Below are 109,924 nucleotides of genomic sequence, written 5' to 3'. Positions count from 1 at the left end.
AACATGCGCTGATGCTGCCCGGCGCAGGCGCCTCAGGGCGAGCGTGCGGGGAGCGGAAGCGGGAGAGCTGCGCGAGCACCGGCGCAGTTCGCGCGGGCTATCGCATTGGGCTAGCCGCTCCTCGCGACGACGTCGTCATGCCGTTCGCCTATTCCGCCGCCCAGCAGGCGACGCGGCCGGCGCCCTTGCGCTCCAGCGGCGGCATCTCGACCCTGCAGCGGTCCATCACCAGCGGGCAGCGCGGGTTGAACGGGCAGCCCTTGGGCGGGTTGAACGGCGAGGGCAGTTCGCCCTGCAGCACAATGCGCTCGCGCCGCGCCTCCGGATCGACCTGCGGTGTCGCGGAGAGCAGGGCACGGGTATAGGGATGCTTTGGCGCGTCGAACATCGCGTCGCGCGGGCCGTGCTCCACGGCATGGCCGAGATACATCACCAGCACCTCGTCCGCCATGTGGCGTACCACGCCAAGGTCGTGCGAGATGAAAATATAGGCGACGCCGAGCGTTTCCTGCAGCTCCACCAGCAGGTTGAGCACCTGAGCGCGGACGGATACGTCGAGCGCGGAGACGGGCTCGTCGAGCACAAGGATCTTCGGCCGCATCACCAGCGCGCGGGCGATGGCGATGCGCTGGCGCTGGCCGCCGGAGAACATGTGCGGGTAGCGCCCGTGATGCTCGGGCCGCAGGCCTACCCGGCGCATCATGTCCTGCGCGCGCTCGCGCCGTTCTGCGGCGGAGAGCGGGGTGTTGACCAGCAGCGGCTCCTCGATGGCGGCGCCCACGGTCTGGCGCGGATTGAGCGAGCCATAGGGGTTCTGGAACACCATCTGCACCTCGCCGCGATAGCGCCGCAGGGTGCGGGCGTCGGCATCGGCGACATTGATGTCGTCGAACCGCAATTCGCCCAGCCCCGGCCGCTCGATCAGCGTGAGCATGCGGGCCAGCGTCGATTTGCCGGAACCGGATTCGCCGACGATGGCGAGGGTGGAGCGCGGCTGGAGCGCGAAGCTGATGCCCGCCACGGCCTTCACCGTCGCGGTCTTCGAGAACAGGCCGCGCGCGACCTCGTAGGATTGCGAAAGCCCGATGGCTTCCATCACGGCATTGGTGGCCTCACTCATGCCAGCGTCTCCAGAACCTGCGGGACCCCGGCGACCAGCGGGGTGTGGCACAGGGCAAAGCCCAGTTCCGCCCCGGCGCGCGGCGGGGGAACCGTGCGACAGCGCTCGGTGGCGAAGCGGCAGCGCGGCGAGAACAGGCAGCCCGCCGGGCGGTCGGCAAGACCCGGCACCACGCCGGGGATGGACGGCAGCAAGCGCCCGCTGGCACGCTCGGGCAGGGCGGCGAGCAGGGCGCTGGTATAGGGGTGATGCGGGTCGCGGAACAGGCTGACCGTCTCCTGCATCTCCACCTGCTGGCCGGCATACTGTACGCAGACGCGCTGCGACGTTTCCGCCACCACGCCCATGTCATGGGTGATCAGCACCAGCCCGAGGCCGCGCTCGCGCTGGAGCTTCAGTAGCAGGTCGAGAATCTGCGCCTGGATGGTGACGTCGAGTGCGGTGGTCGGCTCGTCGGCGATGATGAGCTTGGGGTTGCAGGCGAGCGCCATGGCGATCATCACGCGCTGGCTCATGCCGCCGGAAAGCTGGTGCGGAAAGGCCTTGAGCCGGCGCTCCGGCTCGGGGATGCCGACCAGTTCCAGCAATTCCACCGCGCGCGCCTGACGCTGCGCGCGGGAGAGATCGAGATGTGCGGCCATGGCTTCGCGCAGTTGGAAGCCGACGGTGAAGCACGGGTTGAGGCTCGACATCGGCTCCTGAAAGATCATGGCAAGGTCGCGCCCGATGATCGAGCGCCGCTCGCGGGCCGAGATGCCGATGAGGTCGCGCCCGTCGAACATCATGCGGTCGGCGGTGACGGTGGCGGTCCACGGCAGCAGGCCCATCACCGCCAGCATGGCGACCGACTTGCCGGAGCCGCTCTCGCCGACGATGGCGACAACTTCGCCGGGCGCGACATCCAGATCGACGCCTTCCACGGCGCGAAACGGGCCGCGCGAGGTGTTGAAGGACACCGAGAGATTGCGGATGGAGAGCAAAGGCGAGGTGTTCATCGTCGTCAGCTCCGCCGCAGCTTGGGGTCGAGCGCGTCGCGCAGCCCGTCGCCCATGAGATTGATGGCGACCACCGTCACGAGGATGGCGAGGCCCGGCAGGGTAACGATCCACGGCGCAGAGCGGATGAACTCGCGGCTATCCGCCAGCATCGCGCCCCATTCCGGGGTCGGGGGCTGCGCGCCCAGTCCGAGGAAGCCGAGCGCGGCGGCTTCCAGGATGGCGTCGGAAATGCCGAGAGCGGCCTGCACGATCAGCGGCGCCAGGCAGTTCGGCAGCACGGTGACGAACATCAGCCGAAGCTTGCCCACGCCCGCCACCCGCGCGGCGACGACATATTCCTTGGACAGTTCGGCGATGGCGGCGGCGCGCACGAGGCGGACATAGCGCGGCAGGTACACCACCGTGACCGCGATGATGGTGTTGACGAGGCTCGGGCCGAGCACCGCGACGATGAGGATGGCGAGCACAAGGCTCGGGATCGCCACCACGAGGTCCATCACGCGCATGACCACGCTCTCGACCACGCCGCGCAGGAAGGCGCTGGCGAGGCCGAGCACAATGCCGAGCGTGACCGACACCACCATCACCGACAGGCCGATGCCCAGCGAGATCCGCGCGCCGTATATCAGCCGCGAGAGCACGTCGCGGCCGACCGCATCGGTCCCGAACGGGAACGCCCAGCTGCCGCCAGCCCAGATCGGAGGCTGCTGCACATGCTGGCGGAACTGCTCGATCGGCGAATGCGGCGCCACGAACGGCGCGAACAGCGCGAGGAAGGCGATAAACGCCACGACAATCAGCCCGAGCAGGGCGCCACGATTCTCGCGGAAGGCCGACCAGAAGGCGCGCAGCGAGGACACCTCCGGCGGCACGCTCTCGATGACGATGCCCCCGGTCGGGGGAGCCAGGATCGGGTCATCCGCCATGACGAATCCTCGGGTTGATCGCGACATAGGTCAGGTCGACGATGAGGTTCACGAGGATCACAATGCCGGAGATCAGCATGATGCCGCCCTGCAGCGCGGGATAGTCGCGGCGCGAGATCGATTCGATCAGCCATTTGCCGACGCCCGGCCAGGCGAAGATGGTCTCTGTCAGCACCGCGCCGGCCAGCAGCGTGCCGGTCTGAAGGCCGATCACCGTCACCACCGGGATCAGCGCGTTGCGCAGCGCGTGCAGCCCGACCACCCGCAGCGGCGAGAGGCCCTTGGCGCGGGCGGTGCGCACATAGTCCTCGCCCAGCACTTCCAGCATGGAGGAGCGCGTCATGCGGGCGATCACCGCCAGCGGGATGGTGCCGAGCACGATGGAGGGCAGGATCAGGTGGGCGACCGCCGAGCCGAACGCGCCTTCCTGGCCGGACAGCAGGCTGTCGATCAGCATGAAGCCGGTGACCGGCTCGAAATAGTAATTGATCAGGTCCATGCGGCCGGACACCGGGGTCAGCCCGAGATATTCCGACATGAACATGATCAGCAGCAGGCCCCACCAGAAGATCGGCATGGAATAGCCGGTCAGCGCGACCGTCATCACCGTATGGTCGACGGCGCCGCCGCGCTTCACCGCGGCGAGGACGCCGGCCGGAATGCCGAACACCACGGCGAAGATCAGCGCACACAGCGACAGTTCCAGCGTCGCCGGGAACAGGATGGCAAATTCCTGGATCACGGGTGTCTTGGTGACGATGGAAACGCCGAAGTCGCCATGCAGCAGGCCGCCCGCATAGTCGAGGAACTGCTGCCAGACCGGCTGGTCGAGGCCGAGTTCGTGGCGAAGCTGCGCGAGGCGCTCGGGCGCGATGCCGCGCTCGCCGGTGCGGGCCTCGATGGGGTCGCCGGGCACGAGGCGCACGGCCACGAACGTGACGAACATCAGTGCCACGAAAGTCGGCACCGTCAGCGCGACGCGACGTATGAGGAAACGGAACATGAAGATCCCGGGCTGGGCCGTGCCGCGGCGTGGTCGCGCGCTTCCCTCGGGAAGCGGTCGCCGCTCGATGCAGGCAAGAAGGCAACGCGCCGTCCGCCGGGCGCGCCTTGAACATCGGCGGGCCATAGCGCGGGACGGGCGGTGCGGTATTGCAGAAAAGCACGGTGCCGGCGAAGCGCTCCCTCCGCCGGCACCGTCTTCACGTCACTTCAGGTCGACGCCGTAGAATTCGTGGCGGCCGAACGGGCTCACCTTGTAGTCCACGACTTCCTTGCGGGTCGGCTCGTACACCACCGAATGGGCGATGGTGAACCACGGCGCCTCTTCCTTCACGATCACCTGGGCCTGCTCATAGAGCTTGGTACGCTCGCCCACGTCCGAGATGGTCTTCGCCTTGTTGATCAGGGCGTCGAAGTCCTTGTTGCACCACTTGGCGAGGTTCTGGCCGCCCTGACGGGCCGCGGTGCAGCCGAGCAGGAAGAAGAAGTTGTCCGGGTCGCCATTGTCGCCGGTCCAGCCAAGCTGGCCGGTCATGTGCTCGCCCTGCTGCATGCGCTTGCGGTACTCGCCCCACTCATAGGACACCAGCTTCGCGTTGACGCCGATCTTGGCGAGATCGGACTGCATCATCTCGGCAATGCGCTTGGCGTTCGGGTTGTAGGGGCGCTGCACCGGCATCCACCACAGGTCGATGTCGAGCGGGGTCTTGACGCCGGCTTCCGCGAGCATGGCCTTCGCCTTCTCGGGGTCGAACGGGTAGTCCTTCACATCCTTGTTGTAGGACCAGATGGTCGGCGGGATCGGGTTGATCGCGGCCTGGCCGGCACCCTGGTAGACGTCCTTGATGATCGCGGCCTTGTCGACCGCCATGTTGAAGGCCTGGCGGACCTCCTTCTTGTCGAAGGGCGGCTTCTCGTTGTTGAACGCCCAATAGGCGATGTTGAGCCCCGGCTGGGAGATCAGGTTCACCACCGGATCCGTCTTCAGCGCGGCGATGTCGGCCGGGTTCGGCGCGATCATCACGTGGCACTCGCCCTTCTTCAGCTTGGCGTAGCGGGCGGTCGGGTCCGGGGTGATGGCGTAGACCAGATTGTCGAGCGGCGCCTTGCCGTCGAAATAGCCCGGGAACGCCTTGTAGCGGATAACCGCGTCCTTCTGGTAGTTCACGAAGGAGAACGGGCCGGTGCCGACCGGAATCTGGTCGAACTGCTCGGGCGTACCCTTCTTCAGCAGGTAGTCGGCATATTCGGCCGACATGATGGTGCCGAAGTCCATGGCGAGGTTCGCCAGCATCGGCGCGTTCGGCTCGGTGAGGGTGAACTTCACCGTGTAGTCGTCGACCTTGTCGATCGACTTGAGCAGGTCGGGCATGCTCATGTCGTTGAAGTAGTCATACGCGCCGCCCGTGACCTTGTGGTACGGGTTTTCCGGCTTCCACTGGCGCTCGAACGAGAACAGCACGTCATCCGCGTTGAAGTCGCGGGTCGGGGTGAAGCCGTTGACGCCGGAATGGAACTTGACGCCCTTGCGCAGCTTGAAGACCAGCTCCAGCCCGTCGGGGCTGACGGTCCAGCTTTCGGCCAGGGACGGGACGACCTCGGTCGTGCCGCGCTTGAATTCCACGAGCTGATTGTACACCGGACGGGCCGCATCGAAGCTGGTGCCCGTGGTGTTCAGCGCCGGCGTGAAGTTCTCGGGGCTGCCTTCCGAGCAGTAGACGAGCGTCTTGGCCGCGTAGGCCGGCGCGGAAAGCGCAGTCAGCACCGCGGCCGCGATGGCCACTTTGGCATTAAGTACCCGCATGATGAAATTTTCCCTCTAAGGACTGGTTCGGCACCTGCCCAGTTTGTGGGCCGGATTATTGTTTGGGCTCCGCCGTCCAATAATGGGATCCAATCACGCCTCTGGAAATTGTGCAATCTCACCCCACCCCCCGACCAAAGTCTTAGATCTTTGGATTGCCGCTTCCTACAGGACCCGCGAAGTCATCCCGGATGCGCGTCGGCGTGCGACGTTGTATGACCGGCGGGCCGGTCCGCATCGCCGGCACGGTCTGGAGAGTCCCCATGAGTGCCGCGTTCGCCAAAGCCGTTTTCGACTGGGCCGATCCGTTCAATCTCGACGGCCAGCTCACCGAGGAGGAGCGGCTCGTGCGCGATACGGCGCGCGACTACGCACAGGAAAAGCTCCTGCCGCGCGTCGCCTCCGCCTATATGGAGGAACGGTTCGATCGCGACATCATGGACGAGATGGGCGAACTCGGCCTGCTGGGGCCGACGATCCCTGAGGAATATGGCGGGGCGGGGCTTGGTTATGTGTCCTACGGGCTGGTCGCCCGCGAGGTGGAGCGGGTGGATTCGGGCTATCGCTCGGCCATGAGCGTGCAGTCCTCGCTGGTGATGCATCCGATCAACGCCTATGGCAGCGAAGCGCAGAAAAAGAAGTATCTGCCGAAACTTGCGCGCGGCGAGTGGGTCGGCTGCTTCGGCCTGACCGAGCCGGATGCCGGTTCCGATCCCTCCGGCATGCGCACCCGCGCCGAGAAGATCGACGGCGGTTACCGTATTACCGGCACGAAGATGTGGATAACCAACGCGCCCATCGCCGACCTCGCGGTGGTGTGGGCGAAATCGGCTGCCGATGACGGCGCGATCCGCGGCTTCGTGCTGGAGCGCGGCGCCAAGGGGCTGTCCTTCCCGAAGATCGAGGGCAAGCTCAGCCTGCGCGCCTCCATCACCGGCGAAATCGTGATGGACGGCGTCGAGGTGCCGGAGGAGGCGATACTGCCGGGCGCCGTCGGCCTCAAGGGACCGTTCGGCTGCCTGAACCGGGCGCGCTACGGCATCGGCTGGGGCACGATGGGCGCGGCGGAAGCCTGCTATGCCTCGGCGCGGCAATACACGCTCGACCGCCGGCAGTTCGACCGTCCGCTCGCCGCCAACCAGCTCATCCAGAAGAAGCTCGCCGACATGGCGACCGAGATCACGCTCGGCCTCCAGCTCGCCTTGCGCGCGGGCCGCATGTTCGATGCCGGCGAACTGCCGGTCGAGGCGATTTCCATGCTGAAGCGCAACAATTGCGGCAAGGCGCTGGAGATCGCCCGGCAGGCCCGCGACATGCATGGCGGCAACGGGATTTCATCCGAATTCCCGGTGATGCGCCACATGATCAATCTGGAGACCGTGAACACCTATGAAGGCACGCACGACATCCACGCGCTGATTCTCGGCCGCGCGATCACCGGGCTGCAGGCATTCTTCTGAACGGGCTTCGCTCAAACGCCGCGCGGGCTTGGCTCATCCGTGCTGCCGCAGGCTGGCGATCACCATATGCGCGGTGGATTCGTTGAGCGCGAGCGGGATGTCGTAGACCAGCGCCACCCGCATCAGCGCCTTGACGTCGACGTCGTGCGGCTGCGCGCTCAGCGGGTCGACGAAGAACACCAGCGCGCGGATGCGCCCCTCCGCGATCAACGCGCCGATCTGCTGGTCGCCCCCCAGCGGACCGCTCTTCAGTCGCGTGAGGCGCAGTTCCGGGCAGGCTTCGAGAATGCGCCCGCCGGTGGTGCCAGTCGCCACGATCTCGAAGCGCGCGAGCACCTCGCGATGGGCCAGCGCCCACGCGACCATTTCGTCTTTCTTGCTGTCATGGGCGACGAGGCCGATCAGGCCGGACGGTAAGCTCATATGTTGTACATCAGGTCGGCGTTGGGGGTTTTTCCGAACACGATCATGTCGTGCAGCGACATGCCGTCGAGAATGTCCGACATGGCGTCACGCACCTTGCTCATGGTGATGCGTACCGCGCAGCTTTCCAGGTCCTGGCAGTCCTGGCAGGGCACATAGGCGCTCTTGCTGGCGCAGGAGAGCGGGGCGAGGGGGCCGTCGAGCGTGCGGATGATATGGCCGATGCGGATGTCACGCGGGTGACGCGACAGTCCATAGCCGCCGCCGGGGCCCTTCTTGGAGCGCACCATGCCGGCATTGCGCAATTCCAGCAGAATGGCGTCGAGAAACTTCTTGGGGATGTTGTTGGCGCTGGCGATCTCCGCGCCCATCGCGCTGCTGCCCGGCTCCAGACGTGCCAGATGCAGCATGGCCTTGAGGCCGTATTTGCCCTTGTTGGTCAGCATGCGCGCCGCCTGATCCCGCTCACGGCCGACGAATCCCGCTCTGTGGCGCCAGCTCCCCATATAAATGGTAGATCAGGCCGACTTTTTCCAGCGCGTCGCGGTGAATTGCCGGTCGAAACGCCGGATATCAGGGTGCCGGGTTCTCAAGAGCAGCCATCGGAGGCGTTCCCGCCAGCAGGCCGGGCAGCGGATTTCCGAACAGAACGGCCGCCGCGATCGCGCCGTAAGCCAGCGCGAACAACAACTTGTCTCGGGTGCGGCGCAGGCCGGGCTGGCGGAGGAGCTTTCTCATGTCCATAATCTATCAACAATATGGACTATGTAAAGACCGTTCAGCCGTCGCTGTGGACACGAAGGCCAGCGGCCTCGAAAGCGGCGCTGAACGCGGCGACGCGGCGGTCGATTCGAATGTCGCTACTCCGCAGCGGGCGCACCAGCGACAGCCCTTCGAGCGATCGGGCGCGCGAGAGTGCGACATAGGCCTGCCCCGCCGCGAATGCGCCGGTGTCGAGGTCGATGCGCACGTCTTCCAGCGTCAGGCCCTGTGCCTTGTGCACCGTCACCGCCCAGGCCGGCACCAGCGGGATTTGGGTGTAGGTGCCGACCACCTTGGCGGCGATCTTTCCGGTCGCCTCGTCCCAGTCGTAGCGGATGCGCTCCCAGCTCGTGCGCTCGATCTCGGCGACGCCGCCGGCATCCAGCCGCACGAAGGCGCGGTCCGGGCTCAGGCCGAGCACGGTGCCGACCGACCCGTTCACCCATTGCTTCTCGGGATCGTTGCGCACCGCCATGACGCGGGCGCCGACCTTCAGCGTCAGTACTTCCGGCACCGGCAGGCGGTCATTGGCGAGGTCGAACTCGCCCTCGCTGCGCCCTTCATAGAGCCGCCCGCCATCGGCGAGCTGCTCCATGCCGCGCCGGTTATAGGCGTCGACCCGCGTATTTGTGGGCGCCAGCACCACGGGGATGCGCCCCTCGCGATGGGGACGCATCGAGGCAGCGTTGATCGCGTCGACGGCCTCCATCACCCCGCGCCCGGCGCGCAGGGCGGCGAGATGCGCCACGAAATCGGCGTCGCTCTGGCGGTAGACCGTGGTGAACGGCAGGCGGGCGACGTCGACCTCGGTCAGTACGCGCGCATCGAACGCGAAGGGCCCCTCATAGCCGAGATGTCCGAGCAGCTCGCGCTCTGTCGTCGGCACCACGGGCGGCAATTGCAGGAAGTCGCCGACGAGCACCACCTGCACGCCGCCGAACGGTTCGGGATTGCCGCGCGCGATCCGCAGGGAACGGTCGACGGCATCGAGTACATCGGCGCGCACCATGGAAATCTCGTCGATGACGAGGCGTTCCAGCTTCTTCATCAGCGTGCGCTTCTGCGAGCGCGGCTTCACCTGCTCGGGGTCCATCAGGCGCGGGGGCAGGCCGAAGAAGGAATGGATGGTCTGCCCGCCGAGCTGGAGCGCGGCCACGCCGGTAGGCGCCAGAAACGCTTGCCGCGAGCCGCCATGCCGGCGCAGCGCATGCAGGAAGGTGGTCTTGCCCGTGCCAGCACCGCCGAGCACCATGATCACCGGCGCGCCGTCCTGAACGACGGAAAGCGGCCCGGCGAAAGCATCGGCCGGCAGCATCTGGGGAGTGGAGCGAATCGTGGCGCGGGCATCGGTCATGGGGCCAATTGAGCACAGCCCGGCCGATGGCGCGAAATTCAGTGCAGCTTGATGAGCATCAGCCCGGCCACGATCAGCCCGGCGGCGAGGATGCGCTCGCGGCGCAGCGGCTCGCGAAGCACCACGACCGCGATGACCGCGCCGAACAGAACGCTGGATTCGCGCACCGCCGCGACGAGGCCGATGGGCGCCCGCGTCATGGCCCAGATCGAGATCCAGTAGGCCGATAGCGACATCGCCCCGCCGGCAAAGCCCGGCCCGATGAAGCCCAGCACGGGCTTGAGCGCGCGGGGGCCTTTCCAGGCGAGCGCGAAGGCCGTGATCATGATGCTGTCCATCACGAACAGCCAGGCGGAATAGAGGTGCGGGCTCGCGGCCGAGCGCGCGCCGAGCCCGTCGACCAGCGTATAGGCGGTGATCGAGACCCCGCACACCAGCGCTAGCCGCAGCGCGGTGCGATCGAATTTCGCCCCGGCACGTCCCCAGGCGATTGACAGGATGCCGAGCGTCAGCAGCAACACGCCGCCGAGGCCCTGAAGATCGATATCCTCGCCGAGCAGGAGCAGCGAGAGGATCGTGGTCATCAGCGGCGCGCTGCCGCGGGCGATGGGGTAGACAAGGCCCATATCCGCCAGCCGATAGGCGCCCGAAAGCGTGAGGTAATAAACGAGGTGGATCAGGATCGAGGCGATGATCCACGGCCAGACATGGAGTTCCGGCAGGCCGAAATAGAGTGCCGGCGGAAGGGCGATGATGCCGCAGGCGGCATTGACCAGCACCACGGCGAGGAACGGGTCCAGCCGGATCTTGAGGATCGCGTTCCAGCCGGCATGCATGGCGGCGGCGGCGAGCACCGCGAGAAAGACGCTGGGTTCCATGGGGCCGGTCGGTCACGCGGCCGGCGGGGGCCGGCGGGGAGGGAAAGCCGGCTCTATAACCCATCGCGCGCCGTCTGCCGAGCGCGGCCAGCACATGGCCCTCGCGTGCTCAATGCAGCTTGATCAGCGCGAGCCCGCCCACCACCAGGAAGGCGGCGACGATGCGCTCGGCATGGAGCTTCTCATGCAGCACGACCACCGCCATCAGGGCGCCGACGAGCACGCTGGATTCCCGCACCGCCGTCACCAGCCCGATCGGCGCCCGCGTCATCGCCCAGATCGAAAGCCAGTAGCTGACAAACAGCAGGGTTCCGCCCCATAAGGCGAGCGAGAACATGCCCGGCGCCATCACGGCAGCGCGCCGCCGTGGCGAGGCGAGGACGAGCGCCCCGACCAGCACCGCGTCGCAGACGAACAGCCAGGTAGTGTAGGCATTGGCGGAGCCGGCAAGGCGGGCGGCCGTGCCGTCGATCAGCGTATAGCCGGTGATCGCGACGCCGGAACCCATGGCGAGCAGCAGCGCCTGCCCCTCCAGAACCCGGCCGAGCGAGCGGCGGGCCAGCACAACGATGCTGGCCGCCAGCAGTGCGATTCCCACCACGCCCAGAACACCGATCGGCTCATGGAGAACAAGAATGGCGACCGCCGCCGTCATCAGCAGCGCGCTGCCGCGTGCCACCGGATAGGCGAGGCCGAGCTCGGCGCGGGCATAGGCGCCGGCAAGGCAGCCATAATAGGCCATGTGGCAGGCGACCGAGGCCGCGATCAACGGCAGCACCGCCGCATCGGGCGGCCCGAACCACAGCGCGAATGGCGCCGCCGCGATGCCCGCTCCGACGACCACCAGCACCAGCGCCTGAAGCGGATCGACGCGCAGCTTGAGCGCGACGTTCCACCCGGCCTGCATCACGGCCGAGGCGAGGACGACCAGGAAGACGGTGAGATCCATGATGGCATCGGACGGAAGGGAACCCTATCTTGGTACCTGAATATTCCGTGCCTGCCGAGTGGGCGCGCGTCGCTGCCGACGAATAAAAATCCCCGGAGCGCGCCGCTCCGGGGACGTTGCCGTCCATCTGTCCCGGGGCTCACAGCCCGAGCGTGGTGACGAACTTGGTGTTCACATAGGCGTCCATTGCCTCGATGCCGCCTTCCGAGCCGAAGCCGGAATCCTTGATGCCGCCGAACGGCACTTCCGGCAGAGCGAGGCCGTGGTGATTGACCGACACCATGCCGCTCTCTACCCGGCGGGCGAACTCGTCGGCGCGCTTGTGCGAGGTGGTGTAGGCATAGGCGGCGAGGCCGTAGGGCAGCCGGTTCGCCTCCGCGATCACCGCTTCCTCGCTGGTGAAGGGCATGATCGGCACGATCGGGCCGAACGGCTCCTCGTTGAGGATTCGGCTGTCGGCGGCGAGGTCGGTCAGCACGGTGGGCTGGAAGAAATAGCCCTTATTGCCGATGCGCGCGCCGCCGGTGCGCAGGGTCGCGCCCTTGGACACGGCGTCGGCGGTGAGGGCTTCCATCGCATCCACCCGGCGAGCATTGGCGAGCGGACCCATGCGGGTGCTCTCGTCGAGACCGTCGCCGACCTTCACGTTCTTCGCCGCTTCGGTGAAGCCGTCGACGAAGCGCTCATAGAGGTTCTCATGCACGAGCAGCCGGGTCGGCGAGACGCAGACCTGGCCGGCATTGCGGAACTTGGCGCCCGAGAGCAGCTTGATCGCGTGGTCGAGATCGGCGTCCTCGAACACCACGGCCGGGGCATGGCCGCCGAGCTCCATGGTCACGCGCTTCATATGAGCGCCCGCGAGCGCGGCGAGCTGCTTGCCGACCACGGTGGAGCCGGTGAAGGTCACCTTCTTCACGATCGGGTGCGGGATCAGATAGGACGAAATCTCCGCCGGCGAACCGAAGACCAGATTGACCACGCCCTTGGGAATGCCGGCATCCTCATAGGCCTTGATCAGCGCGGCGCAGGAGGCGGGGGTCTCCTCCGGGCCCTTGAGGATGATGGAGCAGCCGGCGGCGAGCGCAGCGGAAATCTTGCGCACCGCCTGGTTGATCGGGAAGTTCCACGGGGTGAAGGCGGCGACCACGCCGACCGGCTCGCGGATCACCTGCTGGTGCACGCCCTCGGCGCGCGGGGCGATGACGCGGCCATATTGCCGGCGGCCTTCTTCGGCGAACCAGTCGATGATGTCGGCGGCGGCAAGCGTCTCGACACGGGCTTCCGGCAGCGGCTTGCCCTGTTCCATGGTCAGGATCGGCGAGATGGCCTCGGCGCGCTCGCGCAGGATCTCGGCGGCCTTGCGCATCAGCTTGTAGCGCTCATGCGCCGGAACGCGCTTCCACACCGCAAAACCCTTTTCGGCGGCGGCGAGCGCATCGTCGAGATCCGCGCGGCTGGCGTGGTGCAGCGTGCCGATCTCTTCTTCCGTCGCGGGATTGAGGATCGGCTGGCTGGCCGGCTTGCCCTCGTGCCGCGAACCTTCGCGCCATACGCCGTCAATGAACAGCAGGACGTCGGGGAAGCTGTGGGCAGGGCTGGCGCTGGACATGAAAGGACCTTTCAACCGGGAGGCGGAGGCGCGCATGGGGCGCTGAAGGGAACGAAAACGTTTCACACCTAATGCCCCGCGCGCCGCTTAGAAAGGGGGGCATGGGCCGAAACGGCATATCTTTGGATGAGTTGGATACCCATGGGCCGCGACACCCGGAAGACGCTGGGGAAAGTGCCGCACGCGGGGAACGGCACGGCTCCGGCATCGTTCTCCTCAGGAGATACCTGCAACAAAGCGGAGTTTCGCATGAGCACGGCAGAACGATTGCGTGCCGACATCGACCGGGGGCGCACCGGCGACAAGGTGCCGTTCTCCGATCCGGCGGCGGCCCCTTTGGGCACGGACGACGAGGCCGCCGGCACGCCGCCCGGCGCGCGCGAGATCGCGCTGGCCCGCGCGCAGGAGACGGGGGGCGACCCGGATCGGGCACCGGGTGCCACCGGCGAGGACCGGCGGCCCTATAATGACGAAGCCGCGGACAGCATGCCCGGCGAGATGCCTACCACCAGGCCTCCCGTCCCGCGCAGCCGCACCCGACGGTCGATCGCCATCCTCATAGGAGCGGCCGTGGTGATGGGCGCGCTGCTGACGCTGTGGGCGACGCTGGTGGCGTGAGGGCGCACCCTCAACGCCCGCTGCGGGAATCCATCAGGATTTCGCGCTTGCCGGCATGGTTGGCGGGGCCGACCAGACCCTCGTTTTCCATGCGCTCCATGATCGAGGCCGCCCGGTTGTAGCCGATCTGAAGCCGGCGCTGGATGTAGGACGTGGACGCCTTGCGGTCGCGCATGACGACGGCTACGGCCTGATCATAGACGTCGCCGCCTTCCTCGCCCATCGCGCTCTTGTCGAACACCGCCTCGTCCTCGGCGGGGAGTTCCTCGTCCTCCTCGGCGGTGACGGCTTCGAGATAATCCGGCCGGCCCTGCGCCTTGAGATAGTCCACCACGCGCTCGACCTCCTGATCGGAGACGAACGGGCCGTGGACGCGGGAGATCCGCCCGCCGCCGGCCATGTAGAGCATGTCGCCCTGACCCAGCAGTTGCTCCGCGCCCATCTCGCCGAGAATGGTCCGCGAGTCGATCTTCGAGGTCACCTGGAACGAGATGCGTGTCGGGAAATTCGCCTTGATGGTGCCGGTGATGACGTCCACGGAGGGACGCTGCGTCGCCATGATCAGATGGATGCCGGCGGCGCGGGCCATTTGGGCGAGGCGCTGGATTGCGCCTTCGATGTCCTTGCCGGCGACCATCATCAGGTCGGCCATCTCGTCCACGACGATCACGATATAGGGGAGGGGAGACAGATCCATGATCTCCTCCTCCTCGGTGATCTGGCCGGTCTCCCGGTCGAAGCCGGTCTGCACGGTGCGGGTGATGATCTCGCCCTTGGCCGCCGCTTCTGCCACGCGCGCGTTGAAGCCATCAATGTTGCGCACGCCGAGGCGGCTCATCTTCTTGTAGCGGTCCTCCATCTCGCGCACCGCCCATTTCAGGGCGACGATGGCCTTCTTCGGGTCGGTGACGACCGGGGTGAGGAGGTGCGGGATGCCCTCATAGACCGAGAGCTCCAGCATTTTGGGGTCGATCATGATCAGCCGGCACTGGTCCGGGCGGTGCCGGTAGAGCAGGCTCAGGATCATGGTGTTGATGGCGACTGACTTGCCCGAACCCGTGGTGCCGGCGACCAGCAGGTGCGGCATGCGGGCGAGGTCGGCGATCACCGGCTCGCCGCCGATGGTCTTGCCGAGCGCGATGCCGAGCTTGGCCTTCGCGGAATCGAACTCGTGGCTCGCCAGCATTTCGCGCAGCCACACCGTCTCGCGGCGCTGGTTGGGCAGCTCGATGCCGATGACGTTGCGCCCTTCCACAACGGCGACGCGGGCGGAAATCGCGCTCATGGAGCGGGCGATGTCGGCCGAGAGGCCGATGACGCGGGAGGACTTGATGCCGGGCGCCGGCTCCAGTTCGTAGAGCGTCACCACCGGGCCGGGATTGGCGTCGATGATCTCGCCGCGCACGCCGAAATCATGCAGCACCTGCTGCAGCTTCACCGAATTGCGCTCGAGGAACTCCTCCGAAAGCTCATAGTCCGGCTCGCTGCCGGGCGGTTCGGCCAGCAGTTCCAGCGGCGGCAATTCGTATTCGCCCAGCCGCGCGATGGCGACGGGAGCGGGACGCGCCGGTTCAGGCGCCGGAAGGGGCGCAGCCACCGGTGCGGCGGCCTGCGCGGGACGCGGCGGGGCAGCAACATGCGCGGGTTCGCGGGCCGCCGGGGCGGGCTGGGCGCCGATCGTAAAGACCGGCCAGGAGAATGAGACTTCGGCAGCGGCCACGGCATAGCTGCCAAGGCTCGCGGCGGGCAGCTCCAGCATGTCCGGCGCCGGTGCGGCGGGCTCCTCGGGCTCCGCCGCATGCTGGCTGGCGGCCTCATGCAGCAGCGCCTCCGGAGTGAAGCTCTCGTCGAAGGTCAAATCATCCGCAAGGTCGTCGTCGACAAGGACGTCATCGGCCAGGAACTGCTGGGCGGACTCGGCCTCGTCGGCCGCGACCATGTCCATTTCCGGGGACCATGCCGGCTCCTGCGCGGGGGAGTGGTCCTGATGCGAGGCGGGCACGGGCGGGCTGTCCCAGCCAAGCTGGATCAGGCCGGCAATGCGCTGGATCGAGGAGGGGGGCTCCGCGGAATCGAAGGTGGGCGCGGCGAGGCCGATGGTTTCAGCCCTGACCGGCTCGGCGGCGATCGCCAGCGCGGCGGCGCTGGTCGCGGTATCGTCGCTCGGGCCGCTCTGTGCCGGCGAGGCGGGCGGCTCCATGGCGACGCTCACCGGTGCCGGCGACACGGCGGAGGCGACGCGCAGCGGCAGGGTGGCCGGGCCCAGCGGCGGCTTGCGCGGCGGCACCCGCAGCACCGGGGTCTGGCTCTGGCGAGACGGGGCGGCGGTTTCGTCCACGACCTCGGCAACCGGCGCGGGGGCGGCGGCCGGGGGCTGGCGGAGCAGATAGTCCGGCGTCCGCGTGAAGCGGGTATTGGACGGCATGGTGAATGGCTGGAGCCAGCTTGGGATCAGGACGCGGCTCTCCGGCGCGCTCGGCATCTTGGCGCGCGGCGGGGTCGGCGCCGGAGCGGCCGGCTTGCTGGCCACCTTGGGCGCAGGGGGAGCGGCAGGCTTTGGGTTCGCCCGCGACAGGAAGCCGGGAGCGCGCGGCGGCGCCCCCGTCGGCTCGGAAGACGTGCTGTCGCTCGAATCGGAAGGGCTCGCCGGAAACCGCATGGGACGTGAAAACCTGTGCCGAGAATGACCCTGGAACGGGAACGTGGTCCCGCTCGTCTGTTGGCCCCAAGGGTGAGGCAGACAGCGTTAATGAAGGGTATGGACGCACGGGTTTTCCCACGGCGATGCACGCGGGACACACTGCCTGACCGGCAGGTGGAGGGAGGCGGGCGCACCGGCGCCCACCTCGGTACGGCTCAGACCGGGAGGCCGAGCGTGGTGCGGATTTCCGGCGCCATCAGGTCGTGGGTTTCCGGGTGCTTCATCATGTAGCGCCCGAACACCGAGCAGCGCGGGATGACCGACAGCCCGCGCTGGCGCGCGCTGGCAAGGCCGGCTTCGACCAGCTTGGTGGCAAGGCCGCGCCCGCCGAGTTCGGGGGGCACCTCGGTGTGCGTGAAGATGATGTGATCGGGCGCCAGCACATACTGGGCGAAGGCGAGATGACCCTCGACCTCGATCTCGAATCGGTCGGCGGCGCGGTTGTCGCGCACCTGGACTTCGCCGTTGATAGCGTTCATGGCAGGCTCCTTGGGAAATCGTCCCGCTTATCGGTTGGTGGGCGTGCGGGATGGTGATGGGATATTGTCGACCAAAACGCCGACGAAGTCGCCCCCGGTAGGCGAGGAATTTTGCCGGGACCTTCCGGCAACGTCCGGAATCGGCCAAGGGTTCCGCAGGAGCGGCCCCCGCGCGTCCGTAGCGCCGGCCCGAGAGTGGAGTTGAACCCATGATCCAATCCCCCGATGCCGCCTCACGTTCCGAGGAAGCGCTGGCCCTGATGGAGCGCCGGCGCTCGGTCGCCGCCGCCGGCCTCATCGAGCCGGGCCCGACGCCCGAGGAGATGGACCGGCTGCTGGCCGTGGCCGCGCGGGTGCCGGACCATGCCATCCTCACCCCCTGGCGCTTCATCGTGATCGCGGACGTGGCGCGGGCGGAACTCGGGGCGCTGCTGGCGGGGGCCTATCGCGCCGGCAATCCGGAGATGGAGCCGGCCAAGCGTGAGAAATTCGCCGGCATCATGTCCCGCCTGTTCCCCGCGCCGGTCGCTGTGGTGGTGGTGAGCCGGCCGAACCGCGAAACGATGATCCCGCCCATGGAGCAGGAGCTTTCCGCCGGCGCCGTCTGCATGAACCTGCTGCACGGAGCTAACACCCTGGGATTCCACGGCATATGGGTGACCGGATGGGCGGCCAACAATCCCGAGGCGCTGCGGCTGCTCGGCCTTGGCGAGGGGGAGCGGGTGGCGGGCATCGTCCATCTGGGCACCGCGCGCGAGGTGCCGCCGGAGCGCCCGCGCCCCGACCTCGCGGCACTGGTCACGCGCTGGCGGGCGCCGGAACGGGTGTGAGCCTCATCGGGCGGCGCGGCCTCCTATGGCTCCTTCACGGTGGCGAGGATCCAGTCGATCAGCGCCCGCGCCGGCTCCGACAGGGTATGGCCGGGCTTGAGCCAGTAGCCGCTCTCCGCACGTGACAGCGCAGGGCCGATCGCGACCAGCGTGCCGTCGGCCAGCGCGCCGTCGACCAGGCCGGCCCAGCCCAGCGCGACGCCCTGATCCGCCATCGCCGCCTGCAGCACCAGCCCATAGGTGTTGAAGCGCAGGTCGCTGGCATTGGAGCCGCGCTCTACCCCCATGGCGTGGAACCAGTCGCCCCAGACGAACCAGCGCGGCTCCGGCGTGCTGTCGAGATGCAGCAGCGGCATGGCTCCGACCCGGCCCGGCTCGCCCGCCAGCCCGTGCCGCGCGGCGAAGCCCGGCCCGCACACCGGATAGACCGTTTCCGGGAAGAGCTGGATCGCCTCGGCGGGAAAGTCCCGGCGCCCGCCGAACAGCACCGCCACGTCCTCCGCCGCCTCCATTCCCGGATCGGCCGCCGCCGAGGCGATGATGTGGACATCCGCTTCCGGGCGCACCTGACGGAACGCGGCGACGCGCGGCATCATCCAGAACGAGGCGAAACCGTAATCGGTAAACAGCCGCACGATCGGCCGGGCGCTGGCGCGGCGGATGGCGCGCGCGGCGGCGTCAAGCTCGGCAACGGCGGCGCTGGCGGCGCGGTGCAGCGTTTCCCCACCCGGCGACAGGGTGCAGCCCCGATGCCCGCGCACCAGCAGAGGGCCGCCGACCTGCTCCTCGAGCTGGCGCATCGTGTAGCTCACGGCCGGCTGCGACAGGCCCAGCTCATGGGCCGCCGCCGTGAGGCTGCCGAGCCGTCCCACGGCGTCGAAAACCCGGACCCAGCCGAGGTCGAGCGGTCGCGTTGCCATAAAAAATCCTGATGTCGATTATCGAAAAAATCCCGCTTCACAGGCCTTGGCATATAACGATTTGATGACACATCGATCAAGGCGGAGTGACGGCCTCCTCCGGCGCTTCATCCTGCGATCTCCCGCCCCTTCATCGCGCAGAGGCAGACCATGAATCGCATCCAGCTTGCCGCTTCCGCCCTTTCGCTGCTCCTTCTCGGCGCTCCCGTCGCCGCTTCCGCCGCCGACGCGCCTGCCTGCAAGTCGGTACGGATGTCCGATCCCGGCTGGACCGACATCACCTCCACCAATGCCATTGCCGGCGTGCTGCTGCAGGGGCTTGGCTACAAGCAGGAGCTGAAGCTGCTCTCCGTTCCGATCGGCTACGAGTCGATGAAGAACAAGGAACTGGACGTGTTCCTCGGCAACTGGATGCCGGCTCAGCAGAAATTCATCGACGCGCTGAACGAGGCCAAGGCGATCGAGGTGCTCGGCACCAATCTCGCCGGGGCGAAGTTCACGCTTGCCGTGCCGACCTATGTGGCCGAGGCCGGGGTGAAGGATTTCAAGGATCTCGCCGCCCATGCCGACAAGTTCGACAGCCAGATCTACGGCATCGAGCCCGGCGCGCCGGCCAATGCTAACATGCAGAAGATGATCGATGCCAATGACTTCGGCCTCAAGGGCTGGAAGGTGGTGGAGTCGGGCGAGCAGGCCATGCTGGCGCAGGTGAAGCGCGCGGAACGCGGCAAGGATTGGGTGGTGTTCCTCGCCTGGGCGCCGCACCCGATGAACGAGACCTTCGCGCTGACCTATCTCTCCGGCGGCGACGCCTATTTCGGTGCGAATTACGGCGGGGCGGATGTGCGCACGCTGGCGCGTACCGGCTGGGCGGGGCAGTGCCCGAATGCCGCGACGCTGTTCAAGAACCTGAAGTTCGACCTGGCCACCGAGAACGCCATGATGGGCAAGATCCTCGACCAGGGTCTGGAGCCGGACGCGGCGGCCAAGGCGTGGATCAAGGCCAACCCGGCCGCGCTCGGCCCGTGGCTGGAAGGTGTGACTACCCTGGACGGCCAGCCCGGCCTGCCGGCGGTGAAGGCGTCGCTCGGCCTTTGAAGCGTGCCGGATCGGACAAACCGGCGCGCCGACCGGCGCCGCCGCCGTGCCCAAGCGTCGCGTGAACAGGTGGACCATGACGCGCCCGAACATTCTCGTCCTCATGGTCGACCAGCTCAACGGCACTCTGTTCCCGGATGGACCGGCCGACTTCCTCCACGCCCCCAACCTGAAGGCGCTCGCCGCCCGCTCGGCGCGCTTCGCCAACACCTACACGGCGAGCCCGCTCTGTGCGCCGGCGCGGGCCTCCTTCATGTCGGGCCAGTTGCCGAGCCGTACGCGGGTCTATGACAACGCCGCCGAGTTCACCTCGGACATTCCGACCTATGCCCACCACCTGCGCCGCGCCGGCTATCACACCGCGCTGTCGGGCAAGATGCATTTCGTCGGGCCGGACCAACTCCACGGCTTCGAGGAGCGGCTGACCACCGACATCTACCCGGCCGATTTCGGCTGGACGCCGGACTACACCAAGCCGGGGGAGCGGATCGACTGGTGGTATCACAATCTCGGCTCGGTCACCGGCGCCGGGGTGGCGGAGATCACCAACCAGCTCGAATATGATGACGAGGTAGCCTACCACGCCACCCGGAAGCTCTACGACCTCGCGCGCGGGCAGGACGGGCGGCCGTGGTGCCTGACGGTGAGCTTCACCCATCCCCATGACCCTTATGTCGCGCGCAAGCAGTTCTGGGACCTCTATGAGGACTGCCCGGCGCTGGAGCCGGAGGTGGCGCCGATCCCGTTCGACGCGCAGGACCCGCATTCGCAGCGCCTGATGCTGGCGAGCGACCACGGCAACAGCCATGTGACGCCGGAGGATGTGCGCCGCTCGCGCCGGGCCTATTTCGCCAACATCTCCTATATCGACGAGAAGATCGGCGAACTGCTCGACGTGCTGGAGCGCTGCCGGATGGCGCAGGACACGATCATCCTGTTCGTCTCCGACCATGGCGACATGCTTGGCGAGCGCGGGCTGTGGTTCAAGATGAACTTCTTCGAGGGCTCGGCGCGGGTGCCGCTGATGATCGCGGCGCCCGCGCTGCCGGCCGGGCGGATCGACCGCGCCGCCTCGACGCTCGACGTGTTGCCGACGCTGGCGGAACTGGTCGGGCTCGACCTTGCCGGGGTGATGCCGTGGACCGATGGCGAGAGCCTCGTCCGACCCGCGCGCGGTCTTGGCGGGCGCTCCCCGGTGCCGATGGAGTATGCGGCGGAAGGCTCCTACGCCCCGCTGGTCGCGCTGCGCGACGGGCCATGGAAGCTCGTCCTGTGTGAACTGGACCCGCCGCTGCTGACCAACCTCGTTGAGGACCCGCACGAACTCACCAACCGCGCACAGGACCCGGCCTGCGGCGGCGTGCTGGCCGGGATGACCGGTGCCATGATGGCGCGCTGGGACCTCGCCCGCTTCGACGGCGAGGTGCGTGCCAGCCAGGCGCGGCGGCACGTCGTCTATGAGGCGCTGCGCAACGGCGCCTATTACCCTTGGGATTTCCAGCCGCTGCAGAAGGCATCGGAGCGCTACATGCGCAACCACATGGACCTCAACGTGCTGGAAGAGGCCCAGCGATTCCCGCGTGGCGAGTAGGCCACGCGCGCCGCGTCCGGTTGAAATCCTGCCTCCGATCTTTCGCGCCCGACCTGACGCTTTTTGCGCGAGGATGTAACAATCCGCGACGTTGGAGCGTAACGCGGAAGACCCAGGTGAAACAGGACGGGCCGGAACTGGACTGGGCCGAACTCATGCGTGCGGCGCTGGATGGCGACATGACCGCCTATCGGCGTTTTCTGCGCGAGGTCACGCCCTATGTGCGGGCCGTGGCGCTGAACCGCTGCCGCGCGGCCGGCGCGCCCGAATCGGAAGGCGAGGATGTGGTGCAGGAAGTGCTGCTGGCCATCCACCTCAAGCGCGGCACCTGGGACCGCGTGCGGCCGATCCGCCCCTGGATCGCGACCATTACCCGCAACAAGCTGATCGATGCGCTGCGCCGGCGCGGCCGCCGGGTGACGGTGCCGATCGAGGACGTGATCGACATCCTGCCCGACGAGGCCGCTGCTCCCGACGCGCTTCCTTCCGGCGAACTCGACGAATTGATCGCCCGGCTGCGCGAGCCCCAGCGCAGCATCGTGCGCTGGATTTCGCTGGAGGAGCGCTCGGTGCGCGAAACCGCGCAGCGGCTCGCCATGAGCGAGGGCGCGGTGCGCGTGGCCCTGCACCGGGCGCTGAAGACGCTGGCGGCGCTGTACCGTGAACAGGCCGCCTGAGGCGCGGGCATCCTCGATGCGCGGCCCGAGCCGCCCGCCACCGCGCTTGGCGTGATCGACGGCATCGGCGTGTCGAGCAACGACCCGGGCGAGCCGCCTGCGCCGCGTTGGGCAGTCTGCGGGCCGGCGCGATTCAGGCGCGGGTGCGGATGGGCGCTGGCGCCGGCTGGGCCTTGCTCCGCGCCGTGTCGTCCATCAACTCGTACCACATGGCGTTCAGCACCGCGAAGGCGGCGGCGAGCGGCAGGCCGAGCAGCCAGGCGAAATACCACATGTCCGTTCTCCTTCTTCAGTAGGCGTGGCTGCCGTCGCGCTCGATCTCGCGCGGCTCCACCTTGCCCCACAGCACGCGGTACACCCACGTCGTGTAGGCGGCGATGATCGGCAGGAAGATCGCGGTCGCGACCAGCATGATGAACAAGGTGAGATGGCTCGACGAGGCGTCCCACACCGTGAGGCTGGAGCGCGGATCGACCGAGGACGGCAGGATGAACGGGAACATCGACAGGCCCACGGTCGCGATGATGCCGAACACCGACAGCGCGCTCATGAGCAGCGCGCCGAGTTCCACCCGCGCCCGAAGCAGGGCGAGGCTGCCCAGCGCGCCGACGAAGCCGAGCGCCGGGCCGGCGAGCATCCAGGGATGGGCGTCGTAGTTCGCGAGCCACGCGCCCGGCGCCAGCGCGACGGTCTTGGCGAGCGGGTTGGAGGGGCCGCCCTCAAGGATCGGGCTGGTGATGGCGTAGCCGTCGATGCCCGCCCCGAGCCACAGCCCGCCGAGCGCGAACAGCGCGATGGTGAGCATGGCGGCGACGCTGCCGGCGGTGCGGGAGCGTTCGGCGACCTCGCCGCTGGTCTTCAGCACCAGCCAGCCGGCGCCATGCATCACCAGCATCGCGACCGAAAGCAGGCCGCACAGCAGGCCGAACGGGTTGAGCAGCTCGATCAGCGTGGTGCCGTCGTAGAAGATGCGCAGGTCGTTGTTCAGGTGGAACGGCACGCCCTGCAGCACATTGCCGACCGCCACGCCCATCACCAGCGCCGGCACCAACCCGCCGATGAACAGCGCCCAGTCCCAGCTCGCGCGCCACAGCCGGCTGTCGCGCTTCGAGCGGTACTTGAAGCCGACCGGGCGCAGGATCAGCGCGAACAGGATCGCGAACATGGCGAGGTAGAAGCCGGAGAACGACACCGCGTAGAGCGGGGGCCAGGCGGCGAAGATCGCGCCGCCGCCGAGGATCAGCCACACCTGATTGCCTTCCCAGACCGGGCCGATCGAATTGATCACCACCCGGCGCTCAATGTCGCAGCGGGCGACGAAGGGCAGCAGCATGTCGGTGCCGAGGTCGAAGCCGTCCATGACCGCGAAGCCGATGAGCAGGACGCCGAGCAGCAGCCACCAGATGACGCGCAGCGTGTCATAGTCGATGAGGGTGTGAAGGATCATCGTCTCACTCCGCGGCGACAAGGTTTTCGGGGATCAGCGTGGCCTCCGGCGCGTCGTCCGGCTCCGGGCCCTTGCGGATCGCGCGCAGCATCAGCGCCATCTCGATCACGATCAGCACGGTGTAGAGCGCGGCGAAGCCGATGATGGTCATCAGCACCGTGCCGGCGCCGAGACTGGAGACCGCCGCGGCGGTGGGCAGCACGCCCTCGATGATCCACGGCTGGCGGCCGAATTCCGCGACGATCCAGCCCAGTTCCGCCGCGATCCATGGCAGCGGGATCGCCAGCACCGCCACCCAGAGCAGCGGGCGGTAGCGGTCTAGGGTGCGCCGGGCGGAGAGGTAGAAGAAGGTGGCGGTCAGCGCGATGAAGAACATGCCGAGCCCGACCATGATGCGGAACGACCAGAACAGCGTCGGCACATGGGGCACCGTGTCCCACGCCGCCGCCGCGATCTGTTCCGGCGTGGCGTTGCGGGGATCGTCGGCATGGCGCTTGAGCAGCAGGGCGTAGCCGAGGTCGGCGCCGTGATCCTCGAAGGCCTGCTTGACCTCGGCGGGAATGTTGGTGCTGGAGCCGGCCGCGCGGATCTTCTGCAGCGCGTCGAAGGCGATGAGCCCGCTCTCGATGCGCTTCTCCGCCTGCGCGACCAGCTCGGTGATGCCGGGCACCACGGTATCGAGCGAGCGGGTGGCGATGAGGCCGAGCGCCCAGGGAATCTGCACCGCGTAATGGGTCTCGCGGTCCTGCTGGCTCGGCAGGCCGAACACGGTGAACGCCGCCGGCGCCGGCTCGGTCTCCCACATCGCCTCGATGGCCGCGAGCTTCATCTTCTGGTGCTCGGTGGTGAGGTAGCCGCTCTCGTCGCCCAGCACGACCACGGAGAGCGACGCGGCGAGGCCGAAGGAGGCGGCGACCGTCATCGAGCGCTTGGCGATCTCGACATGCCGGCCCTTGAGCAGATACCAGGCCGAGACGCCCAGAACGAAGATCGCGGCGGTGACATAGCCGGCGGAGACGGTGTGCACGAACTTGGCCTGCGCCACCGGATTGGTGACCACGGCGAAGAAATCGGTGATCTCCATGCGCATGGTCTGAGGGTTGAACGCCGAACCGATCGGGTTCTGCATCCAGCCATTGGCGATGAGGATCCACAGCGCCGAGAAGTTCGAGCCCAGCGCCACCGCCCAGGTGGCGATGAGGTGGCCGACCTTGGAAAGCTTGTCCCAGCCGAAGAAGAACAGGCCGACGAAGGTCGCCTCCAGGAAGAACGCCATCAGCCCTTCAATGGCGAGCGGGGCGCCGAAGATGTCGCCGACATAATGGCTGTAATAGCTCCAGTTCATGCCGAACTGGAATTCCATGACGAGGCCGGTGGAGACGCCGAGCACGAAATTGATGCCGAACAGCGTGCCCCAGAACTTGGTCATCTGCCGCCAGATGCGGCGGCCGGTCATGACATAGACCGTCTCCATCACCGCCAGCAGCACGGAGAGGCCGAGGGTGAGCGGCACGAACAGGAAATGGTAGAGCGCCGTCATTGCAAATTGCAGGCGCGAGAGGTCGACGACGTCGAGTTCCATGATGCGTTCCGGTGTTTCCGGTGATCCGAAGGCGCGCGGGGAGGCGGGCGCGTCAGCCGCCGTCTTCCCCGCCCTCCGGCCGCGAGGCGGCGCGCGCGGGGGCCTTGCGGCGGCCGAGCGAGACGATGCGGTCCTTGGTTTCCAGCAGGCGGGTGATCTTGGAGCCGAGGCTCAGCAGATTGGCGAGGCGCTCGGTCTCCAGCTTCTTGACGTCCTCGTACCAGTTGGTGAGCTGCTCGATCAGGCCGTGCATCTCCGCCATCCGGGTCTGGGCGAAACGCTCGGTGTCGCTGCCGGGCTGCTGCATCAGGATTTCGCGCAGCACCGACAGCGTGGGGTCGACCTCGCGCTTCTTGCGCTCCTCCGCCAGCGTGCGCAGGATCTGCCATACATCGTCCGGCGTGGTGAAGAAGTCGCGCCGGTCGTTCGGCAGATGCTTGAGCACGACGAGGTTCCAGGTCTGCAATTCGCGCAGGCTCATGGAGACGTTGGAGCGGGAGATGCCGAGCGCCTCGACGATCTCGTCGGCGCAGAGCGGCTCGGGCGAGACATAGAGCAGGGCGTAGATCTGGCCGACGGTGCGGTTAATGCCCCAGCGGCTGCCCATTTCCCCGAAATGCAGGACGAAGGACTGGATGAGTGGCGGCAGGTTCATGGCCATGCCCTCCGAGGGCGCTGATTGGCGTTTCTGAAATTTCAGTAATTTCTGAAATAACTGTTCGTGCTGTAGCCTATTTCGGAAGCGGGGCCAATCCCGCCGTGGGGTTCATCCAGGATTTGTGATGGCGCGGCTCAGCCCTGCGCGTCGCCGAGCCGGCGCGCCGCCCACATGCCCGCCAGCATGGCCGGCACGAACACCAGTGTTCCCGCCGCGCCGAGGCCCAGCGCGGTGAAGGCCGGGCCGGGGCAGAAGCCGCCGAGCCCCCAGCCAATGCCGAACAGCGCCGGGCCGACGATGAGCCGAGCGTCGATGTCGCGGCGCGTGGGCAGGTGGAAACGCGGCGCCAGCACGGGCGCCTCGCGCCGCAGCACCAGCCGGAAGCCGATGAAGGCGACCAGCACGGCCCCGCCCATGACGAAGGCGAGCGAGGGGTCGAACGTGCCGAACAGGTCCAGGAAGTTCAGCACCTTGGCGGGATCGCTCATGCCGGACACCACGAGGCCGATGCCGAACAGCAGGCCGAGGCCGAGATTGACGAGGAGGGTCATGGCTCAGTTCCCCAGCACATGGCGCACGACGAACACCGTGGCGAAGCCCGTCGCCATGAACACGGCGGTGGCGACGGCGGAGCGTGGCGAGAGGCGCGCCAGCCCGCACACGCCATGGCCCGAGGTGCAGCCCGAGCCCCAGACCGAACCGAAACCGACCAGCAGGCCGGCGGCGGCCATCAGCACCGGATCCGCCGAGACGGTCTGCATCACCGGCTGTCCGGTAGCGGCCGCCACTATGAAGGGCGCGGCGATGAGGCCGGCGATGAAGGCGAGGCGCCCGGCAAGCCCGGCGTCGCGATAAGGCGGCAGCAGCCGGCTCGCTATGCCGCTGATGCCGGCGATGCGCCCTTCGAGCAGCATCATCAGCACGGCGGAAAGGCCGATCAGCATGCCGCCGATGAGGGAGGCGAGGGGGGTAAAACTGGTCATGGCGGGCTCCCGTCTGCGCCCGCCGTCGCGGTATCCGGCGCGCAGAACAGCGCATGCATGGTGGTGATGAAGGTTTCCACGCGCGGATCGGCGAGCCGGTAGAACACCTGCTTGCCCTCCTTGCGCCCGGTGATCAGCCCGGCCTCGCGCAGCCCGGCGAGCTGCTGCGACAGCCCCGGCTGGCGAATGCCGAGCGTGTCTTCCAGCTCGCGCACCGAGCGCTCTCCGGCCACCAGCGCGCAGGCGACCAGCAGCCGGTCGGGGTTGGCCAGCGTCTTCAGGAAGGCCGAGGCCTCGCCGACCTGTGCCTTCATCTGTACGATTTCGCTCGCGAGCGTGTCGGTCATCGAATCCATCCCAGTTCGCGTGCAGCTTACTGGAGGAAGCCGGCGACGATCACCTGCGGGCCTTGAGCGGGCAGGTCGACAGGCCGAGGATCGAATAGGCTGGGCAGGTGCCGAGAGCGGCGGTGAGCAGCGGCACCAGTCCGATCAGCCCGAGCCAGCGCAGATCGCCGTCCAGCAGGAAGAGCAGCGAGAGCAGCGCAAGGCCGAGCAGCACGCGCAGCGCGCGGTCGAGATTTCCAACATTGCGGGTCATGGATCATAGCCCCCGAAATCGACGGCAGGTCCGTTCCCGCCGCGTTCAGGAGTATAATAATTGCAAATATTTGCAATCATTTTAATGCAAGTATAAATACCTAGGCATCAGCCGGATTCGCCGGGAATGAAGGTGACCGGCAGCGTGCGCTCCATGACAGAGAACCGGCCGGCATCCAGCCGCTCCAGCAGCAATTCGCCGCCCGCCACGCCCAGCTCATAGGCCGGCGACCGGATCGTGGTCAGGCTCGGGTCGGCGAAGGCGCTGAAGGCAAAGCCGTTGAAGCCGTAGACCGTCACCTCGTGCGGGATGATGAGCCCGCGCGACTTCAGCAGCTTCATCGCGGCGAGGGCGATCTGGTCGTTCTGCCCGACCAGCGCGTCCGGCAGGCCCTCGCGGTCGATATGGGAGGCGACGGCGCGCGTGATGTCGTCGATGCGGCTGTCGTCGCAGGTCGTGATGTTCAGCATCACGCCCGCCGGCGCGAGCACGGAGCGCAGCCCCAGAATGCGCTCCTCCACCGCCGGCCAGGTGACATTGGCGATGAACAGGCTGACCCGTTTCGAGCCCCGCGCCAGAATGCGCCGGCCGAGCGCCGCGCCGCCGCTCCGGTCATCCTGACGCACGAAGCAGGTGTCGGGCACCTCGGCATCCGGCGCTTCCTGAAAGGCCACCAGTGGCTGGCCGAGGCTTGCCAGCAGGCGGACGATGGCGCGCCGCTCGCGCGGCGTGCCGCAGCACAGCGTGCACAGCCCGTCGACATCGCTGCGCTTGACCAGCAGCGATTGTTCGAGCTGGCCCGGCTTCACCCCCTGGATCAGCAATCCGAAGCCGTGCTGGCTGAGCACATTGGCGAGGCCCGCCACCAGATTGGTGGTGAACGGATCGGTGAGGAAGGTGGGGGAGGGGTCGACGATCGCCATACCGATCGCCGAATGGCGCAGGGTGCGCAGGCCTCGCCCGAGCCGGTTCGGCCGGTAGCCGAGCTGCTGGATCGCGTTCTCCACCCGCAGGCGCGTCGCCTCGGATACCCCGGCCGTGATGCCGTTCACCACTTTCGACACCGTGGCGATGGAAACCTCCGCGGCAGCGGCAACGGTGTGAAGCGTGGGGCGAGACGGCATGGCGACTCCCGGTTGATCGGCCGTCCTATTTAGCCGCTTGACGGGTCCGGGAAACAAGCCTAGCGTGATTAAACGTTTAATCTTTTTGTTTTCAACCGCCCATGCCACTGGAATGCCCCGCTGATGCCCGTGACCGACATCGATTTCGCCCATCTCAAGACGGTATTATATTCCAGTGTGCTGTCCGACGTTCTGGATGATTTCGGCCGCCGGGAGCAGGCGATGCGCCCGTTCATCCGTCCTCTCGACGAGGAGGCGGTGATGTTCGGGCGGGCGCGCACCGGGCTGTACATGAACGTCTATGCGGTGGGCGAGGGCGAGAATCCCTATGACATCGAAATCGCGCTGGTCGACGATCTCGGGCCCGGCGACGTGGCGGTGTTCGGCTGCGACGGGCCGACCGAGCGGATCGCGCCCTGGGGCGAATTGCTGTCGACCGCCGCGCGGATTCGCGGGGCGGCGGGTTGCGTGACGGACGGGCTGGTGCGCGATGTCCGGCACATCCGCAAGATGGGCTTCCCGGTGTTCCATGGCGGCATCGGGCCGCTCGATTCCAAGGGGCGCGGCAAGATGATGGCCAAGGACGTTCCGGTCGCCTGCGCCGGCGTGCTGGTCCATCCCGGCGACCTGGTGTTCGGCGATGTCGATGGCGTGGTGGTGATCCCTGCCGACATCGCCCTTGAGGTGATCGCGGCCGCGCTCGCCAAGATCAATGGCGAGAACCAGACGCGTCAGCACCTCGAAGAGGGGCTGAAGCTCGCGGATGTCTACGCGAAATACGGCGTGCTCTGAGCCGCCGCCCATCGTCTCGCACCCCGGGCGGCGGAGCGGCGCCGGGGATGCGCGTCGTTCGCCACCGCCCCGCCGCCAGAGGAAATTTCCATGCCGCATTATTCGTTCGAGCGCTCGCGGGCGCTCATCGCCGAGGCCAAAAACTACATGCCCGGCGGGGTGAGCAGCTTCGCGCGACTTGGCGTCTCGCCGACGCCGCTGGTGTTCGAGCGCGCGGACGGGCCGTATCTTCACGACGTCGATGGCAACAAGATCATCGACTATTACATGGGCCTCGGCCCGATCATCATCGGCCATCGCCCGCCGGAAGTCATCGCGGCGGTGCAGGCACAGCTTGAGCGTGGCGTGCTCTATAGCGGCCAGACCGAGCTCGAATTCGAGGCGGCGCGGATGATCTGCGAGATGGTGCCCTGCGCCGAGCGGGTGCGCTTCGCGGTGTCGGGCACCGAGGTGGTGCAACTCGCCCTGCGCCTCGCCCGCGCCGCGACCGGCCGCAGCACCGTCCTGAAGTTCGAGGGGCATTATCATGGCTGGGCCGACAGCGTGCTGTGGAGCGTCTCCCCGCCGCTCGACGGTGCCGGCCCCGAGCAGGGCCCGATCGCCGTGCCCGGCAGTCTCGGGCTGGACCTGCCGGCCGGCGAGCATCTGGAAGTGCAGTCGTGGAACCGGCCGGAATTCCTGCTGGCCCGGCTGAAGCGGGGCGATGTCGCGGCGGTGATCATGGAAGCCTCCATGTGCAACACCGGCGCGCTCCTGCCGATCAAAGGCTATCTGGAAGCGGTGCGCGAGGCGTGCACGCAGACCGGCACGCTCCTGATCTTCGACGAGGTGATCACCGGCTTCCGCGTCGCGCCGGGCGGGGCGCAGCAGTTTTTCGGCGTCACGCCGGACCTCGCGACCTTCGCCAAGGCGATCGCCAACGGCTTCCCGGTGGCTGCGCTCGCGGGCAAGGCGGAGGTCATGGACCTGCTGGCCGGCGGTACCGTGGTGCATGGCGGCACCTACAACGCCCAGCCGGTCGCCATGGCCGCGACGGTGGCGACGCTCAAGCTGCTGCAGGCGCCCGGCTTCTATGAAGGGCTGACCGCGCGCGGCACGCGACTGATGCAGGGCATCGAGGCGGCCTGCCGCGCGGCGGGGTTCCCGGTCTGGGTGAAGGGCTTCCCGCAGATCTTCTATGTCGGGCTCGGCATGGACGAGCAGCCGGTGAACTATCGCGGCATGGCCGAGTTCGACCGCGCGCTGTACGTCAAGTTCACCACCGCGCTTCTGGAGCGCGGCGTGCGCACCACCGAGCGCGGCGCCTGGTTCCTGTGCGCCGAACATGATGACGCGGCGATCGACGCCACGCTGGACGCGGTGAAGGGCGCGCTCGCCGCCATTTCCTGAGAGACCGTCGTTCAAACGACAAGGGCCGGAGCGGGCATCCCCGTTCCGGCCCTTTTGCTTGAGCGTCGCTCAGTGGCCGCCGCTGCGGGCGATCTTGCGTTCCAGGCTCTGGCTGTAGAGCGAGAGCGAGAAGCAGCACACGAAGAACACGAACGCCGCGAACACATAGCCCTCGCGCCCGAGGCCGAGCCAGGCCGGGTCCTTGGTCGACTGGCCGACAATGCCGAGAATGTCGAACAGGCCGATGATCGAGACCAGCGTCGTGTCCTTGAACAGGTCGATCACCGTGTTGACGATGCCCGGCACGATCAGCCGGAACGCCTGTGGCAGGATGATCAGCCGGTGCGCGCGCCAATAGCCGAGCCCGAGCCCGGCGGCGGCCTCGTACTGACCCTTGGAAATGCCCTGGAGCCCGGCGCGCACCACCTCCGCCATATAGGCGGCGACGAACAGCGACAGGCCGAGAATGGCGCGCACCAGCCGGTCGAGCGTCAGCCCGTCGGGCAGGAACATCGGCAGCATCACCGTCGCCATGAACAGCACGGTGAGCAGCGGCACGCCGCGCCAGATCTCGATGAAGCCGATCGACAGCCAGCGCACCACCGGCAGGCGCGAGCGCCGCCCCAGCGCCAGCAGCACGCCGAGCGGCAGCGCGATGGCGGTGGTGGCATAGGTGAGCACCACGTTCAGCGTCAGCCCGCCCCATTGGTCGGTCGGCACCAGTTTGAGGCCGAACACCCCGCCCACCAGCAGCACGCCGGCGATCAGTGGGCACAGCGTGACCAGCAGGATCACGCATTCCGTGCGACGGGGATTGCGCGGCCACATCGCCCCCGCCGCAAACAGCGCCAGCACCAGCGCCGCGAGGTTGATGCGCCAGCGCTCGGAGGGGGCATAGCGGCCATAGAAGAACTGGTCGAACCGGGCATCGATGAACGCCCAGCACGCCCCGGCCCCGCACACCGAACGGTCGGCCCCGGCATAGACCGCGTCGAGAAACGCCCAGCGCAGCAGCGGCGGCAGCGTCAGGGCGAGCAGCGCCAGCATCACCAGCGTGAGGAAGCCGTTGAGCCGCGAACTGAACAGGTTGGCGTGGATCCAGGAACGAAGGCGCTCGGTCATGGATCAGCGCTCCTTCAGCGCGGTGGCGGCGTTCACCCGCTCCAGCGCCGCGGAGGCGGCGAGGTTCACGGCGAGGAACACCAGCATGACGATGACCATCACCTCGATGGCGCGGCCCGACTGGTTCAGCACCGTGCCGGCGAAGATCTGCACGATCTCGGGATAGGCGATGGCGGCACCGAGCGAGGAACTCTTGATCAGGTTCAGGTACTGGCTGGTCACCTGCGGGATCATCACCCGCAGCGCCTGAGGCAGCACGACGAGGCGCAGCGTCAGCCAGGGTTTCAGCCCGAGACTGCGCGCCGCCTCGGTCTGGCCCTTGCCGACGCCGGCGATCGAGGCCCGCACGATCTCGGCGATGAAGGCGGCGGTGTAGAGGGTGAGGCCCGCCCACAGCGCGACCAGCTCGGGCGGCAGGGTGATGCCGCCGGAAAAGTTGAAGCCCTGCAGCTTCGGCACGCTCCAGCCGTCCAGCGTGGCGATGAGTGCGGCGAGCAGCGCCGGCGGCACCAGCCACAGCCAGCGGGTCCGGCCGCGCGCATCCGGCAGGCGATGGCGGATCAGCGGCACGGCGACGAGAGCGAGCACCAATGCCGCCAGCAGCGGGAGCGTGGCGGGCGAGGCGAGCGGGGCGGGCACGAACAGCCCGCGAATGTTGAGGAAAACGGTATCGGCCAGCGAGAGGCTCTGGCGCGCCTGCGGCAGCACCTGAAGTACGCCGACATACCAGAACACGATCTGAAGCAGTTGCGGCGTGTTGCGCACCACCTCGACGATGACGCCGGCGGTGTTGCGCACCAGCCAGTTGGCCGAGAGCCGCATGATGCCCAGCGTCAGGCCGAGAGCGGAGGCGGCGAGGATGCCGAGCACCGCGACCAGAACCGTGTTCAGGAAGGCGATGCCGAGGGCCTTGAGATAGGTGTCGGTGGAGGCGAAGGGCAGGATGTGGAACGGGATGTCAAAGCCCGCGGTCTGCCCGAGAAAGCCGAAGTCGAGGCTCATGCCGCGACGGGCGAGATGCTCGGCGGCATTGCCGCCGAACCAGAGGGCCAGCAGCCCGGTGGCCAGGAGCAGCACGCCCTGCCAGAGCAGGGCGTGCGCGTTCTTCATCGGCCAGAGCCCGGTACTGCTGTCCTTCATGACGTGACGCGCCCGATCCGATCAACGGAACGGCAGCGGGTAGTGCAGGCCGCCATTGGTCCACAGATTGTTGAGGGCGCGCGGCAGGCCGAGGGCCTTGGGTCCGAAATAGGCGTCGTAGATCTCGGCGTAATTGCCGTCGGCCTTGATCGCGCGCAGCGCCCATTCCGGGTCGAGGCCGAGCAGCTTGCCGAAATCGCCCTCCGAGCCGAGCAGGCGCATCACGAAGGGGTTCTTCGAGGTGGTCTTCAGATCGTCGGCATTGGCCTTGGTCACGCCGGACTCCTCGGCTTCCTTGAGGGCCGCGTCGACCCAGAAGGTGACGTCGCGCCAGCGCTCGTCGCCGTCGCGCACATGAATGCCGAGCGGCTCCTTGGAGATGACGGTCGAGAGGATCACCCAGTCGTCCGGCACCTTCATGGTGGAGCGGGCGGCGGCGAGCGAGCCGGTGTCGTCGGTGTAGCCGTCGCAGCGGCCGGCCTCGGCGGCGGCGAAGGCTTCCTCGGTCTTCTCGAACAGCAGCGAGTTGATGGTCACGCCCTTGGCGCGGGCATAGTCGGCGATGTTGAGTTCCAGCGTCGCGCCGGTGACCATGCACAGCGTGGCGCCGTTGAGTTCGCTGGCCTCCTTCACGCCGAGGCTCTTGCGCACCATGAAGCCCTGGCCGGCGTAGAAGTTGATCGCGACCTCGGTAAGGCCGAGCTGGACGTCGCGGGAGAAGGTGAGCGTGCTGTCGCGGATCAGCACGTCGATCTCGCCGGCCTGCAGCACGGTGAAGCGCACCTTGGCGGTCAGGCCGACATATTTCACCTTCTCCGGATCGCCCAGCACGGCGGCCGCGATGGCGCGGCAATAGGCGACGTCGAAGCCCTTCCACTTGCCGGCGGAGTCCTGGAACGCGAAACCGGGAATGCCGGCATCGACGCCGCAGATGAGTTCGCCGCGCTTCTTGATCGCCTCGACCGTCGGGCCGGGGGCCGGCAGCGAGCTTTGCGCCATGGCGCCGGCGGTCGTCACGGCAAGCGCCGCCGACACGCCCGCGCACAGCGCAAGCCTCTTCAATACGTCACGAGCACGTTCACGCATGGCCAATCCTTCGGGTGAAGCGGGGGATAGGGAGGGGGTCAGTCTTCAGAGGGAAGGTCGTAATTCACCGGCTCGGCATTCCACCCGGCCGCGCGCCTGGCCCAGTAGGTCTCGCGCAGGCGCTGGGTGAGCGCGCCGGGGCGGTCATTGCCGAGAATGCGGCCGTCGAGCCGGGTCACGCCAACGACGCCGCCGGCCGTGGTGGAGAGGAACACCTCGTCGGCGTCGCGCAGTTCCGCCAGCGGCACGGTGCGGATCTCGCAGGGAATGCCCAGCTCGGCGCACAGGTCGATGACCGACAGGCGGGTAATGCCTTCGAGCACATTGGTCGCCGGGGTGGAGACCACGCCATCGGTGACGCAGAACACGTTGAAGCCCGGCCCCTCGGTGACGTTGCCGTCATGGTCGAGCAGGATCGGGTTGTCCGCGCCCTGGTCATGGGCCTCGAACAGGCCCGCGGTCATGTCCGCCCAGTGGAAATTCTTGGCGCGGGCGTCGACGCTCGACTGCGGGATGCGCGGGGTCGAGGCGACGATCATGTGGGCGCCGCGGTCCACGATCTCCGGCGCCATCAGCCAGACGAAGGGCACGGCATAGGCGCTGAGATAGTTGCGGGCGTTGACCGGGTGATACTTCATCCCCGGTTGCGGGCGCCCGCGCAGGCAGTCCATCGCGACATAGGCGTTCTTCAGGCCGGACAGCGCGACGAGGCGGTGCAGGATGGCGCGGATCTCGTCGTCGCTCTCCTTCGGCTTGAGGCGCATCGACTCCATCGAGGCGCGGAAGCGGCGCAGATGGTCGTCGAGGCGGAAGAAGCTGCCGTCCCACACGCTCACCACGTCATAGGTCACGTCCGAGCGCCGAAAGCCCCAGTCGGTGACCGGGATGCGCGCCTCGGACACCGGCATGTAGGCCCCGTCCATGTAGGCGGCGCCGGCCGGCCACCGGGCGGGGGTCGCGGCATCGGCGGGCGCAGCGCTCAGAACGGTTTCGGCCGGCATCGAAGTCTCCACGGGTCGGGTGACGTAAACGGCTGCACGCGGATAATTAAACGTTTAATCATGATAGTTTCGGCCAGCTTTGGCGTCAATACGGATTCCGCGCGTTTTATAGGCATGGACAAAAGCCGTGCATGCGCCTCTTGTCGGGTGTTGCCCTTTACAGGGCAGCGCGACGCGCAAAAACACGGCGCGCGACCCGTCTGTGCGACAGGCCGCGCGATGGCGTCAGACAGGTGGAGGGGGCGAAGTCCGGCGGCTCAGCTTCGCAGGCCGGGGGCTTCGCGTCCGGTGCGGGCGACATATTCGCTGTAGCCGCCGCCATATTGGTGGATGCCCTCGGGCGTGACTTCCAGCACCCGGTTCGACAGCGCGGCGAGGAAATGCCGGTCATGGCTGACGAACAGCATCGTGCCCTCGAAATTCGCCAGGGCGCCGATCAGCATTTCCTTGGTGGTCATGTCGAGATGGTTGGTCGGCTCGTCGAGCACCAGGAAGTTCGGCGGATCGAACAGCATCTTGGCCATGACGAGGCGCGCCTTCTCGCCGCCGGAGAGCACGCGGCAGCGCTTCTCCACGTCATCTCCGGAAAAGCCGAAGGCGCCGGCCAGCGCGCGCAGGGAACCCTGCGCCGCCTGCGGGAACGCGTCCTCCAGCGACTGGAACACGGTGCGCTCGCCGTCCAGCACCTCCATGGCGTGCTGGGCGAAATAGGCCATCTTCACGCTGCCGCCGACCGCCACCGAGCCGGCATCCGGCTCCGCCGCGCCGGCCACCAGCTTGAGCAGGGTCGACTTGCCCGCGCCGTTGACGCCCATGATGCACCAGCGCTCGCGGCGGCGGACATGGAAGTCGAACCCGTCATAGATGGTGCGCGCGCCGTAGCTCTTATGCAGGTTCTTGATGCTCACCACGTCCTCGCCGGAACGCGGGGCGGGCTGGAACTCGAACGCCACGGTCTGGCGCCGGCGCGGCGGCTCCACGCGCTCGATCTTGTCGAGCTTCTTGACCCGGCTCTGCACCTGCGCGGCATGCGAGGCGCGCGCCTTGAAGCGCTCGATGAAGGCGATCTCCTTGGCCAGCATGGCCTGCTGGCGCTCGAACTGCGCCTGCTGCTGCTTGTCGGTCAGCGCGCGCTGCTGGGCATAGAACTCGTAGTCGCCGGAATAGGAGGTCAGCGCGCCGGCATCGATCTCGATGATCTTGTTGACGATGCGGTTCATGAACTCGCGGTCATGCGAGGTCATCATCAGCGCGCCGTCATAGCCCTTGAGGAAGCTTTCCAGCCAGATCAGGCTTTCGAGGTCGAGATGGTTGGACGGCTCGTCGAGCAGCATCACGTCCGGGCGCATGAGCAGGATGCGGGCGAGCGCGACGCGCATCTTCCAGCCGCCCGAGAGCTTGCCGACATCGCCCTCGATCATCTCCTGGGAGAAGCCGAGCCCGGCCAGCACCTCGGAGGCGCGGCCCTCCAGCGAATAGCCGTCCAGTTCCTCGAAGCGGGCCTGTACTTCGCCATAGCGCTCGATGACGGCGTCCATCTCGTCGGCGCGGTCGGGATCGACCATGGCGGCTTCCAGCTCGCGCAGCTCGGCGGCGATCGCGCTCACCGGGCCGGCGCCGTCCATCACCTCGGCCAGCACCGAGCGGCCGGAGGCCTCGCCGACATCCTGGCTGAAATAGCCGATGGTAATGCCGCGATCGGTCGAGACCTGCCCCTCGTCGGGCGCCTCCTCGCCGGTGATCAGCCGGAACAGCGTGGTCTTGCCGGCGCCGTTCGGCCCGACCAGCCCGATCTTCTCGCCTTTCAGCAGCGCGGCGGACGCTTCGATGAAGACGAGCTGCTTGCCGTTCTGCTTGCCGATATTGTCGAGACGGATCATGCGCGGGAGACCTCAAGGCAATGGTGCCGCGCACATAGAGCACGCGCCGATCAGATTGAAGACAATCTGATCGGATAACGCGTTCTCTGTGAGCATATTAGAGACTGATTCACCGATCAGATTGATTCAATCTGGTCGGATCAGGCTCTAGAGCCTTTTTCGCGGTTGCGAAAGGGGCGGGGCGTCGCGGGTGGAAAACCATCCGGCCTTGCTATCGGCCCGGCGCGCCCCGCGATAGATTGGCGGCGGCGCGTTTTGCCGGCCTGTGGCAGTCCCATGAAGATCCTTCTGCTCGAAGACCATCCCTCCATGCGCGAGATCATCGCCGACCACCTGACCCGCAGCGGGTTCGTGGTCGATGCGGTCGGCACCGGCGACGAGGCGCTCGCGGCGGTGGCGACCAGCGCCTATGACGCCATGGTGATGGACCTCGGCCTGCCGGACATTGACGGCATGGAGGTGCTGCGCCAGGTCCGCGCCCGCACCGCCGACCGCCTGCCGGCCCTCATCGTGACCGCGCGCGACAGTCTGGAGAGCCGGTTGAGCGGCCTCAATTCCGGGGCCGACGACTACATCGTCAAGCCGTTCGAGCTGGTGGAGCTGGAGGCGCGGCTGCGCGTTGTGCTGCGCCGTCCCGGCCAGCGCGGCGCGGTCACGCACAGCTTCGGTGGCCTGTCCTTCGACACGCTGTCGCGCGAGGTGCGGGTCGACGGCGTGCCGGTCGAGTTCGCCCGCCGTGAACTGGCGCTGCTGGAGGAACTGCTGCGCGCCTCCGGCCGCGTGGTGGTGAAGGACGCGCTGGAGGATCGCCTCTATTCGATCGATCGCGAGGTCACGGCCAATGCCATCGAGGCGGCGGTGTCGCGGCTGCGCAAGAAGCTCGCCGCCGCCAGGTCCGGCGTGGTGGTGAACACGGTGCGCGGCATCGGCTACCGTCTGGCCCTGGGAGGCGAGAATGAGGCGTAGCTACAGCCTGCGCCGCCGGCTGGTGGCGGCGATGTCGCTCACCTTCCTGCTCGGCCTCGGCGGGGCGATGGTCTATTACTATTTCGAGGCCTATGCGGTCGGCGCCGCGCTGGACGAGCGCACGCTGCAGAGCCAGGCGCGCGAACTCACCGCCGGCATGACGGCTTCCGCCGACGGCACCATCGCCTTCCACCTGCCGCCCATGCTCGCCCGGCTCTATCAGGGCGCGGAATCGACCTCGTTCTACACGGTCTTCGATCCCGCCGGCCGCGGCATGCTGCGCTCGCCCAACCTCACCCTGGACCTCCCGCTGGTCGAGGCGCCCGCGACCGGCGGCTATAGCGAGATGCGGTTCATCGATGCCGAGCCGGGGCAGGTCGCGGCGCTCTCGGTGCGGATCAATCAGGGCGACACGCTGGTCGTGGGCCGCGCCAAGCCCGACGAGGACGCGCTGGCCTTCACGCTGATCGAGGAGGAGCTGGAAGGCTTCTTCATCGTCATGGTGCCGTTCGTCCTGCTCTCGCTGCTGATCATCTGGCAGATCACGCAATGGAGCCTGCGCCCGGTGGCGCGGGCCTCCGAGGAGGCGATGGCGATCGGGCCGGGCAATGCGTCCGGCCGCATCGCGGTGGAAGGGCTGCCGGACGAGATCCGCCCGCTCGCCGACGCCGCGAACGGGGCGGTGGAGCGTCTGGCGCGGGCCTATGCGGTCGAGAAGCGTCTCACCGCCGATGCCGCGCATGAACTGCGCACCCCGCTGGCCGTGCTCAACCTGCGGCTCCAGCAGGGCCGCATGACCGGGGTGGTCGACTGGCCGAGGCTGGAACACGAGATCGCGACGCTGAACAAGCTGGTCAACCAGTTGCTCGACCTCGCGCGCAAGGAAAGCGCGGAGCATGATGCCAGCCCCGTCGGCACCACGCTGGTGAACCTCTCACGCATCGTGCGCGAGGCGGCGGCGATGGTGCTGCCGCTGGTCGAGCAGGCGGGCCGGACCATCGATATTGTCGAGCCCACGGAAGCGCATCTGCGCGGCCAGCCCGACGACCTGCGCGACATGTTCCGCAACCTGATCGAGAACGCGCTGCATCACGGGCGCGGGCGGATCGCGGTCCGGGTGCAGCCGGTGCACACGCCAGCGCATGGCTTCGTGGTCGAGATCGAGGATGAGGGCACGGCCGTCATTGACGACGCGCTCTTCACCCGGTTCAGGAAGGGCAACCCGGCCTCCAGCGGCACCGGGCTCGGCCTCGCCATCGTCCGGCAGGTGGCGCGCAATCATGGCGGCGAGGTCGCCTTCGTGGCCGGGGCGGTCCATACCTGCGTGCGCGTGTTCCTGCCCACCGGTCAGCGCTGAACGCGGGCGGCTCAGTCCTCCGCCGGGCGGAAGCTGTCCGGCACCATGCCCGCCGGCTCGCCATAACGGTCGAACCAGCCGGCCGGCTTGCCGTCGAATTCCCGGTCGCAATAGAAGGCCAGCAATTGGGTCGCCCCGCTGCGGATCCAGTAGTCGCCGCTGCACCCGCAGGCGTCGAGCGACGGCGCGAACCATCGGATCGGCAGCCAGCCCTCCGCATCCGGCATAGGCCCATCGTCCCGCCGCGCATCGTCTCGCCATGTGCCTGCCGATGGCGCGTCGGCGATGGTGGCGCGCGCCGGCTCCGCGACGGGGCTGTGGGGCGGGACCGTCCGCCAGCCGATACGGCGCAGCAGGTGAAAGGAGGGGCTCAGTTGGGGCATGGCAGCAATCTCCTTCCCTCGCTTACGGCAGCGAGCCGATGGTGGTCGCGGGTGTGCCGACCGCGCCGGTCGATGTGGCCGCCGGGCCGCGATAATCGTAGCCGATGCGGTAGAAGAACCGGCCGGCCGGCTTGCCGTCCTTGAGGATGGTCTGTTCCACGGTGTCGCCCAGCCGGCCGAACTGGCCCGCCAGCCTGTCGTCATCGATCTGCCGGCGCTTGAAGGCGAACAGCACGGCGGGGCGGCCGCCCAAGGGCTCCGCACGGTGCCAGTAGTCGTACATCAGGCTGGGCAGGCCCAGGACGCCGCGCCCGACCGAGTTGTCGACGCCCTCGCCATCCCCGCTGTTGCTGTAGAAGGCGAGCTGGCTGGCGATGTTGTAGGTGTCCATGCCGATCATGAGCGGCTCCTCGCCGGTGGCGTTCTCCACCTGCCGCTCCAGCGTCTCGGCCTCGCGGCCGAATTCGCGCCACGCCACCGGAACCCCCGGCAGGCTGGCGACATAGCCGAGGCCGGGAAGCCCGAGCACGAGATAGTTGAGGCCGAATCCATATACGACGAGCGTGACGGCGACCGTCGGCACCCAGGCATGGCGCAGCCGGAGCTGGAGGCGCGAAGAACGCTCGGCAGCCGCCACGATCGCCGCCGACATCGCCGGCAGAACGGCCAGCCAGCTCGGGCCACTCCAGTTCAGCTTGATGGTGTGCGTCAGGCTGAAGACGACGAACACCGCGAGCGGGGTGAGAGTGAACACCAGGATGAACCGCGAGAAGCGCCGCGCGCCGGGGTCGGGCTGGCGCGCGCCGGGGCGCCGGCGCCGGTCCCACAGCGCGGCGATCGCCGCCATCAGCCCCGGCGGGGTGAGCAGCGCCGCCGCGCAGAGGATCAGCGCCGGCAGCGAGAACCGCGCGGCGGCATCGATGCGCCGCGTGCTCTGGAAGGCGAAGGAGGCGAGGTCGTGCTCCAGGTTCCAGATGATCACCGGCGAGAAGATGGCGAGCGCCAGCAGCGCCGCCAGATAGGGCTCCGGCCGCTTGAGCCAGTCGCGCGCCCGCACGTCGGCCAGCAGGAAGATGAGCGTCGCCGGACCCAGCAAAGCGATGGTGTATTTCGACAGCATCCCCAGCCCGATACAGACGCCCGCGCCCCACCAGGCCGAGCGGCGCCCGCCCACCAGCGCCCGCTCCAGGAAGAACAGCGCACCGGCCCAGCACGCGGTCAGCGGCGCGTCCGGCGTCATGATCAGGCCGGTGGCGAAGTAGAACGGCAGCACGGCCACCAGCAGCAGGCTGACGAAGGCCGCCGACTTGCCGAACATGCGGTGGGTGAGGCGGAAGCTGAAGAAGGCGGTGGCGAACCAGCCGAGCCAGGCGCCGATGCGCACGCCGAATTCGGTGTTCCCGAACAGCGCGGTGCCGGCATGGATCAGCCACGCCACCATGGGCGGGTGATCGAGATAGCCGATATCGAGGTGCTGCGCGTAGTTCCAGTAATAGGCCTCCTGCGGCAGCAGGTCGGCGAGGCCGATGAACAGGAGGCGGAGCACCACGACATAGGCCGCCACCCCAATGGCCGCGACGCGCCAGCGAATGTCATGGGGCACGCGCGGATTGACCGAGGGAAACACGAAGAAGGCCGAGCCGAGATAGCTCACCACCGCCGCCGCGCCGATGGCGAACAGGATGGCGATCTGCGGCTGGAGATGGAACAGCGTCGTCCCGCCGGCCAGCACGCCGCCCCGTATCGCGAGCGCCAGCAGGCAGACCGTGAAGAACCGCCGGTAATGGCCGCTTCCCTGCGCGCTCGCGGGTTTCGAGCTGTCGGCGAAGGCCCAGCGCGCATTCAGCACGTAATTTGACACCGTGGCGATGCCGAAGCTGCCGATTTGCGCGGTCATCAGCCCGGCATGGAGCGCGAACAGCAGCTCGAAGACCAGCAGATCGACCGCCATGCCGATTAGCCCCACCAGCGCGAAGCGCGCGGCGCCGCCGGCCGAGACCGCGCCGCCGGCCAGCACCAGCAGCCGGCGCAGATAGGCGACCATCTGCGCCTTGCCGATCTTGGATTCGCCGTGGATGCGGTCGGGGAACACGATCGGCACCTCGCGTACCTTCAGCGCGCCGCCGCCATGGGCGATGACCTCCAGCCCTATCTTGAAGCCGGCGGCTTCCGGGTCGACCGCGAGCAGCCGCTCGCGGCGCACCGCGAAGAAGCCGGACATCGGGTCCTTGAGCTCGGTCAGCGGCCAGGCCAGCAGCCCGCCGAGCCGCGAGAGCAGCAGTCGCCGCAGCGGCCAGTCCGGCGTCGCCCCGCCCGGCACGTAGCGGCTGCCGACCGCCATGTCGCAACTGCCGTCGAGCAACGGCGCCACCAGCGCTTCCAGCCGCTCGGGCGGGTGGCTGAGATCGGCATCCATCACCACGACGATATCGGTCCGCGCCTGCCGCGCCGCGCACAGCACGTCGCCGGCGAGGCCCCGCCCGCCACCACTGGCGACGAGGCGCACCTGCGCCGCCTTCTCCCATTCGCGCACCCGCTCGACCGTGCCGTCGGTGGAGCCGCCATCGGCGACCAGCACCTCGAAGGCGAGGCCGGGATTTGCCTGCGCGAAGATCGCGGCAAGCAGCACGTCAATATTGTCGACTTCGTTGAGGGTGGGAACGATGACCGTGGTGAGGACGGCAGTCTGGGAGGGAGCGAGCACGGGGAAGCCCTGGATTGGACACGGGACACGCGTCCGGACCCGGAGGCCGTCCGCACCGTGACCATCGGGGGGCTAGCTGACCGCAGCCTGACGTCCCCGATCCATGGCTTCCTCGCCGGGCTCAGGCGGCGGCGGGTGTGCCCTGCGGCGCGGCCTTGGCGCGCAGCAGCATGCCGAACAGGTCGCGCGGCTCGTCGGGGTCGGCGAGCAGGTCCAGCTCCTCGTAGAAGCGTGTCCCCGCAAGCTTTTCGCGCACATAGCGCAGGGCCGAGAAGTCCTCGATCGCGAAGCCCACGGAATCGAACAGCGTGATCTGCCGGGGATCGCGCCGGCCCGGCGCCGCGCCCGCGACCACCCGCCACAGCTCGGTGACCGGGTGATCGTGTGCGAGCTGCTGGATTTCGCCCTCGATCCGGGTCTGCGGCGGGAATTCCACGAAGATGTCGGAGCGCCTGAGAATGTCCGCCGCCAGCTCGGTCTTGCCGGGGCAATCGCCGCCGACCGCGTTGATGTGCAGACCCTCGCCGACCATGTTGTCGGTCAGGATGGTGGCGTATTGCTTGTCGGCCGTGACGGTGGTGACGATCTGAGCGCCTGCCAGCGCCTCCTCGCCGGAGGAACAGATCGCGATGTCGAAGCCGAGCCCGTCGAGATTGCGCGCGCATTTCTCGCTCGCGCTCCGGTCGAGGTCGTAGAGCCGCAGCCGGTCCACGCCGAGAATGGCCTTGAAGGCCAGCGCCTGGAACTCGGACTGCGCGCCATTGCCGATGATCGCCATGGTGCGCGCCCCCTTAGGGGCGAGGTATGTCGCCGCCATGGCCGAGGTCGCGGCGGTGCGCAGCGCGGTGAGGATGGTCATCTCGGAGAGCAGCACGGGATAGCCGGACGCGACTTCCGCCAGCACGCCGAAGGCGGTCACGGTCTGGCGGCCGTCGCGGGTGTTCTTGGGGTGGCCGTTGACATATTTGAAGCCGTAGACCGCGCCGTCGCTGGTCGGCATCAGCTCGATCACCCCGTCGCTGGAGTGCGAGGCGATGCGCGGGGTCTTGTCGAACAGCTCCCAGCGCCGGAAATCCGCCTCGATGAAGCCCGCCAGTTCGACGAGGAAGCGCTCGACGCCGATGGCGTTGACCAGCTTCATCATGTTGTCGACGCTGACGAAAGGCACGATGTTGAGGTGTCGCCCGTCGCTCATGGCTCAATAACTCCGTGTGGGCCGGTCGAGCACGCGCCGGCCCATCAGGCTGCCGACCAGATCGACCATCAGCCGCGCGGTGCGTCCGCGTTCGTCGAGGAAGGGGTTGAGCTCCACCAGGTCGATGCTGCTCACGCGCTCGCTCTCATGCAGCATCTCCATCACCAGATGCGCCTCGCGGAAGGTCGCCCCGCCCGGCACAGTGGTGCCGACGCCCGGCGCGATGTCCGGGTCGAGGAAATCGACGTCGAGGCTGACATGGAGCAGCCCGTCCTCATCCTCCACGCGCTGGAGGAAGGGGCGCAGCAGCGCGGCGAAGCCGAACTCGTCGATGGCCCGCATGTCGTGCACGGTGATGCCGGAGCGCGCGATGGTGCGGCGCTCGGCCGGGTCGACGCTGCGAATGCCCATCATGCAGATGCGCGAGGGGTCGAGCGGGGCGTGGAGCGGGGGGAAGATGCCCGCGAAGCCGGGTTGGCCGGTGGCATAGGCCATTGGCACGCCGTGCAGATTTCCGCTCTCGGTGCTGTCCAGCGTGTGCAGGTCCGGGTGGGCGTCGAGCCAGAGCACGAAAAGCGGGCGCCCCAGCTCCGCCGCGCGGCGCGACAGGCCGGACAGCGTGCCGGCCGCGAGGCAGTGATCGCCGCCGAGCGTGATTGGTACGCCTTCCGCGCTGGCCTCATAGACCGCCTCAGACAGAACCTTGGTCCAGCCGACCACCTCGCGGAGCGACTTGATCGCCGGATTGCCATGGGCGAGCGCGGGCGCGTCGGCCGGGGCGAGGTTGCCGCGGTCGATCACCTCATAGTCGAGCGCGCGCAGCGCGCCGGCGATGCCGGCGGCGCGGAAGGCGCTCGGCCCCATGTCGCAGCCGAGGCGGCCGGTGCCCTCCTGTACGGGGGCGCCGAGAAGGATGCAGGTGCGCGGCATGTCGGTCTCCGGTGTCATGGCAAAAGCCTAGCGACGGTCGCTGGCGGAATGAACATTGAATATTGGCAATTAGCGCAGATGAATTTATCAAAGTGATGGCATAATCTGCCAGAACGGCAGGATGTTGAAACGGTGGGGCATGGACGATCTCGACCAGAAGCTGCTCGCGCTGCTGCGCCATGACGGGCGGCGCAGCGTCTCGGATCTCGCGCTGGAAACCGGGGTGTCGCGCGCCACGGTGCGGGCGCGGATCGAGCGCATGGAGTGCGAGGGCGATATTGTCGGCTACACGGTGATCCTGCGCGCCGACGCCATCGCCATGCCGGTACGCGGCATCATGATGATCGAACTGGAAGGGCGCACCGCGGACCGGGTGGTGGATGTGCTCGGCGGCTTCCCGGAAATCTCGGCGGTGCACACCACCAACGGAAAGTGGGACCTCATCGTCGAACTCGGCACCGAGAGCCTCGCTGACCTCGACGCGATCCTGCGCCGCATCCGGCTGATCCCGGGCATCATGGCGTCCGAGACCAATCTGCTGCTCGCCACCCCGCGCACCACGCGGGCACGGCTGTAGGCGTCGAGAGCCCTTTCCGATCAGACGGAATCGTCTGATCGATAAGAAAGTGCTCTCGATTCAAAGAGCTGGAGCATTTTCTCTTCGTGAAAGTCGATCAACTTTCGCGGAAAATGCTCTAAATCCGCAGCCACGCGCCCGAGCGGATCGCCGCCGCGATGGTGAGGCCATAGACCACCAGCGCCAGTGACAGGGCGGCGAACAGCGCGTAGAGCGAGCCGGTCAGCGCCAGCACCAGCCAGCCGCCGCCGAGCGCGATGACGATGCGCGCGATCCCGGCGACGATCGGCCAGAACAGCCGCCCCGCGCCCTGACAGGCGAAGTAAAGCGACAGGCCGAGCCCGAAGAAGCCGTAGAACGGGCCGACCACCCGCAGATAGGCGCTGCCCGCCGCGATCATCTCCGGCTCCGCGCTGAACATCGACAGCCACGCCTCCGGGAACAGCGCCGCCGCAACGCCGATGGTCTCGGTCAGCACGAAGGTCAGCCCCGCCCCGGCCCAGGCGATCTTCATCGCCCGGTCGCCGTGTCCGGCGCCGATATTGGTGCCGACCATGGCGACCATCGGCGCGCCCATGCCGAAGATCAGCGGCAGCAGCAGATATTCCAGCCGCACCCCGGTGCCGAAGCCGGCCACCGCCTCGACACCGGCCGAGGCGGCGACCAGCGCGGTGGCGCCGGCAATGGTGATGTTGGTCTGCAGCGAGGTGAAGGCCGAGAGCATGCCGATGCGCAGGATGCTGGCGAGCGGCGCCCAGCGCAGGCGCACGAAGGTCAGCCGCGCCGGGTTGCGGCCGGACAGGATGTACCAGGCCATGGCCAGCGTGCCGCCGGCGAAATAGGCGAGCAGCGCCACCGCCCCGCCGGCAATGCCCAGCGCCGGAATCGGGCCGAAGCCGAAGATCAGCATCGGCGAGGCCGGGATCAGGAACACCACCCCGCCGCAGATCACGCTCGCGGGAAACAGCATGTTGCCGGTGCCGCGAATGATGCTGGCAAGCCCGTTCATCAGCCAGATCAGCACGATGCCGGCGAACAGCGTGTTGGAGTAGAGGAGCGCCGCCTCCAGCTCCCCGCCCGCGCCGCCGAGGAAAGCGTAGATCGGGCGCCCGAACAGCAGGAAAATCGCCGAGAAGCCCAGACCGAACATCAGGCTGATGACGAGCGCGTGCAGCACCAGCGCGTCCGCCGTGGCGCGGTCCCCCGAGCCGAGCGCGCGCGCGACCGCGGAGGAGATGCCCCCGCCCATGGCACCGGCGGAAATCGCGGTCATCAGCATGAAGGCGGGAAACACCAGCGCCATGCCCGCGAGCGCATCGGTGCCGAGCCGCGCCACCCACCAGGTCTCGATCAGGCCGGTGGAGGCCTGCGCCAGCATGATCAGCACATTCGGCCAGGCGAGGCGGATCAGCAGCGGCACGATGGGCGCCTCGATGAGGCGCTGGGTGCGGCGATCGATGCTGTGATCCATGGAAGAGCCGATCGCCCCGGTGGTGCTGCTGGTCCGACCCGTTCTATCGCCCAAGGCGGGCCCGGCGCCAGTCATGCCGCAACGGCAGACGGACGGCGCTCGCGCACCGCGACGATGGCAATGGCGGCGACGAGGCACAGAACGCCGGCGACGAAGAAGGCCGGCAGGTAGGTCTGGTAGAAGGTCCGGCTGAAGCCGGCGCCATAGGCCGCGGAGGCCGCGCCGAGCTGGTGGCCGGCGAAGATCCAGCCGAACACCAGATTGGCGCGGTCGCCGAACTTCTCGGCGGCGAGCTTCACCGTCGGCGGCACCGTCGCCACCCAGTCGAGGCCGTAGAAAACCGCGAAGATCGACAGGCCGTAGAAGCTGAAATCGCTATAGGTCAGGTAGATCAGCGACAGGCCGCGCAGGCCGTAATACCAGAACAGCAGCCAGCGGCTGTCCACCCGGTCGGAGAGCCAGCCGGACCCGACCGTGCCGATGAAATCGAACACGCCGATCAAGGCGAGCATGCTTGCCGCCGTCACCGCCGCGAGCCCGTAATCGCCGCAGAGCGAGACGAAATGGGTCTGCACCAGCCCGTTGGTCGAGGCGCCGCACACGAAGAAGGTGCCGAACAACACCCAGAAGGTGCGGGACTTCGAGGCGTCGCGCAGCGCCAGAAGCGGCGAGGCCAGCATGGCGGTGAAGGTCGTGGGATGGGCCGGGTTCGGCGTCGGCGTGCTGGCGCCATAGGGCAGCAGGCCGAGATCGGACGGCCGGTCCCGCATCAGCACCAGCACGACGATGGCGGCGACCAGCAGCATGGCGAGTACGAAGGTCAGCGCCCCGCGCCAGCCGACGGCTTCGGTGAGCTGCGCCAGCAGGGGCAGGAACACGAGCTGCCCGGTCGCGGTACTGGCGGTCAGCAGGCCCATGACGAGGCCGCGCCGCTGCGCGAACCAGCGCGTGGCGACGGTGGCGCCGAGCACCATGGCGGTGAGGCCGGTGCCGAAGCCGACCACGACGCCCCAGAGCAGCAGCAAATGCCAGACCTTGGTCATGAAGAACGAGCCGAGCACGCCGGCGCCGATGAGCGCGAGCGCGACGGTGGCCACCGGGCGCAGGCCGAAACGGTTCATGAAGGCGGCGGCGAACGGACCCATCAGCCCGAACAGCACCAGCCGCACCGCGAAGCCCGAGGAGATGTCGGCGGTCTCCCAGCCGAATTCAGCCTGGAGCGGGCCGATCAAAACACCCGGCGCGCCGACCGCGCCGGCGGTGACCAGCATGGTCAGGAAGGTCACGCCCGCGACCACCCAGCCATAATAGATGCCGCGGCGGGCGAAGAAGGCGGGAAGCGCGGCATTCGCGGCCGGGGGCAGCGGGCTCATTAGCGGGTCCTTTTTTACGGGTATATGCCCGTATGAGGTTCATAAAATCAGACGGCGGCCACGATCTGCGACAAGGCATCGAGACTTGCGGTGCCGACCTTGGCCTCAAGCTCGGCCTGGCACTCCTGCCAGCGCGGAACGGCCTGCGCGAGAAGCTCTCCTCCCGCCGGTGTCAGCGCGACCACGGCCTCGCGCTGGTCGTCCTCGCCGCGTGACGTGGCGACCAGTCCCAGGCGCTCGACCACGCGCACATTGCGCCCGATGGTCGAGCGGTCGAGTTCCGTCAGCTTGCCGAGCGCGGTCAGGCTTACCGGCTGGTGGCGCTCGATTTTCCGCAGCAGCGAATATTGCGCGATGTTGATGCCGAGCGGCGCCAGCGCGGCATCGTAGCGGGCGGAAACCTTGCGGGTCGCGAGGCGCAGCAGGTTGCAGTGGCAGCTTGTGGACATGAAGCGTGTATATACCCGCGTCGTTCGCTTGTCCATGCGCGCGGTGCATTGCCCGCCTGCATCGGGCGCTCCGCCCTTGAACACGCGCGCGCCCTCGCTTAGCGATCGCTGGCGGGAGAAGGGCGGGAGGTCCTCATGTCAAAAGCCACGCGCGCCACCCGGGCGCTGGAGCAGGCCGGGATCGCCTTCACGGTCCACAGCTATGACTACGACCCCGATGCCGAGCATATCGGCCTTCAGGCGGCGGAGGCGATCGGCGAGGAGCCGGCGCGGGTGCTCAAGACGCTGATGGCACTGGTCGACGGCAAGCCGGTCTGCGTAATCGTGCCGTCCGATCGCGAGGTCTCGATGAAGAAGCTCGCCAGCGCGTTCGGCGGCAAGGCGGCGCAGATGATGAAGCCCACCGATGCCGAGCGCGTCACCGGCTTCAAGGTCGGCGGCATCAGCCCGTTCGGCCAGATGAAGCGGGTGCCGACCGCTATCGAGGCGCAGGCGATGGCCCATGCGCTGGTCTATGTGAATGGCGGCCAGCGCGGCCTTCAACTCCGGCTCGATCCCGCGGATGTGGTGGCGACGCTCGGGGCGCTGGCGGTTCCGGTGGTGGCGTAGCGGCGGCGTGCGAATGCGCTGCCCGGCCGGCATTGCCGCAAGACCGGGGCGGCCTCACCCGTCAGGATGACGATACGCGCATCGCGTGTTCGGAATTCACCGCCGGACCTTCCGGCAACGGGAGCTGTCATCATGATGAACCGCCGTCATTTCGTTTCCCTGCTCGCCGCAGGGGCCGCCGTCTCCGTCCTGCCGCGCATCGCCGCCGCGCAGGCCGTTCCCCCAGTGCGCAACGTCGTGCTGGTGCATGGCCTGTTCGCCGACGGGTCGTGCTGGTCCGAGGTGATCGCCCGCCTTCAGGCGCGCGGCCTCAACGTCACGTCGGTGCAGAATCCCCTGACCACGCTGGACGAGGCGGTGGCGGAGACCAACCGCGTTCTGGCGCGGCAGGACGGACCGACCGTGCTGGTCGGCCATTCCTTCTCCGGCATGATCGTGACGCAGGCCGGCATGGCGCCGAATGTCTCCGCGCTGGTATACATCGCCGCCCGTGCCCCCGATGCCGGCGAGGACTATACCGCGCTCGCCAAGACCTTCCCGACCCCGCCGGCTTCCGCCGGTATCCTGTTCGACGGCGATGAGGGGCGATTGAGCGAGGAAGCCTTCCTGCGCGATTTCGCCGGCGACCTGCCCGAGGCGAAGGCCAAGGTGCTCTATGCCGTCCAGCAGCCATTCCACAAGGCGCTGCTCACCGGGCGCACCACCGAGGCGGCGTGGCGCCACAAGCCGAGCTTCTACGCGGTCTCGACTGAAGACCGCACCATCAACCCCGATCTCGAACGCTTCATGGCCAAGCGCATGAACGCGACCACGATCGAGCTGCAATCGAGCCACCTCTCGCTGATCTCGCATCCCGACGCGGTGGCCGGGCTGATCCTCAAGGCCGCCGGGCAGGGCAATGGCTGAGCGCGCTCAGGCCGGCCGGTCCGCGAGACGGACCGGCGCCAGCCCCGGAAGATCCGGCCCGAGCGGGATGATGCCGTTCGGGTTCAGCGCCTTGATCGAGTAGTAGCCGCGCTTGATGTGGTCGATGCTCACCGTCTCCCGCACGCCGGGAATGTCGAGCACGCGCATCATGTAGCCGTGCAGCCCGGCATAGTCGGCCAGCCGGCGCAGATTGCACTTGAACAGGCCGAAATAGGCGGCATCGAAGCGCACCAGCGTAACGAAGAGGCGGATATCCGCCTCGGTCAGCCGCTCGCCGGTGAGGAAAAGCCGGCCATCGCTCAAGCGCGCCTCCAGCTGGTCCAGCGTGGCGAACACATCCGCGAAGGCTTCCTCATAGGCGATCTGCGTGGTGGCGAATCCCGCGCGATAGACCCCGTTATTCAGGCGCGGATAGATCGCGGCGTTGAGCGCGTCGATCTCGGCCCGCAGGGCGGGCGGGTAGAGGTCGAGCGCATCGTCGGCAAGCGCGCCGAAGCCTTCGTTGAAGATGCGGAGAATATCGGCGGATTCATTGTTCACGATGGTGCCGCGCGCCTTGTCCCACAGCACTGGCACGGTGGCCCGGCCGGTGTAATGCGGGTCGGCGCGGGTGTAGAGCTCATGCAGATAGGTGGCGCCGTTCACGCTGTCCGGCGTCGCGCCGGGAGTGTCGCCGAAGCGCCAGCCCTGATCGGTGAGGGCGGGTTCGACGATCGACACCGACACCACCTCGTCCAGGCCTTTCAGCCGGCGCGCGATCAGCGTGCGCGAGGCCCACGGGCAGATGAGCGCGACATAGAGGTGATAGCGCCCGGCCTCGGCCCTGAAGCCCGAGCCGCCGTCCGGTGTCACGACATGGCGGAAGCCGGAGGTCTGGCGCACGAAGCCACCCTTGGCATCGGTCGCCTGCACGGGGTGCCAGTCCGCTGTCCATTTGCCGTCGACCAGCATTGCGTCGCTCCTCTCAGGCCGCCACCAGCGCGATGCGCGTACCCCACGGGTCGGCCAGTTCCAGCCGCGCCGTCGCCGCGCCGGCGAGGCCCGCAAGCCGCGCGGCGCCGAGCCGGATCTCGACTTCCGCGAGGCCGGTGGAGGGGTAGGCCCGCTCCCCCGCGCCGCGGCTGTTCCAGATATTGGTCGCGATGTGGTGATGATAGCCGTTCGCGGCGTAGAACGTGCCGCCGGGATAGCGGCAGGTAATGTCGAGGCCCAGCCTGTCGGCATAGAAAGCCTCGGCCGGGCCGAGCGCGCCCACCTGAAGATGGACATGGCCGACGCTGGCGCCTTCCGGGAAGCCCTGCCAGGGCGCCGCGCCCGCCGCCGCCACGAGGCTTTGCAGGTCGAGCGCCTCGGTGGCCATCTGCACCGTTCCCTCGCTCCAGCGCCAGTCTGACGCCGGCCGGTCGGCATAGATTTCCACGCCATTGCCTTCCGGGTCGGTAAGATAGATCGCCTCGCTCACCAGATGGTCGGAGGCGCCGACCACCGGCGGGCGCGTTTCCATGGCGTGCTTTGTCCAGCGCCCGAGATCGGCGCGGGTCGGCAGCAGGAAGGCGGTGTGGAACAGGCCCGCCTCGCGGGGGGAGCGCCGCCGGGCCGCGCGGTCGGCGCGCAGCTCCAGCAGCACCGCGCCCTGCGTACCGAGTTCGGCCGTCTCGCCATCCTGCCGCAGCAGGTGCAGACCGAGCGCCTGCCGGTAGAAGCCCGCGACCTGTTCGAGGTCGTTCACGGTGAGTGCGACGCGGCCCATGGCAAAGGACGTGTCGCCGCTCGGGGCGGGTTTTGCGGAGTCAGAGACGGCTGAAACGGTCATGGCAATTCTCCTCGGCGTCGGCAGATCCTAGCGCGAACCGGCCTTGCCGCTCGGCTTGAGAGCGAAGGGGCCGTCGCCGGTGAGCGCCAGCGCGAGCAGCGCGACGATCCACAGCGCCAGATATTCCCAGCCGCCATTGGGGTTGCTGAAGAAGAAACCCGCCGGCCCGTGCACGGTGGCGATGGCGCCCACGAGGATCGGGATCAGCGCCAGCGCCGCGATGCGCGGCCAAAGGCCGAGAATCAGCGCGGCCGCGCCGACGAGTTCCCACAGGATGGTGACATAGGCCAGCCAGCCGGGCAGGCCGATCGAGCCGAAGAAGCCGGCAGTGCCGGCGGGGGTGAACACGAAGATCTTCAGCCCGGCATGAGCGAGGAACAGGATGCCGAGCGTGAGGCGCAGCAGCAGCGCGGCATAGGGGGCGGTACGGGTGTCGATCATGGCAGCCTCCGGTTGGGGTGTGAGCTGCCGCGGAAGATGACCCCTCCCGATACGGATGATTATCCGGTCCGGGAGGGGAAGTTTCCTTCCATAATGGAAATGATGAGCGGCGTCCGGCGGCCGGTTCTGCCCGGCCGCCCGCTCACGCGGCGCTATGGGCGCGCAGCTTCACCGGGATCGACTTGTAGGCCGGCACGCCGCATTCGCGGTCGTAATCCCCCGCCGCCACCAGAAGATTGGCCTCCGGGTAATAGGCGCCGATCGAGCCGCGCGCGATCGGGTAGGCGACGGCGGTCTGCCCCGCCAGCACCTGGCCCTTGCCCGCCACCAGATCCACCTTGTCGCCATGGGCGAGGCCCAGCGCTTCGAGGTCGTCGGCGTTGACAAACACCACGTCGCGCCGGCCGGTGATGCCGCGATAGCGGTCGTTCAGGCCGTAAATGGTGGTGTTGTACTGGTCGTGGCTGCGCAGCGTGGTGCACACCAGCGTGCCCTCGTCGCGGTCGTCGTCCTCGTCGGTGCCGGCTTCCGCGAGGAAGTTCGCCTTGCCGCTGGCGGTGTGCCACTTGCGCTCGGTGGGCGGCAGCGGCAGGCGGAAGCCGCCGGGTATGCGGATGCGCTCGTTGTATTTGTCGAAGCCCGGTATCACCGCCTCGATCTTGTCGCGGATGCGGTCATATTCGGTGCTCAGGCCCTCCCAGTCGACCGGGCTCGACGGCAGCGTCGCCCGCGCGATGCCGGCGATGATCGCGATTTCCGACAGCAACTGGTCCGAGGCCGGGTTCAGCGTGCCGCGCGAGGCATGCACCATCGACATCGAATCCTCGATGGTCACCGCCTGAAGCACGCCGTTGCGCAGGTCGCGCTCGGTGCGTCCCAGGCAGGGCAGCACATAGCTGTGCGTCGCGGTCAGCAGCGTGGTGCGGTTCAGCTTGGTGACGATCTGCACGTTGAGGTCGAGCTTGCGGAACGCGGGGAAGGCGAAGTCCGGGTCCGGCATCGCCACCGCGAAATTTCCACCCAGCCCGATGAAGGCCCGCGATTCGCCGTTGCCGATCGCCGCCAGCGCGTCGACCGCATTATGGCCGTGCTTGCGGGGCGAGGTGATGCCGAACGCCGTGTCGAGCCGCGCCAGAAACGCTTCGGTGGGAATTTCCGTGATGCCGACGGTGCGGTCGCCCTGCACATTGGAATGGCCGCGCAGCGGGCAGATGCCGGCGCCCGGCTTGCCCATATTGCCGCGCAGCAGCAGCAGGTTGGCGATCTGGCGCACATTCTCCGTGCCGTGGCGGTGCTGGGTGATGCCCATGCCATAGCAGGCGATCACGCGCTCGGCGTTCCAGTAGACTTCCGCCATGCTCTCGATCGCGGCGCGGGTGAGGCCCGAGCGATGCTCGATCTCCTCCCATGTCGTCTCCTCAACGTCGGCCTTCAGTTCCTCGAAGCCGGAGGTGTGCTCGGCGATGAAGGCGCGATCCAGCAGGCCGTCGCCGCCGGTGCCGAGATTGACGGCATCGGCCGCCAGCAGCGCCTTCATCATGCCCTTGAGCATGGCGACGTCACCGCCGACCTTCACCTGATGATAGGCCGAGGCGAGGCGGGTCGAGGAGAACGTCGCCATCTCTACCGGGTCTTGCGGCGCGGCGAAGCGTTCCAGCCCGCGCTCCTTCAGCGGATTGGCGACGATGATCGGCACGCCGCGCTTGGAGGCCGCGCGCAGGCTGGTCAGCATGCGCGGGTGATTGGTTCCGGGGTTGTGCCCGATGCAGAAAATGGCATCGGCGTGGTCGAAGTCCTCCAGCGACACAGTCCCCTTGCCGATGCCGATCGATTGCGGCAGGCCGACGCTGGTCGGCTCGTGGCACATGTTGGAACAGTCGGGGAAGTTGTTGGTGCCGAACTCCCGCGCCAGAAGCTGATACATGAAGGCGGCCTCGTTCGAGGCGCGGCCGGAGGTGTAGAACTCGGCCCTGTCGGGCGAATCGAGCGCGTTGAGCCGGGCCGCGATGCCGGCGAAGGCCTCCTCCCACGACACCGGCACGAAATGATCGGTGGCCGCGTCGTAGCGCAGCGGGGTGGTGACACGCCCGGCATCCTCCAGAGCATGGTCGCTCCAGCTCCACAGTTCGGAAACCGTGTGCGCGGCGAAGAACTCCGGCGTCACCCGCTTCCAGGTGGCCTCCCAGGTCACGGCCTTGGCGCCGTTCTCGCAGAACTCGAAAGACGAGGTGTGCTTGGGGTCCGGCCAGGCACAGCCCGGACAGTCGAAGCCGTTCGGTTGGTTCATGTGCAGCAGCGCGCGCGTGTTGGACGCGTCGGATTCCATCTCGTGCCGGACGGCCTGCGCCACCGCAGCCAGTGCTTCCCATCCCCCCGCAGGACCGGAAAACGGCTTGACGCCTTCTGGAGAGTTCTTGGACATAGGTTACCTCTCGAAGCTGCCCCCGGACGAAAGGTAACGCCCTCTTCGCCGCATTAGAACCTCTCAATGCGCGGGCATCGTGCGTCCGCACGAACGGAGGCGGCCTCAGCCCGCCGCGCCATCCGCGCAGATAAGCCGGCTCATGAGTGCGCGCGCACGGTCCTGCGCGGCCGAGCGGGCCTGCCCGGCGCTGTCGCCGGTGGCGAACACCGTGCACACCGGGTCGCCGGCACGGAACGCCGCGCCCTGCGGCGGGCAGTCGGCCACCCACTCCGGTAGCGGCTCCGCGCCCAGCGTGAATGGCACGGGCGCATAGAGCAGGCCGGCCGCGCGGGGCGGGGGGAGGGCTGCGGGCGGTGCCGGCAGGTGCCCCGCACAGGCTTCCAGATGCAGCCGCAGCAGCGGCGGCAGCGGGGGATGGTCGAACACATCCAGGCTGGCGCCGGGGCGCGGGTTGATCTCGATGAGATGCCAGCGCGATCCGTCCACGATCAGGTCGGCGCTGGCAAGGCCGGCAATGCCGGCGGCGTTGGTGACCCGCTCCAGCGCGGCCGCGATCGCATGTTCCATCGGCGGTTCGAGCTGGATCGGGCCGGCCGCGCCGCCATAGCGGAACGGGACGCCGGGTGCCGGATCACACCATTGCTCGGAAAAGCCGATCAACCGGGCGCTCCGCCGGTCGCCGAGAAAAAGCGCGGAGACGGCGCGCCCCGGCAGACGCTCCTGCAGATAACGCTGCCGCCCGCTCACCCGCCGCGCGGGACGGATATGCTGGCCGCCCGCCCCGCCAACGCGCTTGGCGAGGGCCGGGACGCCCGCCGGCGCTTCCCGCTCGAACAGGCGCGGATGCGGGATGTCGAGTTCGGCGAGCAACTCGGCGAAGGCGCGGGGCTGCTTGAGAAGCCGCAGCGTCCGGGCGTCGCTGCCCATGAGCGAAAACCGGCTCGCCAGCCGCTCGACCAGCCGTGGCCGGTGCTCGAAGCCGCTGGACAGCACGACCGGCGTATCCGGGCCGATATGGCGGGCGAGCTGGTCGAGCAGATCGGCCGCCTCGATCGTCAGCCCCCGCCCGCGCCGCAGCGTCACGCTCTTGGCCGCGAGGCGAAGGGTATCCATGTCGGCGAACAGGTCGAGCGCCAGCGCCGCGAGCCCGGCGCGCCGGGCCGCCGTCACCAGGGCGCGCGCGGACAGTCCGATCACGGCAATGTCGAATGCGCGCTCAGATTGCATTCAGGCGGCTGGTGACGGCGCAAGCCGTTCGATCTGCGCGCCGGCGTTCCGCCCGCGCACGCAGTCGAAGCGCAGCGTGGCGTGCCCGGCATAGCGCTGGCGCAGCGCGTCGAGAAGCCGCTCGGCCTGCGCGGCATCGCCGATGAAGGCGAAGCCGGTCGGCCCCCAGGAACTCTGGCCGACACCGGCGATGCCCTGCGACTCCAGCCAGCCCATCGCCTCGCCCACCGCCGCGCTGGTGTAGCGCCCGCCCTGCGCCTGCGCGTAATGCTCGCCGAGCCGGTGCTGGATTTCGCCGATGGCGGCACCGAACGGGCCGATCTCCTCCTCGACCAGCGCCGGCAGCGCCTGCATCAGCGTGAGCCTGGCGAGGTGGCCGGCAAGCGAATCGGGGAAGGGTGGCAGCGTGTCCATGGCCGTGACCTCATCCGTCCCGGAGAGGCCGCTATGGCCGTGATCATAAGCGAGGATCACCCGCCAGTGGCTGGGAAAGGCATGGCGCGCCAGTAGGGGAGGCGCGGAATTGTCTTGAGAGTTCAGTTTCTTGCCGCCATCGAGCAGAAAGCCTCCCTCGGTGAAGGCCCCGATCCCGATCGCCGAACGTGCTCCCCGCCCGAGCGCGGCGCCGATCTCGCGCAGGCTCATGTCGCGTCGGTGCAGCGCCGCCATGCCGGCTGAGACCGCGAGGGCGAGCTGGGTGCCGGAGCCAAGCCCGGCATGCGGGGGCAGGGCGGTGTCGATGGTGATGTCGGCCCCGCCGGAAATGCCGAGCCAGCCCAAAGCCTTCTCGGCGGCACGCCTGGCGCGGTCGGCGTCCGGGCCGCTGGCGTCCAGCGTCGGCGAGGGGCGCAGCCGCAGCACCAGACAAGGCCGCTCCAGCGTCAGCCCGAGGCTGCCGAAGCGTCGGCCGAGCGTGCCGGCAAGGTCCAGAAAGCCGAGATGCAGCCGCGCCGGCGCCACCACGCGGATCGTGGCGTCGCGTTCGCTGTCGGGTGCCGCGGTCCGCTTGAGCGTGGTTTCGTTCACGGGCGTTTCCTCACGCCTCATCGTAGGGCGAGCGCGGGGCGCAGGACAAGCGGCCGTGACGCGGAGCAAAAACGCAATCAATGATTGCAAATAGCGGCATAAGCTGCGGCGAAACGGCCCACGGCAAGGCGGCGATTCTTTTGGGGCTGGACCTTTCACGTTCTGTGATCATTCTAATATCAGGACGCCCGTCGCGGTGCGACCTTCGATGAAGTGCCGCAGTCGACGGCACGCTCGCATAATGATGCCTGGGAAGGAAAAACATGTACCGGCTTCTGATCACCGCCGCCCTGCTGGCAGCTGGTTCCACCGCCGCACTGGCTGATGGCGACGCCACCAAAGGCGCGAACGTCTTCAAGAAATGCATGGCCTGCCACGCTGTCGGCGAGGGCGCGAAGAACAAGGTGGGGCCTGAACTGAACGGCATCATCGACCGCAAGATGGGGTCGGTCGAGGGCTTCAAATATTCGGACACGCTGCTGGAGCACAACGCCAAGGGCGATGTGTGGACCGCCGACGTGCTGAGCCAGTACCTGCAGAACCCGAAGGGCTTCATGCCCGGCGTGAAGATGGTGTTCGCCGGACTGCCGAAGGACCAGGATCGCGCCGACCTGCTGGCCTATCTCGCGCAGTTCGACCTGAACGGCGTCAAGAAGTGATCCCGGCCGCCGCCCGGCAGACCGGGCGGGGCTGCGGGATGGAGGTTGCGCGATGGCCGATCCGCTTCGGCCGAATCGGCGGCACCTTTTGACACTCGCCGCCGCCCTGGCGGCGGGTGCAAACCTGCCTGTGGCGGCACAGACGCTCGCGGAGAGCGGGTCGGCCGATGGCGATCCCGCTGCTCCGCTACCGCTGGAGCGCGTCGCCGACGGTGTGTTCGTCTATCGGGCGCCCTATGAGCTGCTCGCGCCGGAAAACGACGGCGCCATCGCGAATATGGGGCTGGTGGTGGGCTCGGAAGCCTGTGCCATCATCGATACCGGCAATAGCCGCCTCGCCGGCGAGCGCATGCTTGCAGCCGCTCGCGGGGTGACGGAGCTCCCGCTCCGCTACGTCATCAACACCCATATGCACCCCGACCACACGCTGGGAAACGCCGCCTTCGAGGCCACCGGCGCGCGATTCGTGGCGCACGCGAAAATGCCCCGCGCGCTGTCGATGCGCGCCGAGACCTATCTCGCTCAAGTCGAGCGGCTGCTGGGCCCCGCTGCGCGCGGCACGCGAATCGTTCTGCCGGACCTTCTCGTCGAGCGCGCGCTGGAACTGGATCTCGGCAACCGTCCGATTCGGCTCGAAGCCCATCCCACCGCCCACACCGACAACGACCTGACCGTCCGCGACATGGCCAGCGAAACCTGGTTCCTCGGCGATCTGCTGTTCTCCGGCCATATCCCCACGCTGGACGGCAGTCTCAATGGCTGGCTTGCGCTGCTGGACGTGCTCGTCGAGCGGAAGGCGCCGCGCGTGGTGCCGGGACATGGCCCGGCCAGCATGGTCTGGCCGTCGGCCAGCGCGGATGAGCGGCGCTATCTCGAACAGGTGCGCGCCGACGTGCGGCGGCTGATTTCAGAGGGCGCCACCATGGCGGATGCGCCGGAAGGTGTGGCCCAGTCGGAACGACCGAACTGGGCACTGTTCGACGAGTTCAACCCGCGCAACGCCATCGCGGCCTATCACGAAGTCGAGTGGGAGTGATTTACTGCATTGCAGCATAAGCAAGCCATCGCAGCATGAAAGCCCGCGAACGCTTGAAAGCGCTCAAGCAACCGGCCTGATAATAATGTATACCAATTCGCACGTGCAGCAAAATCATAATAAGACCGATTTCTCTTAAGTGTTTTTATTGCGCGCCTGAAAAATTCAGACTAGCCTCACTTACGTCGTCGGCTTCAACGGTTATCGGAGACCTAGTTTCCGTGATCCGGCTCGTAGGCCAGCTTGGGGCAGATGCCCCCGTGAGATCCGGCTGCCTCTCCCCCAGCCGGTCGTGACACGCTGCCGAGGACGAATGGTCAGAACGGCATAAAGCCGCGCCGGATCAGCCTGTAGACGGGTTGGTCCCGGAGGATCGCGTTCAGGAGGAGATAAGCATGCGCAAGGTAATTGCGGCAGCACTGATGAGTGTTGCGGCGGCCTATGCTTGGCCCGCTGTGGCCAATGACGGGCTGATGAAGATCATCAACGACCCCAAGCAATGGGGCATTCAGACGGGTGACTACGCCAATACCCGTTATTCCAAGCTGGACAAGATCAACGCCGGCAATGTCGGCAAGATGCAGGTGGCCTGGGGCTTCTCCACCGGCGTGTTGCGCGGCCATGAAGGTGGTCCGCTGGTGATCGGCGACATCATGTATGTCCACACGCCGTTCCCCAACATCGTCTATGCGCTCGACCTCAACAATGAGGGGCGCATCATGTGGAAATACGAGCCGAAGCAGGACCCGGACGTCATTCCGGTGATGTGCTGCGACACGGTTAACCGCGGCCTTGCCTATGCCGACGGCACGATCTTCCTGCACCAGGCCGACACCAAGCTGGTGGCGCTCGATGCCAAGACCGGCCAGGAGAAGTGGTCGGCCATCAATGGCGACCCGAAGAAGGGCGAGACCAACACCGCCACCGTCATGCCGGTGAAGGACAAGGTCATCGTCGGTATCTCCGGCGGCGAGTTCGGCGTGCGCTGCCACGTCACCGCCTATGACATGAAGTCCGGCAAGGTCTCCTGGCGCGCCTACTCGATGGGCCCGGACGACGAAATGCTGATGGACCCGGAAAAGACCACGGTCCTCGGCAAGCCGGTCGGCAAGGATTCCTCGCTGAAGAGCTGGGAAGGCGACCAGTGGAAGATCGGCGGCGGTTGCACCTGGGGCTGGTATTCCTATGACCCCGAAACCAACCTCGTCTATTACGGCTCGGGCAACCCCTCGACCTGGAACCCGTCCCAGCGCCCCGGCGACAACAAGTGGTCGATGACCATTTTCGCCCGTGACGCCGATACCGGCGTGGCGAAGTGGGTCTACCAGATGACGCCCCATGACCAGTGGGACTATGACGGCGTCAACGAGATGATCCTCACCGATCAGCAGGTCAACGGTCAGCCGCGCAAGCTGCTCACCCACTTCGACCGCAACGGCTTCGGCTACACGCTCGACCGCGTGACCGGCGAACTGCTCGTGGCCGAGAAGTTCGATCCGGCCGTGAACTGGGCGTCCAAGATCGACATGGACAAGAGCAGCCCGACCTTTGGTCGCCCGCTCCTCGTCAAGCAGTACCAGACGCTCGAAGAAGACGTGAACACCAAGGGCATCTGCCCGGCGGCGCTCGGCACCAAGGACCAGCAGCCGGCGGCGTTCTCGCCCAAGACCAACCTGTTCTACGTGCCCACCAACCACGTCTGCATGGACTATGAGCCGTTCCGCGTGAGCTACACTGCGGGCCAGCCCTATGTCGGCGCCACCCTGTCGATGTTCCCCGCGCCGAACAGCCATGGCGGCATGGGCAACTTCATCGCCTGGGACAACACCAAGGGCAAGATCGTGTGGTCGCTGCCCGAGCCGTTCTCGGTGTGGTCGGGCGCTCTCGCCACCGCCGGCGACGTGGTGTTCTACGGCACGCTGGAAGGCTACCTGAAGGCGGTCGACGCCAAGACGGGCAAGGAACTCTACAAGTTCAAGACCCCGTCGGGCATCATCGGCAACGTCACCACCTACGAGCACAAGGGCAAGCAGTACATCGCCGTGCTCTCGGGTGTCGGCGGCTGGGCGGGTATCGGCCTTGCGGCCGGCCTGACCGACCCGAATGCCGGCTTGGGGGCCGTGGGCGGCTATGCGGCGCTGAGCAACTACACCAACCTGGGTGGCCAGCTCACCGTCTTCGCGGTGCCGGACTGATCGAAGCGGCCGGCGGGCTCCTCGGGCCGCGCCGGCCGGACTTCACCTGAACACGGGGATTGCCTGCTTGGGGCCTGGCCGTCGGAAATCCGATGGGCCAGGCCCCGGCGTCTCGGCACCCTTGGCCTTATGAATTTCTTAGAAGAATTCCACATCGCGATGCGCCGCGCTGGCGCGCATCAGATCCTCCACCTGCCTCGTGATCGGCGCCCCCGAGCGGCGCCTCCAGGAGTGTGCTTCATGAAAAATAAGATCCGCGGATGGCTTGTTTCCGGTGTTCTTCCGGCATCCGCCCTGCTGCTTGGCCTCTCCCTCATGGTTCCGGTCGCCGCCGTGGCGCAGGACGCGACGGCTGCGGCTGCTGCGCCGGAGGGGGGAAAGACCAAGGACGAGCTCGGTAAGTACACGCTGCCGGATGGCACGCCGACCTATTTCATCCAGCCCGACGGCACGATCGACTGGTACGCCTATAGCGGCTACCGGCGCTATCACGCTGAATGCCATGTCTGCCACGGTCCCGATGGCATGGGCTCCAGCTATGCGCCGGCCCTCGCCAATTCGCTCAAGACCATGAGCTATGAGAAGTTCATGGAGATCGTGGTCAACGGCAAGAGGGAGGTCAATTCCTCGCAGAACCAGGTCATGCCGGCCTTCGGCGAGAACAACAACGTCATGTGTTATCTCGACGACATCTACATCTATCTCAAGGCCCGCGCCGACGGGGCGCTCGATCGCGTGCGTCCGAGCAAGCGCGAGGACAAGACGAAGGCGTACACTGCCAATGAGAACCAGTGCTTCGGTCGCCCGGGCTGACGCGATGCGTCGTCTCGCCGGCATAGCGGGCGCTGTCGCGCTCGCGCTTTTCGCCGGTGGGCCGGCGCGCGCGCAGGTCTCCGATCTCGTGGATCGCTCGACGCTGCGCGTGTGCGCCGACCCTGCCAACATGCCCTTCACCAATCAGGAGGGCGAGGGTTTCGAGAACAAGATCGCCGAACTGCTTGGCGAGAAGCTGGGCCTCGCGCTCGACTACACCTGGTTTCCGCAGGCGACCGGATTCTATCGCATGACGCTTGGTGCCAAGCGCTGCGACATCGTGATGGGCTATGTCGCCGGCGGCGACCCGGTGCTCAATACCAACCCCTATTACCGCTCCGCCTGGGTGCTGGTGACGCGCAAGGGCGGCGATCTGGAGGGGGTCGACACCCTGTCCGATCCGCGGTTGAAGGGGCACCGGATCGGCGTCGTCGCCGGTACGCCGCCGGCCGACCTTCTGGCGCGCAACGGCCTGCTGGCGCTGGCGCGGCCCTACTCGCTGATGGTGGACCGCCGTTTCGAGAATCCGGCGGAGACCATGATCAATGATGTCGATTCCGGCACGGTGGACGGCGCCATCATGTGGGGCCCGATCGGGGGCTACTATGCCAAGCGCTCCGAACTGCCGCTGAACGTGGTGCCGCTGGTGAAGGAGACGGGCGATCCCTCGCTGATCTACCGCATCACCTTCGGCATAAGGCCGGGCGAGCTGAACTGGAAGCACCAGCTCAACGGCTTCATCGGGCAGGAGCAGGCGGCGATCAACCGGATCCTGCTCGATTACGGCGTGCCGCTGCTGGATGACCGGAACAAGCTCATCGGTGCCGCACCAGGCGGGGCCACCCCGGATGGTGCCTCTCCAAAGGCCACCTCACCATGAGCGCGCGCGCGTCGGAACGGGAAGCGCAAGCACGCCGGGCCGCCGCGCAAGAGACGATGCACGAGACGAGGCCCGAGACGAGACCCGCGCGCGGCGACATCTCGCTCAAGCGGCTGGCGTGGCTGGGTATGGCCGGGCTGCTCGCGGTCATGCTGGCATTCTCGCAGCGGCCAGCCGTCAGCGCGGAGGTGGTGCCTGAGCCCGACGGCTACCGTATGGACAGCTATCGCGCCCCCACCCCTCCGACGCTGCGCGGGGCGGCCGTGCTCGACACGGCCGCCGCCGAGGCGCTGTGGCGGGCGAAAGGCGCGCTGTTCCTCGACGTGATGCCGCGCGACGTGAAGCCGACTAATCTTCCGCCCGGCACGATCTGGCGCGACAAGCGGCGCGACCATATTCCCGGCAGCGTGTGGCTTCCCAATGTCGGCTATGGCGCGCTGAGCCCCGAGATGGACGCTTGGTTCCGCAAGAGCCTGGGTGATCTCACCGAGGGGCGGCGGGATGCGCCCATGGTGTTTTACTGTCTGACGGATTGCTGGATGTCGTGGAACGCGGCCAAGCGCGCCATGGATTATGGCTACAGCGCGGTCTCCTGGTACCCCGCCGGGAGCGACGGCTGGGCGAAGACCGGCCTGCCCCTGGAGCAGGCGACACCGCGACCCTGAACAGCGGCTTTTTGCGGGCCGCGAACGGCATCTCATCCGTCGCCCTGCCGCCTCCCGCCTTGCCGGTACCGGCGATCACGCGCACAGGCTCGGCGGGCGGCTCCTTCTCCTGCTGATCGTCGTCGCGGTGGCGCGCCGCGCCGTCCGCTACTGCATGACGTTCTGGATCGCGCGGGCGATGGCGAAGGCGCGCTGGTCGAGGATCACCGGGCTTTCGCACACCGCGGTCATGGCCTGCGCACGGGTGTCATAAATGCGGGTGTCCCACAGCACCTGCTGCTCGAGCTGGGCGACCTGCGCCTTGTCAGCGGCAGTGTCGGCCGCCTTCTTCTTGTGCGCGAGGTCCAGGCTTTCCTGCTTGATGCGCTGTGAGAGGTCGAGCTGATGCTGGGAGTAGCGCTCGATGCCTTCCATGATGCGTGAGCGCAGGGCGTTGATCTGCTCGAACGTGCCGGCGAACAGCAAAGTGAGCTTGGCGTTGCGGTCAGCGCCGGCATCCTGCGCGAAGCTCTCTATGTGCTGCGTGGCGTCCTCGATGGAGGTGCGCCGGGCGGCGAGCACCGGCACCAATTCGGCGACGTCGGCGTCGGCGTGCCAGTCGAGATTCTCGATCGGCGGGCCGGCCCACATCTGCCCGCTGGCCAGCGTCGCGACCTTGGGCTGGATGCAGGGCCACAGGCCGACAGGGGCAGCGGCGGCAGCGGGGCCGGCGACCAGCAGGGCGGCCAGCGCGGCGCCACAGGACAGGGGCGCGACCGCGATCCGGTGAGGCGGCATGCGTGTGATCATGGACATCTCCTCGACATCACCCGGCTCTGATGGCCGTGATTTCATTATTGTTTTCCCGCATCCGGCCCGCCCCTGCGGGCCATGATCCCGGCGGAGGGATCATAGGCCAGGATCGAGCCGGCGAGGAACAGAATCGCACATGATCCCACCACCAGCGCCGCGAAGGGCTCGAACTGCCCGTAGAGCGCGAAGCGGATCAGTTCGACCGCATAGGTGAAGGGATTGAGCGTGCAGATCCACCACAGGACGAGGCTGCTCTCCTGCACGCGCCACAGCGGATAGAGCGCGGAGGAGGCGAAGAACATCGGGAAGATCACGAAGTTCATTACGCTGGCGAAGTTCTCCATCTGCCGGAACACCGACGACATGACGAGCCCCATGGCGCCGAGCATCATGCCGGTGAGCAGCAGCGCCGGCAGCACGGTGAGGTAGCCGACGGGCGGCAGCTCGACCTCCCAGAACCACGCCACCAATAGAAAGGCATAGACCTGGAGCAGCGACACGCAGATGCCGGCGGTGAGCTTCGACACCAGCAGGAACCAGCGCGGATAGGGGCTGACCAGCAGAATGCGCATCGCCCCCACTTCGCGGTCATAGACCATGGAGAGCGAGGACTGCAGGCCGTTGAACAGCTGGATCATCGCCACCAGCCCCGGGGTCACATAGACCTCGTAGAGCACATAGGTCTCGTAGGGCGGGATGATCGAGACGCCCAGCACGGAGCGGAAGCCGGCGGCGAAGATGAACAGCCACACCAGCGGGCGCACCAGCGCCGAGAGGAAGCGGCCGCGCTGGTTGAGAAAGCGCAGCCCCTCGCGCCAGCAGATGCCGGCCATGCAGATCGCGTAGCCGGAAAGCGGCAGCCGGAAGCGGGACGCACTCATGCCGCTTCTCCCGCGCCGTCGTCGACGAGGCTGAGGAAGGCGGCGGAGATGTCTTCCGTGGCCGTCCGCCGCAGCAGGTCCTCATAGTCGCCCTGCGCGCGCACCCGGCCGCGATGCAGCACGATCACCCGGTCGCCGGGCGCGATCTCCTCGATGATGTGGGTTGCCCACAACACGCCGATTCCCTCCTCGGCCACCAGCCGGCGCACCTGCTCCACCAGCGCCGCGCGGGAGGCGATGTCGAGGCCGACGGTCGGCTCGTCCAGCAGCAGCAGGCGGGGGCGGTGCATCAGCGCGCGGGCGATCTCGACCCGGCGCATCTGACCGCCGGAGAGGTTGCGCACCTTGTCGCGCGCGCGCTCGGCAAGGCTGGCCTGTGCCAGCACCTCAAGCGCGCGGCGGCGGGCGCTCGCGAAGCCCATGCCGTGCAGCGTGGCATGATAGACGAGGTTCTGCATGACGCTCAGTTCGAGGTCCAGCGTGCGCGCCTGGAACACCACGCCGAGCTTCGCCAGCGCCGCCGCCGGCTCGACCCGCACATCGTGGCCGAGCACATGGATGGTGCCGCTGCGATTTTCGTAAAGCCGGGTCACCAGCGAGAACAGCGTGGTCTTGCCCGCGCCGTTGGGCCCGAGCAGGGCGGTGAAGCTGCCGGCGGCGACCGAAAAGCTCACGGCGTCCAGTGCCTTGCGCGCCCCGAAACTATGGCTGACGCCCTCGATGGCGAGAGCGGGAGAGAGGCTGGCCGCGGCCTGAGGCACGAGGTTTCTCCTTGGAGGCGGGTGGCCTTGATGGTCTGAGGACGCCATCATCCCCGGGGTTGGCCCGGGGATGACAAATCATGTCGCAGTCGCGACCTGCGCGTCCAGGCGGCTCACTTCACCACGAATTCGCCCTTCATGCCGCGCTCGTCCATGCCCTTGCAGAACCAGGGATAGGTGCCCGGCTTGAGCGGCACGAAGAACAGCTCGGCCTCGCCTTCCTGTTCCATCTCGATCTCGGTGAGGCCGATCGCCTTGATCTCGACCTCCTCGACCTCGACCTTGCGCAGGAAGATGCTCTGGAAGAAGGCGGGCGCCTGCCAGGCGCATTCCTTCTTGCCGGTCGAGGATATTTCGAGGCTGTAGGCCTTGCCGGTCTCCAGATTGTAGGTCTTCTCCGAGACGCCGTAGCCGGCATCGCCGAGGCCGACCTTCAGCGGCTTCAGCTCGGTCGGCTTCAGCGTCAGGTCGCCGGCGGCGAAGGCGGTGCCGGAGACGGCCAGCAAAGCGGCGGCGACGAGGGTGCGGACGAGGGGGGCGGCGGTGGTGCGGTACGTCATTGGTTGTCCTCCCGGAACATTGTTTTGTCTGGTTGAAGTTTCAGGCGTCACGGCACCACGACCACGCCCCACGGCAGGCGGCCGACGGGCACGGATTTGGTGACCTTCTCGCTGGCGACATCGATGATCGAGATGTCGTTCGAGTTGCCGTTGGTCGAAATCAGGAACTTCTCGTCCGGCGTGAAGCCGAGCTGCCAGACGCGCTGGCCGACTAGCAGGTACTTCTCGACTTCCAGCGTCTTGGCATCGACCACCGCCACGCGATTCGCCGGGCCGAGCGCGATGAAGGCCTTGGAGCCGTCCTTGGTGAGGCGCACGCCGACCGGCTGGATGGCGTCGTCATTCACGCCGGGGATCTTGAAGCTGATCTTCTTGATGATCTTCCAGCCATCGGTCGGATCGACCACCGCCACCGTGCCGCCGACTTCCGCCGAAACCCAGAGCTGCTTGCCGTCGGCCGAGAACTCGGCGATGCGCGGGCGGGAATCGACGAGGATGTTCTCGATGATCTCGTTGGTCGCGGTGTCCACCACATGGGCCATGTTGGTGGTCTCGGAGGTGTTCACCATGAACTTGCCGTCCGGGCTGATACCCATGCCCTCGGGCTCGACGCCGACCGGGATTTCCGCGATCAGATCGTTGTTCTCGACATTCACCACCGTGACCATGTTGTCGTCTTCATTGGCGATGTAGAGCGGGTTGCCGGAGGGGTGCAGCACGAACAGCTCCGGGTCCGGCCCCGAGCGCAGCGTCTTGACCAGCTTAAGCGTCTTGGCGTCGTAGACCTCGACCCGGTTGTCGTCGGAGGCGCACAGATAGATCAGCTTGCCGTCCGGGCTGGCGATGATGCCGCGCGGCCGGCGTCCGGTTTTTATGGTGTCGATCACCTTGAGCGTGTCCATGTCGATCACGCTCATCGTGTGGTCGCGCTCGTTGGAGACGAAGGCGCGGGCCTGCGCGAAGGCAGGGGCGGCGTCGACGATCAGCACTCCCGCCAGCGCCAAAAGGCCGGTGGAGAGCGTGAGGTGGCGTTTCATTCGTTCCTCCTGAGCGTTTCTGATTTATCTCGTTGATTTAATTCAGTTTGCAGACGCTTTCCGGCTGATCGACGCCGAGCGTGTCGAGCGGTGTGCGCTGGTGCAGGAAGCCGGACTGCGGCGAGAGCGTCACCGTGTTGGTGGCATGGGTCAGCAGGATCGGCTGGCGCAATTGCTGGTCCCATGGGCGGAAGCTGGCGGCGACGCCCTTGAACACCGGCAGGTCGTAGTCGGGCGCCAGCATCTGCGCCTTCACCTTGGCCGGGTCGCTGGAGCGCGTCTTCAGGCTCGCCGAGCCGATGGAGAACACGCCTTCCCACATCTGGAAATCCAGCGGCTGCATCAGTCGCTTGTGCTGCTTGAAGAAGCGGCTCTGGAGTTGCGAGGCGCCCCAGTTCTCCATGGTCGGGTGCCAGGACAGCGGCATCAGACCCTGCGTCCCGGCAATGGGGCGCGACAGCCAGGTGTTATAGGGCAGGATATCGCCGAACTCGCCGAGTTCGTCCGCCACCACCAGCATGTCGTACTCGCCGACCTGGGTGCCGCGCGGCACCTCGGCCTGCGCGGTGGCGCGGGCGTCCGGGCCGTAATCCCAGGTCTTCTCCGCGACGATCTTGGCGCCGAACTTCTTCGCCGAACGCTTCAGCGCCTCGGCATAGAGCTTGTCCGCATCGGTGCGGCCGGTCATCAGGAACCAGTTCAGCCAGCGCTTGGTCACGAGGAACTGCGCCAGCGCGTCGGTGAGCATGGCGCGGCTGGGGGCGATGTGGAACACATTCGCCCGGCAGTCCTGCTGGCGCAGCACGTCATCCGTGGCGCCGACATTGATCAGGATGACATCCTTGTCCTTAACCGCATCGGCGATGCGCACCAGATCCTTCGCCAGCACATCCAGCAGGATGAAGTTGTTGCCGTCCGCCACCAGCTTCTCGACTGCCGGCAAAGGGTCCTCCCCAGTCGGGACGACCTCGGTGCTGAGCTTGTAGTCGAGCTTCACGAAGCGGCCGCTGGTGAGATTGTCGCGTATGCCGAGTTCGGCGCCGGCGATGCCGAGATCGTCGGGCGGCATCTGGAGCGGGGCGATCCAGGGCGGCGGCTCGGGAATCTGCCGCACCACGCCGATGCGGAACGTCTGCTCGGGAGCGATGACGGCGGCGGCTTTCGGGCCAAGCGGCGGCGCTGCGTTCTGCGCCAGCGCCGGCAGTGCGGTGCCAAAGGCGCAGACAAACGCCAGCGCCACGCCGGCGGCGTTCGTTTTCAGTCCCATCAGCATTTCATCCCAGGCGATTTTGTTTGTCGGGAAGCTTTCCGCTTCCTCCTCGGGAAGAAATGTACCAAATAAAACTCTGGTATCAACACAATAGAAAACATAAGAAATTAATAAGACGCGCGTCTATCCTTTATATTTAAGGATTTACTGTCTGTATTCATGACGCGGACGTGATCGATATCAGTTGCAGCGTTCCGGCCGGCAGCTATGATCGCCTACCAGAGCGGCGCCAAGCCGCCGGACAACACGTTCGCCGCCGGGAGGCGACCCGAGATGATCACCCGCCATCGCCGCGCGGCTGCCCTCGCAGCCCGCGCCGCCCTTGCCCTGTTGCTGCTGGCTCCCGCCGGCTTGATCCCTGCCGCGCAGGCGGCAACCCGCGTCGCCGTGTTCGATTTCGAGCTGCTGGACACCAGCACCGAGGCCGATATCCGCGGGCCCAAACCCGAGGAGGCGAAGCGGCTCGCGCTGATTTCGCAGGATCTGCGCCAGCGTCTGGCGCAGGCCGGCTATACCGTGGTCGATCTCGCGCCGCAGGCCGCGCGCCTCGACAAGGCGTCGCCGCTGCGCAACTGCAATGGCTGCGAGCTGGCCATTGCGCGGGATCTGGGCGCGGATATCGAGGTGATCGGGCTGGTGCAGAAGGTCTCGAACCTCATCCTCAACATCAATTTCCAGGTGCGCGACGTGTCCGACGGGCGGGTGCTGCGCGCCGCCAGCGCCGATATTCGCAACAACACCGATGAAGCCTGGCTGCGCGGCATCTCCTATCTGGTGCGCAACCGGCTGCTTGATCCGCCCATGACCGGCAAGGGAGCGCCGTGATGACCGTGACGCTCTCACGCCGCGCGCTGCTGGCGACCGCCTCGCTCTGCGCGCTCTCCGGCGTCGCCGCGCCGGTGCACGCGCAGGCGCCAGCTCTTTCCTTGCGGGTCGGCGCGCTGAAATTCGGCACGCTGAACTGGCTGATGGCGGCGATGACGGCGCAGGGGCAGGCCGCGCGGGAAAAGCTCAGCGTCGAGAGCGTGGATTTCGCCTCCGGGCAGGCCACCACCGTCGCGTTGCAGGCCGGCGATGTCGACCTCATCGTCACCGACTGGCTGTGGGCGATGCGCCGGCGCAATGATGGCGAGCGCATGCAGTTCGCGCCGTTTTCCAACGCGCTCGGCGCGGTGATGGTGGCGCCGGGCGGGCCGGTGAAGACGCTCGGCGACCTCAAGGGCCGCAAGATCGGCGTCGCGGGCGGGCCGCTGGACAAGAGCTGGCTGCTGCTGCGCGCCTATGCCAAGGCGACGCTGGGCGTCGAACTGGCGGACATCGTCGAGCCGGTGTTCGGTGCCGCGCCGCTGGTGAGCGAGCAACTGGCGCTCGAGCGTGTCGATGCGGTGCTCACCTTCTGGCCCTATGCGGCGCGGCTCGATGCGCGCGGCTTTGCTCGCCTCATGGACATGACGCAGGTGATCACGGGGCTGGGCATCGCGCCCGTTCCCCCGCTGGTCGGCTTCGTCTGGCGCGGGGCGATCATGGGGGAGAAGGGCGCGGCGCTGGCCGCCTTCCTGCGCGCGGCGGCGGCGACCAACAAGGTGCTCGCGACCTCGGATGCGGCATGGGAGCCGGTGCGCCCGCTGATGCAGGCGACGGACGAGGCGGAGTTCGTCAAGCTGCGCGATTATTACCGCTCGGGCATTCCCGGCAGCTTCGGCGAGGCCGAGCGCGCCTCCTGCGCCCGGCTCTACGAGGTGCTCGCCAGTCTCGGCGGGCCGGCGCTGCTCGGCCCCAATGCCGCCTATGATCGCGGCCTGTTCATGCCGGTCGGCGAGTGAGGCGGGCGTGAGTGGAGCGGCGCGTCTCGCGGTGACTCTCGGCTCGCTGCTGGCGCTGATACTGGCGTGGCAGGTCGCGGCGCTGCTGGTCGCCTCGCCGCTGCTGCCGGGACCGCCGCAGGTGGTGCGCGCCATGATCCGCGCCTCGGCGGACGGGGAGCTGCCGCGCAACATCGCGATCACGCTGGCGCGGGTGGCGGTGAGCTTCTTCCTCGCCATGGCGATCGGTTCAGTGATCGGCATCGTTCTCGGACGTTCGAAACAGCTGGACGCGGTGTTCGGGCCGTGGGTTCTGGTGCTGCTCAACCTGCCGGCGCTGGTGATCATCATCCTCTGCTATGTCTGGTTCGGCCTCACCGAGGCGGCGGCGATCACGGCGGTGGCGGTGAACAAGATTCCCAATGTCGCGGTGACCATGCGCGAGGGCGCCGCCGCACTCTCGCGCGACCTCGACGAGATGGCGCGGGTGTTCGCCGTGCCGCGCGCCCGCGCGCTGCGCCATGTGGTGCTGCCGCAACTCGCCCCGTTCTTCACCGCCAGCGCCCGCTCCGGCCTCGCGCTGACCTGGAAGATCGTGCTGGTGGTGGAGTTGCTCGGGCGCTCCAACGGCGTCGGCTTCGAGCTGCAGACCGCGTTCCAGATGTTCGATGTGCCGATGGTGCTGGCCTATGCGCTGGCATTCACCGCCGTGGTGCAGGTCATCGAGATCGCGCTGATCCAGCCGCTGGAGCGGCGGGCGAACCGGTGGCGGCGATGAGCGAGATTCGCATCGACATTCGCGAGAAGCGCTTTGCGGCCGTCGCGGGCGGTCCTGAGCGGCTGGTGTTCCGCGACTTCCGGCTGGAGGTGCGCGACCGCGAGTTCCTGGTCCTGCTCGGCGCATCCGGCCTCGGCAAAACCACGCTGCTGAACATCGTCGCCGGCCTCGACACGGCGTTTACCGGGCGGGTGAACTTTTCGGGGACCAAGCCGCGCATCGGCTATGCCTTCCAGAATCCGCGCCTGCTGCCGTGGCGCACCGTGCTGGAGAATGTCGCGCTGCCCTTGCCGGAGGGCGAGGCCGGGCGGGCGAGCGCGCTGGCGATGCTGGCGGAGGTCGGGCTTGCCGATCTCGCCGGCGCCTATCCCGAGCGGCTCTCGCTCGGCCAGCAGCGGCGGGTCGCGCTGGCGCGGGCCTTCGTGATCGCCCCCGACCTGCTGCTGATGGACGAGCCCTTCGTCTCGCTCGACGAGGCCAACGCGTTCCGCCTGCGCGAACTGTTGCGCGCGCTGCTGGAGAGGCACCCGGCGACCGTGATGTTCGTCACCCATGACCGGCGCGAGGCGCTGGAGGTGGCGACGCGGATCGTGACGCTGGAGGGCACGCCGGCGCGCATCGCCAGGGATGTGCCGGTCGACCCGGCGGTGCGCTTCGACGCCATTCGCCGCGGCACGGTGAAGAAGGCGGCGCCCTGAGGCGCGATGTCCCGAAGGCTGGAATGAAAAAGCCCGAGGCGCGAGGCCCCGGGCTCTGAAGTCGGCTGGCTGAAGGGGAGTGGCCCTTCGTCTGAGAATATCGAGGCGGACCCGCCGCCGTCACTTGTTCAGAAAGATCGCCGCCAACCGCTGGAGCAGGCCCTTCGGATATTGGGCCGCGGGCGGAGCTTTTGTCTGCCCAGGGTTGTCCCCGATCTAAGCGGCGAAGGGGTGCTTGGCGGAGGAGGCCTGCGCGACCACGTCCTTGACCTTCGGCTCGCCGTTCACGGCGCGCTTGAGGGCTTCCTTGGTCGCTTCATAGTTGAACTGCTGGATCTTGGCGTCGTCGGCCGCTTCCCAGTGGATGAACACGCCGACCGAGATGAACAGGTCGTCGGCTTCGTCTTCCGGGATGGTGCCGTCGGCAACGCAGTCCACCACGGCCTTGGCCACGGCGTACTGGGCGGGGCCGAACATCTGGACGGCCTGACGGGCGTCCTTGATCGTCACCTTGTTGAACAGGATCGTGTTGGGCTTGGCGAGCAGGTTCGGCGTGACCACCGCGAGAAGCGAGGTGAAGCCGTCCTTGTTGTTGGTGAGCGCATTGACGAAGGCACTCTCGGCCGCGCTGCCGCGCGGTCCGATGATGAGGTCGATGTGGGCGACCTCGTTGCCGTCGCCGACCAGCGACTCGCCGATCATTACCTTATTGATCTTGGCCATCTAATTCCTCCCGAACGGGTTGCATAATCGAGAGACAGGAACCGTCCCTCTCCCAGAATGTCCCGGCTATCTTTGTTGCAGCGTTTGAAACACCAAACCGGTTGGCCCGATAGCTCGACCAGACACGTCACGGGTGAGAGACTAGAGCCGCTTCGCCTTAGCCTGCAAGGGAATCTTCCGTGCATGACAGGCATTTCCGCCTTTTGTCGCGGGTCTCCCGGTCGGAGCCGTCCGTAACGGCAAGCGGTCTGCACCTATTCGGGCAATGGCTAATTAATAGCCTTTTTCGCCGGGCCGCGCTCAATCCTTGGCCGCGCTCCGCCGGGCGGTCCGATGCCGGCGCCGGGCGGCTTTTCTGCAATCAGGGGGCGCATATGGCATTGCGTTTGCTTGGACTGCGCTTAAGGGTCGGACCAGGGGGAAATTGCTGCCTCTTGCGTTAGAGTGACGTTCGGCCGAACGCATTGGGAAACGCACGGGCAGGCTGTCCTCACGCCTTAGGGACCCGTTATGGAATTGATTTTGTCCATCTGCCTCATCACCAATCCCGGCACCTGCCGGGAGGAGGCCGTTTCCGTCAATCTTGAACAGCCGACGATTCCGGTCCAGTGCATGATGGGTGCGCTCCCCGTGATTGCCGAGTGGAGCGAGAGCCATCCCAAATGGCGCGTCACCAAGTGGCGCTGTGGCCGGCCGGGCGCCGGCGGCCGCGAGATCTGACCGGCCTTTTCCCCGGCGCGGCCCTGCTATAGCGCGCTCCTGTTGCACTGCGGCGTGCGCAGGCGGTGAAGACGTGAAATCATTCCCGCTTCCTAAAGGAAAAGCTTCGGGAAGTTACCCGCATGGGGCGCGTCTTACTGTCTTCGTTACGCGCGCGGTTTTTGTCGTCGCTGCGCGCGCGCATGGCGCTGCTGCTGGTGGTCGCCGTGCTGGTCACGGCCGCCTCGGCGGGGTTGCTGGTGTTCACGCTCGGCGCGGCAAGCCTGCAGCTCGACCGGCTGGTGTCCGCGCAGAAGCGGCTGGACCTGCTGTCCGCCGTCTCCGGCCGTATCGGCGATTACGCGCTGGTGGCGTTGCAGGCCGCGCAGGAGGGGCGGGGGCTTGGCCGCGACGGGCTGAACGCCGCGCGCCAGCGCACCGATATCGCCTTCGAGCGTTTCGAGACCACGCTCGCCGCCGATGTGATGCGGCTCGGCGACGAGGAGCAGCGCACGCTTATGGCCGCGCGCAGCCGCATCGTCGCCCGGCTTCGCGCCCAGTTCGAGGTGATGGACCGTCAGGTTCGGGCCGCGCTGACGCAGGACAATCCCGCGGTCGGCGTACGAATCGCGCTCGATGTCTTCGCCGCCGGCTTCGGCGCGCCGCTCGGCCATGCGATGGAAGAGGAGCGCATGGCGGCGCAGGCGGCGCAGGACGAGGTCGAGGCGCTGCGCGTGCGCACCATGCGCTGGGGGCTGCTGGGCGTCGCCGCCGCGATCGTTCTGGCGGTCGCGCTCTACCAGCTTCTCGCCCGCTCGCTGCTGCGCCGTGTCTCGGATGTCGCCACCGCCGCCTCGGCCATTGCGCGCGGGCGCTCCGACACCCGCCTTCTGGTCACCGGCCATGACGAACTGAGCCTTGCCATGGCGCGGTTCAACCGCATGGCCGCGCATCTGGCCCGCCGCGAGGCGCGGCTGGTGGCGGACCAGCGGCACCTGCAGGAGACCGTCGATTCACGCACAGCGGAACTGCGGGCCGCCAATGTGCGGCTGTCCTCGATCGATGTCGCGCGCCGGCGATTTTTCACCGATGTGAGCCATGAGCTGCGCACGCCGCTCACCGTGATTCTCGGCGAGGCCGAGGTGTCGCTGCGCCCGGCGGAGCCGCGAGCCGACGACATGCGCGCGGCCTTGCTGGTGATCCAGAACCGTGCGCGCAAGCTGCATCGCCGCGTCGAGGACCTGCTGCGTATCGCCCGTTCCGAAAGCGGGCAGATCGAACTGGAGCGCTCGCTGTTCCCGGTCGCCGGGCTGATCGACGAGGTGCGCGAGAGCATGCGCCCGGTGGCGCGCGCGGCGGGCGTGGCGCTTGAGACCGATGCGCCCGAGGACCTCGTGGCCGATGGCGATCATGACTGGCTCCGCCAGACGCTGGATGGGCTGGTCGCCAACGCCCTGCGCCATTCCGCCCCCGGCAGCCGCGTGACCATCTCCGGCCGGCTGCAGGACGGTCAGGTGGTGCTCAGCGTGAATGACGAGGGCAGCGGCATTCCGCCGGAGGAATTGCCGCATGTGTTCGAACGGTTCTGGCGCGGGGCGGGGCAGACGAGCGAGGGCAACGGCTTCGGCATCGGGCTGGCCCTTGCCAAATGGATCGTCGACCGTCATGGCGGAACCATAGAGATCGAGAGTCGGACCGGCAGCGAGGCCGATGGCGCGGCGGGAACGCGCGTTACCATCCGCCTGCCGCTCACGGTACCGGACGAGACGCTGGAGGCCGCGCAGTGACTATTCTCATCGTCGAGGACGACGCCGATATCGGCTCCCTGCTGCGGCGCGGCTTCGCGGCCGAGAGCTACCAGGTCGAACTGGTGGCCGATGGCGAACAGGCGCTGAAGGCGGCGAACGGCGCCGCGCTGGAGGCCATCATCCTCGATGTCATGCTGCCCGGCCGCTCGGGGATCGAGGTGTGCAAGGCGCTGCGGGCCGGCGGCCAGACCGCGCCGATCATCATGCTCTCCGCCCGCTCCAGCGTGAACGAGCGCACCGAGGGGCTGCTGGCCGGGGCGGACGACTATATCGTCAAGCCCTTCGCCTTCGAGGAATTGCTGGCGCGGGTGAAGGTGCAGGCGCTGCGGCGCTCCAGCGCGGATGGCGAGCCGCGCACGCTCACCGTCGGCCCGCTCACGCTCGATCTCGACACGCGCCAGGTGCAGGCCGGTGCCACGCGCGTGCGCTTCACCGAGCGCGAGGTCGAACTGCTGGCGCTGCTGATGCGCCATGCCGGCGAGCCGCTGGCGCGTCCGGACATCTTCGCCGCCCTGTGGGCCGGCCATGGCGGCGCCTCGCTGAACGTGGTCGACGTCTATGTCGGCTACCTCCGGCACAAGCTCGCGGACGTGACGCCGGAGGGCGGCAACATGATCGTCACCGTGCGCGGCCGCGGCTTCATGTTCGAGCCGCCGACGGAATGACTTCAAATATTCGCGTGACGAATAGTGCACTGCAATATTGGTATAATGTCGACCTGTCACTATTCCTTGAGGCGTTCTTGACGATTCAGGCCAGAGTAGCCACACTAGTCTAGCGGTGTGAAAAGCCGTTAATTCAACTGTTCTCTTATGAACTTCTTATGAGATCATCAAGAGACAAAGAACGTCAGGAGGAAGAAATGGCCTGGAATACTCCTCGCATTGTGGAAGTCTGCGTCGGCATGGAAGTCAACGCCTACTATCCGGCGGACTTCTGATCGACTGACGGCGGGCCGGCGCGCGCGGCATCTCAATGCTCACCACGTCGCCCCGCCTTCGTCTTGCCATGCTCGGCTCGGCTGCCGGCGGCGGCTATCCTCAGTGGAACTGCCGGTGCCGAGTATGTGCACTCGCCTGGGAGAACGATCCGCGCGTTCGCCGCCGGACTCAAACTTCCATGGCCGTGAGCGCCGATGGCAGGAATTGGGCTCTGGTGAACTGCGCGCCGGAAATCCTTTCGCAGATCCAGGGCTTGCCGGCCCTGCACCCGAAAGCCCTGCGCCACAGCCCGGTGGCAACCGTGTTGCTGACCAATGCCGATATCGATCATGTGGCGGGTCTGCTGAGCCTCAGGGAGGCGCAGCCTTTCACGTTGCTGGCCACGCCCGCCGTGCATGACGTGCTGCGGGCAAGCGCCGCCTTCGATGTGCTGGCGCCGGAGGTTGTGGCCCGCAAGCCGGTGGAACTCGGTACCTCCTTCGATCTGGTCGAGGGCGTCGTCGCCGAGATTTTCCCCGTTCCCGGCAAGATCGCGCTTTATCTCGAAAGCGGCGACATTCGCGCTCATGGCGAGGTCCAGACCGCGATCGAAGGCGAGCAGACGATCGGCGTCGAACTGCGGGCGGGCGGGGCGCGGGTGCTGTTCATTCCCGGCTGCGCGCGCATGACCGACGCCCTGCGTGCCCGTATCGACGGCGCCGACGCCGTGCTGTTCGACGGCACGCTGTGGCGCGATGACGAGATGGTGCTGGCCGGCGTCGGCACCAAGACCGGCCGCCGCATGGGCCACATGTCCATGGACGGTGCGGAGGGCTCAATGGCCGCCTTCGCCGGGCTCAATGTCGGCCGCAAGATCTACGTGCACATCAACAATACCAACCCGGTGCTGATCGATGGCTCGGACGAGCGGCTGGCGGCCAACCGGGCGGGATGGGAAATCGCCGAAGACGGAATGGACATCGTGTTATGACCACGCTCCTCTCGCCTGCCGAACTCGAAGCGCGCCTGCGCGATGTCGGCACCCGCCGCTATCACAGCCTTCACCCGTTCCATAAGCTGCTGCACGGCGGCAAGCTCGATTTCGGTCAGGTCCAGGCCTGGGCGCTAAACCGCTATTACTATCAGGCGATGATCCCGGTGAAGGATTCCTCCGTCCTCGCCCGGATGGAGGATGCCGAGCTGCGCCGGGTCTGGCGCCAGCGCATCATCGATCATGACGGCGACCATGAAGGCGAGGGCGGCATCGCCCGCTGGCTCACGCTCACCGACAGCCTCGGGCTTCCGCGCGACTACGTGACCTCGCTGCAGGGCCTGCTGCCGGCGACGCGTTTCGCGGTCGACGCCTATGTGCATTTCGTGCGTGACAAGAGCCTCTTGGAGGCGATCGCCTCCTCGCTCACCGAGATGTTCTCGCCGGGCATCATCGGCGAGCGGGTGGCCGGGATGCTCGCCAATTACGATTTCGTCTCCAAGGACACGCTGGCCTATTTCGACAAGCGCCTGACGCAGGCGCCGCGCGATGCCGATTTCGCGCTCGATTATGTGAAGCGGCACGCCCGCACGCCGGAGCAGCAGCAGGCGGCGATCCGCGCGCTGGAGTTCAAGTGCGACGTGCTGTGGGTGCAGCTCGATGCGCTCTATTTCGCTTATGTCGATCCGAAGATGGCCTATCCCGGCGCGTTCGTGCCGAAGGAGGGCTCAGGCGCCTCCGCGCCGCGGGAGACCTGAATGGGCCAGCATTTCGCACCGACCGGCACCCCGAAGCTCGCGCGCGGCGTCCGCCTGCGCCATGACGAGGCGCGCGGCCAGTGGGTGCTGCTGGCGCCGGAGCGCGTGCTCAATCCCGATCCGGTCGCGGTGGAAATCCTGCGCCGGGTGGATGGCGAGCGCAGCATTGCCGGCATCGTCGATGAACTGGCCCAGGCGTTCACGGTTGAGCGCGAACGGGTCGAGGCCGATGTCGACGACTTCCTCAAGGGCCTCGTCGACAAGGGCATGGTGGAGGTTTCGGGATGAACGTCGCGACCCCCTCGCTCGCGGATCTCGCCGGGCAGGCCAAGGCGCTGGTGCGCCCCAAGCCGCCCGCGCCCTATGGCATGCTGGCCGAGCTGACGCATCGCTGCCCCCTGCAATGCCCATATTGCTCGAACCCGGTCGAACTCGACCGGCGCAATGTCGAACTCGACACCGCGACCTGGCTGCGGGTGTTCGAGGAGGCGGCGAAGCTCGGCGTGCTTCAGGTGCATCTGTCCGGCGGCGAGCCGACGGCGCGGCGCGATCTTGAGGCGATGATCCGTCATTGCGTGGAGGTCGGGCTCTACACCAACCTGATCACCGCCGGCGTCGGCGTCACCGCGGAGCGGCTGCAAAGCCTCGCCGATGCCGGTGTCGACCATGTGCAGCTCTCCTTCCAGGGCGCGGACGCGGCGATGACCGCCCATGTCTCGAACATGAAGGACGCGTTCGAGCGCAAGCTGGCCGTCGCCCGCGAGGTGCGCCGGCTCGGCCTGCCGCTCACGGTGAACGCGGTGGTGCACCGCGCCAATATCCACCAGATCCCGGATTTTCTCGAACTGGCGCAGCGGCTCGGCGCGCGGCGCATCGAGATCGCCCACGCGCAATATTACGGCTGGGCGCTGCGCAACCGCGCCGCGCTGATGCCGACGCGCGAGCAGGTGTTCAAGGCGCTGGAGATCGTGGACGAGGCACGGGTGCGCCTCGACGGCATCCTGACCATCGACGCCGTGGTGCCGGATTATTATGCCAAATATCCCAAGCCCTGCATGAATGGCTGGGGCCGGCAGTCGCTCAACGTCACGCCGTCCGGCAAGGTCCTGCCGTGCCACGCCGCCGAGACCATTCCCGGCCTCGATTTCTGGAACGTCGCTGAGCATTCGCTCAGCGAGATCTGGCTGGACTCACCGGCCTTCAACGCCTTCCGCGGAACGGACTGGATGCCGGAGCTGTGCCAGTCCTGCGAGCGCAAGGAGAAGGACTGGGGCGGCTGCCGCTGCCAGGCCATGGCGATCGCTGGCGATGCCAGCGCCACCGATCCGGCCTGCCACAAATCCCCGCTCCACGCCCATCTGCTGGCGCTGGCCGAGGAGGACGCGGCGGCGGGCGTGGACCAGTATGATTACCGGCGCTTCACGGTGCCGGAGACGTCGCAGTAATCGGCCGAGACCATAAAAACAGCCGGCCGAGCAGGGAGAGATGACCCGTCCATGAAATCGCTCGCTTTCGGGCTCTGTGCCCTATTGCTCGCCGGCGGCTCCGCGATTGCGGACCCGTCCGCCACGAAACTGTTCTTCGATACGCCCTATCTGTCGAATGTCGCGCCGGGTACGCGCATCGATTACGCCTATCACCACAAGACCGACGAAGCGAAGCTCGGCGAGAGCTTCGACGAGACGCTGGCGATGAACGTCACCGCCGAGCCGAGCGATCCCGCCCGGCGCGTCGCCGAGGTCGACATCACCCGCGGCGAGCGTCATGCCGAGGCCGGACCGTTCCCGACGCTGAACGGCAACCCGGTCTCGCTGATCCTGCTGGAGCGTGACGTCAAGGAGATGGCGCAGCTGTCCAAGGGCAGCCCGTTCTACCTGCGCAACCGGGTCCGCGACCACATCGCGACCGGCAAGGTCGAGCCGGCGCGGATCGATTTCGACGGCCGCGCCGTCGAGGGCTGGAAGCTGACCATGACGCCCTTCGCCGACGATCCCAACAAGGACAAGCTGCTGGAGCTGGCGGGCCGGCGCTACGAATTCCTGTTCTCAGAGGCGATTCCCGGCGGGCTTTATTCCATCACCGTGGTGACGCCCAAGGCCGATGGCAGCGGCAACCTGATCGAGACCAGCCTGACGCTGACCGGCACCGGCCCTGCCGCGACGGCGGCGAAAGAGGGAGCGCCCAAATGAACCCGTTCTTCAGGCGCCTCGTCCTTCTCGCCCTGTGCGCCGCGCCGCTCGCGGCGCTGCCGGGCGCTTCGCTGCGCGCGCAGGGCGGGGCGAACACCGTGGCCGGGCCGGCAGGTCCGATCACCGGCCAAAGCATGAACCCGGCGCAGGGAGCGGCGGCGGGCCTGATCAATGATTACCCCACCGTCGCCCGCGCCGATTACGTGTTCGGCTGCATGGCGGCGAACGGGCAGACCCGGCAGGCGCTGGAGAAATGCTCCTGCTCGATCGACACCATCGCCACCATCCTGCCCTATGAGAAATATGTCGAGGCCGAGACCATCCTGTCGGTCGGGCAGGTGGCGGGGCAGTCCTCGGAACTGTTCCGCAACACGGCGATGTTCCGCGACATCGTGGCGGACCTGCGCCGCGCGCAGGCCGAAGCCGAGTTCACCTGCTTTCGCTGAGGCGGGCTCCCGGATCGGCCTGCCGCCGTCCGGGATGACGGCGCGCAGGCCTCAACCCGCCGGCTTGAGTTCGCCCTCGAACTTGCGGCCCTCAGTGTCGGCGGCCTCGACCTGAAGCGCGCCGCCGGTAGGCTCGTAGGAAAAGCGGATCGCCGGATCCTCGCTCAGCGAGATGCCGCCCTGCATCGAAAACACCAGCTCCTCGCCCTGCTTCACCACGATGTCGTCGACGAACATGGCGGGCGTGTAGAGCCGCGTGATCGGGTCGATCTGCAGGCCGGAATAGTTGGGGTGGCGGATCATGAGCTGGATGCGCGAGACGCGGTTCGCCTGAGTGGCGTCGCCCGTCTGGCCGTCATTGGCCACGCGCAGCTTCATCTGGCCGATATTCTTCAGCGCCGCTTCCTCGTCCTTCATCGCCGGGGCGGAACAGCCGCCGGACGCCTTCACATAGCTTTCCGCCATGTGCAGCCCGCCGTCGCTGGTCTCGGCGATGGCGCGGACATAGCTGTAGCTGTTGACCCGCAGCCGCGTGCCGAGGGCGATATCGTGGCGCGCGCCGCCGAAGGTGAAGGTGGCGGCGACCGGGGCCGGGTTCTCGTCCACGATCAGGGTCAGCTTGGCGATGGTGCGTGGGTCGCCCGCCGGCAGCATCACCTCGACGTCGATCGGCACCATGGCCGCGTCCTCGGCGCGCTTGGGGGCCGTCAGCCGCACCAGCGGGCTCTGGGCCTCGATGGTGCGCTCGCCGAACACGTCGGGGCGCAGCGACAGCCAGGTGGCGTCGGCGCCCGCCTCCTGCGCGGCGGCGGCGGTGGAGGCGAGGCACAAGGCTGCCAGCGCGATCGGCCAGGCGAGGCGCAGGGGACGGCGGATTTCCGGCAGATGCGGCAGATGGATGTCCGGCAAATGAAAATCTGGGCGGTGCATGGCGTTGCTCCCGGGCATGTACCGGGTCTTTGGCCGCCCGGCTGACCAGCTTATCATACACCATGGCGGCGTGGATTGCAGGTCACGTGATGGCGATCCCCCCGCGGCGGGCCGGATCGGCGCCAGCGGGCGAGGACCTGAAGCAAAGCCTCGGGACGCAGGGCAAATCCGGGCGCCGCCTCAGGCACCAAATCCGGCCTGGGCTGCACCTATGTCTTATTTTCGTTGGAGTCGGCTGGTGGTACTCGCACCTATATGGGTACCCTGCGCGCGACCTCACCCTGAAGGGACGACATGTCGACACCCAAGCCCGCCGCCTTCCGCCCCGCTTCGCCGTCCCCGGACAAGGCAACCGCCGCGCCAGCGGCAGAGGCGGGAGAGGCCGCGGCGGAGATGACGGACCGCACGCCGGTCCTCGTCGACCTCGCCCTCCAGGGCGGCGGCTCCCATGGCGCCTTCACCTGGGGCGTGCTGGACCGTTTCCTTGAGGAACCGTGGCTGAAGATCGACGGCATCTCCGGCACCTCGGCCGGCGCCATGAACGCGGCCGTGCTCGCCCACGGCTTCACCCGAGGCGGGGCGGAAGGCGCGCGCGAGGCGCTGCGCAGCTTCTGGACCAAGGTGTCGGAGGCCGCGCGCTACAGCCCGTTCCAGCGCGGGCCGGTGGACCGCATGCTCGGGCGATGGACGCTGGATTCCTCGCCCGTCTTCGTGGCGATGGACCTGATTTCCCGGCTCTATTCGCCCTATGATCTCAATCCCGGCGGCTCCAATCCGCTGCGCTCCATCCTTGAGGAACTGATCGACTTCGAGGCGCTGAAGCTCTCGCCGATCCGCCTCTTCATTACCGCCACCAGCGTGCGCACCGGGCGGGGCAAGGTGTTTCGCAACGGCGACATCACGCCGGACGTGCTGTTGGCCTCCGCCTGCCTGCCGACCATGTTCCAGGCGATCGAGATCGATGGCGAGAGCTATTGGGATGGCGGCTATGCCGGCAACCCGACCATGACGCCGCTGGTGCGCGAGCTGGATTCCGACGACACCATCCTCATCCCGATCAACCCGATCGAGCGCGATGGGGTGCCCGACACGGCGCGCGACATTCTCAGCCGGCTGAACGAGGTCTCGTTCAATGCCGTGCTGCTGAAGGAGCTGCGCATGATGGCGCTCATGCGCCAGGTCGCCGATCCCGGCCACACCGAGGGCGCGCTCTGGGCCAAGATGCGCATCCATATGGTGCACAACAAGGTGATGGGTTCGCTGGGCTATTCGTCCAAGCTCAATGCCGAGCAGGACTTCCTCGACATGCTCCACCGCGAGGGGCGCGACGCGGCTTCCAAGTTCCTCAGCAAGCACGGCGACGACATCGGCAAGCGCTCGACGCTCGACATCGATCAACTCATCGAGGGGGTGTGAGCAGATGGAGGGCAACGCGCTCGGGCTTCTCGGCATCCTTGCCGGTCTCGGCCTTCTGATCTTCTTCGCCTTTCGCGGCTGGAGCGTATTGCTGCTGGCGCCGATCGGCGCGCTGGTGGCCGCCGCCTTCGCCGGCGAGCCGCTGCTGGCGAGCTGGACCCAGACCTTCATGGAGAGCGCCGCGCGCTTCGTCGCGCAGTTCTTCCCGCTGTTCCTGCTCGGCGCGCTGTTCGGCAAGATCATGGACGACAGCGGTTCGGTGACCACCATCGCCCGCTACATGACCGAGAAGCTCGGCACCGAGCGCGCCGTGCTCGCAGTAGTGCTGGCCGGTGCGCTGGTGACCTATGGCGGCGTCAGCCTGTTCGTCGCCTTCTTCGTGCTGGCGCCGATGGGGCTCGCTCTGTTCCGCGCCGCGAACATTCCGCGCCGGCTGATGCCGGCTGCTATCGCGCTCGGCACCTCGACCTTCACCATGTCCGCCCTGCCGGGCACGCCGTCGATCCAGAACGCGATCCCCATGCCGTTCTTCGGCACCACGCCTTTCGCGGCGCCCGGGCTCGGCATCATGGCCTCCGTCATCATGCTGGCCTTCGGCCTGTGGTGGCTGAGGCGCGTGGAAGCGAAGGCGCGCCTTGCCGGCGAGGGCTTCGGCGACGACGTGCCGGCGCCGGTGGACGCGGCGGCGGACGATCCGATCGTGCGCGAGCGGGCGACCACCGCCCACGAGTTCGACCCGGCGGAAATCCATAACGGCATGCACGCCTTTTCCGAGCCGCCGATCGTGCTCGCCGCCCTGCCGCTCATCGTGGTGGTGGTGGTCAATCTGCTGATGTCGATGCTGATCCTGCCGGCCATGGACGTTTCGTTCCTTGCCGAGGAGCGCTGGGGCGGCATCTCGCTCTCGGCCGTGGGCGGCGTGTGGTCGGTGGCGACCGCGCTGCTGGCGGCGATCCTCACCGCGCTCGCCATCAACTGGCGGCGCCTGCCCTCGAAGCGCTCGACCATCGATGCCGGCGCCAATGCGTCGGTGCTGCCGATCTTCTCGGTGGCGAGCCTGGTCGGCTTCGGCGCGGTGGTGGCCGCGCTGCCGGCCTTCGAGCTGGTGCGGCAATGGGTGCTGGGCATCGAGGGCGGGCCGCTGGTGTCGCTCGCCATCGCGACCAACATCCTCGCCGCGCTCACCGGTTCGGCCTCCGGCGGCCTGACCATCGCGCTCGACTCGCTCGGCCCGACCTACATGAAGATCGCCGCCGAGATCGGCCTCGATCCTGCACTCCTGCACCGCGTGGCGGTGATCGGCTCCGGCACGCTGGACAGCCTGCCGCATAATGGTGCCGTGGTGACTTTGCTCGCGGTATGCGGCACAACGCACAAACAGAGCTATTTCGATATCGTCATGGTGGGCATTGTCGGCGCGATCGTCGCGCTGGTGGCGGTGATCATGGTCGGCTCCGCCGTCGGGTCGTTCTGAGCCTCCGGCGCCGCTCCACCCTTCAGACGATCGACCAATGCGAGAGACCATGACCAGCATTCAGACGCCGGGCCTGCTGAGTTTCACCATCGCCATCCTGGTGTTCTTCGCCGGTGCCGGCCTCAATCGGGCGATCGAGCCGCTGCGGCGCTTCAACATCCCCGAGGCGGTGACGGGTGGCATGCTCGCGGCGCTGGTGACGCTGATCGCCTATGAGTTCTTCGACGTCGAGATCAGCTTCGCGCTGGAAGCGCGCGACATGCTGCTGCTGTATTTCTTCACCGGCATCGGCCTCAACGCCAAGCTGGACGACCTGATTTCCGGCGGCCGTCCGCTTCTGGTGCTGCTTGTGCTGACACTGGTCTATCTGGTGCTGCAGAACTTCATTGCCGCGACCAGCGTGGCGGTGCTCGGCCTGCCGCAGGGGCTGACCGTGTTCCTTGGCTCGGCCTCGCTGATCGGCGGCCACGGCACCACCATTGCCTGGGCGCCGCTGATTTCCCAGCGCTTCGGGATCGCCAACGCGCTCGAAGTCGGCATCGCGGTGGCGACGCTCGGCCTTGTGGTGGCGAGCCTTGTCGGCGGCCCGATCGCCAGTTTCCTGCTCAAGCGCCATCAGCTCAAGGGCCCGCGCGCCGAGGATGCGGTGGTCGGCCTTCCCGACCGGCTGGAGGACCGCCAGCGTGACGACATGAGCCATGTCGCCCTGCTGCGCACGGTCCTCGTGCTGAACGTCACCATCCTGATCGCCTTCGTGCTGGAAGGGCTGATCGAGAGGCTGCCGATCAAGCTGCCGATGTTCGTGGTGTGCCTGCTGGTCGGCATCGTGCTGACCAATACCGTGCCGCGCCTGTTCCCGCGCATGGTCTGGCCGACGCGCACCCGCGCGCTGGCGCTGGTCTCCGACCTGTCGCTGAACGTGTTCCTGGCGATGTCGCTGATGAGCATGCAGCTCTGGACGCTGGGCGGGCTCGGCATCGCGCTGGTCATCGTGCTGGCGATCCAGACCGTGGCGGCGGTGGCCTACATCATCTTCGTGGTGTTCCCGACCATGGGGAAGAACTACGAGGCGGCGGTCATCTCCGCCGGCTTCACCGGCATCTCGCTCGGCGCCACGCCGACCGCCATCGCCAACATGACGGCGGTGACCAAGGCGCATGGCGCGGCCGCGCGGGCCTTCATCATTTTGCCGCTGGTGTCCGCCTTCTTCATCGATATCGCCAACGCCGCCATCATCGGCTTCCTGGCCCGCTGACCGTCCCCGTGACCTGAGAGACACCGCCGATGCTGTCCCGCCGCTCCCTGCTCAAGGCCCTGTTCTCCGCCGCTGCCATTCCGCTGGCGGCCGGCCTCTCCAGCGAGGCCGAGGCGCAATATTACGGCCCGCGCGGCGCTCCGCCGCCGCCGCGCCGCGAGCCGCGCCCCCCGGCGCGCCGGGGCTATACCTGGGTGCCCGGCCATTGGAACTGGCGCCGCGGCCCCGGCTGGGTATGGCAGTCCGGCCATTGGGAGGAAAACCGTCGCGGCTTCGTCTATGCCGGGCCGCGCTGGGTGCTGCGCCGTGGCCAGTGGGTCTATGAGCCCGGCCGCTGGGTGCGCCAGCGCTGACCGGCGCCGGATCACGCCGCCGAGTAACAAGGCCGGGATGTCCTCCCGGCCTTCGTCATATTCAGAAGCGCGCACTCGTCAGGGCTGCGTGCCGGGCTCGCTCACGGTCTCGTTCACCGAGCGGCCGAGCTGCTGCATCTGGCCCTCATAGCTGCGCCGCGTCTTCGGGTCGAACACCGCGATCGGCGCGCTGATGGCAAGGCCCGCCGCGCTGCCGACCGTCTGGCCGACGCCCATCGCCGCCGCGCCGATGCGGTCGCCGAGGCTCACCTCCGAGTCGGTCACGGTCTGCCCGTTCACCAGCCGTGTGCCGATGAGTTGCACCACCTCCGGCGAGGAGGCGAAGACGCCGTGATTCAGCGTCTCGTCGGTGCGGACCCTGGTCAGGTCGACCACGAAGATGCCGGCCTTGGTCAGTTCGGCATAATGGTCGTCGGCGTTGATCTGGCCGAGACGCTCGACATTGCCGGCGATGCGCCGCGAGACCTGAAGCGCCCGGTCATTCTGCGAGACGAAGAGGGTGAAGCGCGCGGACGGCCGGTTCAGCGCCATCCACTGGGTGGTGAACACGTCGACGTCGACATCGGGCGAGGCGAGGATGACGTTGGTGATCTTCTTCGGCAGGCTGCCGCGCCGGATCGCCATCTGGCGCAGCCCTTCCATGGCGAGCCACGCGCCCATGGAATGGGCCATGATCGTCACGTCCTTGACGTCCGGGTCGTTCGCGACCTCCCACACCACCTGCTCGAAGGCGTCGCGCGAGAAGATCGTGCTTTCGCGGTCGAACAGATAGTCGAACACCCGCGCCCGCGAGGGCCAGGTGAACAGCACCGGCGCCACCTCGGCCCCGGAATCATGGGTGATCTGGGCGAAGCGGTAGACCGCATCCTCGAAACGGTTGTTGAAGCCGTGCACGAAGATCATCACGCGCTTGCTCGGCGGCAGGTGCTCGCGCAGCCAGGAGCGCGCGGCGTTCTTGCCGTCCAGCGGCTTGACCGCGATGGTGGCGAAATCGGTCATCGGGTTCGCCGGCAGGCTGCGCGGCCATTGCACCTGACCGATCTGCCGGTTCGCGTCCGGGGGGATCGAGATATCGAAGGCCGAGAGCGAGACGCCGGAGCCGCGCTCGCCGGTGTAGCGTACGTTCGGGTCGTCCGACGGCGCGCGGGTGGTCGCGACCAGCATGTTGACTTCGGTGGCGTCGGGGTTGGTCTGCGCCACGGGGCCGAGCACGCCATTCGGCCGGCCCGCACAGGCGGCCACGGCCAGGCACAGCACGGCTGCCGCGACGGCGCGGGTCCAGCGCCGGGCGCTCCCCGCTGTGCATTGTGGTCCGGCGTGCAACACCTTGACGCTACCCTGGTCTGAACAAGCCTGCCCGACGGCACGTCGCCGCCCCTCTCGTTACAGGCTCCGCGCCTGTCCCTCAAGCATTGCGACCTCTCACCCGGCCCGGAGGGGTCCGATTCCCGCGGAGAGTTGCAGCGCGGCACCAAGCAGGAGGATCACCAGAACCAGCAGCGCCCCCGCCACCGGCCAGCGCCGGATCAGCTCGTCGAGCCGCTCGGCGCCGGCACTCGCCTGCCGTGCCAAGGGCACCAGCGCCTCGCCGAGAACCACGGCATCGCCTTCCGGAATGCGCGGCAGCCGGCCACCCAGACGCCGAAGCGGCAGGTACAGCGCGGCGCCGAGCAGCATGGGCCACGCGGCCTTCCAGAGCGCGGAAGGAGCGATCAGCGCGCCATAGCCGGCGCCGCTCGCCACCGGAAACAGCACCCAGAGCGCCACGAGCGAACTTGCCGCCACCGCGAGCCAGGGGGCGAGCAGGGCGGTGCCCGCCGGCTTGGCATCCGGCGCACGGGCGAGGCGACGCAGGAAATGCAGCATCAGCAGCGTGCTTCCCGTCGCCGAGAGCGTGACCAGCAGCAGGGCAAAGCCGTCGCCGAACAGGTCCTTCACCGCATATTTCGCCAGCATGCCGCTGGTGAAGGGCAGGCCGGCGAGGCTGAGCGCCAGCAGCGCCATGATCGCCCGCTGCCACGGCAGGGCGCGCCCCGCCGCCACCCCGACCCCGAGGAACAGCGCGCCTTTCACCAGCAGGTGGTGCAGCGCGTAATAGGCGGCGAGCGTGCCGGTCCGCGTGTCGCCGAGCGCGAGCCCGGCGCCGAGCACCGCCGCGATCACCCCCATCTGGCTGACGGTGGAATAGGCGAGCACCACCTTGGGGTGGTGCTGCGTCACCCCGACCGCGACCGCATAGAAAGCGGTGAACAGGCCGAGCGCGACCAGCACCGTCCCGGCGGTCTCCAGCCCCGCCTCGAAAGGCAGGAAGCGGATCAACCCGATCACGCCCGCCTTGACGATGATGCCGCTGAGCGCCGCCGAGGCTGGCATCGGCGCGACAGGGTGGGCAAGCGGCATCCAGACATGCAGCGGCACCAATCCCATTTTCAGGGCGAAGCCGAGAATGAGCAGGGTGAGGATCGCCCCGCGCCAGGGCGAGGTCGGCAGCCGCGCCACGGCTTCCGCGATCATCGGGTTGCCGGCCGCTTCCCCGGTCGCCAGCATGACGAAGGCCAGCAGCAGGAAGGCTTCGCCAAGCAGCGCCAGCACCATGTAGAGGGTCGCCGCGCGGCCGGCGGCGGGCGTGCGCTCATGGGCGACGAGGCCATAGGCGGCAAGGCTCGCCAGCGAGAAGGCGAGGTAGAAGCTGGCAAGGTCCGCCACCAGGAACAGCGCGAGGCTGCCGGCCATGGTCGCCAGCCACCAGGCAGCGAAGCCGGTGCGGCGGGCATCCCTGGCCATGTAGCTCGCGGCATAGAGGCCGGCGAGGCTCCACAGCAGCGCGGCTCCGCCCAGCAGCATGGCGCCGGGCAGGTCCAGCGCCAGCGTCAGCCGCAGCGGATCGGGCGCCAGCACCAGCGCGCCCCCGGGCGCCAGCAGCGCGGCGAGCAATGCCGGCAGCGGCGCGAAGGGCAGCAGCCTCATCAGCCGCGCGCGAGGCCCGCGCCACAATGCGCTCGCCAGCAGCGCCAGCGGCAGGCCCGGCGCGGCGGCGAGCAGGAGCCCGGCGAGGTTCAGGCTCCCGCTCATGGCAAGACCTCGCGACCGATGCCGAGCAAAGCGAAGGGCTGGAGCGGCACGAAGCCGAGCGCCACCGCCACCAGGGCGAGCGCCAGCACCACGAGTTGCCGGGCGAGCGGGGAGGGCGGGCCGCCGGCCTCGCCCGCGGGTCCGTCCGCCATCGCCGCGCCGAGCACGCGGAACACATAGCCCGCCGCCAGCATGCCGCCGGCAAGGATCACGGCGGCGATCCACCATTGCCCGCTCGCCGCCGCGGCGCTCAGCAGCAGCAGCTTGGCATTGAAGCCCCCGCTCGGCGGCAGGCCCATCAGCGACAGCCCCGCCAGCGCGAAGGCGGCGACGGCCACCGGCAGGCGCCGCGCGAGCCCGGCGAACTCGCCGATCCGGTCATGGCCAAGCGTCTCGGCGATCAGCCCGGCGGCGAGGAACATCGCGGCCTTGGCGAAGGCGTGCGAGACCAGTTGCAGCACGCCGCCGGTCCAGCCGATGGTCTCCCAGAAGGCGAGCGGACCCGCCGCCAGCGGGAACATCAGGAACAGGTAGCCGATCTGCGCCACCGTGGAATAGGCGATCAGCAGCTTCAGCCGCGCCTGCCGCAGCGCGACGAGCGAGCACAAAAGGATCGCCCCCGCGCCCAGCGCCGCCAGCAACTGCCCCGCCAGCGGGCTCGGCAGCGGCGGCAGCAGGTCGAACCACAGCCGCAGGATGAGGAAGAACGGCGCCTTCACCACCAGCGCGGAGAGCACCGCGCTCGCGGCCGGTGGCGCGCCGGCATGGGCGGGCGGCAGCCACAGATGCAGCGGAAACAGCGAGGCCTTGGCCATCAACCCCACCGTCATCATCGCCACCGCCGCCAGCGTCACCGGATCGGCCTGCACCAGTTCGTGCAGCAGCCCGATGTCGAGCACGCCATAGCGGCCATAGATCAGCGCCACGCCGAGCAGATAGAGCACCGAGCCGAGCAGGGCGAACAGCAGGTAGCGCAGCGCCGCGTGCAGCGTCGCCGTGCGCCCGTCGAGGCACACCAGCGTCACCGCGCTGAAGGTGAGCAGCTCCAGCGCCACGAAGAAATTGAACAGGTCCTCGCCGAGAAAGACGAGGTTGAGCGCGCTCCACATCGCCATCAGCATCGACCAGAAGGTGAAGGGCGCCCGCGTGTCGCCGGCGATGCCCTCCGGCGTGCGGAACTGGCGCTGCGAGAACAGCGCCGCGGCAAGGATGATCACGGCGGAGAGCACCAGCATCACCGCCGACAGCCCGTCCGCCCGCAGCCTCAGCCCGAGCGGGGGCTCCCAGTCGCCCAGCGTGTAGTGCAGCGCCTGTCCGCCGGTCCACACCTCGACGAGGACCGCCACCGCCAGCGCGACGCCGAGCGGCACCGCGACGCGGGCGACGCGCTCGGGATGCAGGCCGCGCAGGCCGAGCATGGCGCACAGGCCGAGGATCGGCAGCAGCACCGCGAGCACGAGGAGGAGGCTGGCCGCATCGTTGACCGGAACGGGCATCATGGCTCGTCCTTCCCGCCGTCTTCGGGCTCGTTCTCGGCATCCGAGATCTTCAGCAGCAGTGTCGCCGCGAGCGCCGTGGCGGAGAAGGCGACGACGATGCCGGTGATGACGATGGCCTGCGGCACCGGATCGCCGTCCAGCCCCGCCGCCGCGCCGCGCCGGCCGATCACGCCGAACAGGATGAACACGCCGCTGCCGAGAATGTTGAAGGCCAGCAGCTTGCGCAGGGCGTCGGGCAGCACGATCAGCCCATAGAGCCCGATGCCCACCATGCCGGAGGCGCACAGCCCGAACAGGGTGGCGGCAGAGACGAGGGGCGTCATCGGCGCGGCAGCCTTTCCGCCGGCCCCGCCACCATCAGCGCCAGCGCCGCCACGATGGAGACCGCTAGCGCCGCCTCGATCAGGATGATCAACGGCTTGGCGAAGGCGTCGGGGTAGGCGAGGAAGCCGTCGGCCCACCAGAGGCCGGCGAAGCCGATGGCGAGGAACACCAGCGGCCCGGCGACCAGCGCGGCGCGCAGGCCGCGCGCCCCGGTGCGCGGTGGCGGGGCGAGGCCCGCCATCATCGCCAGCAGCCACATGGCGGCAAGGATGGTGCTCGCCTGAAATTTGCCGCCCGGCTCGTCCGCCCCGATCCAGAACAGGTAGCCCGCGATGACGATGCCGAAGGGCGGCAGCACGCGGGCGAGGAACACCAGCGCCGGGGAGGGCGGCCCGGTGCGCCACGCCGCCGGCTCCCCGCCCCAGAACCGGTCCGCGCCCAGAGACCACACCCCGATCAGCGCCAGCAGCAGCACGATGATCTCAAGGAAGGTGTCGAGCGCGCGATAGGCCAGCAGCACGGCGGTGACCGGATTGCCGAGGCCGGTACGGCCAATCGGCTCCATGGCGGCGGCGGCGAGCGAGGGCGCGGGATCGGGCAAGGCGAGCACCAGCGCCATCAGGGCGAGGCTCACCCCGGCGCACAGCACGCCGGCGATCCAGCGCGTCGCAAGGCCCGGCGGGGCGCTCATGCCACGGATCGAGCCGAGCCGGGCCGATACCCGCAGCAGCAGCACGCCGGTCGCCCCGCCCCCGATGGCGGCTTCCGTCAGCGCCACGTCGACGGCGGCCAGCCTTATCCACACCAGCGCCAGCAGCAGCCCATAGGCGATGAAGCCGAACACCGCCGCCCGGCGCTCGCGCACCGTGACGATCCAGCCGGCGGTGAGCAGCACCAGCAGCGTCAGCAGCAGGGCGAAAGGCTCGCTCATGGCGCCTCCTCGCGCGTTTCCTCCGGCTGGCGCTTGGCGAGCCCGGCGAGGAGCTGGCTGGCGCCGGCGCTGGCGATCTGCACCAGCACCCAGATGAACACCAGCTTCAGCCCGGCCAGCACGCTGCCAAGCTGCGGCAGCAGGCCGAGCACCACGAGCCCGAGCCCGAGATTGTCGGCCTTGGTCAGGGCGTGCAGCCGGGTCAGCGTGTCGGGAAAGCGCAGCAGCCCGACCGTGCCGGCGAAAAAGAAGAACACGCCCGCGCTCACCGCCAGAATGGTGAACAGGTCGGCGAGGAGGCTCATGGCGCGCCCTCCCGCTTGCCGGGCGTCCGCAGGCTTCGCGAGGCGAGCCGGCCGGATTTCAGGCTCATGGTGGCGGCGGCGAAGGCGGCGAGCAAAGTGAGCACCAGCGCGACGTCGACGATCGCCGGCGCGTCGGCGGCGGTCGCCGCCAGCAGGCAGATCGCCGCGCCGGAGGAGCCGAGAAGCTGCGCCGCCATCATCCGGTCCACCGGCGCCGGGCCGCGCAGCAGCGCCAGCATGCCCAGCGTCATCATCAGCGCGACCAGCATGGCGGCGCCGAGCAGGAATTCAGCCATCGGAGCGCCTCCCGGGCATAGGTGTCCTCGATGGCAGCGTGATCCCGGCGGCGCGTGCGAACGCCGCCTCTTCCGCCGCGAAGACCGCCAGCACATCCGCGTCGGTGTCGAGGCAATGGATGAGGAAGCCGTCGCGCGCCTCGTCCTCGGTCGGCAGCGTGCCGGGCTGGAGACTCATGATCGCACGGAACGCATCGCGCGCCGGGCCGTGCGGCAGGCGCACGGAATAGAACAGCAGGCCGGGGCGCAGCGCCAGGCGCGGGGAGAGCGCGCGGCGGGCGACATCGACGCCCGCGACCAGCGAGCCCCACAGGAAGCGCAGCGCGAGCCGCGCCAGCGCCGCGAGGTTGAGCCGCGTGGCCATGGGCGGCTGTAGGCGCAGGCTCGCCCAGGTCGCTGCAAGCGCGGTCAGCACGCCCGCCGGCAGGTCCGCGCGGCGCCCGCCGGTGAGCGCGAGCCAGACGCACAGGAACATCGCCGCCCGAAAGGCAACGCTGGCGAGCCGGTAGCGCTCTTCTGTCCTGCCGCGAGCCACGCCGCCTTCCACATTGTGCCGAGGCCTCACTTATGGTGCCATGGTGCGAGCCGCGCAATACGCGCCTCATGAAGCCCTCCGCGCCCGCAAGCCCCTGAAAGTTCTGATTCGCCGCGCCGCTCCGGCCCGCCCGGCCGCGCATGCCGCCCGGCGCCTTGCACCTGCGTCCCAATCTGGGACGCGGGGCCGTATCACGGTGTCGCCGGGCCGCGCCCGGGTACTTTTTTCCGCAGGCTGATGTCCGGAAGTCGCAGCGATGGACGAAGGGCGCCGTCCCCAGCCTTTTTCCAGCCAGACTGCCGCGGCGCTCGAGCCGGGAGGGGCAGTATGATACCTGATCCCGCCTCCGCGCCACCCCGCCTCGTGGGTGGGTTCGAAAGAGAGACTTGTAACTGTCGTTGATGCGATGACTACTTGGCCGCAGGATACCGCCCCGCTGCGCGGACCGGGCGCCTGTCGTCATGTGCGATGATGGGGCGTTGCCTGTCCCCGCCAGCCGAGATCGGATGGGTCGATCGTGAGTATGAAGAACCGCAGGATGCCGATGATCCATCACCGCAATGCCCCCCGCCCCCTGGTCGCGCTGGCCGCCGCCGCCGCGCTGCTGCTCGGCGCCTGCTCGCCGGAGAGCGAGGCCGAGGCGCCGCAGGTCCGCCCGGTCCGGGTGGTGACGGTGGAGAAGGGCACTGGCGGCAACGTCGCCACGCTCACCGGCACCGTCGAGGCCGAGGACGAGGCGGCGCTGGCGTTCCGGGTTTCCGGGCGGATGATCGAGCGTCTCGCCAATGTCGGCGACCGGGTGACCGCCGGGCAGGTGGTCGCGCGCCTCGACCCCCAGAACGCGCAGAACGGCCTGCGCTCCGCCCGCGCCGCGCTCACCGCCGCCGAGGGCCAGCTGGTGCAGGCCAGCAATCATTTCGACCGGCAGGAGCGCCTGCTTGGCAACGGCTTCACCACCCGCGCGATCTATGACGACGCACGGCAGGGCATGCTGGCGGCGCAGTCGCAGGTCGAGAGCGCCGAGGCCCAGCTCAAGATCGCCGAGGACAATGTCAGCTACACCGAACTGACAGCCGACGCCCCCGGCGTCGTGACCGCGCGCGGCGCCGAGCCGGGCGAGGTGGTGCAGGCGGGGCAGATGATCCTCCAGCTTGCCCGGCAGGGTGGACGCGACGCGGTGTTCGACGTGCCGGCGCAATTGCTGCGCAGCGTGCCCGCCAGCCCGATCATCAGGGTGTCGCTGGCCGACCAGCCGTCCATGACCGCCACCGGGCGGGTGCGCGAGGTGGCGCCGCAGGCCGATCCGGTCACCCGCACCTTCCGCGTGCGTGTCGGGCTCGACAATCCGCCGGCCGCCATGCTGCTCGGCTCCACCGTCAACGGCGCGGTCGAACTCGACAGCACCCCGACCATCGAGGTGCCGGCCTCTTCGCTCACCGCCTTCAACAATGCGCCGGCGGTGTGGGTGGTCGATCCCGCCACCTCCACCGTTTCGCTGCGCAATGTCGAGGTGCTGCGCTTCAACCCGGCGACCGTCGCCATCGCCTCCGGCCTCGCCGAGGGCGACGTGGTGGTGAGCGCGGGCGTTCAGGCGCTCTATCCCGGCCAGAAGGTCCGCCTGCTGGGTTCGGGGGCGTGATGCGTTTCAATCTCTCTGAATGGGCGGTTCGCGAGCGCTCGCTGGTCATCTTCTTCATGCTGGCCGTGGTCGGGGCTGGGCTGTTCGCCTATACGCGGCTCGGCCGCGCCGAAGACCCGTCCTTCATCATCAAGACCATGGTGGTGCAGGCCGCGTGGCCCGGCGCCAGCGTCGAGGACACGCTGCAGCAGGTCACCGAGCGCATCGAGCGCACGCTGCAGGAAACCCCGCATCTCGACAGCCTGCGCAGCTATACCCGGCCCGGCGTCACCACGATCTTCGTGAATCTCGATGGTGCCGCCTCCGCGCAGGAGGTGAAGGACACCTGGTACCATGTGCGCAAGAGCGTCGGCGACATGGCCCACACCCTGCCGCGCGGGGTGATCGGGCCGGGCTTCAACGACGAGTTCGGCGATACGTTCGGCCTGATCTACGGCTTCACCGCCGACGGCTTCACCCATCGCGAGTTGCGCGACTATGTGGAGGGCGTGCGCTCAAAGCTGCTGCATGTGCCGGATGTCGCCAAGGTCGAGATCCTCGGCGCGCAGGACGAGCAGATCTTCGTCGAATTCTCGATGCGCGAACTCGCCAGCCTCGGCATCAACCGCGCCGCTCTGGTCGATGCGCTGCGGGCGCAGAACGTGGTGCAGCCGGCCGGCACCATCCAGACCGGCGACGAGAAGCTCGCCATCGAGGTTTCCGGCGCCTTCGGCTCGGAGCAGGACATCGCCAACATCAATTTCGCGGTCGACGGGCGGATGCTGCGCCTGTCCGACATCGCGACGGTGCGGCGCGGCTTTGTCGATCCGCCGCAGCCCTTGTTCCGCGTCAACGGCCAGCCGGGCATCGGCCTCGCCATCGCCATGCGCGACGGCGGCGACATCCTCACGCTCGGGCGCAATATCGACGAGGCGATGCGCATCATCACCGCCGACCTGCCGATCGGCATCGAGCCGCATCTGGTGGCCGATCAGGCGGTGACGGTGCAGGGCGCCATTGCCGAGTTCATGGAATCGCTGTGGCAGGCCATCGCGATCATCCTGGTGGTGAGCTTCATCGCGCTCGGCGTGCGCGCAGGGCTGATGGTGGCGCTCACCATCCCGCTGACGCTGGCGGCGGTGTTCGCCATCATGTGGCTGACTAATATCGACATGCAGCGCATCTCGCTGGGCGCGCTGATCATCGCGCTGGCGCTGATGGTCGACGACGCCATGACCACGACTGACGCCACGCTGAGCCGGCTGGCACTGGGCGAGAAGAAGGAAGTGGCGGCGGTCTACGCCTTCAAGACCTATGCCTTCGCCATGCTGGCGGGCACGCTGGTGACCATTGCCGGCTTCGTCCCGGTGGGCTTCGCCGCCTCCTCGGCGGGCGAGTACACCTTCACGCTGTTCGCGGTGGTGAGCATCGCGCTGCTGGTGTCGTGGCTGGTGGCGGTGCTGTTCGCGCCGCTGATCGGCATGGTGATCCTCAAAGCCCCGAAGAATGCCGGCGGCGAGCCGGGCCGGGTGATGCGCATCTATCGCGGCTTCCTCTCCGCCGCGCTCACCGCGCGCTGGGTGACGGTGGGCGTGACGCTGGCGCTGTTCGTCGGCGCGGTGCTGCTGATGCCGCTGATCCCGCGCCAGTTCTTCCCGTCTTCCGATCGGCCGGAACTGCTGGTGGATCTCAGCCTGCCGCAGAATTCCTCGATCTACGCCACCGAGACCGCGATGAAGCGGCTCGACGACGTGCTGCGCGACGACAAGGATGTCGAGCATTGGAGCGCCTATGTCGGCCGCGGCGCGATCCGCTTCTACCTGCCGCTCAACGCGCAATTGCCGAACGACTTCTTCGGGCAGGCCGTGGTGGTGGCCAAGGACGTTGCGGCACGCGACCGCTTGCGGGCGAAGCTTGAAAAGGTTCTGGCGAACGACTTCCCGAACGTGGTCAGCCGTGTCTCGCCGCTGGAACTCGGGCCCCCGGTGGGTTGGCCGATTCAGTACCGCGTGGCCGGGCCGGAGCTTGGGCAGGTGCGTGACATCGCGCTGAAGCTCGCCGAGGTCCTGGCTTCCGATCCGCTGACCCGTATGGTCAGTTATGACTGGATCGAACCGGCACGTGAGATCCGCATCCGCGTCGATCAGGATCAGGCGCGGTTGCTGGGCCTCTCCACAGAAGCGATCGGCTCGGTACTGAACACGGTGATTTCCGGCGCGCCGGTAACGCAGGTGCGCGACGACATATATCTCGTCGACGTGGTGCTGCGTGCCACCGACGAGCAGCGCGTTTCGCTCGACACGCTGCGCACGCTTCAGGTGCCGCTACCGGGAGGGCGCACCGTGCCGCTCTCGCAGTTCGCGACCTTCGATTATGAGCAGACATACCCGCTGGTATGGCGTCGCGACCGGCTGCCGACACTGACCGTGATGACAGACATCGCTGACGGCTATCTGCCCGAGACGGTGGTGCGGCAGCTCACGCCGAAGATCGAGGAACTGTCGAAGACGCTGCCCTTCGGCTACCGCATCGAGGTCGGCGGCACGGTAGAGGATAGCGCGGAGGCGCTCGGCTCCGTGATGGCGGTGGTGCCGGTGATGATCCTCATCATGTTCACTGTGCTTATGTTCCAGCTCAAGCGCTTCTCGCTGACCTTCCTGGTCATCAGCGTGGCGCCGCTGGGGCTGATCGGCGTGGTGATGGCGCTGCTGCTGTCGAACCGTCCGCTCGGCTTCGTCGCCATCCTCGGCGTGCTGGCGCTGATCGGCATGATCATCAAGAACGCGGTGATCCTGATCGGCCAGATCGAGGCCGAGCGTGCCGACGGCAAGAATGTGCGCGACGCGGTGACCGCGGCCTCCTGCGCCCGCTTCACGCCGATCATGCTGACCGCGGTCTCCACCGTGCTCGGCATGATCCCGATCGCGCCGACCGTGTTCTGGGGACCGATGGCCTTCGCGATCATGGGCGGCCTGCTGGTCGCCACCGTGCTGACGCTGATCTTCCTGCCCGCGCTTTACGTCGCGACCATGAAGGACACGCCGAAGGAAGCCCCCGCCACCGCCTGAGAGGGGTCGACTGACACGCTTGCGACGGAGGGCGCGCCGCGGCGGAAGCAATGCACCCGTGACGGGTGATGTTAGGGAGTGAACCGAATGATCAAGAAGATTGCCGTTATTTCGCTGGTCGCGCTGGGGGTTGCCGGCTGCACCACGACGGAACGCCGCGCCGGCACCGGCGCGCTGATCGGCGGCGGCGCGGGCGCCATCATCGGCGGTATTGCCGGCGGCGGCACGGGCGCGGCCATTGGCGCGGGCGTCGGCGCGGCCACCGGCGCGGTGGTCGGTGCGGCGACCTCGCCGCGCGAGTGCTGGACCCGCGACCGCTGGGGCAACCGCGTCGCGGTGCGCTGCTGATCCGGCAAGATCCCCCCGCGCGGGGTTAGGCAAGATCTCTGGCGCGCCGCGCCGGGACAGATGACAAGACGGCCGCGTCCTCCCCGGGAGGCGCGGCCGTTTTCATTGGCCGGTCCGGATGCCTCTCAGGGGGCCGGCGCCTTGAGCGTGGCGGCGATGCCCTCGTCGACCCGCTGCTGGACATAGGGGAAGAACGGGTTCGACGACATGCGCGAGAGCGCGTCCATGGCGACGATCAGCGCCCCGCGCTCGCCCCGCACCGCCATCGCCCCCAGTTGCAGCCCGAAATCCTCGTCCGGCGCGTCGGAGGGGTCCGTCCCGTACAGCCCGTCGCTCGACGGGAAGGGCAGGGCGACATGCGACAGCGAGAACACGTCCGGCGGGTAGAACAGGCCGAGCGGGCGCTCGGTGGTCTGGGTGGCGCCCGCCTCGGTGACGCGCTCCAGCACTTCGCCGGTATCCGGGTCGATATTGGTGATGATCACGGTACGGAAACGGCGCGGCAGCGGCGGCAGCGTGCGCGCCAGTGCCGCCGGGGAGGTGGTGGTGGCCAGAAGCGGGCCGAGCTTGGTGTTGCGGTTGAGATCGAACAGCACCAGCTCGCTGCCATTGTCCGGCAGGCGGTTATAGAACGCGGTCAGGATCGCGCGGGTCGAGACGGTGAAGTCCATCACCGACTGGAAGGTGAGGGCCGGCGGAAGCTCGCCGAGCGTGCCATTCGCCGCGTGCGCGGCGATCGAGGCTTGCAGCGCCTGCGTCAGCCGGTGCGACTGGCGCGCGCCATTGACCGGAAACGAGTTGTATTTGAACGGGTTGAACTCCGGTATCACCGAGAGCCACGCCGCCTTGGCGAAGGCAGGCAGGAAGGCGGGAAGGCCAGCGAGCCCGGCGAAGCGGGCAAAGCGCGTGATGCCGATCATCGGCGAGATCAGCACCAGCCGGTCCGGGCGGGTGAGCGCGGGATCGTCCAGCGCGTCGAGCGCGTATTTCAGCGCCAGCGCCCCGCCATTGGAGAAGCCGACAATGTGCAGCTTGCCCTGCGGCCCGGCGAGGCGCCGCGCCTCGCGCATGGCGAGCCGTGTGGCGGCGAGCCAGTCCTCCCATTCCGCCTCGGTCAGGCCGGCGGGCACGGTGCCGTGGCCCGGCATGCGAGGCGCCACCACGGCGAAGCCGTCGCCGGCGTAGCGCTGCGCGAGGTGGCGCAGGCTGTAGGGCGAATCCGTCAGCCCGTGCAGCAGCACCACCGCGCCCTTCGGCTCGCCCTCAGGCATCAGCGTGTAGGAGCGGTTCCAGTCATGGGCGAAGGAGGGCGGATAGACCACGCTGCCGGTGAAATAGCGGTTCGAGGGAACGCGGTCATGCTCCGGCAGCTGCTGCGTCACCTCGCGCGTGACATCGGCGAAGATGCGGTCCTCTTCCTTCAGGAAGGTCGCCCAGTCGCCCTTGTCGAGTTCGGCAATGGTCATCTCGCGCGGCACATAGGTGTGCCACGGCTCCAGCGGCGCGCCGCTCTGCGCGAACCAGACCCGCGTGCCGAGGAAGGTGACGAACATGATCACCCCGGCGAAAATCAGCCATTTCGCCAGTCGCAGCAGGCGGGCAGGGTGCAGCAGCTTGAGCGGCATGTCGCGTTTTCTCCAGAAGGTTCAGCCGTCGGCCGGCGGGCGGCCGGACAGCAGGCGTGCAATCGGGCGGCTCGCCTCGTTCTGCTCGCAGACGGTGAGCAGGGCGATCACCAGCGGCACGCCGATGAACGCGCCGGGCAGGCCCCACATGAACGCCCAGAAGAACACCGCCAGCAGCACGATGAACGGCGACATGGCCAGCGCCCGCCCGGCGATACGCGGCTCGATATAGGAGCCGGAGAAGAACTGGATGATGTTCATCCCGGCGAACACCGCGATCGCCATCTGCCAGCTTTCGAACTGCGCGACCGCGAACAGGGTCGGCAGCAGGGTCGCCACCAGCGGGCCAATGAACGGAATGTAGTTCAGCGCGAAGGCGATGACGCCCCAGGCAAAGGCGAGGTCGAGCCCCGCCGCGGCGGCGAAGCCCCACATGGCCAGGCCGGTGAGCAGGCTCATCGCGGTGCGCACCAGCATGTAGCGGCGGAACTTGCTGGCGATCTCCCGCGAGGCGTCGAGCAGCTTGCGGCCGAAGGCGCCGGCTTCCCCGCTTGCCAGCTTGCGATGGAGCACGTCGATTTCCAGCAGGCCGAGCATCACGAAGATGAAGGTGACGACCGCAAAGCCCACCATGCCGTTCAGCCGCGTCGCCACGCTCTGGAAGAAGCGGATCAGCCAGGAGACGTTGAAGGTCTCCATCAGTGTGCCGGCGGCATAGAGCCCATGGCCCTCCAGCCATTCCGCGCCCTGCATGTAGAGCGTCTGGAACCGCGCGGCATTGGCCACCAGCCATTGCGCCGCGCGCCCGAAGCCCCAGGCGGTCATGGAGACCAGCACCAGCAGCACGACGATGGTGACGATCAGCGTGATGAACAGGGCGAGCAGCTTGGGCAGCGGGCGCTGCAGCGCGCTTTGCAGCGGCCAGACCAGCGCGATGATGAAGAAGGCGAAGGCCACCGGCGCGAAGATCGAGCGCGCCAGAAAGAGAGCCGCCGCGACGAGGATCGCGGTGGAGATGCCGATCATGATGGCGATGCCGCGCTGGCTCATTTTGTCCTATCCGGGAAAAACTGTCCTCGCCGCATAAGGCCAAGTGATACCGGCGACAAGGAGAATAGAGCCCACCGGCGCCTTGCCGGCTATGCATCGCGTGCCGATCGCGGCGGAAGATGGCCGCATCCCCTTGAAAACAGGGCGTGTTCTTTTGTCTATCCGTCCTGGTGCCCGCTTGCTGCGGTGCCGGAGAAATAGGCGAGGGCGCGTCACCGCCGGCATTTCGCTGGCGCGGCTCTTGTTCTAGACAGCGCGCAGCGCAAGGCAGGAGGTGCTCATGGCCGTGACCATCTACGGAATCAGGAACTGCGACACGATGAAGAAGGCGCGGGCCTGGCTGGACGCCCGTGGCGTGGCTTACGGCTTCCACGACTACAAGGCTTCGGGCATCGACGCCGCGCATCTGAAGGCCTGGGCCGGCAAGGTCGGCTGGGAGGTGCTGCTGAACCGTGCCGGCACCACCTTCCGCAAGCTTCCCGAGGCGGACAGGCAGGGGATCGACGAGGCGAAGGCGCTGGCGCTGATGGAAGCGCAGCCTTCGATGATCAAGCGCCCGGTGCTGGACAAGGACGGCGCGCTGATCGTCGGCTTCAAGCCGGAGGTCTATGAGGCCGCGTTCGGCGGCTGACGGCAGCGCCGCCGGAGCGGAGGCGCGTGCGACACGTCCGCTATGTCGCGTTCGCCGCAAGCGTGTGCGCCACCAGCGCGTTGGCGTGACCACGGCCCATCCCGTGGTCGTTCTTCAGCATGGCCACCAGCTCCATGTGCTTGGCCGGCAGATGCGCCCGCACGATCCGCTGCCACTCGGCGATCGGACGGCCATATTTCTTCTCGATGGCGGGGAAATAGGACGCGGGCCCCTTGATCGGTGCGTCGGTCATGGCCTTCCTTCTCCACGCTGCGGGCAGCCCCAGCCTGCCGAAGCGGCGGGGCCGGCGCAACCCGGATTGGCCCGCTCCGAACCGCGCGCGCCGGAAACCCGCCTGAGCCCGCCGATGGCGAGCCCGCTCGCCACGTGCCGGAAATGCGCGGCCGCACCTTCCGCGCCTCTTGAACCCGCCACGCTTCCCTGCCATGTCGGCGGGCATGAACGCACTCTCGAACTCCGCCGCTTCCCCGATCGCGCTCGAAGTGGCGCGGCGCCGCACTTTCGCGATCATCTCGCACCCGGATGCGGGCAAGACCACGCTGACCGAAAAGCTGCTGCTGTTCGGCGGCGCGATCCAGCTCGCCGGACAGGTGCGCGCCAAGAAGGACCGACGTTCCACGCGTTCGGACTGGATGGCGATCGAGCGCGAGCGCGGTATTTCGGTCGCGACCTCGGTGATGACCTTCGAGTTCGGCGGCCATGTCTTCAACCTGCTCGACACGCCGGGCCATGAGGACTTCTCGGAAGACACCTACCGCACCCTGACCGCGGTCGATGCAGCGGTGATGGTGATCGACGCCGCCAAGGGCATCGAGGCGCGCACCCGCAAGCTGCTGGAAGTGTGCCGGCTGCGCGATATCCCGATCATCACCTTCATCAACAAGATGGACCGCGAGAGCCGCGACCCGTTCGAGATCCTCGACGAGATCGAGAAGACGCTGGCGCTCGACACCACGCCGATGACGTGGCCGGTCGGGCGCGGGCGCGATTTCGTCGGCACGGTGGACATCGCCACTGGCGGCGTGCGGCTTCTGGAAGGCGACGAGGGCAAGACCGGCCCGCTGCGCGAGATGAGCGCCGCGCAGATCGCCGCGCTCAACGTCACGCTGAACGCCGAGGATCTTGCCGAGGAACTCGGCCTGGTGCGCGAGGGCTGCAACCCGTTCGAGCTCGATTCCTTCCTCGAAGGCCACCTGACGCCGGTCTATTTCGGCTCGGCGCTGCGCAATTTCGGCGTCGGAGACCTCCTGGAAGGGCTCGGCCGCTTCGCCCCGCCGCCGCGCGCGCAGGATGCCGACAAGCGCCGGGTCGAGGCGGAGGAGCCGCGCATGACGGCCTTCGTGTTCAAGATCCAGGCGAACATGGACCCCAACCACCGCGACCGCATCGCCTTCGCCCGGCTGTGCTCGGGGAAGATGTCGCGCGGCATGAAGGCGAAGCTGGTGCGCACCGGCAAGCCGATGAGCCTCGCCACCCCGCAATTCTTCTTCGCGCAGGACCGCCAGCTGGCCGAAGAGGCCTATGCCGGCGATGTGGTGGGCATTCCCAACCACGGCAATCTGCGCATCGGCGACACGCTGACCGAGGGCGAGGAGATCAATTTCGTCGGCGTGCCGAGCTTCGCGCCGGAAATCCTGCGCCGGGTGAAGCTCCCCGACGCGATGAAGGCCAAGAAGCTGAAGCAGGCGCTTCAGGAAATGGCCGAGGAAGGCGTGGTGCAGGTGTTCCGCCCGACCGACGGTTCGCCGGCGCTGGTCGGCGTGGTCGGCCCGCTGCAGCTCGACGTGCTGAAGAACCGGCTGGAAGCCGAGTACGGGCTGGAGGTCGGCTTCGACATGTCGGAATTCCAGCTCGCGCGCTGGGTCTCGGCGGCCGATCCCAAGCGGGTCGAGGAGTTCGCCGCCGGCAACCGCCTCTCCACCGCCGAGGACCTCGACGGCGATCTGGTGTTCCTCAGCCCGTCGGCCTTCATGATCGGCTACACCGGCGACCGCTGGCCCGGCATCGTCTTCTCCGACATCAAGGACGTGAAGAAGACGGCTTGACGCTCTGGTCCGACACGATGCGGACGGCGGCGATCAGAGTGCGGTCCCGTCCCTCGCGCTTGGCCTGGTAGAGCAGGCCATCGGCGGCGTTCAGCGTCGCCTCGAACTGATGGCCGTTCGGCCCGACGAAGGCGATGCCGGCGCTCGCCGTGCAGGGGATGCCATGAGTGGCGGCCATCTGTGCGGCGAAGTCGTTGCGGATGGCATCGGCCCGCGCGACCATCTGGTCGGCGGTGGTCCGGCGCAGCACCAGCGCGAATTCCTCGCCACCGAGCCGTGCCGCCAGATCGCTGCCGGCGCAGTGGCGGTTCATCGCCTGCGCGAATTCGACGATGACCCGATCTCCGGTGGCGTGGCCGTGCTGGTCGTTGATCGCCTTGAAACTGTCGATGTCGAACACCGCCACGGCGGCGTCGCCCGCGAGCGGCGTGTCGACGACCGCATCAAACAGGGCGCGCCGGTTGAGCAGGCCGGTGAGCGGGTCGGTCATGGCGCTGTGGAGATGCTGGCGCGCCAGCCGCGTCTGGTTCAGCGCGAGTGCCAGTGCGCCCACGCTCGGCACCGCGGCGACGACCGCGATGGTGTTGAACTTTTCCGCCCAGTTGTCCGGCGCTGCCGACAGGATCCAGTTGCCTTCGGCCAGCAGGACGCCGGCGCAGCAGGCGAAAGAGATCGCGACCACCAGATAGAGCACGCACAGGCCGGCGATCGCCATCGGCGCCTCCGCCCGCCCGCGCCAGAACTCAAGGGCGGCAAAGCAGAGCAGCAGGCTGGCGAAGCTGTTGGTGAGGATGAAGCCGATGCCGTTGAAGCCGAGCACGATAGGGAGCAGGGCCACCGGTATGCTGATGGCGGCCATGCTGATGATGGGAAACGGCGGCCCGCCGAGGCGAAACTGGCGGGCCGCGCCCAGCAGCGTCGACATGCAGGCGAGCATGAGGCCGAAGGACAGGACGATCAGCGTGTCATCGGGACCGCTGATATAGATGCTGTAGGTGATCACCGCGCCGACGATCATCAGGGCGGCGACGGCATAGGTCAGCAGGAACCCGTCCCGGCGGGTGGCCATCGAACTCGCGAACAGGATCAGCGCGAGGCACAGGGCGGAGAACCCGGTTCCCGCGAGAAGCGATGAATAGTCGAGCAGCATGACGCCTCGGCGGCTGTTTCTGCCATCCGTCAGGCCTGACGGCGTGCGGCACAATAACACCGATGCCGTTTCCCCGCATACGCCCGCTATCGCGTGATGACGATCCGGGTATTGCCCTTGCCGGCGGCGCCGACCAGCGAGAACAGGCGCGCCGCATTTCCGGGGTGCAGCCGGATGCAGCCATGGGAAGCCGGGCGCCCGAGCCGGTTCAGGTCGTTGGTGCCGTGTATCGCGTAGCCGCCATGGAAGAAGATCGAATAGGGCATCGGCGAATTGTAGTATTTCCGCGAGAAGTACCGTTTGTGCAGGCGCTGCGGGCGGTAGGTGCCCGTCGGCGTGCCATGGCCGCGGCGGCCGGTGGAGACCGGCCAGCTATGGTGCCGGGCGCCGTTGACCCACACGTCCATGCGCTGGGTCGAGATGTCGACATAAGCCACCACGTCCGACGCCTTCGCGCCCGCCGGAGTGGCGAGCAGCAGGCATAGGCAGGCAATAGCCGCGGCGATGCGTGTCATCGGCGCCCCCCGTATGGTCGTACCCCCATGCGCAATGTGACACAGCCATGGCGATCGTGGGAGACTTCGCTCGCCTCAAGGTTAAGGCGAGGCGGCTATTTCCCCGAGATGTGAACGGGATGCCGGCTCCCGGCCGGCGCAGCGCGCGGTTTCCATGAGCCGAACGTCGCGGCCGTGCGCCATGGCGCGCGCTCTGGAAACTCTCTAGTGTCGCGGCGAATTCGATCCCGTGGAGCGCACCATGATCCTGATGCTGGCCGGCCTCGTTCTGTTCGTCGCCGTGCACGTCTTCTCCGCCCGCCGCGACCTGCGCGCCGTCGCCGTCGAAAAGTTCGGCATCGTTCCCTATCGTGCGATCCACGGCATTCTGGCGGTGGCCGGTGTGCTGATGATCGCCTACGGATTCGGCATGTGGCGCGCGTCCGGCCCGGCGCCGCTGTGGGACCCGCCGACAGGCCTGCGCCATTTCACCTTGCTGCTGATGCTCGTCGCCTCGATCGCGGCGGTGGCGGCACTGGTGCCGAGCCACATCAAGGCGTGGCTGAAATTCCCGTTCCTGGTGGCGATCAAGACCTGGGCGCTGGCGCATCTTCTCGCCAATGGCGACCTGCCGACCATCGTGCTCAGCCTCGTCATCCTCGGCTGGGCGGTCTATATGCGCATTCAGGCCAAGCGCCGCGGCGCCCCGCTTCCCGTCGCGCCCAAGGGCTGGGGCGGCGATCTCGTTGCGGTGGTCGGCGGTGTCGTGCTTTATGCCGCGCTCGCCTTCTGGTTCCACCCCTATGTGGTGGGAGTGCCTGTCATGCCGGGCTGAGCCGGCTACAAAAGAACCGAGGAACACTCGACGCCATGTCCGTACAGTCCGCGCCCGGCAAGCCCGCCGCCGCCCGCCGCCTCACCGCTCCCGACATCCGCGCCCGCAAGGGCGGTGAGCCCATCGTCTCGCTGACCGCCTACCACGCCCACACCGCCCGCCTCGTCGACCCGCATGTCGACTTCATGCTGGTCGGTGATTCGCTCGGCATGGTGATGCACGGCATGGAAACCACCGTGCCGGTGACGGTCGAGATGATGATCCTGCAGGGGCAGGCGGTGATGCGCGGCTCCGCGAAGGCGCTGGTGGTGGTGGACCTGCCGTTCGGCTCCTATGAGGGCTCGCCGCAACAGGCCTTCGCCACCGCCTCGCGCGTGCTCAAGGAGACCGGCGCCGGCGCGGTGAAGCTCGAAGGCGGACGCCGCATGGCCGAAACCGTGCGCTTCCTCGCCGATCGCGGCGTGCCGGTGATGGGCCATGTCGGCCTCACCCCGCAGGCGATCAACACGCTCGGTTCGTTCAAGGCGCTGGGCCGCGACGAGGCCGGCGCGGCAATGATTCTCGACGATGCCCGCTCCATCGCCGATGCCGGCGCGTTCTCCATCGTGCTGGAGGCGATGAGCGAGCCGCTCGCCGCCCAGATCACCCGTGAGGTGGCCCCGCCGACCATCGGCATTGGCGGCTCCTCGGCCTGTGACGGCCAGATCCTGGTGCTGGAGGACATGCTGGGCCTTTCCGACCGCGTGCCGCGCTTCGTCAAGAAGTTCGCCGATATCGGCCCGGCCATCGGCGCCGCCGTCGAGGCCTATGCCAGCGAGGTGCGCGCGCGCAGCTTCCCCGGCCCGGAGCATGTCTACGCCCCGAAGAAGGGCTGACGCGGCGCCCCGCGCCGTCGATTGCCTTGTTGAGGCCGCATCGCTAGTTTACGCGGCCCTGAATGGCGGCAGGCCTTCTGCCTTCCGCCTCTTCATGTTTTCCGCCCTTCCGATTGGGCGCCTGCCGGCGCTCTTCGATCCTTTGCCACGACGGACCGCGACATGGCTGACATCTTCCACGAGATCGACGAGGACCTGCGTCGCGAACGCTTCAGCCGGATCTGGAGCCGCTACGGCCTCTACATCATCGGCCTCGCCGTGCTCATCGTCGTCGCCGTCGCCGGCTGGCGGGGCTATGAATGGTGGAAGCTCAGGGAAGATCAGGCGTCGGGTGCGCGCTTCGAAGCCGCCATGCAGCTCGCCGAGCAGGGCAAGAATGCCGAGGCGGAAGCCGCCTTCGCCGCGCTGGAGAAGGACGGCACGTCGGGCTATCGCCTGCTCGCCCGATTCCGCGCCGCCACCGACCTCGCCCGTACCGATCGCACCGCCGCGATCGCCGATTATGACGCGATTTCCGGCGACGGCAGCGTGCCCGGCCTGATGCGCGACGTCGCGACCATCCGCGCTGCGCTGCTGCTGGTCGACACAGCCCCGCTCTCGGAGATCGAGGGTCGGGTCAAGCCGCTCGACACGCCGGATGGGGCGTTCCGCCATTCCGCGCGCGAGATCCTCGGCCTGGCCCAGTACAAGGCCGGTGACACCGAGGCTGCCAGCGCGACCTTCACCGCCATCCTCGGCGATCCCGAGAGCCCGCCGGGCCTGCGGCGCCGCGCCGAGCTGATGCGCACCCTTGCCGCCGGCGGCGCGCCGATGGCCGCCGATGTGGCCGCTCCCGCGCCCCTCACGCCGGAGGTCGCCGTCCCCGCGACGGCTGCGCCCGAGGTGCCCGCTCCGGGCGAAGCCGTGCCCGCTCCCGCCGCCCCCGCCGTACAGTAGGAGAGCCCAGCATGCCGACACGGATGCCGCGTCTCACCCGGGCGGTCCTCGCCGCCGCCGCAATCTCGCTGGCCTTCGCAACCGCCGGCTGCGAGACGCTGGACAAGATGAACCCCTTCGGCGAGAAGGAAAAGAAGCTGCCGGGCGCCCGTAGCCCGGTCTTTCCCGAAGGCGTTCCCGGCATCGATTACGGCGCCGCGCCGCCGCAGCCGGCCAATTCCACCTATTACGAGCCCGAACCCACGCCGCCGGCGCCGGCTGCAGGGCAGGGCGCGGCGCAGTAGCCAGCGCCGCCGCGCGGTGCTGGGAGGCACCTGACCATCATGACCATGACCGTTGCCATCGTCGGCCGTCCGAATGTCGGCAAGTCGACGCTGTTCAACCGGCTTGTCGGCAAGCGTCTCGCGCTGGTCGACGACCGGCCCGGCGTCACCCGCGACCGCCGCGAAGGCGATGCTCGCCTGGGACACCTGTCGTTCCGGATCATGGACACGGCCGGGCTTGAGGAAGCGAAGGCCGAAAGCCTCGAAGGCCGCATGCGCGCGCAGACCGAGACCGCGATCGCCGACGCCGATATCCTTCTGTTCATGATCGACGCCCGCGCGGGCATCACGCCGTCCGATCGCTCCTTCGCTGATCTCGCCCGACGCTCGGGTAAGCACACGATTCTGGTGGCGAACAAGAGCGAGAGCCGTGAGGCGGCTGCCGGCAGCTTCGAATCCTATTCGCTCGGCCTCGGCGATCCGGTGGAGATTTCCGCCGAGCACGGCGAGGGCATGGGCGAACTGCTGCGCGCGCTGATGCTGTGCCTGCCCGATGAAGGCGACGAAGACGACGAGCACGAGGAAGGCGACGGCCCGCGGCGAATCCGCGTCGCCGTGCTCGGCCGCCCCAATGCCGGCAAGTCGACCCTGATCAACTCGCTGCTCGGCGAGGACCGGCTGCTGACCGGCCCGGAAGCCGGTATCACCCGCGATTCCATCTCGGTCGATATCGAGCGCCACGGGGTGCAACTGCGGGTGTTCGACACCGCCGGCATGCGCAAGCGCGCGCGCATCGACGACAAGCTGGAGAAGCTCTCCGTTGCCGACGGCCTGCGTGCCGCGCGCTTCGCCGAGGTGGTGGTCGTGCTGATCGATGCCACCCATCCGTTCGAGGAGCAGGACCTGCGCATTGCCGACCTCGCCGAGCGCGAGGGGCGGGCCGTGGTGATCGTGCTGTCGAAGTCCGACCTGGTGAAGGACCAGCCGGGCCTTGCCAAGCGCATGCGCGAGGAGGCCGATCACTGGCTGCCGCAGCTCAAGGGCATGCCGGTCGTGCTGCTGTCGGCGCTGACCGGCGAGGGGCTGGACAGGCTGGTGCGCGCCATTCAGTCCGCGCATGAGGTGTGGAACCGCCGCGTCGCCACCAACCCGCTCAACCGCTGGCTCGGCGAGACCACGGACCAGCATCCGCCGCCGGCTGTGTCCGGCCGCCGCATCAAGCTGCGCTACATCACCCAGCCCAAGGCGCGCCCGCCGAGCTTCGTGCTGTTCTGCTCGCGCGCCGACGCGCTACCCGAAAGCTATACCCGCTATCTGGTCAACAGCCTGCGCACCACCTTCGACCTGCCGGGCGTGCCGATACGGCTGACGCTGCGCGAGAAGGACAATCCCTACGCCGAGAAGGACTGAGCCGGGGCTTTCCGGCGGTCTTTCCTTTGGAGCATGTTCGCACGAGGCGCACTGCCCTTCGCGCGAGGGAAATGCGCGAGGCGCCGGTTTCGCGCGGCGGCGCCGGCTGCTAATCGTTTGTTTTGGCGCGTTTTCTCCACGCGAACCGGTATCCACTTCGCTCGAAAACGCTCTATAAGGAGGCCGCTCCTTCCGCGCGCCCGTTTCCGCGCCGGACCTTATTCGGAATTCACGCATGCTGATCGGCATCCTCGCCGGCCTCACCACGGGCGCGCTGTGGGGGCTCGCCTTTGTTTCGCCGCGCGCCGTGGCGCCGTTCTCGGCCTGGGATCTCACGCTGGCGCGCTACGTGCTGTTCGGCCTCACCTCCGCCGTGCTGATGATCCTGCCGCGATTTCGGCCGGTCATGTCGCGCCGGCAGCTGGTGCTCGGCTTCCTGCTCGGGGGCTTCGGCAATGTCGGCTATTTCCTTTCGGCAGCCTATGCCGTGCAGTTCGCCGGCGCGGTGCTGCCGCTGCTCATCATCGGCACCTCGCCCGTGGTGCTGTCGCTGATCGCCAATCTGCGCGAGAAGGCGGTCTCGTGGCGGGCCCTGCTCCTGCCGTTCGCGCTGGTGCTGGGCGGCATCCTCACCGCCCATGCCGGCATGCCGCAACCGGCGCAGTCCTCCCTCGACGACCGCACCTGGCTCGGCATTCTCGCCGCGCTGAGCGCGGTGGGCATCTGGGTGGTCTACGGGCTGGGCAATTCGCAGATCCTGCGCGCGCCCGACGCGCCCGACGTGCTCGGCTGGACCGGGTTGCAGGGGCTGGGCGCGGCCGCCGGCGCCCTGATGCTGGTTCCGCTGCTGGGCCTGCCGAATCCCGAGGTGGCGAGCGATGCCGACATGCAGCGCTTCACCGCCTGG

At 67.9% G+C, this 109,924-nt stretch carries 113 protein-coding genes (2 of these 113 only partly in view); 50 read left to right on the top strand and 63 right to left on the bottom strand.

Annotated features, from left to right (window positions below):
• Positions 1 to 12, top strand: partial view of an energy transducer TonB family protein gene (locus MKI84_RS15190; RefSeq protein ID WP_241620850.1) — the 3' portion only. 855 nt of this gene lie to the left of the window's left edge; 12 of the gene's 867 nt are visible here — the last part of the coding sequence; the start codon falls outside the window, past its left edge; it ends in the stop codon at positions 10 to 12.
• Positions 13 to 148: 136 nt separating this feature from the next.
• Here MKI84_RS15190 and MKI84_RS15185 read toward each other — a convergent pair whose 3' ends face one another.
• The 5 genes from MKI84_RS15185 to MKI84_RS15165 all read right to left on the bottom strand — a co-directional run bounded on the left by MKI84_RS15185 (position 149) and on the right by MKI84_RS15165 (position 5,850).
• A complete protein-coding gene (locus tag MKI84_RS15185; protein WP_241620848.1) occupies positions 149 to 1,120 on the bottom strand; it encodes a dipeptide ABC transporter ATP-binding protein in 972 nt (323 codons plus the stop codon).
• A complete protein-coding gene (locus tag MKI84_RS15180) occupies positions 1,117 to 2,115 on the bottom strand; it encodes an ABC transporter ATP-binding protein (protein ID WP_241620846.1) in 999 nt (332 codons plus the stop codon). The genes MKI84_RS15185 and MKI84_RS15180 overlap by 4 nt, the downstream gene beginning before the upstream one ends.
• Positions 2,116 to 2,120: 5 nt before the next feature.
• A complete protein-coding gene (locus tag MKI84_RS15175) occupies positions 2,121 to 3,026 on the bottom strand; it encodes an ABC transporter permease subunit (protein WP_425353851.1) in 906 nt (301 codons plus the stop codon).
• Positions 3,027 to 3,033: 7 nt separating this feature from the next.
• Positions 3,034 to 4,047: an ABC transporter permease subunit gene (locus MKI84_RS15170; protein ID WP_241620843.1), complete on the bottom strand. Its 1,014-nt coding sequence runs from the start codon at positions 4,045 to 4,047 to the stop codon at positions 3,034 to 3,036.
• A 204-nt stretch (positions 4,048 to 4,251) separates the two neighbouring features.
• Positions 4,252 to 5,850 (bottom strand): ABC transporter substrate-binding protein, encoded by a 1,599-nt coding sequence (locus MKI84_RS15165; protein ID WP_241620841.1) that lies wholly within the window; start codon positions 5,848 to 5,850, stop codon positions 4,252 to 4,254.
• Positions 5,851 to 6,113: 263 nt separating this feature from the next.
• Here MKI84_RS15165 and MKI84_RS15160 point away from each other — a divergent pair, with 263 nt between their 5' ends.
• On the top strand, positions 6,114 to 7,310 hold the full coding sequence (locus MKI84_RS15160; protein WP_241620839.1) for an acyl-CoA dehydrogenase: 1,197 nt from the start codon (positions 6,114 to 6,116) through the stop codon (positions 7,308 to 7,310).
• Between the two features lie 33 nt (positions 7,311 to 7,343).
• Here the strand turns inward: MKI84_RS15160 and MKI84_RS15155 are convergent, their stop codons facing one another.
• The 7 genes from MKI84_RS15155 to MKI84_RS15125 all read right to left on the bottom strand — a co-directional run bounded on the left by MKI84_RS15155 (position 7,344) and on the right by MKI84_RS15125 (position 13,285).
• Positions 7,344 to 7,733, bottom strand: coding sequence for a methylglyoxal synthase (locus tag MKI84_RS15155; RefSeq protein WP_241620838.1), 390 nt, complete (start codon positions 7,731 to 7,733; stop codon positions 7,344 to 7,346).
• Positions 7,730 to 8,179: an RrF2 family transcriptional regulator gene (locus MKI84_RS15150; protein WP_241620836.1), complete on the bottom strand. Its 450-nt coding sequence runs from the start codon at positions 8,177 to 8,179 to the stop codon at positions 7,730 to 7,732. The genes MKI84_RS15155 and MKI84_RS15150 overlap by 4 nt, the downstream gene beginning before the upstream one ends.
• A gap of 127 nt (positions 8,180 to 8,306) precedes the next feature.
• Positions 8,307 to 8,471, bottom strand: coding sequence for a hypothetical protein (locus MKI84_RS15145; protein ID WP_241620834.1), 165 nt, complete (start codon positions 8,469 to 8,471; stop codon positions 8,307 to 8,309).
• Positions 8,472 to 8,511: 40 nt separating this feature from the next.
• Complete coding sequence (locus tag MKI84_RS15140; protein ID WP_241620832.1) at positions 8,512 to 9,849, bottom strand: ATP-dependent DNA helicase; 1,338 nt, start codon at positions 9,847 to 9,849, stop codon at positions 8,512 to 8,514.
• Between the two features lie 38 nt (positions 9,850 to 9,887).
• Positions 9,888 to 10,727 (bottom strand): EamA family transporter, encoded by an 840-nt coding sequence (locus tag MKI84_RS15135; RefSeq protein ID WP_241620830.1) that lies wholly within the window; start codon positions 10,725 to 10,727, stop codon positions 9,888 to 9,890.
• 109 nt (positions 10,728 to 10,836) lie between these two features.
• Entirely contained in the window at positions 10,837 to 11,676 is an 840-nt protein-coding gene (locus MKI84_RS15130; protein ID WP_241620828.1) for a DMT family transporter, read from the bottom strand.
• A gap of 139 nt (positions 11,677 to 11,815) precedes the next feature.
• A complete protein-coding gene (locus MKI84_RS15125; RefSeq protein WP_241620826.1) occupies positions 11,816 to 13,285 on the bottom strand; it encodes an NAD-dependent succinate-semialdehyde dehydrogenase in 1,470 nt (489 codons plus the stop codon).
• Between the two features lie 249 nt (positions 13,286 to 13,534).
• Here MKI84_RS15125 and MKI84_RS15120 point away from each other — a divergent pair, with 249 nt between their 5' ends.
• The gene (locus MKI84_RS15120) at positions 13,535 to 13,903 is read left to right on the top strand and encodes a hypothetical protein (RefSeq protein ID WP_241620825.1); all 369 of its coding nucleotides are present in this window, start codon (positions 13,535 to 13,537) and stop codon (positions 13,901 to 13,903) included.
• A gap of 10 nt (positions 13,904 to 13,913) precedes the next feature.
• On the opposite strand, the gene MKI84_RS15115 is transcribed toward MKI84_RS15120, so the two are convergent.
• Positions 13,914 to 16,328, bottom strand: coding sequence for a DNA translocase FtsK (locus MKI84_RS15115; protein WP_425353846.1), 2,415 nt, complete (start codon positions 16,326 to 16,328; stop codon positions 13,914 to 13,916).
• On the opposite strand from MKI84_RS15115, the gene MKI84_RS20780 reads away from it, so the two are divergent.
• Positions 16,318 to 16,590 (top strand): hypothetical protein, encoded by a 273-nt coding sequence (locus MKI84_RS20780; protein ID WP_241620943.1) that lies wholly within the window; start codon positions 16,318 to 16,320, stop codon positions 16,588 to 16,590. The genes MKI84_RS15115 and MKI84_RS20780 overlap by 11 nt on opposite strands.
• Before the next feature lie 169 nt (positions 16,591 to 16,759).
• On the opposite strand, the gene MKI84_RS15105 is transcribed toward MKI84_RS20780, so the two are convergent.
• The gene (locus MKI84_RS15105) at positions 16,760 to 17,083 is read right to left on the bottom strand and encodes a GNAT family N-acetyltransferase (protein WP_241620821.1); all 324 of its coding nucleotides are present in this window, start codon (positions 17,081 to 17,083) and stop codon (positions 16,760 to 16,762) included.
• A gap of 209 nt (positions 17,084 to 17,292) precedes the next feature.
• Between MKI84_RS15105 and MKI84_RS15100 the strand changes: the two genes are divergently transcribed.
• On the top strand, positions 17,293 to 17,913 hold the full coding sequence (locus MKI84_RS15100) for a nitroreductase family protein (protein ID WP_241620820.1): 621 nt from the start codon (positions 17,293 to 17,295) through the stop codon (positions 17,911 to 17,913).
• Positions 17,914 to 17,936: 23 nt separating this feature from the next.
• On the opposite strand, the gene MKI84_RS15095 is transcribed toward MKI84_RS15100, so the two are convergent.
• Positions 17,937 to 18,833 (bottom strand): LysR family transcriptional regulator, encoded by an 897-nt coding sequence (locus MKI84_RS15095; protein WP_241620818.1) that lies wholly within the window; start codon positions 18,831 to 18,833, stop codon positions 17,937 to 17,939.
• A 150-nt stretch (positions 18,834 to 18,983) separates the two neighbouring features.
• Here MKI84_RS15095 and MKI84_RS15090 point away from each other — a divergent pair, with 150 nt between their 5' ends.
• The 3 genes from MKI84_RS15090 (at position 18,984) to MKI84_RS15080 (ending at position 22,199) form a co-directional block, all read left to right on the top strand.
• Positions 18,984 to 19,931 carry a choline ABC transporter substrate-binding protein gene (locus tag MKI84_RS15090; protein ID WP_241620816.1) on the top strand — a complete coding sequence of 316 codons (948 nt, stop codon included), beginning with the start codon at positions 18,984 to 18,986 and terminating at the stop codon, positions 19,929 to 19,931.
• Between the two features lie 76 nt (positions 19,932 to 20,007).
• A complete protein-coding gene (gene betC, locus MKI84_RS15085; protein ID WP_241620814.1) occupies positions 20,008 to 21,522 on the top strand; it encodes a choline-sulfatase in 1,515 nt (504 codons plus the stop codon).
• Between the two features lie 116 nt (positions 21,523 to 21,638).
• Positions 21,639 to 22,199 (top strand): sigma-70 family RNA polymerase sigma factor, encoded by a 561-nt coding sequence (locus MKI84_RS15080; RefSeq protein ID WP_342593643.1) that lies wholly within the window; start codon positions 21,639 to 21,641, stop codon positions 22,197 to 22,199.
• Positions 22,200 to 22,332: 133 nt separating this feature from the next.
• Here MKI84_RS15080 and cydX read toward each other — a convergent pair whose 3' ends face one another.
• The 9 genes from cydX to MKI84_RS15035 form a co-directional block, all read right to left on the bottom strand.
• On the bottom strand, positions 22,333 to 22,473 hold the full coding sequence (gene cydX / locus MKI84_RS15075; RefSeq protein WP_241620812.1) for a cytochrome bd-I oxidase subunit CydX: 141 nt from the start codon (positions 22,471 to 22,473) through the stop codon (positions 22,333 to 22,335).
• Between the two features lie 15 nt (positions 22,474 to 22,488).
• A complete protein-coding gene (cydB, locus tag MKI84_RS15070) occupies positions 22,489 to 23,646 on the bottom strand; it encodes a cytochrome d ubiquinol oxidase subunit II (protein ID WP_241620810.1) in 1,158 nt (385 codons plus the stop codon).
• A 4-nt stretch (positions 23,647 to 23,650) separates the two neighbouring features.
• A complete protein-coding gene (locus MKI84_RS15065; protein ID WP_241620808.1) occupies positions 23,651 to 25,228 on the bottom strand; it encodes a cytochrome ubiquinol oxidase subunit I in 1,578 nt (525 codons plus the stop codon).
• A gap of 52 nt (positions 25,229 to 25,280) precedes the next feature.
• Entirely contained in the window at positions 25,281 to 25,883 is a 603-nt protein-coding gene (locus MKI84_RS15060) for a GbsR/MarR family transcriptional regulator (RefSeq protein ID WP_241620806.1), read from the bottom strand.
• 137 nt (positions 25,884 to 26,020) lie between these two features.
• Positions 26,021 to 26,437, bottom strand: coding sequence for a DUF6691 family protein (locus MKI84_RS15055; RefSeq protein ID WP_241620804.1), 417 nt, complete (start codon positions 26,435 to 26,437; stop codon positions 26,021 to 26,023).
• A gap of 3 nt (positions 26,438 to 26,440) precedes the next feature.
• Positions 26,441 to 26,869 (bottom strand): YeeE/YedE family protein, encoded by a 429-nt coding sequence (locus tag MKI84_RS15050; RefSeq protein ID WP_241620803.1) that lies wholly within the window; start codon positions 26,867 to 26,869, stop codon positions 26,441 to 26,443.
• Complete coding sequence (locus MKI84_RS15045; protein WP_241620801.1) at positions 26,866 to 27,216, bottom strand: ArsR/SmtB family transcription factor; 351 nt, start codon at positions 27,214 to 27,216, stop codon at positions 26,866 to 26,868. Before MKI84_RS15045 ends, MKI84_RS15050 begins: the two co-directional genes overlap by 4 nt.
• Before the next feature lie 49 nt (positions 27,217 to 27,265).
• Positions 27,266 to 27,469, bottom strand: coding sequence for a YgaP family membrane protein (locus tag MKI84_RS15040; RefSeq protein ID WP_241620799.1), 204 nt, complete (start codon positions 27,467 to 27,469; stop codon positions 27,266 to 27,268).
• A gap of 107 nt (positions 27,470 to 27,576) precedes the next feature.
• On the bottom strand, positions 27,577 to 28,593 hold the full coding sequence (locus MKI84_RS15035; RefSeq protein WP_241620797.1) for a LacI family DNA-binding transcriptional regulator: 1,017 nt from the start codon (positions 28,591 to 28,593) through the stop codon (positions 27,577 to 27,579).
• Positions 28,594 to 28,716: 123 nt separating this feature from the next.
• Here MKI84_RS15035 and MKI84_RS15030 point away from each other — a divergent pair, with 123 nt between their 5' ends.
• Complete coding sequence (locus MKI84_RS15030; protein ID WP_241620795.1) at positions 28,717 to 29,385, top strand: RraA family protein; 669 nt, start codon at positions 28,717 to 28,719, stop codon at positions 29,383 to 29,385.
• 90 nt (positions 29,386 to 29,475) lie between these two features.
• A complete protein-coding gene (locus MKI84_RS15025) occupies positions 29,476 to 30,774 on the top strand; it encodes an aspartate aminotransferase family protein (protein ID WP_241620793.1) in 1,299 nt (432 codons plus the stop codon).
• Positions 30,775 to 30,843: 69 nt separating this feature from the next.
• On the opposite strand, the gene MKI84_RS15020 is transcribed toward MKI84_RS15025, so the two are convergent.
• The 5 genes from MKI84_RS15020 to MKI84_RS15000 form a co-directional block, all read right to left on the bottom strand.
• The gene (locus MKI84_RS15020) at positions 30,844 to 31,896 is read right to left on the bottom strand and encodes an amino acid ABC transporter permease (RefSeq protein ID WP_241620792.1); all 1,053 of its coding nucleotides are present in this window, start codon (positions 31,894 to 31,896) and stop codon (positions 30,844 to 30,846) included.
• Positions 31,897 to 31,899: 3 nt separating this feature from the next.
• Positions 31,900 to 33,036, bottom strand: coding sequence for an amino acid ABC transporter permease (locus tag MKI84_RS15015; protein ID WP_241620790.1), 1,137 nt, complete (start codon positions 33,034 to 33,036; stop codon positions 31,900 to 31,902).
• Positions 33,037 to 33,057: 21 nt separating this feature from the next.
• Complete coding sequence (locus MKI84_RS15010; RefSeq protein ID WP_241620789.1) at positions 33,058 to 34,122, bottom strand: amino acid ABC transporter substrate-binding protein; 1,065 nt, start codon at positions 34,120 to 34,122, stop codon at positions 33,058 to 33,060.
• A gap of 38 nt (positions 34,123 to 34,160) precedes the next feature.
• Positions 34,161 to 35,123 (bottom strand): aminotransferase class IV, encoded by a 963-nt coding sequence (locus tag MKI84_RS15005; protein WP_241620788.1) that lies wholly within the window; start codon positions 35,121 to 35,123, stop codon positions 34,161 to 34,163.
• 257 nt (positions 35,124 to 35,380) lie between these two features.
• Positions 35,381 to 37,003 (bottom strand): ABC-F family ATP-binding cassette domain-containing protein, encoded by a 1,623-nt coding sequence (locus tag MKI84_RS15000; protein ID WP_241620786.1) that lies wholly within the window; start codon positions 37,001 to 37,003, stop codon positions 35,381 to 35,383.
• A 276-nt stretch (positions 37,004 to 37,279) separates the two neighbouring features.
• Here MKI84_RS15000 and MKI84_RS14995 point away from each other — a divergent pair, with 276 nt between their 5' ends.
• Together MKI84_RS14995 and MKI84_RS14990 are read left to right on the top strand one after the other, a co-directional pair.
• Complete coding sequence (locus tag MKI84_RS14995) at positions 37,280 to 37,969, top strand: response regulator transcription factor (protein WP_241620784.1); 690 nt, start codon at positions 37,280 to 37,282, stop codon at positions 37,967 to 37,969.
• Positions 37,959 to 39,326: a sensor histidine kinase gene (locus MKI84_RS14990; protein WP_241620782.1), complete on the top strand. Its 1,368-nt coding sequence runs from the start codon at positions 37,959 to 37,961 to the stop codon at positions 39,324 to 39,326. Before MKI84_RS14995 ends, MKI84_RS14990 begins: the two co-directional genes overlap by 11 nt.
• Positions 39,327 to 39,337: 11 nt before the next feature.
• Here the strand turns inward: MKI84_RS14990 and MKI84_RS14985 are convergent, their stop codons facing one another.
• The 4 genes from MKI84_RS14985 to rocF form a co-directional block, all read right to left on the bottom strand.
• Entirely contained in the window at positions 39,338 to 39,709 is a 372-nt protein-coding gene (locus MKI84_RS14985; RefSeq protein WP_241620780.1) for a hypothetical protein, read from the bottom strand.
• Positions 39,710 to 39,731: 22 nt separating this feature from the next.
• Positions 39,732 to 42,413 (bottom strand): glycosyltransferase family 39 protein, encoded by a 2,682-nt coding sequence (locus MKI84_RS20775; protein ID WP_241620779.1) that lies wholly within the window; start codon positions 42,411 to 42,413, stop codon positions 39,732 to 39,734.
• Positions 42,414 to 42,534: 121 nt separating this feature from the next.
• Positions 42,535 to 43,608, bottom strand: a complete 1,074-nt coding sequence (locus tag MKI84_RS14975) for an ornithine cyclodeaminase (RefSeq protein WP_241620777.1) — start codon at positions 43,606 to 43,608, stop codon at positions 42,535 to 42,537.
• Between the two features lie 3 nt (positions 43,609 to 43,611).
• A complete protein-coding gene (gene rocF, locus MKI84_RS14970; protein ID WP_241620775.1) occupies positions 43,612 to 44,556 on the bottom strand; it encodes an arginase in 945 nt (314 codons plus the stop codon).
• 121 nt (positions 44,557 to 44,677) lie between these two features.
• Here rocF and MKI84_RS14965 point away from each other — a divergent pair, with 121 nt between their 5' ends.
• A complete protein-coding gene (locus MKI84_RS14965; RefSeq protein WP_241620772.1) occupies positions 44,678 to 45,115 on the top strand; it encodes an Lrp/AsnC family transcriptional regulator in 438 nt (145 codons plus the stop codon).
• A gap of 118 nt (positions 45,116 to 45,233) precedes the next feature.
• Here MKI84_RS14965 and MKI84_RS14960 read toward each other — a convergent pair whose 3' ends face one another.
• The 3 genes from MKI84_RS14960 to MKI84_RS14950 all read right to left on the bottom strand — a co-directional run bounded on the left by MKI84_RS14960 (position 45,234) and on the right by MKI84_RS14950 (position 48,408).
• Positions 45,234 to 46,586: an MATE family efflux transporter gene (locus MKI84_RS14960; RefSeq protein WP_241620771.1), complete on the bottom strand. Its 1,353-nt coding sequence runs from the start codon at positions 46,584 to 46,586 to the stop codon at positions 45,234 to 45,236.
• Between the two features lie 71 nt (positions 46,587 to 46,657).
• Positions 46,658 to 47,959: an MFS transporter gene (locus MKI84_RS14955; RefSeq protein ID WP_241620769.1), complete on the bottom strand. Its 1,302-nt coding sequence runs from the start codon at positions 47,957 to 47,959 to the stop codon at positions 46,658 to 46,660.
• Between the two features lie 47 nt (positions 47,960 to 48,006).
• The gene (locus MKI84_RS14950) at positions 48,007 to 48,408 is read right to left on the bottom strand and encodes a MarR family winged helix-turn-helix transcriptional regulator (RefSeq protein WP_241620767.1); all 402 of its coding nucleotides are present in this window, start codon (positions 48,406 to 48,408) and stop codon (positions 48,007 to 48,009) included.
• Between the two features lie 135 nt (positions 48,409 to 48,543).
• Between MKI84_RS14950 and ybaK the strand changes: the two genes are divergently transcribed.
• Positions 48,544 to 49,017: a Cys-tRNA(Pro) deacylase gene (gene ybaK, locus MKI84_RS14945; protein ID WP_241620765.1), complete on the top strand. Its 474-nt coding sequence runs from the start codon at positions 48,544 to 48,546 to the stop codon at positions 49,015 to 49,017.
• A gap of 129 nt (positions 49,018 to 49,146) precedes the next feature.
• Positions 49,147 to 49,923 carry an alpha/beta fold hydrolase gene (locus MKI84_RS14940; RefSeq protein WP_241620938.1) on the top strand — a complete coding sequence of 259 codons (777 nt, stop codon included), beginning with the start codon at positions 49,147 to 49,149 and terminating at the stop codon, positions 49,921 to 49,923.
• A gap of 6 nt (positions 49,924 to 49,929) precedes the next feature.
• On the opposite strand, the gene MKI84_RS14935 is transcribed toward MKI84_RS14940, so the two are convergent.
• The 6 genes from MKI84_RS14935 to MKI84_RS14910 all read right to left on the bottom strand — a co-directional run bounded on the left by MKI84_RS14935 (position 49,930) and on the right by MKI84_RS14910 (position 56,876).
• Positions 49,930 to 50,895 (bottom strand): glutathione S-transferase family protein, encoded by a 966-nt coding sequence (locus tag MKI84_RS14935; protein WP_241620763.1) that lies wholly within the window; start codon positions 50,893 to 50,895, stop codon positions 49,930 to 49,932.
• Between the two features lie 13 nt (positions 50,896 to 50,908).
• A complete protein-coding gene (locus tag MKI84_RS14930; RefSeq protein WP_241620761.1) occupies positions 50,909 to 51,757 on the bottom strand; it encodes a VOC family protein in 849 nt (282 codons plus the stop codon).
• A 27-nt stretch (positions 51,758 to 51,784) separates the two neighbouring features.
• Entirely contained in the window at positions 51,785 to 52,198 is a 414-nt protein-coding gene (locus tag MKI84_RS14925) for a DoxX family protein (protein WP_241620759.1), read from the bottom strand.
• Between the two features lie 142 nt (positions 52,199 to 52,340).
• Positions 52,341 to 54,620, bottom strand: coding sequence for an FdhF/YdeP family oxidoreductase (locus MKI84_RS14920; protein WP_241620757.1), 2,280 nt, complete (start codon positions 54,618 to 54,620; stop codon positions 52,341 to 52,343).
• A gap of 105 nt (positions 54,621 to 54,725) precedes the next feature.
• Positions 54,726 to 55,820 carry an ATP-grasp domain-containing protein gene (locus MKI84_RS14915; protein WP_241620754.1) on the bottom strand — a complete coding sequence of 365 codons (1,095 nt, stop codon included), beginning with the start codon at positions 55,818 to 55,820 and terminating at the stop codon, positions 54,726 to 54,728.
• Positions 55,821 to 55,850: 30 nt separating this feature from the next.
• A complete protein-coding gene (locus MKI84_RS14910; protein ID WP_241620752.1) occupies positions 55,851 to 56,876 on the bottom strand; it encodes a beta-ribofuranosylaminobenzene 5'-phosphate synthase family protein in 1,026 nt (341 codons plus the stop codon).
• A 263-nt stretch (positions 56,877 to 57,139) separates the two neighbouring features.
• Between MKI84_RS14910 and MKI84_RS14905 the strand changes: the two genes are divergently transcribed.
• The 6 genes from MKI84_RS14905 (at position 57,140) to MKI84_RS14880 (ending at position 63,124) form a co-directional block, all read left to right on the top strand.
• Complete coding sequence (locus tag MKI84_RS14905; protein ID WP_241620750.1) at positions 57,140 to 57,535, top strand: c-type cytochrome; 396 nt, start codon at positions 57,140 to 57,142, stop codon at positions 57,533 to 57,535.
• A 52-nt stretch (positions 57,536 to 57,587) separates the two neighbouring features.
• Positions 57,588 to 58,571, top strand: coding sequence for a quinoprotein relay system zinc metallohydrolase 2 (locus MKI84_RS14900; protein ID WP_241620748.1), 984 nt, complete (start codon positions 57,588 to 57,590; stop codon positions 58,569 to 58,571).
• 395 nt (positions 58,572 to 58,966) lie between these two features.
• Positions 58,967 to 60,766, top strand: coding sequence for a lanthanide-dependent methanol dehydrogenase XoxF5 (xoxF5, locus tag MKI84_RS14895; protein WP_241620746.1), 1,800 nt, complete (start codon positions 58,967 to 58,969; stop codon positions 60,764 to 60,766).
• Between the two features lie 240 nt (positions 60,767 to 61,006).
• A complete protein-coding gene (locus MKI84_RS14890; protein WP_241620742.1) occupies positions 61,007 to 61,579 on the top strand; it encodes a c-type cytochrome, methanol metabolism-related in 573 nt (190 codons plus the stop codon).
• Positions 61,580 to 61,583: 4 nt separating this feature from the next.
• Entirely contained in the window at positions 61,584 to 62,459 is an 876-nt protein-coding gene (locus tag MKI84_RS14885) for a substrate-binding domain-containing protein (RefSeq protein ID WP_241620741.1), read from the top strand.
• A gap of 128 nt (positions 62,460 to 62,587) precedes the next feature.
• Positions 62,588 to 63,124 (top strand): PQQ-dependent catabolism-associated CXXCW motif protein, encoded by a 537-nt coding sequence (locus tag MKI84_RS14880; RefSeq protein ID WP_425353850.1) that lies wholly within the window; start codon positions 62,588 to 62,590, stop codon positions 63,122 to 63,124.
• 147 nt (positions 63,125 to 63,271) lie between these two features.
• On the opposite strand, the gene MKI84_RS14875 is transcribed toward MKI84_RS14880, so the two are convergent.
• The 6 genes from MKI84_RS14875 to MKI84_RS14850 form a co-directional block, all read right to left on the bottom strand.
• Entirely contained in the window at positions 63,272 to 63,913 is a 642-nt protein-coding gene (locus tag MKI84_RS14875) for a hypothetical protein (protein WP_241620738.1), read from the bottom strand.
• Between the two features lie 44 nt (positions 63,914 to 63,957).
• Positions 63,958 to 64,797 (bottom strand): ABC transporter permease, encoded by an 840-nt coding sequence (locus MKI84_RS14870; protein WP_241620736.1) that lies wholly within the window; start codon positions 64,795 to 64,797, stop codon positions 63,958 to 63,960.
• On the bottom strand, positions 64,794 to 65,606 hold the full coding sequence (locus MKI84_RS14865; RefSeq protein ID WP_425353845.1) for an ABC transporter ATP-binding protein: 813 nt from the start codon (positions 65,604 to 65,606) through the stop codon (positions 64,794 to 64,796). The genes MKI84_RS14870 and MKI84_RS14865 overlap by 4 nt, the downstream gene beginning before the upstream one ends.
• Before the next feature lie 65 nt (positions 65,607 to 65,671).
• Positions 65,672 to 66,118, bottom strand: a complete 447-nt coding sequence (locus MKI84_RS14860; RefSeq protein ID WP_241620732.1) for a cupredoxin domain-containing protein — start codon at positions 66,116 to 66,118, stop codon at positions 65,672 to 65,674.
• Between the two features lie 47 nt (positions 66,119 to 66,165).
• On the bottom strand, positions 66,166 to 67,155 hold the full coding sequence (locus MKI84_RS14855) for a PQQ-dependent catabolism-associated beta-propeller protein (RefSeq protein WP_241620730.1): 990 nt from the start codon (positions 67,153 to 67,155) through the stop codon (positions 66,166 to 66,168).
• A 37-nt stretch (positions 67,156 to 67,192) separates the two neighbouring features.
• Entirely contained in the window at positions 67,193 to 68,422 is a 1,230-nt protein-coding gene (locus tag MKI84_RS14850) for an ABC transporter substrate-binding protein (RefSeq protein WP_241620728.1), read from the bottom strand.
• Between the two features lie 276 nt (positions 68,423 to 68,698).
• On the opposite strand from MKI84_RS14850, the gene MKI84_RS14845 reads away from it, so the two are divergent.
• From MKI84_RS14845 to MKI84_RS14830, 4 genes are read left to right on the top strand one after another with little or no spacing between them, the layout of a single operon-like run.
• Positions 68,699 to 69,250: a DUF3280 domain-containing protein gene (locus MKI84_RS14845; protein WP_241620726.1), complete on the top strand. Its 552-nt coding sequence runs from the start codon at positions 68,699 to 68,701 to the stop codon at positions 69,248 to 69,250.
• Positions 69,250 to 70,248, top strand: a complete 999-nt coding sequence (locus MKI84_RS14840) for an ABC transporter substrate-binding protein (RefSeq protein ID WP_241620724.1) — start codon at positions 69,250 to 69,252, stop codon at positions 70,246 to 70,248. Before MKI84_RS14845 ends, MKI84_RS14840 begins: the two co-directional genes overlap by 1 nt.
• On the top strand, positions 70,214 to 71,005 hold the full coding sequence (locus MKI84_RS14835; RefSeq protein ID WP_425353849.1) for an ABC transporter permease: 792 nt from the start codon (positions 70,214 to 70,216) through the stop codon (positions 71,003 to 71,005). Before MKI84_RS14840 ends, MKI84_RS14835 begins: the two co-directional genes overlap by 35 nt.
• A complete protein-coding gene (locus MKI84_RS14830; protein ID WP_241620720.1) occupies positions 71,002 to 71,703 on the top strand; it encodes an ABC transporter ATP-binding protein in 702 nt (233 codons plus the stop codon). Before MKI84_RS14835 ends, MKI84_RS14830 begins: the two co-directional genes overlap by 4 nt.
• A 216-nt stretch (positions 71,704 to 71,919) precedes the next feature.
• Here the strand turns inward: MKI84_RS14830 and fae are convergent, their stop codons facing one another.
• Positions 71,920 to 72,426, bottom strand: a complete 507-nt coding sequence (fae, locus tag MKI84_RS14825; RefSeq protein ID WP_241620718.1) for a formaldehyde-activating enzyme — start codon at positions 72,424 to 72,426, stop codon at positions 71,920 to 71,922.
• A gap of 510 nt (positions 72,427 to 72,936) precedes the next feature.
• Here fae and MKI84_RS14820 point away from each other — a divergent pair.
• The 10 genes from MKI84_RS14820 to MKI84_RS14775 all read left to right on the top strand — a co-directional run bounded on the left by MKI84_RS14820 (position 72,937) and on the right by MKI84_RS14775 (position 80,237).
• The gene (locus tag MKI84_RS14820; protein WP_241620716.1) at positions 72,937 to 73,146 is read left to right on the top strand and encodes a hypothetical protein; all 210 of its coding nucleotides are present in this window, start codon (positions 72,937 to 72,939) and stop codon (positions 73,144 to 73,146) included.
• Positions 73,147 to 73,307: 161 nt separating this feature from the next.
• Positions 73,308 to 74,912: a sensor histidine kinase gene (locus MKI84_RS14815; protein ID WP_241620714.1), complete on the top strand. Its 1,605-nt coding sequence runs from the start codon at positions 73,308 to 73,310 to the stop codon at positions 74,910 to 74,912.
• On the top strand, positions 74,909 to 75,598 hold the full coding sequence (locus MKI84_RS14810) for a response regulator transcription factor (protein WP_241620712.1): 690 nt from the start codon (positions 74,909 to 74,911) through the stop codon (positions 75,596 to 75,598). Before MKI84_RS14815 ends, MKI84_RS14810 begins: the two co-directional genes overlap by 4 nt.
• A gap of 158 nt (positions 75,599 to 75,756) precedes the next feature.
• The gene (gene pqqA / locus MKI84_RS14805) at positions 75,757 to 75,873 is read left to right on the top strand and encodes a pyrroloquinoline quinone precursor peptide PqqA (RefSeq protein ID WP_342593642.1); all 117 of its coding nucleotides are present in this window, start codon (positions 75,757 to 75,759) and stop codon (positions 75,871 to 75,873) included.
• A gap of 35 nt (positions 75,874 to 75,908) precedes the next feature.
• Entirely contained in the window at positions 75,909 to 76,844 is a 936-nt protein-coding gene (pqqB, locus tag MKI84_RS14800; protein WP_241620710.1) for a pyrroloquinoline quinone biosynthesis protein PqqB, read from the top strand.
• Complete coding sequence (gene pqqC / locus MKI84_RS14795; protein ID WP_241620709.1) at positions 76,841 to 77,602, top strand: pyrroloquinoline-quinone synthase PqqC; 762 nt, start codon at positions 76,841 to 76,843, stop codon at positions 77,600 to 77,602. The genes pqqB and pqqC overlap by 4 nt, the downstream gene beginning before the upstream one ends.
• A complete protein-coding gene (gene pqqD, locus MKI84_RS14790; protein WP_241620706.1) occupies positions 77,603 to 77,890 on the top strand; it encodes a pyrroloquinoline quinone biosynthesis peptide chaperone PqqD in 288 nt (95 codons plus the stop codon).
• Positions 77,887 to 79,047 (top strand): pyrroloquinoline quinone biosynthesis protein PqqE, encoded by a 1,161-nt coding sequence (gene pqqE, locus MKI84_RS14785; protein ID WP_281063237.1) that lies wholly within the window; start codon positions 77,887 to 77,889, stop codon positions 79,045 to 79,047. Before pqqD ends, pqqE begins: the two co-directional genes overlap by 4 nt.
• Positions 79,048 to 79,098: 51 nt before the next feature.
• Entirely contained in the window at positions 79,099 to 79,791 is a 693-nt protein-coding gene (locus MKI84_RS14780) for a hypothetical protein (protein WP_241620704.1), read from the top strand.
• A 134-nt stretch (positions 79,792 to 79,925) separates the two neighbouring features.
• Positions 79,926 to 80,237, top strand: coding sequence for a hypothetical protein (locus MKI84_RS14775; RefSeq protein ID WP_241620921.1), 312 nt, complete (start codon positions 79,926 to 79,928; stop codon positions 80,235 to 80,237).
• Positions 80,238 to 80,288: 51 nt separating this feature from the next.
• On the opposite strand, the gene MKI84_RS14770 is transcribed toward MKI84_RS14775, so the two are convergent.
• Positions 80,289 to 81,167: a quinoprotein dehydrogenase-associated SoxYZ-like carrier gene (locus tag MKI84_RS14770; protein WP_241620702.1), complete on the bottom strand. Its 879-nt coding sequence runs from the start codon at positions 81,165 to 81,167 to the stop codon at positions 80,289 to 80,291.
• Positions 81,168 to 81,560: 393 nt separating this feature from the next.
• Here MKI84_RS14770 and MKI84_RS14765 point away from each other — a divergent pair, with 393 nt between their 5' ends.
• From MKI84_RS14765 to MKI84_RS14750, 4 genes are read left to right on the top strand one after another with little or no spacing between them, the layout of a single operon-like run.
• On the top strand, positions 81,561 to 82,583 hold the full coding sequence (locus MKI84_RS14765; protein WP_241620919.1) for a patatin-like phospholipase family protein: 1,023 nt from the start codon (positions 81,561 to 81,563) through the stop codon (positions 82,581 to 82,583).
• 4 nt (positions 82,584 to 82,587) lie between these two features.
• The gene (locus MKI84_RS14760) at positions 82,588 to 84,057 is read left to right on the top strand and encodes a GntP family permease (protein ID WP_241620700.1); all 1,470 of its coding nucleotides are present in this window, start codon (positions 82,588 to 82,590) and stop codon (positions 84,055 to 84,057) included.
• Positions 84,058 to 84,106: 49 nt separating this feature from the next.
• Entirely contained in the window at positions 84,107 to 85,312 is a 1,206-nt protein-coding gene (gene gltS, locus MKI84_RS14755) for a sodium/glutamate symporter (RefSeq protein WP_241620699.1), read from the top strand.
• A gap of 29 nt (positions 85,313 to 85,341) precedes the next feature.
• Entirely contained in the window at positions 85,342 to 85,665 is a 324-nt protein-coding gene (locus MKI84_RS14750) for a hypothetical protein (RefSeq protein ID WP_241620697.1), read from the top strand.
• Between the two features lie 78 nt (positions 85,666 to 85,743).
• Here MKI84_RS14750 and MKI84_RS14745 read toward each other — a convergent pair whose 3' ends face one another.
• From MKI84_RS14745 to MKI84_RS14710, 8 genes are all read right to left on the bottom strand, one after another.
• A complete protein-coding gene (locus tag MKI84_RS14745; protein ID WP_241620695.1) occupies positions 85,744 to 86,943 on the bottom strand; it encodes an alpha/beta hydrolase in 1,200 nt (399 codons plus the stop codon).
• A gap of 165 nt (positions 86,944 to 87,108) precedes the next feature.
• Positions 87,109 to 88,758: a complex I subunit 5 family protein gene (locus MKI84_RS14740; RefSeq protein ID WP_241620693.1), complete on the bottom strand. Its 1,650-nt coding sequence runs from the start codon at positions 88,756 to 88,758 to the stop codon at positions 87,109 to 87,111.
• Positions 88,755 to 90,257, bottom strand: a complete 1,503-nt coding sequence (locus MKI84_RS14735; protein WP_241620692.1) for a complex I subunit 5 family protein — start codon at positions 90,255 to 90,257, stop codon at positions 88,755 to 88,757. The genes MKI84_RS14740 and MKI84_RS14735 overlap by 4 nt, the downstream gene beginning before the upstream one ends.
• Complete coding sequence (locus MKI84_RS14730; RefSeq protein ID WP_241620690.1) at positions 90,254 to 90,580, bottom strand: NADH-quinone oxidoreductase subunit K; 327 nt, start codon at positions 90,578 to 90,580, stop codon at positions 90,254 to 90,256. Before MKI84_RS14730 ends, MKI84_RS14735 begins: the two co-directional genes overlap by 4 nt.
• The gene (locus MKI84_RS14725) at positions 90,577 to 91,512 is read right to left on the bottom strand and encodes a hydrogenase subunit MbhD domain-containing protein (RefSeq protein WP_241620688.1); all 936 of its coding nucleotides are present in this window, start codon (positions 91,510 to 91,512) and stop codon (positions 90,577 to 90,579) included. The genes MKI84_RS14730 and MKI84_RS14725 overlap by 4 nt, the downstream gene beginning before the upstream one ends.
• Positions 91,509 to 91,817 carry a monovalent cation/H(+) antiporter subunit G gene (locus MKI84_RS14720; protein ID WP_241620686.1) on the bottom strand — a complete coding sequence of 103 codons (309 nt, stop codon included), beginning with the start codon at positions 91,815 to 91,817 and terminating at the stop codon, positions 91,509 to 91,511. Before MKI84_RS14720 ends, MKI84_RS14725 begins: the two co-directional genes overlap by 4 nt.
• Positions 91,814 to 92,113, bottom strand: a complete 300-nt coding sequence (locus MKI84_RS14715) for an MrpF/PhaF family protein (protein ID WP_241620685.1) — start codon at positions 92,111 to 92,113, stop codon at positions 91,814 to 91,816. Before MKI84_RS14715 ends, MKI84_RS14720 begins: the two co-directional genes overlap by 4 nt.
• On the bottom strand, positions 92,106 to 92,648 hold the full coding sequence (locus MKI84_RS14710) for a Na+/H+ antiporter subunit E (RefSeq protein ID WP_241620684.1): 543 nt from the start codon (positions 92,646 to 92,648) through the stop codon (positions 92,106 to 92,108). The genes MKI84_RS14715 and MKI84_RS14710 overlap by 8 nt, the downstream gene beginning before the upstream one ends.
• Positions 92,649 to 93,171: 523 nt before the next feature.
• On the opposite strand from MKI84_RS14710, the gene MKI84_RS14705 reads away from it, so the two are divergent.
• From MKI84_RS14705 to MKI84_RS14695, 3 genes are all read left to right on the top strand, one after another.
• Positions 93,172 to 94,287 carry an efflux RND transporter periplasmic adaptor subunit gene (locus tag MKI84_RS14705; protein WP_241620917.1) on the top strand — a complete coding sequence of 372 codons (1,116 nt, stop codon included), beginning with the start codon at positions 93,172 to 93,174 and terminating at the stop codon, positions 94,285 to 94,287.
• Positions 94,287 to 97,334, top strand: coding sequence for an efflux RND transporter permease subunit (locus MKI84_RS14700; protein WP_241620915.1), 3,048 nt, complete (start codon positions 94,287 to 94,289; stop codon positions 97,332 to 97,334). The genes MKI84_RS14705 and MKI84_RS14700 overlap by 1 nt, the downstream gene beginning before the upstream one ends.
• An 87-nt stretch (positions 97,335 to 97,421) precedes the next feature.
• Positions 97,422 to 97,682: a glycine zipper domain-containing protein gene (locus MKI84_RS14695; RefSeq protein ID WP_245404798.1), complete on the top strand. Its 261-nt coding sequence runs from the start codon at positions 97,422 to 97,424 to the stop codon at positions 97,680 to 97,682.
• A gap of 125 nt (positions 97,683 to 97,807) precedes the next feature.
• Here MKI84_RS14695 and MKI84_RS14690 read toward each other — a convergent pair whose 3' ends face one another.
• Together MKI84_RS14690 and MKI84_RS14685 are read right to left on the bottom strand one after the other, a co-directional pair.
• Positions 97,808 to 99,307 carry an alpha/beta hydrolase gene (locus MKI84_RS14690; protein ID WP_241620683.1) on the bottom strand — a complete coding sequence of 500 codons (1,500 nt, stop codon included), beginning with the start codon at positions 99,305 to 99,307 and terminating at the stop codon, positions 97,808 to 97,810.
• 21 nt (positions 99,308 to 99,328) lie between these two features.
• Positions 99,329 to 100,357, bottom strand: coding sequence for an AI-2E family transporter (locus MKI84_RS14685; protein WP_241620682.1), 1,029 nt, complete (start codon positions 100,355 to 100,357; stop codon positions 99,329 to 99,331).
• Between the two features lie 280 nt (positions 100,358 to 100,637).
• On the opposite strand from MKI84_RS14685, the gene MKI84_RS14680 reads away from it, so the two are divergent.
• Positions 100,638 to 100,988 (top strand): ArsC family reductase, encoded by a 351-nt coding sequence (locus tag MKI84_RS14680; protein WP_241620681.1) that lies wholly within the window; start codon positions 100,638 to 100,640, stop codon positions 100,986 to 100,988.
• 40 nt (positions 100,989 to 101,028) lie between these two features.
• On the opposite strand, the gene MKI84_RS14675 is transcribed toward MKI84_RS14680, so the two are convergent.
• Positions 101,029 to 101,241, bottom strand: a complete 213-nt coding sequence (locus tag MKI84_RS14675; RefSeq protein ID WP_241620679.1) for a DUF4287 domain-containing protein — start codon at positions 101,239 to 101,241, stop codon at positions 101,029 to 101,031.
• A 193-nt stretch (positions 101,242 to 101,434) separates the two neighbouring features.
• Here MKI84_RS14675 and MKI84_RS14670 point away from each other — a divergent pair, with 193 nt between their 5' ends.
• Complete coding sequence (locus MKI84_RS14670) at positions 101,435 to 103,054, top strand: peptide chain release factor 3 (RefSeq protein WP_342593641.1); 1,620 nt, start codon at positions 101,435 to 101,437, stop codon at positions 103,052 to 103,054.
• On the opposite strand, the gene MKI84_RS14665 is transcribed toward MKI84_RS14670, so the two are convergent.
• Both MKI84_RS14665 and MKI84_RS14660 read right to left on the bottom strand, forming a co-directional pair.
• Positions 103,029 to 104,204: a GGDEF domain-containing protein gene (locus tag MKI84_RS14665; RefSeq protein WP_241620675.1), complete on the bottom strand. Its 1,176-nt coding sequence runs from the start codon at positions 104,202 to 104,204 to the stop codon at positions 103,029 to 103,031. The genes MKI84_RS14670 and MKI84_RS14665 overlap by 26 nt on opposite strands.
• An 86-nt stretch (positions 104,205 to 104,290) precedes the next feature.
• Positions 104,291 to 104,719, bottom strand: coding sequence for a L,D-transpeptidase (locus MKI84_RS14660; RefSeq protein ID WP_241620673.1), 429 nt, complete (start codon positions 104,717 to 104,719; stop codon positions 104,291 to 104,293).
• 241 nt (positions 104,720 to 104,960) lie between these two features.
• Between MKI84_RS14660 and MKI84_RS14655 the strand changes: the two genes are divergently transcribed.
• The 6 genes from MKI84_RS14655 to MKI84_RS14630 all read left to right on the top strand — a co-directional run.
• On the top strand, positions 104,961 to 105,533 hold the full coding sequence (locus tag MKI84_RS14655; protein ID WP_241620671.1) for an NnrU family protein: 573 nt from the start codon (positions 104,961 to 104,963) through the stop codon (positions 105,531 to 105,533).
• A gap of 35 nt (positions 105,534 to 105,568) precedes the next feature.
• Positions 105,569 to 106,408, top strand: coding sequence for a 3-methyl-2-oxobutanoate hydroxymethyltransferase (panB, locus tag MKI84_RS14650; protein ID WP_241620669.1), 840 nt, complete (start codon positions 105,569 to 105,571; stop codon positions 106,406 to 106,408).
• A 162-nt stretch (positions 106,409 to 106,570) separates the two neighbouring features.
• Positions 106,571 to 107,344 carry a tetratricopeptide repeat protein gene (locus MKI84_RS14645; protein WP_241620667.1) on the top strand — a complete coding sequence of 258 codons (774 nt, stop codon included), beginning with the start codon at positions 106,571 to 106,573 and terminating at the stop codon, positions 107,342 to 107,344.
• Positions 107,345 to 107,355: 11 nt separating this feature from the next.
• Entirely contained in the window at positions 107,356 to 107,628 is a 273-nt protein-coding gene (locus MKI84_RS14640; RefSeq protein WP_241620665.1) for a hypothetical protein, read from the top strand.
• Between the two features lie 39 nt (positions 107,629 to 107,667).
• Positions 107,668 to 109,017: a ribosome biogenesis GTPase Der gene (gene der / locus MKI84_RS14635; RefSeq protein ID WP_241620663.1), complete on the top strand. Its 1,350-nt coding sequence runs from the start codon at positions 107,668 to 107,670 to the stop codon at positions 109,015 to 109,017.
• A 235-nt stretch (positions 109,018 to 109,252) separates the two neighbouring features.
• Positions 109,253 to 109,924: the 5' portion of a DMT family transporter gene (locus MKI84_RS14630; RefSeq protein ID WP_241620661.1), read on the top strand. Its footprint extends 276 nt past the window's final position; 672 of the gene's 948 nt are visible here — the first part of the coding sequence; its start codon is at positions 109,253 to 109,255; its stop codon lies beyond the right edge, outside the window.

The organism is Ancylobacter gelatini (assembly GCF_022601675.1).
Taxonomy (GTDB): Bacteria; Pseudomonadota; Alphaproteobacteria; order Rhizobiales; family Xanthobacteraceae; genus Ancylobacter; species Ancylobacter gelatini.
This window is presented reverse-complemented; position numbering and strand designations above follow the sequence as displayed.

Bases quoted from the DNA above. Each gene is read 5' to 3' on its own strand.
- MKI84_RS14985 (WP_241620780.1), bottom strand. From the start codon at position 39,709: ATGCCCCAACTGAGCCCCTCCTTTCACCTGCTGCGCCGTATCGGCTGG.
- MKI84_RS14890 (WP_241620742.1), top strand. From the start codon at position 61,007: ATGAAAAATAAGATCCGCGGATGGCTTGTTTCCGGTGTTCTTCCGGCA.
- MKI84_RS14665 (WP_241620675.1), bottom strand. From the start codon at position 104,204: ATGCTGCTCGACTATTCATCGCTTCTCGCGGGAACCGGGTTCTCCGCC.
- MKI84_RS14990 (WP_241620782.1), top strand. From the start codon at position 37,959: ATGAGGCGTAGCTACAGCCTGCGCCGCCGGCTGGTGGCGGCGATGTCG.
- MKI84_RS14835 (WP_425353849.1), top strand. From the start codon at position 70,214: ATGATCGCGGCCTGTTCATGCCGGTCGGCGAGTGAGGCGGGCGTGAGT.
- MKI84_RS14975 (WP_241620777.1), bottom strand. From the start codon at position 43,608: ATGAGCGACGGGCGACACCTCAACATCGTGCCTTTCGTCAGCGTCGAC.
- MKI84_RS14865 (WP_425353845.1), bottom strand. From the start codon at position 65,606: ATGGCGTCCTCAGACCATCAAGGCCACCCGCCTCCAAGGAGAAACCTC.
- MKI84_RS14960 (WP_241620771.1), bottom strand. From the start codon at position 46,586: ATGGATCACAGCATCGATCGCCGCACCCAGCGCCTCATCGAGGCGCCC.
- MKI84_RS14850 (WP_241620728.1), bottom strand. From the start codon at position 68,422: ATGGGACTGAAAACGAACGCCGCCGGCGTGGCGCTGGCGTTTGTCTGC.
- gltS (WP_241620699.1), top strand. From the start codon at position 84,107: ATGACCAGCATTCAGACGCCGGGCCTGCTGAGTTTCACCATCGCCATC.
- MKI84_RS14670 (WP_342593641.1), top strand. From the start codon at position 101,435: ATGTCGGCGGGCATGAACGCACTCTCGAACTCCGCCGCTTCCCCGATC.
- MKI84_RS15005 (WP_241620788.1), bottom strand. From the start codon at position 35,123: ATGCCGGCCGAAACCGTTCTGAGCGCTGCGCCCGCCGATGCCGCGACC.
- rocF (WP_241620775.1), bottom strand. From the start codon at position 44,556: ATGACACCGGAGACCGACATGCCGCGCACCTGCATCCTTCTCGGCGCC.
- MKI84_RS14720 (WP_241620686.1), bottom strand. From the start codon at position 91,817: ATGAGCCTCCTCGCCGACCTGTTCACCATTCTGGCGGTGAGCGCGGGC.
- xoxF5 (WP_241620746.1), top strand. From the start codon at position 58,967: ATGCGCAAGGTAATTGCGGCAGCACTGATGAGTGTTGCGGCGGCCTAT.
- MKI84_RS15120 (WP_241620825.1), top strand. From the start codon at position 13,535: ATGAGCACGGCAGAACGATTGCGTGCCGACATCGACCGGGGGCGCACC.
- MKI84_RS14705 (WP_241620917.1), top strand. From the start codon at position 93,172: ATGAAGAACCGCAGGATGCCGATGATCCATCACCGCAATGCCCCCCGC.
- MKI84_RS14770 (WP_241620702.1), bottom strand. From the start codon at position 81,167: ATGCACCGCCCAGATTTTCATTTGCCGGACATCCATCTGCCGCATCTG.
- MKI84_RS14840 (WP_241620724.1), top strand. From the start codon at position 69,250: ATGACCGTGACGCTCTCACGCCGCGCGCTGCTGGCGACCGCCTCGCTC.
- MKI84_RS14695 (WP_245404798.1), top strand. From the start codon at position 97,422: ATGATCAAGAAGATTGCCGTTATTTCGCTGGTCGCGCTGGGGGTTGCC.
- MKI84_RS15115 (WP_425353846.1), bottom strand. From the start codon at position 16,328: ATGCCGTCCAATACCCGCTTCACGCGGACGCCGGACTATCTGCTCCGC.
- MKI84_RS14715 (WP_241620685.1), bottom strand. From the start codon at position 92,113: ATGGCTGAATTCCTGCTCGGCGCCGCCATGCTGGTCGCGCTGATGATG.
- MKI84_RS14870 (WP_241620736.1), bottom strand. From the start codon at position 64,797: ATGAGTGCGTCCCGCTTCCGGCTGCCGCTTTCCGGCTACGCGATCTGC.
- MKI84_RS14845 (WP_241620726.1), top strand. From the start codon at position 68,699: ATGATCACCCGCCATCGCCGCGCGGCTGCCCTCGCAGCCCGCGCCGCC.
- MKI84_RS15020 (WP_241620792.1), bottom strand. From the start codon at position 31,896: ATGACCGAGCGCCTTCGTTCCTGGATCCACGCCAACCTGTTCAGTTCG.
- MKI84_RS15125 (WP_241620826.1), bottom strand. From the start codon at position 13,285: ATGTCCAGCGCCAGCCCTGCCCACAGCTTCCCCGACGTCCTGCTGTTC.
- MKI84_RS14905 (WP_241620750.1), top strand. From the start codon at position 57,140: ATGTACCGGCTTCTGATCACCGCCGCCCTGCTGGCAGCTGGTTCCACC.
- MKI84_RS14820 (WP_241620716.1), top strand. From the start codon at position 72,937: ATGGAATTGATTTTGTCCATCTGCCTCATCACCAATCCCGGCACCTGC.
- MKI84_RS15135 (WP_241620830.1), bottom strand. From the start codon at position 10,727: ATGGAACCCAGCGTCTTTCTCGCGGTGCTCGCCGCCGCCGCCATGCAT.
- cydB (WP_241620810.1), bottom strand. From the start codon at position 23,646: ATGATCCTTCACACCCTCATCGACTATGACACGCTGCGCGTCATCTGG.
- MKI84_RS15050 (WP_241620803.1), bottom strand. From the start codon at position 26,869: ATGACCAGTTTTACCCCCCTCGCCTCCCTCATCGGCGGCATGCTGATC.
- MKI84_RS14640 (WP_241620665.1), top strand. From the start codon at position 107,356: ATGCCGACACGGATGCCGCGTCTCACCCGGGCGGTCCTCGCCGCCGCC.
- MKI84_RS15010 (WP_241620789.1), bottom strand. From the start codon at position 34,122: ATGCGTGAACGTGCTCGTGACGTATTGAAGAGGCTTGCGCTGTGCGCG.
- MKI84_RS15015 (WP_241620790.1), bottom strand. From the start codon at position 33,036: ATGAAGGACAGCAGTACCGGGCTCTGGCCGATGAAGAACGCGCACGCC.
- MKI84_RS14920 (WP_241620757.1), bottom strand. From the start codon at position 54,620: ATGTCCAAGAACTCTCCAGAAGGCGTCAAGCCGTTTTCCGGTCCTGCG.
- MKI84_RS14965 (WP_241620772.1), top strand. From the start codon at position 44,678: ATGGACGATCTCGACCAGAAGCTGCTCGCGCTGCTGCGCCATGACGGG.
- MKI84_RS14725 (WP_241620688.1), bottom strand. From the start codon at position 91,512: ATGAGCGAGCCTTTCGCCCTGCTGCTGACGCTGCTGGTGCTGCTCACC.
- MKI84_RS15025 (WP_241620793.1), top strand. From the start codon at position 29,476: ATGCCGCATTATTCGTTCGAGCGCTCGCGGGCGCTCATCGCCGAGGCC.
- MKI84_RS14655 (WP_241620671.1), top strand. From the start codon at position 104,961: ATGATCCTGATGCTGGCCGGCCTCGTTCTGTTCGTCGCCGTGCACGTC.
- der (WP_241620663.1), top strand. From the start codon at position 107,668: ATGACCATGACCGTTGCCATCGTCGGCCGTCCGAATGTCGGCAAGTCG.
- MKI84_RS15185 (WP_241620848.1), bottom strand. From the start codon at position 1,120: ATGAGTGAGGCCACCAATGCCGTGATGGAAGCCATCGGGCTTTCGCAA.
- MKI84_RS14685 (WP_241620682.1), bottom strand. From the start codon at position 100,357: ATGAGCCAGCGCGGCATCGCCATCATGATCGGCATCTCCACCGCGATC.
- MKI84_RS15165 (WP_241620841.1), bottom strand. From the start codon at position 5,850: ATGCGGGTACTTAATGCCAAAGTGGCCATCGCGGCCGCGGTGCTGACT.
- panB (WP_241620669.1), top strand. From the start codon at position 105,569: ATGTCCGTACAGTCCGCGCCCGGCAAGCCCGCCGCCGCCCGCCGCCTC.
- MKI84_RS14995 (WP_241620784.1), top strand. From the start codon at position 37,280: ATGAAGATCCTTCTGCTCGAAGACCATCCCTCCATGCGCGAGATCATC.
- MKI84_RS15040 (WP_241620799.1), bottom strand. From the start codon at position 27,469: ATGACCCGCAATGTTGGAAATCTCGACCGCGCGCTGCGCGTGCTGCTC.
- MKI84_RS15105 (WP_241620821.1), bottom strand. From the start codon at position 17,083: ATGAACGCTATCAACGGCGAAGTCCAGGTGCGCGACAACCGCGCCGCC.
- MKI84_RS14675 (WP_241620679.1), bottom strand. From the start codon at position 101,241: ATGACCGACGCACCGATCAAGGGGCCCGCGTCCTATTTCCCCGCCATC.
- MKI84_RS14950 (WP_241620767.1), bottom strand. From the start codon at position 48,408: ATGTCCACAAGCTGCCACTGCAACCTGCTGCGCCTCGCGACCCGCAAG.
- MKI84_RS14780 (WP_241620704.1), top strand. From the start codon at position 79,099: ATGAAATCGCTCGCTTTCGGGCTCTGTGCCCTATTGCTCGCCGGCGGC.
- MKI84_RS14735 (WP_241620692.1), bottom strand. From the start codon at position 90,257: ATGATGCCCGTTCCGGTCAACGATGCGGCCAGCCTCCTCCTCGTGCTC.
- MKI84_RS14700 (WP_241620915.1), top strand. From the start codon at position 94,287: ATGCGTTTCAATCTCTCTGAATGGGCGGTTCGCGAGCGCTCGCTGGTC.
- MKI84_RS14730 (WP_241620690.1), bottom strand. From the start codon at position 90,580: ATGACGCCCCTCGTCTCTGCCGCCACCCTGTTCGGGCTGTGCGCCTCC.
- fae (WP_241620718.1), bottom strand. From the start codon at position 72,426: ATGGCCAAGATCAATAAGGTAATGATCGGCGAGTCGCTGGTCGGCGAC.
- MKI84_RS14955 (WP_241620769.1), bottom strand. From the start codon at position 47,959: ATGAGCCCGCTGCCCCCGGCCGCGAATGCCGCGCTTCCCGCCTTCTTC.
- MKI84_RS14680 (WP_241620681.1), top strand. From the start codon at position 100,638: ATGGCCGTGACCATCTACGGAATCAGGAACTGCGACACGATGAAGAAG.
- MKI84_RS15065 (WP_241620808.1), bottom strand. From the start codon at position 25,228: ATGGAACTCGACGTCGTCGACCTCTCGCGCCTGCAATTTGCAATGACG.
- MKI84_RS15055 (WP_241620804.1), bottom strand. From the start codon at position 26,437: ATGACCCTCCTCGTCAATCTCGGCCTCGGCCTGCTGTTCGGCATCGGC.
- MKI84_RS15000 (WP_241620786.1), bottom strand. From the start codon at position 37,003: ATGATCCGTCTCGACAATATCGGCAAGCAGAACGGCAAGCAGCTCGTC.
- MKI84_RS15150 (WP_241620836.1), bottom strand. From the start codon at position 8,179: ATGCTGACCAACAAGGGCAAATACGGCCTCAAGGCCATGCTGCATCTG.
- pqqC (WP_241620709.1), top strand. From the start codon at position 76,841: ATGACCACGCTCCTCTCGCCTGCCGAACTCGAAGCGCGCCTGCGCGAT.
- MKI84_RS14860 (WP_241620732.1), bottom strand. From the start codon at position 66,118: ATGACGTACCGCACCACCGCCGCCCCCCTCGTCCGCACCCTCGTCGCC.
- MKI84_RS15155 (WP_241620838.1), bottom strand. From the start codon at position 7,733: ATGAGCTTACCGTCCGGCCTGATCGGCCTCGTCGCCCATGACAGCAAG.
- MKI84_RS14930 (WP_241620761.1), bottom strand. From the start codon at position 51,757: ATGACCGTTTCAGCCGTCTCTGACTCCGCAAAACCCGCCCCGAGCGGC.
- ybaK (WP_241620765.1), top strand. From the start codon at position 48,544: ATGTCAAAAGCCACGCGCGCCACCCGGGCGCTGGAGCAGGCCGGGATC.
- MKI84_RS14740 (WP_241620693.1), bottom strand. From the start codon at position 88,758: ATGAGCGGGAGCCTGAACCTCGCCGGGCTCCTGCTCGCCGCCGCGCCG.
- MKI84_RS15045 (WP_241620801.1), bottom strand. From the start codon at position 27,216: ATGACCGACACGCTCGCGAGCGAAATCGTACAGATGAAGGCACAGGTC.
- MKI84_RS14645 (WP_241620667.1), top strand. From the start codon at position 106,571: ATGGCTGACATCTTCCACGAGATCGACGAGGACCTGCGTCGCGAACGC.
- MKI84_RS15100 (WP_241620820.1), top strand. From the start codon at position 17,293: ATGATCCAATCCCCCGATGCCGCCTCACGTTCCGAGGAAGCGCTGGCC.
- MKI84_RS15160 (WP_241620839.1), top strand. From the start codon at position 6,114: ATGAGTGCCGCGTTCGCCAAAGCCGTTTTCGACTGGGCCGATCCGTTC.
- cydX (WP_241620812.1), bottom strand. From the start codon at position 22,473: ATGTGGTATTTCGCCTGGCTGCTCGGCCTGCCGCTCGCCGCCGCCTTC.
- MKI84_RS15060 (WP_241620806.1), bottom strand. From the start codon at position 25,883: ATGAACCTGCCGCCACTCATCCAGTCCTTCGTCCTGCATTTCGGGGAA.
- MKI84_RS14855 (WP_241620730.1), bottom strand. From the start codon at position 67,155: ATGAAACGCCACCTCACGCTCTCCACCGGCCTTTTGGCGCTGGCGGGA.
- MKI84_RS14775 (WP_241620921.1), top strand. From the start codon at position 79,926: ATGAACCCGGCGCAGGGAGCGGCGGCGGGCCTGATCAATGATTACCCC.
- pqqA (WP_342593642.1), top strand. From the start codon at position 75,757: ATGAGATCATCAAGAGACAAAGAACGTCAGGAGGAAGAAATGGCCTGG.
- MKI84_RS15145 (WP_241620834.1), bottom strand. From the start codon at position 8,471: ATGAGAAAGCTCCTCCGCCAGCCCGGCCTGCGCCGCACCCGAGACAAG.
- MKI84_RS14875 (WP_241620738.1), bottom strand. From the start codon at position 63,913: ATGATCACACGCATGCCGCCTCACCGGATCGCGGTCGCGCCCCTGTCC.
- MKI84_RS14750 (WP_241620697.1), top strand. From the start codon at position 85,342: ATGCTGTCCCGCCGCTCCCTGCTCAAGGCCCTGTTCTCCGCCGCTGCC.
- MKI84_RS15170 (WP_241620843.1), bottom strand. From the start codon at position 4,047: ATGTTCCGTTTCCTCATACGTCGCGTCGCGCTGACGGTGCCGACTTTC.
- MKI84_RS14935 (WP_241620763.1), bottom strand. From the start codon at position 50,895: ATGCTGGTCGACGGCAAATGGACAGCGGACTGGCACCCCGTGCAGGCG.
- betC (WP_241620814.1), top strand. From the start codon at position 20,008: ATGACGCGCCCGAACATTCTCGTCCTCATGGTCGACCAGCTCAACGGC.
- MKI84_RS14925 (WP_241620759.1), bottom strand. From the start codon at position 52,198: ATGATCGACACCCGTACCGCCCCCTATGCCGCGCTGCTGCTGCGCCTC.
- MKI84_RS15140 (WP_241620832.1), bottom strand. From the start codon at position 9,849: ATGACCGATGCCCGCGCCACGATTCGCTCCACTCCCCAGATGCTGCCG.
- MKI84_RS15035 (WP_241620797.1), bottom strand. From the start codon at position 28,593: ATGCCGTCTCGCCCCACGCTTCACACCGTTGCCGCTGCCGCGGAGGTT.
- MKI84_RS14765 (WP_241620919.1), top strand. From the start codon at position 81,561: ATGACGGACCGCACGCCGGTCCTCGTCGACCTCGCCCTCCAGGGCGGC.
- MKI84_RS14760 (WP_241620700.1), top strand. From the start codon at position 82,588: ATGGAGGGCAACGCGCTCGGGCTTCTCGGCATCCTTGCCGGTCTCGGC.
- MKI84_RS14830 (WP_241620720.1), top strand. From the start codon at position 71,002: ATGAGCGAGATTCGCATCGACATTCGCGAGAAGCGCTTTGCGGCCGTC.
- MKI84_RS14885 (WP_241620741.1), top strand. From the start codon at position 61,584: ATGCGTCGTCTCGCCGGCATAGCGGGCGCTGTCGCGCTCGCGCTTTTC.
- MKI84_RS15090 (WP_241620816.1), top strand. From the start codon at position 18,984: ATGAATCGCATCCAGCTTGCCGCTTCCGCCCTTTCGCTGCTCCTTCTC.
- MKI84_RS15030 (WP_241620795.1), top strand. From the start codon at position 28,717: ATGCCCGTGACCGACATCGATTTCGCCCATCTCAAGACGGTATTATAT.
- pqqD (WP_241620706.1), top strand. From the start codon at position 77,603: ATGGGCCAGCATTTCGCACCGACCGGCACCCCGAAGCTCGCGCGCGGC.
- pqqE (WP_281063237.1), top strand. From the start codon at position 77,887: ATGAACGTCGCGACCCCCTCGCTCGCGGATCTCGCCGGGCAGGCCAAG.
- MKI84_RS14660 (WP_241620673.1), bottom strand. From the start codon at position 104,719: ATGACACGCATCGCCGCGGCTATTGCCTGCCTATGCCTGCTGCTCGCC.
- MKI84_RS15095 (WP_241620818.1), bottom strand. From the start codon at position 18,833: ATGGCAACGCGACCGCTCGACCTCGGCTGGGTCCGGGTTTTCGACGCC.
- pqqB (WP_241620710.1), top strand. From the start codon at position 75,909: ATGCTCACCACGTCGCCCCGCCTTCGTCTTGCCATGCTCGGCTCGGCT.
- MKI84_RS15180 (WP_241620846.1), bottom strand. From the start codon at position 2,115: ATGAACACCTCGCCTTTGCTCTCCATCCGCAATCTCTCGGTGTCCTTC.
- MKI84_RS14690 (WP_241620683.1), bottom strand. From the start codon at position 99,307: ATGCCGCTCAAGCTGCTGCACCCTGCCCGCCTGCTGCGACTGGCGAAA.
- MKI84_RS14900 (WP_241620748.1), top strand. From the start codon at position 57,588: ATGGCCGATCCGCTTCGGCCGAATCGGCGGCACCTTTTGACACTCGCC.
- MKI84_RS14880 (WP_425353850.1), top strand. From the start codon at position 62,588: ATGGCCGGGCTGCTCGCGGTCATGCTGGCATTCTCGCAGCGGCCAGCC.
- MKI84_RS15130 (WP_241620828.1), bottom strand. From the start codon at position 11,676: ATGGATCTCACCGTCTTCCTGGTCGTCCTCGCCTCGGCCGTGATGCAG.